The organism is Flavobacterium sp., from assembly GCF_965657075.1.
Classification (GTDB): domain Bacteria; phylum Bacteroidota; class Bacteroidia; order Flavobacteriales; family Flavobacteriaceae; genus Flavobacterium.
Genome location: NZ_CBFHMV010000004.1, coordinates 1 through 115343, shown reverse-complemented (window position 1 = coordinate 115343; position 115343 = coordinate 1). Strand labels below are relative to the sequence as shown.

At 31.2% G+C, this 115343-nt stretch carries 112 protein-coding genes, 1 tRNA gene and 1 pseudogene (1 of these 114 running past the window's edge); 58 read left to right on the top strand and 56 right to left on the bottom strand.

The genetic code is table 11. From position 1 onward, the window contains the following. Both scpA and ACTF56_RS04485 read left to right on the top strand, forming a co-directional pair. Positions 1 to 374: the final stretch of a methylmalonyl-CoA mutase gene (gene scpA, locus ACTF56_RS04490; RefSeq protein WP_438965717.1), read on the top strand. The gene continues 1783 nt to the left of window position 1, outside the view; the window shows 374 of its 2157 coding nt (coding positions 1784-2157); the start codon falls outside the window, past its left edge; its stop codon occupies positions 372 to 374. 3 nt (positions 375 to 377) lie between these two features. Continuing rightward, positions 378 to 1430: a hypothetical protein gene (locus ACTF56_RS04485; RefSeq protein ID WP_438965716.1), complete on the top strand. Its 1053-nt coding sequence runs from the start codon at positions 378 to 380 to the stop codon at positions 1428 to 1430. Positions 1431 to 2092: 662 nt separating this feature from the next. Here the strand turns inward: ACTF56_RS04485 and ACTF56_RS04480 are convergent. Beyond that, the gene (locus tag ACTF56_RS04480; protein WP_438965715.1) at positions 2093 to 2647 is read right to left on the bottom strand and encodes a hypothetical protein; all 555 of its coding nucleotides are present in this window, start codon (positions 2645 to 2647) and stop codon (positions 2093 to 2095) included. Positions 2648 to 2774: 127 nt separating this feature from the next. On the opposite strand from ACTF56_RS04480, the gene ACTF56_RS04475 reads away from it, so the two are divergent. From ACTF56_RS04475 to ACTF56_RS04460, 4 genes are read left to right on the top strand one after another with little or no spacing between them, the layout of a single operon-like run. Further along, positions 2775 to 2996, top strand: a complete 222-nt coding sequence (locus tag ACTF56_RS04475; RefSeq protein WP_438965714.1) for a helix-turn-helix domain-containing protein — start codon at positions 2775 to 2777, stop codon at positions 2994 to 2996. 2 nt (positions 2997 to 2998) lie between these two features. Next, positions 2999 to 4252 carry a DNA cytosine methyltransferase gene (locus ACTF56_RS04470; protein ID WP_438965713.1) on the top strand — a complete coding sequence of 418 codons (1254 nt, stop codon included), beginning with the start codon at positions 2999 to 3001 and terminating at the stop codon, positions 4250 to 4252. A gap of 3 nt (positions 4253 to 4255) precedes the next feature. Further along, positions 4256 to 5335 carry an HpaII family restriction endonuclease gene (locus ACTF56_RS04465; RefSeq protein WP_438965712.1) on the top strand — a complete coding sequence of 360 codons (1080 nt, stop codon included), beginning with the start codon at positions 4256 to 4258 and terminating at the stop codon, positions 5333 to 5335. 3 nt (positions 5336 to 5338) lie between these two features. Continuing rightward, complete coding sequence (locus ACTF56_RS04460; RefSeq protein WP_438965711.1) at positions 5339 to 6112, top strand: HNH endonuclease; 774 nt, start codon at positions 5339 to 5341, stop codon at positions 6110 to 6112. Between the two features lie 5 nt (positions 6113 to 6117). Here the strand turns inward: ACTF56_RS04460 and ACTF56_RS04455 are convergent, their stop codons facing one another. Continuing rightward, positions 6118 to 6867 carry a hypothetical protein gene (locus ACTF56_RS04455; RefSeq protein ID WP_438965710.1) on the bottom strand — a complete coding sequence of 250 codons (750 nt, stop codon included), beginning with the start codon at positions 6865 to 6867 and terminating at the stop codon, positions 6118 to 6120. A gap of 395 nt (positions 6868 to 7262) precedes the next feature. Here ACTF56_RS04455 and ACTF56_RS04450 point away from each other — a divergent pair, with 395 nt between their 5' ends. Next, on the top strand, positions 7263 to 10352 hold the full coding sequence (locus ACTF56_RS04450) for a T9SS type B sorting domain-containing protein (RefSeq protein WP_438965709.1): 3090 nt from the start codon (positions 7263 to 7265) through the stop codon (positions 10350 to 10352). A 220-nt stretch (positions 10353 to 10572) separates the two neighbouring features. Here ACTF56_RS04450 and ACTF56_RS04445 read toward each other — a convergent pair whose 3' ends face one another. Beyond that, positions 10573 to 11484, bottom strand: a complete 912-nt coding sequence (locus ACTF56_RS04445) for a glycerophosphodiester phosphodiesterase family protein (protein ID WP_438965708.1) — start codon at positions 11482 to 11484, stop codon at positions 10573 to 10575. A gap of 208 nt (positions 11485 to 11692) precedes the next feature. Between ACTF56_RS04445 and ACTF56_RS04440 the strand changes: the two genes are divergently transcribed. The 6 genes from ACTF56_RS04440 (at position 11693) to ACTF56_RS04415 (ending at position 17114) form a co-directional block, all read left to right on the top strand. Beyond that, positions 11693 to 12460: a ParA family protein gene (locus ACTF56_RS04440; protein WP_438965707.1), complete on the top strand. Its 768-nt coding sequence runs from the start codon at positions 11693 to 11695 to the stop codon at positions 12458 to 12460. A 2-nt stretch (positions 12461 to 12462) separates the two neighbouring features. Further along, a complete protein-coding gene (locus ACTF56_RS04435; RefSeq protein ID WP_438965706.1) occupies positions 12463 to 13359 on the top strand; it encodes a ParB/RepB/Spo0J family partition protein in 897 nt (298 codons plus the stop codon). Beyond that, entirely contained in the window at positions 13359 to 13925 is a 567-nt protein-coding gene (locus tag ACTF56_RS04430) for a DUF5683 domain-containing protein (protein ID WP_438965705.1), read from the top strand. The genes ACTF56_RS04435 and ACTF56_RS04430 overlap by 1 nt, the downstream gene beginning before the upstream one ends. 57 nt (positions 13926 to 13982) lie before the next feature. Beyond that, on the top strand, positions 13983 to 14684 hold the full coding sequence (gene dapB, locus ACTF56_RS04425) for a 4-hydroxy-tetrahydrodipicolinate reductase (RefSeq protein ID WP_438965704.1): 702 nt from the start codon (positions 13983 to 13985) through the stop codon (positions 14682 to 14684). Positions 14685 to 14750: 66 nt separating this feature from the next. Beyond that, entirely contained in the window at positions 14751 to 16463 is a 1713-nt protein-coding gene (gene lepB, locus ACTF56_RS04420) for a signal peptidase I (RefSeq protein ID WP_438965703.1), read from the top strand. 33 nt (positions 16464 to 16496) lie between these two features. Continuing rightward, a complete protein-coding gene (locus tag ACTF56_RS04415; protein WP_438965702.1) occupies positions 16497 to 17114 on the top strand; it encodes a WbqC family protein in 618 nt (205 codons plus the stop codon). An 18-nt stretch (positions 17115 to 17132) separates the two neighbouring features. On the opposite strand, the gene ACTF56_RS04410 is transcribed toward ACTF56_RS04415, so the two are convergent. From ACTF56_RS04410 to ACTF56_RS04380, 7 genes are all read right to left on the bottom strand, one after another. Beyond that, positions 17133 to 18164, bottom strand: coding sequence for an endonuclease/exonuclease/phosphatase family protein (locus tag ACTF56_RS04410; RefSeq protein WP_438965701.1), 1032 nt, complete (start codon positions 18162 to 18164; stop codon positions 17133 to 17135). 5 nt (positions 18165 to 18169) lie between these two features. After that, positions 18170 to 19036 (bottom strand): rhomboid family intramembrane serine protease, encoded by an 867-nt coding sequence (locus ACTF56_RS04405; protein ID WP_438965700.1) that lies wholly within the window; start codon positions 19034 to 19036, stop codon positions 18170 to 18172. Between the two features lie 9 nt (positions 19037 to 19045). Continuing rightward, a complete protein-coding gene (locus tag ACTF56_RS04400) occupies positions 19046 to 19780 on the bottom strand; it encodes a rhomboid family intramembrane serine protease (RefSeq protein WP_438965699.1) in 735 nt (244 codons plus the stop codon). Beyond that, on the bottom strand, positions 19777 to 21636 hold the full coding sequence (mutL, locus tag ACTF56_RS04395; RefSeq protein WP_438965698.1) for a DNA mismatch repair endonuclease MutL: 1860 nt from the start codon (positions 21634 to 21636) through the stop codon (positions 19777 to 19779). The genes ACTF56_RS04400 and mutL overlap by 4 nt, the downstream gene beginning before the upstream one ends. Further along, a complete protein-coding gene (locus tag ACTF56_RS04390; protein ID WP_438965697.1) occupies positions 21636 to 21911 on the bottom strand; it encodes a hypothetical protein in 276 nt (91 codons plus the stop codon). The genes mutL and ACTF56_RS04390 overlap by 1 nt, the downstream gene beginning before the upstream one ends. Positions 21912 to 22008: 97 nt before the next feature. After that, entirely contained in the window at positions 22009 to 22488 is a 480-nt protein-coding gene (gene ribH, locus ACTF56_RS04385; RefSeq protein WP_438965696.1) for a 6,7-dimethyl-8-ribityllumazine synthase, read from the bottom strand. Further along, positions 22489 to 23274 carry a tetratricopeptide repeat protein gene (locus ACTF56_RS04380; protein WP_438965695.1) on the bottom strand — a complete coding sequence of 262 codons (786 nt, stop codon included), beginning with the start codon at positions 23272 to 23274 and terminating at the stop codon, positions 22489 to 22491. It lies immediately after the preceding gene. Positions 23275 to 23431: 157 nt separating this feature from the next. Here ACTF56_RS04380 and recF point away from each other — a divergent pair, with 157 nt between their 5' ends. From recF to ACTF56_RS04340, 8 genes are all read left to right on the top strand, one after another. Further along, complete coding sequence (gene recF / locus ACTF56_RS04375; protein ID WP_438965694.1) at positions 23432 to 24511, top strand: DNA replication/repair protein RecF; 1080 nt, start codon at positions 23432 to 23434, stop codon at positions 24509 to 24511. Positions 24512 to 24595: 84 nt separating this feature from the next. Beyond that, the gene (gene murB / locus ACTF56_RS04370) at positions 24596 to 25603 is read left to right on the top strand and encodes a UDP-N-acetylmuramate dehydrogenase (RefSeq protein WP_438965693.1); all 1008 of its coding nucleotides are present in this window, start codon (positions 24596 to 24598) and stop codon (positions 25601 to 25603) included. A gap of 111 nt (positions 25604 to 25714) precedes the next feature. Continuing rightward, positions 25715 to 25921, top strand: coding sequence for a membrane or secreted protein (locus ACTF56_RS04365; RefSeq protein ID WP_438965692.1), 207 nt, complete (start codon positions 25715 to 25717; stop codon positions 25919 to 25921). Between the two features lie 9 nt (positions 25922 to 25930). Then, complete coding sequence (locus tag ACTF56_RS04360; RefSeq protein WP_438965691.1) at positions 25931 to 27046, top strand: glycosyltransferase; 1116 nt, start codon at positions 25931 to 25933, stop codon at positions 27044 to 27046. Next, a complete protein-coding gene (locus tag ACTF56_RS04355; RefSeq protein WP_438965690.1) occupies positions 27037 to 27597 on the top strand; it encodes an RNA polymerase sigma factor in 561 nt (186 codons plus the stop codon). Before ACTF56_RS04360 ends, ACTF56_RS04355 begins: the two co-directional genes overlap by 10 nt. Positions 27598 to 27706: 109 nt before the next feature. Then, positions 27707 to 28582: a lipoyl synthase gene (gene lipA, locus ACTF56_RS04350; protein ID WP_438965689.1), complete on the top strand. Its 876-nt coding sequence runs from the start codon at positions 27707 to 27709 to the stop codon at positions 28580 to 28582. Between the two features lie 39 nt (positions 28583 to 28621). Then, the gene (gene gap / locus ACTF56_RS04345) at positions 28622 to 29617 is read left to right on the top strand and encodes a type I glyceraldehyde-3-phosphate dehydrogenase (RefSeq protein WP_438965688.1); all 996 of its coding nucleotides are present in this window, start codon (positions 28622 to 28624) and stop codon (positions 29615 to 29617) included. 59 nt (positions 29618 to 29676) lie between these two features. Further along, positions 29677 to 30975, top strand: coding sequence for a hybrid sensor histidine kinase/response regulator (locus tag ACTF56_RS04340; protein WP_438965687.1), 1299 nt, complete (start codon positions 29677 to 29679; stop codon positions 30973 to 30975). On the opposite strand, the gene ACTF56_RS04335 is transcribed toward ACTF56_RS04340, so the two are convergent. Together ACTF56_RS04335 and lpxK are read right to left on the bottom strand one after the other, a co-directional pair. Continuing rightward, positions 30972 to 31787, bottom strand: a complete 816-nt coding sequence (locus ACTF56_RS04335; RefSeq protein WP_438965686.1) for a purine-nucleoside phosphorylase — start codon at positions 31785 to 31787, stop codon at positions 30972 to 30974. The genes ACTF56_RS04340 and ACTF56_RS04335 overlap by 4 nt on opposite strands. Further along, positions 31759 to 32778, bottom strand: coding sequence for a tetraacyldisaccharide 4'-kinase (gene lpxK, locus ACTF56_RS04330; RefSeq protein ID WP_438965685.1), 1020 nt, complete (start codon positions 32776 to 32778; stop codon positions 31759 to 31761). The genes ACTF56_RS04335 and lpxK overlap by 29 nt, the downstream gene beginning before the upstream one ends. Before the next feature lie 83 nt (positions 32779 to 32861). Between lpxK and ACTF56_RS04325 the strand changes: the two genes are divergently transcribed. The 4 genes from ACTF56_RS04325 (at position 32862) to gloA2 (ending at position 36320) form a co-directional block, all read left to right on the top strand. Further along, complete coding sequence (locus ACTF56_RS04325; RefSeq protein ID WP_438965684.1) at positions 32862 to 33956, top strand: Nif3-like dinuclear metal center hexameric protein; 1095 nt, start codon at positions 32862 to 32864, stop codon at positions 33954 to 33956. Positions 33957 to 33959: 3 nt separating this feature from the next. Continuing rightward, on the top strand, positions 33960 to 34739 hold the full coding sequence (locus tag ACTF56_RS04320) for a zinc ribbon domain-containing protein (RefSeq protein ID WP_438965683.1): 780 nt from the start codon (positions 33960 to 33962) through the stop codon (positions 34737 to 34739). Positions 34740 to 34998: 259 nt separating this feature from the next. Further along, positions 34999 to 35796 carry a 23S rRNA pseudouridine(2604) synthase RluF gene (gene rluF, locus ACTF56_RS04315; protein ID WP_438965682.1) on the top strand — a complete coding sequence of 266 codons (798 nt, stop codon included), beginning with the start codon at positions 34999 to 35001 and terminating at the stop codon, positions 35794 to 35796. A gap of 107 nt (positions 35797 to 35903) precedes the next feature. Beyond that, entirely contained in the window at positions 35904 to 36320 is a 417-nt protein-coding gene (gene gloA2 / locus ACTF56_RS04310; RefSeq protein WP_438965805.1) for an SMU1112c/YaeR family gloxylase I-like metalloprotein, read from the top strand. A gap of 2 nt (positions 36321 to 36322) precedes the next feature. Here the strand turns inward: gloA2 and ACTF56_RS04305 are convergent, their stop codons facing one another. The 3 genes from ACTF56_RS04305 to ffh all read right to left on the bottom strand — a co-directional run bounded on the left by ACTF56_RS04305 (position 36323) and on the right by ffh (position 39236). Continuing rightward, positions 36323 to 36820 (bottom strand): GNAT family N-acetyltransferase, encoded by a 498-nt coding sequence (locus tag ACTF56_RS04305; RefSeq protein ID WP_438965681.1) that lies wholly within the window; start codon positions 36818 to 36820, stop codon positions 36323 to 36325. 86 nt (positions 36821 to 36906) lie between these two features. Continuing rightward, the gene (locus tag ACTF56_RS04300; RefSeq protein ID WP_438965680.1) at positions 36907 to 37794 is read right to left on the bottom strand and encodes a bifunctional 5,10-methylenetetrahydrofolate dehydrogenase/5,10-methenyltetrahydrofolate cyclohydrolase; all 888 of its coding nucleotides are present in this window, start codon (positions 37792 to 37794) and stop codon (positions 36907 to 36909) included. 104 nt (positions 37795 to 37898) lie between these two features. Further along, on the bottom strand, positions 37899 to 39236 hold the full coding sequence (ffh, locus tag ACTF56_RS04295; protein WP_438965679.1) for a signal recognition particle protein: 1338 nt from the start codon (positions 39234 to 39236) through the stop codon (positions 37899 to 37901). Positions 39237 to 39381: 145 nt separating this feature from the next. On the opposite strand from ffh, the gene ACTF56_RS04290 reads away from it, so the two are divergent. Then, positions 39382 to 39690, top strand: coding sequence for a YbjQ family protein (locus ACTF56_RS04290; RefSeq protein ID WP_438965678.1), 309 nt, complete (start codon positions 39382 to 39384; stop codon positions 39688 to 39690). A gap of 83 nt (positions 39691 to 39773) precedes the next feature. Here ACTF56_RS04290 and ACTF56_RS04285 read toward each other — a convergent pair whose 3' ends face one another. The 12 genes from ACTF56_RS04285 to ACTF56_RS04230 form a co-directional block, all read right to left on the bottom strand. After that, positions 39774 to 39962 carry a YgaP family membrane protein gene (locus ACTF56_RS04285; protein ID WP_438965677.1) on the bottom strand — a complete coding sequence of 63 codons (189 nt, stop codon included), beginning with the start codon at positions 39960 to 39962 and terminating at the stop codon, positions 39774 to 39776. Between the two features lie 12 nt (positions 39963 to 39974). Next, complete coding sequence (locus ACTF56_RS04280) at positions 39975 to 40280, bottom strand: hypothetical protein (protein WP_438965676.1); 306 nt, start codon at positions 40278 to 40280, stop codon at positions 39975 to 39977. A gap of 5 nt (positions 40281 to 40285) precedes the next feature. After that, a complete protein-coding gene (locus ACTF56_RS04275) occupies positions 40286 to 43519 on the bottom strand; it encodes an efflux RND transporter permease subunit (protein WP_438965675.1) in 3234 nt (1077 codons plus the stop codon). Positions 43520 to 43603: 84 nt separating this feature from the next. Further along, complete coding sequence (locus ACTF56_RS04270) at positions 43604 to 44686, bottom strand: efflux RND transporter periplasmic adaptor subunit (protein ID WP_438965674.1); 1083 nt, start codon at positions 44684 to 44686, stop codon at positions 43604 to 43606. Between the two features lie 104 nt (positions 44687 to 44790). Further along, entirely contained in the window at positions 44791 to 46104 is a 1314-nt protein-coding gene (locus ACTF56_RS04265) for a TolC family protein (RefSeq protein ID WP_438965673.1), read from the bottom strand. Between the two features lie 176 nt (positions 46105 to 46280). Continuing rightward, complete coding sequence (locus ACTF56_RS04260) at positions 46281 to 46409, bottom strand: hypothetical protein (RefSeq protein ID WP_339833713.1); 129 nt, start codon at positions 46407 to 46409, stop codon at positions 46281 to 46283. A gap of 79 nt (positions 46410 to 46488) precedes the next feature. After that, positions 46489 to 47949: an NAD(P)/FAD-dependent oxidoreductase gene (locus tag ACTF56_RS04255; RefSeq protein WP_438965672.1), complete on the bottom strand. Its 1461-nt coding sequence runs from the start codon at positions 47947 to 47949 to the stop codon at positions 46489 to 46491. Positions 47950 to 48048: 99 nt separating this feature from the next. Continuing rightward, the gene (gene cydB / locus ACTF56_RS04250; RefSeq protein ID WP_438965671.1) at positions 48049 to 49086 is read right to left on the bottom strand and encodes a cytochrome d ubiquinol oxidase subunit II; all 1038 of its coding nucleotides are present in this window, start codon (positions 49084 to 49086) and stop codon (positions 48049 to 48051) included. Between the two features lie 10 nt (positions 49087 to 49096). Beyond that, positions 49097 to 50443 (bottom strand): cytochrome ubiquinol oxidase subunit I, encoded by a 1347-nt coding sequence (locus ACTF56_RS04245; protein WP_438965670.1) that lies wholly within the window; start codon positions 50441 to 50443, stop codon positions 49097 to 49099. Positions 50444 to 50581: 138 nt separating this feature from the next. After that, the gene (locus ACTF56_RS04240; protein WP_438965669.1) at positions 50582 to 50797 is read right to left on the bottom strand and encodes a hypothetical protein; all 216 of its coding nucleotides are present in this window, start codon (positions 50795 to 50797) and stop codon (positions 50582 to 50584) included. Between the two features lie 56 nt (positions 50798 to 50853). Then, complete coding sequence (locus ACTF56_RS04235) at positions 50854 to 51045, bottom strand: DUF6132 family protein (RefSeq protein ID WP_438965668.1); 192 nt, start codon at positions 51043 to 51045, stop codon at positions 50854 to 50856. 1 nt (position 51046) lies between these two features. Beyond that, entirely contained in the window at positions 51047 to 52024 is a 978-nt protein-coding gene (locus ACTF56_RS04230; RefSeq protein WP_438965667.1) for a c-type heme family protein, read from the bottom strand. Between the two features lie 135 nt (positions 52025 to 52159). On the opposite strand from ACTF56_RS04230, the gene ACTF56_RS04225 reads away from it, so the two are divergent. The 4 genes from ACTF56_RS04225 (at position 52160) to ACTF56_RS04210 (ending at position 55627) form a co-directional block, all read left to right on the top strand. After that, positions 52160 to 52537 carry a hypothetical protein gene (locus ACTF56_RS04225; RefSeq protein WP_438965666.1) on the top strand — a complete coding sequence of 126 codons (378 nt, stop codon included), beginning with the start codon at positions 52160 to 52162 and terminating at the stop codon, positions 52535 to 52537. Between the two features lie 131 nt (positions 52538 to 52668). Next, positions 52669 to 53454 carry an MbnP family protein gene (locus ACTF56_RS04220; protein WP_438965665.1) on the top strand — a complete coding sequence of 262 codons (786 nt, stop codon included), beginning with the start codon at positions 52669 to 52671 and terminating at the stop codon, positions 53452 to 53454. Positions 53455 to 53616: 162 nt separating this feature from the next. Continuing rightward, positions 53617 to 54657, top strand: a complete 1041-nt coding sequence (locus tag ACTF56_RS04215) for a cytochrome-c peroxidase (protein ID WP_438965664.1) — start codon at positions 53617 to 53619, stop codon at positions 54655 to 54657. A 1-nt stretch (position 54658) separates the two neighbouring features. After that, positions 54659 to 55627, top strand: coding sequence for a transporter (locus ACTF56_RS04210; RefSeq protein ID WP_438965663.1), 969 nt, complete (start codon positions 54659 to 54661; stop codon positions 55625 to 55627). Between the two features lie 48 nt (positions 55628 to 55675). On the opposite strand, the gene ACTF56_RS04205 is transcribed toward ACTF56_RS04210, so the two are convergent. Next, positions 55676 to 56473: a hypothetical protein gene (locus ACTF56_RS04205; protein ID WP_438965662.1), complete on the bottom strand. Its 798-nt coding sequence runs from the start codon at positions 56471 to 56473 to the stop codon at positions 55676 to 55678. Positions 56474 to 56729: 256 nt separating this feature from the next. Between ACTF56_RS04205 and ACTF56_RS04200 the strand changes: the two genes are divergently transcribed. Next, on the top strand, positions 56730 to 57440 hold the full coding sequence (locus ACTF56_RS04200) for a peroxiredoxin (RefSeq protein WP_438965661.1): 711 nt from the start codon (positions 56730 to 56732) through the stop codon (positions 57438 to 57440). Positions 57441 to 57491: 51 nt separating this feature from the next. Here ACTF56_RS04200 and ACTF56_RS04195 read toward each other — a convergent pair whose 3' ends face one another. The 5 genes from ACTF56_RS04195 to ACTF56_RS04175 form a co-directional block, all read right to left on the bottom strand. Further along, a complete protein-coding gene (locus ACTF56_RS04195) occupies positions 57492 to 59006 on the bottom strand; it encodes an MBOAT family O-acyltransferase (protein WP_438965660.1) in 1515 nt (504 codons plus the stop codon). A 3-nt stretch (positions 59007 to 59009) separates the two neighbouring features. Continuing rightward, on the bottom strand, positions 59010 to 60428 hold the full coding sequence (locus ACTF56_RS04190; protein WP_438965659.1) for a GDSL-type esterase/lipase family protein: 1419 nt from the start codon (positions 60426 to 60428) through the stop codon (positions 59010 to 59012). Further along, positions 60421 to 61854 (bottom strand): hypothetical protein, encoded by a 1434-nt coding sequence (locus ACTF56_RS04185; protein ID WP_438965658.1) that lies wholly within the window; start codon positions 61852 to 61854, stop codon positions 60421 to 60423. The genes ACTF56_RS04190 and ACTF56_RS04185 overlap by 8 nt, the downstream gene beginning before the upstream one ends. A 39-nt stretch (positions 61855 to 61893) precedes the next feature. Continuing rightward, complete coding sequence (argS, locus tag ACTF56_RS04180) at positions 61894 to 63669, bottom strand: arginine--tRNA ligase (protein ID WP_438965657.1); 1776 nt, start codon at positions 63667 to 63669, stop codon at positions 61894 to 61896. Between the two features lie 159 nt (positions 63670 to 63828). Then, the gene (locus tag ACTF56_RS04175) at positions 63829 to 64836 is read right to left on the bottom strand and encodes a 3-oxoacyl-ACP synthase III family protein (protein WP_438965656.1); all 1008 of its coding nucleotides are present in this window, start codon (positions 64834 to 64836) and stop codon (positions 63829 to 63831) included. A gap of 175 nt (positions 64837 to 65011) precedes the next feature. Here ACTF56_RS04175 and ACTF56_RS04170 point away from each other — a divergent pair, with 175 nt between their 5' ends. The 4 genes from ACTF56_RS04170 (at position 65012) to ACTF56_RS04155 (ending at position 70057) form a co-directional block, all read left to right on the top strand. Next, positions 65012 to 67417, top strand: a complete 2406-nt coding sequence (locus tag ACTF56_RS04170) for a prolyl oligopeptidase family serine peptidase (protein ID WP_438965655.1) — start codon at positions 65012 to 65014, stop codon at positions 67415 to 67417. 91 nt (positions 67418 to 67508) lie between these two features. Further along, positions 67509 to 68810, top strand: a complete 1302-nt coding sequence (locus ACTF56_RS04165; protein WP_438965654.1) for a DUF389 domain-containing protein — start codon at positions 67509 to 67511, stop codon at positions 68808 to 68810. A 6-nt stretch (positions 68811 to 68816) separates the two neighbouring features. Next, positions 68817 to 69212, top strand: coding sequence for a DUF2721 domain-containing protein (locus ACTF56_RS04160; RefSeq protein ID WP_438965653.1), 396 nt, complete (start codon positions 68817 to 68819; stop codon positions 69210 to 69212). Positions 69213 to 69268: 56 nt separating this feature from the next. Continuing rightward, positions 69269 to 70057, top strand: a complete 789-nt coding sequence (locus ACTF56_RS04155; RefSeq protein ID WP_438965652.1) for a hypothetical protein — start codon at positions 69269 to 69271, stop codon at positions 70055 to 70057. On the opposite strand, the pseudogene ACTF56_RS04150 reads toward ACTF56_RS04155, so the two are convergent. From ACTF56_RS04150 to ACTF56_RS04130, 5 genes and pseudogenes are all read right to left on the bottom strand, one after another. Next, positions 70054 to 70677: pseudogene (locus ACTF56_RS04150) on the bottom strand (murein L,D-transpeptidase catalytic domain-containing protein). The gene ACTF56_RS04155 and the pseudogene ACTF56_RS04150 overlap by 4 nt on opposite strands. Before the next feature lie 53 nt (positions 70678 to 70730). Then, positions 70731 to 71699 (bottom strand): sodium-dependent bicarbonate transport family permease, encoded by a 969-nt coding sequence (locus tag ACTF56_RS04145; RefSeq protein WP_438965651.1) that lies wholly within the window; start codon positions 71697 to 71699, stop codon positions 70731 to 70733. A 9-nt stretch (positions 71700 to 71708) separates the two neighbouring features. Next, positions 71709 to 72671, bottom strand: coding sequence for an L-threonylcarbamoyladenylate synthase (locus tag ACTF56_RS04140; protein WP_438965650.1), 963 nt, complete (start codon positions 72669 to 72671; stop codon positions 71709 to 71711). Between the two features lie 3 nt (positions 72672 to 72674). Beyond that, entirely contained in the window at positions 72675 to 73457 is a 783-nt protein-coding gene (locus ACTF56_RS04135; RefSeq protein WP_438965649.1) for a DUF6671 family protein, read from the bottom strand. A gap of 40 nt (positions 73458 to 73497) precedes the next feature. Continuing rightward, the gene (locus ACTF56_RS04130) at positions 73498 to 73794 is read right to left on the bottom strand and encodes a hypothetical protein (RefSeq protein ID WP_438965648.1); all 297 of its coding nucleotides are present in this window, start codon (positions 73792 to 73794) and stop codon (positions 73498 to 73500) included. Between the two features lie 358 nt (positions 73795 to 74152). On the opposite strand from ACTF56_RS04130, the gene ACTF56_RS04125 reads away from it, so the two are divergent. Both ACTF56_RS04125 and rlmH read left to right on the top strand, forming a co-directional pair. Further along, positions 74153 to 75079: a LysR family transcriptional regulator gene (locus tag ACTF56_RS04125; RefSeq protein WP_438965647.1), complete on the top strand. Its 927-nt coding sequence runs from the start codon at positions 74153 to 74155 to the stop codon at positions 75077 to 75079. Between the two features lie 33 nt (positions 75080 to 75112). Beyond that, positions 75113 to 75586 carry a 23S rRNA (pseudouridine(1915)-N(3))-methyltransferase RlmH gene (gene rlmH, locus ACTF56_RS04120; RefSeq protein WP_438965646.1) on the top strand — a complete coding sequence of 158 codons (474 nt, stop codon included), beginning with the start codon at positions 75113 to 75115 and terminating at the stop codon, positions 75584 to 75586. 27 nt (positions 75587 to 75613) lie between these two features. Here rlmH and ACTF56_RS04115 read toward each other — a convergent pair whose 3' ends face one another. Continuing rightward, the gene (locus tag ACTF56_RS04115; RefSeq protein WP_438965804.1) at positions 75614 to 76111 is read right to left on the bottom strand and encodes a biopolymer transporter ExbD; all 498 of its coding nucleotides are present in this window, start codon (positions 76109 to 76111) and stop codon (positions 75614 to 75616) included. 156 nt (positions 76112 to 76267) lie between these two features. Further along, on the bottom strand, positions 76268 to 77038 hold the full coding sequence (gene folP / locus ACTF56_RS04110) for a dihydropteroate synthase (RefSeq protein WP_438965645.1): 771 nt from the start codon (positions 77036 to 77038) through the stop codon (positions 76268 to 76270). Between the two features lie 175 nt (positions 77039 to 77213). On the opposite strand from folP, the gene ACTF56_RS04105 reads away from it, so the two are divergent. The 13 genes from ACTF56_RS04105 (at position 77214) to ACTF56_RS04045 (ending at position 89801) form a co-directional block, all read left to right on the top strand. Continuing rightward, entirely contained in the window at positions 77214 to 77759 is a 546-nt protein-coding gene (locus tag ACTF56_RS04105; protein WP_438965644.1) for a DUF1599 domain-containing protein, read from the top strand. A gap of 95 nt (positions 77760 to 77854) precedes the next feature. Continuing rightward, positions 77855 to 78961, top strand: coding sequence for a MauE/DoxX family redox-associated membrane protein (locus ACTF56_RS04100; protein ID WP_438965643.1), 1107 nt, complete (start codon positions 77855 to 77857; stop codon positions 78959 to 78961). Positions 78962 to 79011: 50 nt separating this feature from the next. Next, positions 79012 to 79509, top strand: a complete 498-nt coding sequence (locus tag ACTF56_RS04095; RefSeq protein ID WP_438965642.1) for a thioredoxin-like domain-containing protein — start codon at positions 79012 to 79014, stop codon at positions 79507 to 79509. Positions 79510 to 79610: 101 nt separating this feature from the next. Next, a complete protein-coding gene (gene tpiA, locus ACTF56_RS04090; protein ID WP_438965641.1) occupies positions 79611 to 80360 on the top strand; it encodes a triose-phosphate isomerase in 750 nt (249 codons plus the stop codon). A 137-nt stretch (positions 80361 to 80497) separates the two neighbouring features. Then, positions 80498 to 81889 carry a DUF1800 domain-containing protein gene (locus ACTF56_RS04085; protein WP_438965640.1) on the top strand — a complete coding sequence of 464 codons (1392 nt, stop codon included), beginning with the start codon at positions 80498 to 80500 and terminating at the stop codon, positions 81887 to 81889. An 18-nt stretch (positions 81890 to 81907) separates the two neighbouring features. Beyond that, positions 81908 to 83074 (top strand): DUF1501 domain-containing protein, encoded by a 1167-nt coding sequence (locus ACTF56_RS04080; protein ID WP_438965639.1) that lies wholly within the window; start codon positions 81908 to 81910, stop codon positions 83072 to 83074. A 49-nt stretch (positions 83075 to 83123) separates the two neighbouring features. Then, positions 83124 to 84014 carry an EamA family transporter gene (locus ACTF56_RS04075; RefSeq protein ID WP_438965638.1) on the top strand — a complete coding sequence of 297 codons (891 nt, stop codon included), beginning with the start codon at positions 83124 to 83126 and terminating at the stop codon, positions 84012 to 84014. A 41-nt stretch (positions 84015 to 84055) separates the two neighbouring features. Beyond that, positions 84056 to 84409 carry a DoxX family protein gene (locus tag ACTF56_RS04070; RefSeq protein WP_438965637.1) on the top strand — a complete coding sequence of 118 codons (354 nt, stop codon included), beginning with the start codon at positions 84056 to 84058 and terminating at the stop codon, positions 84407 to 84409. 4 nt (positions 84410 to 84413) lie between these two features. After that, complete coding sequence (locus ACTF56_RS04065; protein WP_438965636.1) at positions 84414 to 85016, top strand: alpha-ketoglutarate-dependent dioxygenase AlkB family protein; 603 nt, start codon at positions 84414 to 84416, stop codon at positions 85014 to 85016. Positions 85017 to 85156: 140 nt separating this feature from the next. Then, a complete protein-coding gene (locus ACTF56_RS04060; RefSeq protein WP_438965635.1) occupies positions 85157 to 85438 on the top strand; it encodes a DUF2805 domain-containing protein in 282 nt (93 codons plus the stop codon). Positions 85439 to 85608: 170 nt separating this feature from the next. Continuing rightward, positions 85609 to 87468, top strand: a complete 1860-nt coding sequence (locus ACTF56_RS04055) for a M61 family metallopeptidase (protein WP_438965634.1) — start codon at positions 85609 to 85611, stop codon at positions 87466 to 87468. A 158-nt stretch (positions 87469 to 87626) separates the two neighbouring features. Next, on the top strand, positions 87627 to 88931 hold the full coding sequence (locus ACTF56_RS04050; protein ID WP_438965633.1) for a DUF819 family protein: 1305 nt from the start codon (positions 87627 to 87629) through the stop codon (positions 88929 to 88931). A 147-nt stretch (positions 88932 to 89078) separates the two neighbouring features. After that, positions 89079 to 89801, top strand: coding sequence for a DUF4369 domain-containing protein (locus ACTF56_RS04045; protein WP_438965632.1), 723 nt, complete (start codon positions 89079 to 89081; stop codon positions 89799 to 89801). Between the two features lie 146 nt (positions 89802 to 89947). On the opposite strand, the gene ACTF56_RS04040 is transcribed toward ACTF56_RS04045, so the two are convergent. The 9 genes from ACTF56_RS04040 to ACTF56_RS04000 all read right to left on the bottom strand — a co-directional run bounded on the left by ACTF56_RS04040 (position 89948) and on the right by ACTF56_RS04000 (position 97447). After that, positions 89948 to 90021 (bottom strand) — tRNA-Thr (locus ACTF56_RS04040). Positions 90022 to 90098: 77 nt separating this feature from the next. After that, complete coding sequence (locus ACTF56_RS04035) at positions 90099 to 90368, bottom strand: hypothetical protein (protein ID WP_438965631.1); 270 nt, start codon at positions 90366 to 90368, stop codon at positions 90099 to 90101. 57 nt (positions 90369 to 90425) lie between these two features. Continuing rightward, positions 90426 to 91388, bottom strand: a complete 963-nt coding sequence (locus ACTF56_RS04030) for a type I phosphomannose isomerase catalytic subunit (RefSeq protein WP_438965630.1) — start codon at positions 91386 to 91388, stop codon at positions 90426 to 90428. Positions 91389 to 91534: 146 nt separating this feature from the next. Continuing rightward, positions 91535 to 91984 (bottom strand): peroxiredoxin, encoded by a 450-nt coding sequence (locus tag ACTF56_RS04025; RefSeq protein ID WP_438965629.1) that lies wholly within the window; start codon positions 91982 to 91984, stop codon positions 91535 to 91537. A gap of 1 nt (position 91985) precedes the next feature. Continuing rightward, positions 91986 to 92396 (bottom strand): 6-pyruvoyl trahydropterin synthase family protein, encoded by a 411-nt coding sequence (locus ACTF56_RS04020; RefSeq protein WP_438965628.1) that lies wholly within the window; start codon positions 92394 to 92396, stop codon positions 91986 to 91988. A gap of 27 nt (positions 92397 to 92423) precedes the next feature. Then, the gene (gene idi / locus ACTF56_RS04015) at positions 92424 to 92951 is read right to left on the bottom strand and encodes an isopentenyl-diphosphate Delta-isomerase (RefSeq protein ID WP_438965627.1); all 528 of its coding nucleotides are present in this window, start codon (positions 92949 to 92951) and stop codon (positions 92424 to 92426) included. Positions 92952 to 93061: 110 nt separating this feature from the next. Continuing rightward, complete coding sequence (locus ACTF56_RS04010) at positions 93062 to 94642, bottom strand: NADP-dependent glyceraldehyde-3-phosphate dehydrogenase (RefSeq protein ID WP_438965626.1); 1581 nt, start codon at positions 94640 to 94642, stop codon at positions 93062 to 93064. 124 nt (positions 94643 to 94766) lie between these two features. Further along, the gene (locus tag ACTF56_RS04005; RefSeq protein ID WP_438965625.1) at positions 94767 to 96329 is read right to left on the bottom strand and encodes an NAD(P)/FAD-dependent oxidoreductase; all 1563 of its coding nucleotides are present in this window, start codon (positions 96327 to 96329) and stop codon (positions 94767 to 94769) included. Positions 96330 to 96385: 56 nt separating this feature from the next. Next, entirely contained in the window at positions 96386 to 97447 is a 1062-nt protein-coding gene (locus ACTF56_RS04000) for a DUF2891 domain-containing protein (RefSeq protein WP_438965624.1), read from the bottom strand. A gap of 88 nt (positions 97448 to 97535) precedes the next feature. On the opposite strand from ACTF56_RS04000, the gene ACTF56_RS03995 reads away from it, so the two are divergent. Next, entirely contained in the window at positions 97536 to 97787 is a 252-nt protein-coding gene (locus ACTF56_RS03995; RefSeq protein ID WP_438965803.1) for a hypothetical protein, read from the top strand. Between the two features lie 61 nt (positions 97788 to 97848). Here ACTF56_RS03995 and recQ read toward each other — a convergent pair whose 3' ends face one another. Then, on the bottom strand, positions 97849 to 100044 hold the full coding sequence (gene recQ / locus ACTF56_RS03990; protein ID WP_438965623.1) for a DNA helicase RecQ: 2196 nt from the start codon (positions 100042 to 100044) through the stop codon (positions 97849 to 97851). A 154-nt stretch (positions 100045 to 100198) separates the two neighbouring features. On the opposite strand from recQ, the gene ACTF56_RS03985 reads away from it, so the two are divergent. The 4 genes from ACTF56_RS03985 (at position 100199) to lptB (ending at position 103188) form a co-directional block, all read left to right on the top strand. Next, positions 100199 to 101164 (top strand): KpsF/GutQ family sugar-phosphate isomerase, encoded by a 966-nt coding sequence (locus ACTF56_RS03985; RefSeq protein WP_438965622.1) that lies wholly within the window; start codon positions 100199 to 100201, stop codon positions 101162 to 101164. Further along, positions 101164 to 101988 carry a twin-arginine translocase subunit TatC gene (gene tatC, locus ACTF56_RS03980; RefSeq protein WP_438965621.1) on the top strand — a complete coding sequence of 275 codons (825 nt, stop codon included), beginning with the start codon at positions 101164 to 101166 and terminating at the stop codon, positions 101986 to 101988. The genes ACTF56_RS03985 and tatC overlap by 1 nt, the downstream gene beginning before the upstream one ends. A gap of 1 nt (position 101989) precedes the next feature. Further along, positions 101990 to 102340 carry a carboxymuconolactone decarboxylase family protein gene (locus ACTF56_RS03975; protein WP_438965620.1) on the top strand — a complete coding sequence of 117 codons (351 nt, stop codon included), beginning with the start codon at positions 101990 to 101992 and terminating at the stop codon, positions 102338 to 102340. 107 nt (positions 102341 to 102447) lie between these two features. Beyond that, positions 102448 to 103188 carry an LPS export ABC transporter ATP-binding protein gene (gene lptB, locus ACTF56_RS03970; RefSeq protein ID WP_438965619.1) on the top strand — a complete coding sequence of 247 codons (741 nt, stop codon included), beginning with the start codon at positions 102448 to 102450 and terminating at the stop codon, positions 103186 to 103188. A gap of 263 nt (positions 103189 to 103451) precedes the next feature. On the opposite strand, the gene ACTF56_RS03965 is transcribed toward lptB, so the two are convergent. Together ACTF56_RS03965 and ACTF56_RS03960 are read right to left on the bottom strand one after the other, a co-directional pair. Next, positions 103452 to 104300 carry a GH25 family lysozyme gene (locus ACTF56_RS03965; protein WP_438965618.1) on the bottom strand — a complete coding sequence of 283 codons (849 nt, stop codon included), beginning with the start codon at positions 104298 to 104300 and terminating at the stop codon, positions 103452 to 103454. Between the two features lie 14 nt (positions 104301 to 104314). Then, entirely contained in the window at positions 104315 to 105055 is a 741-nt protein-coding gene (locus ACTF56_RS03960) for a CDP-alcohol phosphatidyltransferase family protein (RefSeq protein ID WP_438965617.1), read from the bottom strand. Between the two features lie 181 nt (positions 105056 to 105236). Between ACTF56_RS03960 and ACTF56_RS03955 the strand changes: the two genes are divergently transcribed. The 3 genes from ACTF56_RS03955 (at position 105237) to ACTF56_RS03945 (ending at position 108360) form a co-directional block, all read left to right on the top strand. Continuing rightward, on the top strand, positions 105237 to 106226 hold the full coding sequence (locus ACTF56_RS03955; protein WP_438965802.1) for a PorV/PorQ family protein: 990 nt from the start codon (positions 105237 to 105239) through the stop codon (positions 106224 to 106226). Positions 106227 to 106294: 68 nt separating this feature from the next. Next, on the top strand, positions 106295 to 107404 hold the full coding sequence (locus ACTF56_RS03950) for a lipoprotein N-acyltransferase Lnb domain-containing protein (protein WP_438965616.1): 1110 nt from the start codon (positions 106295 to 106297) through the stop codon (positions 107402 to 107404). A 224-nt stretch (positions 107405 to 107628) separates the two neighbouring features. Beyond that, positions 107629 to 108360: a tyrosine-protein phosphatase gene (locus tag ACTF56_RS03945; RefSeq protein ID WP_438965615.1), complete on the top strand. Its 732-nt coding sequence runs from the start codon at positions 107629 to 107631 to the stop codon at positions 108358 to 108360. A gap of 144 nt (positions 108361 to 108504) precedes the next feature. On the opposite strand, the gene ACTF56_RS03940 is transcribed toward ACTF56_RS03945, so the two are convergent. The 4 genes from ACTF56_RS03940 to ACTF56_RS03925 form a co-directional block, all read right to left on the bottom strand. Beyond that, on the bottom strand, positions 108505 to 110874 hold the full coding sequence (locus ACTF56_RS03940) for a GumC family protein (RefSeq protein WP_438965614.1): 2370 nt from the start codon (positions 110872 to 110874) through the stop codon (positions 108505 to 108507). Position 110875: 1 nt separating this feature from the next. Continuing rightward, positions 110876 to 111643: a polysaccharide biosynthesis/export family protein gene (locus tag ACTF56_RS03935; protein ID WP_438965613.1), complete on the bottom strand. Its 768-nt coding sequence runs from the start codon at positions 111641 to 111643 to the stop codon at positions 110876 to 110878. Between the two features lie 63 nt (positions 111644 to 111706). After that, a complete protein-coding gene (locus ACTF56_RS03930) occupies positions 111707 to 113641 on the bottom strand; it encodes a polysaccharide biosynthesis protein (RefSeq protein ID WP_438965612.1) in 1935 nt (644 codons plus the stop codon). A 24-nt stretch (positions 113642 to 113665) separates the two neighbouring features. Next, entirely contained in the window at positions 113666 to 114802 is a 1137-nt protein-coding gene (locus ACTF56_RS03925; RefSeq protein WP_438965611.1) for a DegT/DnrJ/EryC1/StrS family aminotransferase, read from the bottom strand. Positions 114803 to 115343 lie beyond the last annotated feature (541 nt).

Below are 115343 nucleotides of genomic sequence, written 5' to 3'. Positions count from 1 at the left end.
TTGCAAAAATGGGACAAGACGGTCACGATCGTGGTGCTAAAGTAGTAGCTACAGGTTATGCCGATGTAGGTTTTGATGTGGACATTGGACCCTTATTCCAAACTCCAAAAGAAGCAGCCAAACAAGCCGTAGAAAATGACGTACATATTTTAGGAGTTTCTTCTTTAGCAGCAGGACATAAAACCTTGGTCCCACAAGTAATTGAAGAATTAAAAAAATACGGAAGAGAAGACATCATGGTAATCGTAGGTGGTGTAATCCCAGCACAAGATTACCAATTCTTGTTTGACGCAGGAGCTGTAGCCGTTTTTGGACCTGGAACAAAAATCAGTGATGCAGCCATAACCATTTTAGAAGTTTTATTAGAAGAATAAATAATGAAGAAAATCCTTTTTATACTAATCATATTAGGAATTAGTCAAATACAAGCACAAGAATATGCTAAATATTTACCTTATAAAGTAAATGATTTTTTTGGTTTAGTAAATGACCAACAAGAGCAAATCATAGAACCAAGACACAATGAACTTAAAATCATTGGTGCTTTTGAATATGCCCTATTTGACAATAAACATTGCTATAATTTATCCAACGGAAATAATGTAGAGCTAGCCTTAAATAACAATACAAGTTTAGTAATCATTGAAAAAGAACTATATGTCTTCAATTCGCAAAACAATGCGTTGGTAAACCCTTTTACCAAAGAGAAAATTACTTTACAATTAAAATACCTTAATTTTTACAACCGAACCTTTTACGACAAAGTCACCAACACCTACTTTGAAATCATAGTAGCCTTAACTTTAGACAATAAAAACCTGTTTTTTGCCAATACCAAAGCACTAAAACCCTTTATAAAAGGCAAGTTTGAATACAAAGATTTTGAGGTAATCAATTTATATGAAAATGGGGTTTCAAAAGAAATTGGCATCATGACCAAAACCAACAACAACATCACATGCTACAATTACAACGGAACAAAATCCTTTACATTAAGCCCATCAGATTACAAAGAAACCAATGATTACAGCATCAAATTCAAAGACGAAGTAGCAGATAAATTCACAACCCTATTCGGATTCAAATCGGACAGATTTCCTACATCTTATGCCTTAAGTCCCATGCCAATGATGGCAGCTACAGGAAAATACCACAACCGATTTATTAGTAAAATCGAAATAGGAAACGGCTACTATTTAGAATCAATAGATTACAACTATGAACTAAAATCAAACCAACGCATCAATTTAGAAAACGTAACTTACAACGGAATTTTCATTTTCGATTACGATGAAGCATTCAATTACTTAGAATTTACAAATAAAAAATCCAACGAAAAAATACAATGCTTCGCAAATCATCCCAAAATCAATCCAAAAACCTTAATGCTCCCAAAGGAAAAATTAATAGACATGGGATTACTAAAATAAACAGATAAATAGCATTTTTTTTGGAACACAATGTAAAATAAGTTAACACTATGTCACACAAAGTTTAGCGAAACTAGTAATAATAAACCTTAAAAAACTTAGTGAAACTCCGCGCAAAACTTAGAGAAACTTTGTGCTACAAAACCTTCAAAAACTTTGCGAAAAACTTAAAAACTTTGCGTTAAAAAAAACTTTGAGAAACTCAGTGTAGTACTTAGAGAAACATAGTGCTACCAAAACCCTTCGCGACTTTGCGACTTTGCGAGCAAAAAATCTCCGTGAAACTCCATGCAAAACTTAGAGAAACTTTGTGCTCCAAAAAACTTCAAAAACTTCGCGAAAAAACTTAAAAACTCTGCGTTAAAAAAAACTTAGTGAAACTCCGTGTAGTACTTAGAGAAACATAGTGCTACCAAAACCCTTCGCGACTTTGCGACTTTGCGAGCAAAAAATCTCCGTGAAACTCCATGCAAAACTTAGAGAAACTTTGTGCTCCAAAAAACTTCAAAAACTTCGCGAAAAAACTTAAAAACTTTGCGTTAAAAAAAACTTTGAGAAACTTAGTGTACTACTTTGAGAAACTTAGTGCTACCAAAACCTTTGCGACTTTGCGAGCAAAAAATCTCCGCGATACTCCGTGAAAAACTTAAAGAAACTCTGTGCTACAAAACATCAACAGCCAAAACCCCCTCCAAAAAATCAATCCCCTTCACCTCCTCAAAAAAATCAATATCCCTTTCGTGAGGCAAAAAATCCGAAACAATACGCACTATAAAATCCTGAGGTTTCTTTAGATACATAAACGTATAATCCTCCATATTCACAACCGTGCCTGCCGCTAAATCAGTCGTTCTAACAAACTTATCCGAAGTCAAAGACGACAAACAAGGCAATTGCAATTGAGGCTCAACTTGTATAGGCTTACCATTCTCAAACAAACCACCTTCGTAACCATATAGAGAAGCAGTTGTAATTTCAATAGGTTTACCCAAACCCAAATACTCCGGCAAAGAAGACTCCTTCCCTACCACAGCCGCAAAACCCATCAACACACAAACATCATGAGCAGGCAAATGCATAAAAGTTTTAGCCGTACTTTCCCGACCAATGCCAGAAACTACGACTTCATATTCATGTTTCGGATTAGGAATACGCGACAAAGCCGACAAGACTTTTTCTCGCTCAATGTCCATTGGGGTTAGGAGGATTATTTTCAAGGGATTTTTTTTGCAAAAGTAGAAAATGATTGTTTAACAAAATAACAAAATTTGTTGTTAACAACTATTATTTTATGCTTACAGTTGTAAGCGGGTCAATTGTAGGCATAACGATAAATTTATAACCATGAATATTAAAGAAAAATTTGGACTTAAAGTTAAAAAGCTCAGAGAAGAAAAAGATTTTTCAATTGAGCAATTAGCTAATATTTCAGATGTAGATAGAAATTATATATCTGACATAGAAAAAGGAAAAAGAAATGTTTCGATTGAGATAATTGAAAAAATAATAATTGGATTAGGTACTGATTTTGGAACTTTTTTTAACGATAAAGGATTTAAGAAATGAAAATGAAAGAAAAAATATCAATTGATGAATTTGATGGCAAAAAATTTAAAATTCGATTTGTTGAGCAAGAAGACAATAGAAAAGCTGTCCTAACACATTATCTTCACAATTATCATAATGGAGTAAAAAAACATTATGAAAAAGAAGCTATCCAATATTTAAAACAAATTGTAGAATATAAAAATGAAGAAGAACAATTAAACTATGTTTCAGATGTTGCACTTCAACAATTACTTTTTGAAGTTGAAAATGTTCCTTTTCCGACACCTGAAAACTATACTTTTAAATTTATAGATTTATTTGCTGGTATTGGTGGTTTCAGGTTAGCATTACAAAATCTTGGTGGAAAATGTGTTTTCACAAGTGAATGGGATGAAAATGCAAAAAAAACATATCGAGCTAATTTTGGAGAAACACCTTTTGGTGATATAACTAAACAATACACAAAAGATTATATTCCAGATGATTTTGATGTGTTATGTGCTGGTTTTCCATGCCAAGCATTCTCTATTGCAGGAAAAAGAGGTGGATTTGATGATACAAGGGGAACTTTATTTTTTGATGTAGCAGAAATTATTAAAAAGAAAAAACCAAAAGCAATCTTTTTAGAAAACGTTAAAGGATTAATAAACCATGATAAGGGAAAAACATTAGCTACTATTTTAAATGTATTAAGAAATGATCTTGGCTATTATATTCCTGAACCTGAAATAATAAATGCTAAAGATTTTGGAGTCCCTCAAAATCGTGAAAGAATATATATTGTAGGTTTTAGAAATGATTTAAATATAAATTCATTTTCATATCCAAAAGCACATAATAAAAAAGTCTCATTTAAAAAGGTAAAAGAAAAAAAAGTTGTCCCAACAAAATATTATTTATCCTCCCAATATTTACAAACTTTAGTAAATCATAAACAAAGACATAAAAACAAAGGAAATGGATTTGGTTATGCTATAATTAATGATGAAGATATATCAAATGCTATTGTTGTTGGTGGTATGGGAAGAGAAAGAAATTTAGTTATTGATAAAAGAATCACGGATTTTACACCAACTACTCATATAAAAGGAGAAGTAAATAGAGAAGGTATTAGAAAAATGACTCCAAGGGAATGGGCAAGGTTACAAGGTTTTCCAGATTCTTTTATTATACCTGTTGCTGATGCATCTGCATATAGGCAGTTTGGTAATTCAGTTGCAGTCCCTGCAATTCAAGCTACTGCTGAAAAAATCATTAACTTATTAAATATTTAGTATATGATAACTGGTAATAAAGGAGAATGGAGCGAAATATATACATTATTAAAAATCATTTCAGATAGATTCTTATTTGCTGGAGACAGTGAATTAAACAAAGTCGAAGGTTTAATTTTTCCTATAATTAAAATTTTACGTGATGAAACAAATGGAACTTATGAATATGGATATGAAAGTGATTTAGTCATAATTAAAAAGGACAAAGAAGTTTACAGAATCCCTATTTTACAATTTCAAGAAAATGCTTTTTTTTTACTTTCAAAGCTTAAAGAAAATACAAAAACAACTTTTTCAATACCTGAAATTGAAACCTTCATTAATACCTTTAAATGCGTTTCATTAAAAGCTAAATCTAGTGTTAAAAGTGATATTAAGATAGTTATTCATGATCAAAAAACAGGAACTACTCCAGAATTAGGATTTAGTATCAAATCACAACTTGGCGGTGCTTCTACTTTATTAAATGCTGGGAAAACTACTAATTTTATTTATGAAATAAAAAACATTTCATTAACAGATAATCAAATTATTCAAATAAATTCTATTGAAACTAGAAGTAAAATTAAAGATAGAATAGAAAAAATAAAAGAGTTTTATGGTAATTTAAATTTTATCTCAACTGAAAGTTCAATCTTTGGTAATAATTTAACTTTAATAGATAGTTCACTACCAAAAATACTTTCTGAAATTTTATTACTTTTTTTCACTTCTAATCTTTCAAAAACAAATGAATTAGTCGAAACAATATCACTCTTAAATCCTTTAAGTTTTAATTTAGAAACAAATCATCCATTTTATTTTTATAAAATAAAAAGGTTATTAACTGACATAGCACTAGGAATGATGCCTTCAAAAGTATGGACAGGTGAGTTAGAAGCTACTGGAGGATATTTAATTGTAAAAGATGATGGTGAAGTTTTATGTTATCATATCTACAATAGAAATGAATTTGAAGACTATTTATTAAACAATACAAAGCTTGAAACTGCAAGTAGTACTAGACATGAATTTGGCTCAATATATGTAGAAAATAAAAAATTATATATTAAATTGAACTTACAAATAAGGTTTATAAAATAACCAATGGCAATCCGAAACCTCTGGACAAAAGAAGAACTAATCCTTGCCTTTAATTTGTACTTAAAAATTCCTTTTGGAAAAATGCATAGCACAAATAAAGACATTATTCATTTAGCTAATTTAATTGGTCGAACTTCTAATTCTGTTGCAATAAGATTAGTGAATTTTGCTAGTGTTGATCCTGCTTTACAAGCCAGAGGAATAAAAGGAATGGATGGTGGTAAAAAAATTGTCCAACCTATTTGGGATGAATTTTTCAAAAATCAAGAAGAATTACTTTTTTTGAGTGAAAAAATATTAGCTGAAAGAGAAAATTCAACCATAGAAAATAAATACCAGGAACTCCTTTTTGATTTAAAAGACTTCAAAGGAGAAACAAAAATTAGAGCTGTTAAAACAAGAGTAAACCAATCGGTTTTTAGACAAATGGTTTTAGCAAATTATACTACAAAATGTGCTATAACTGGAATAGATATTCCTGAATTACTTTTAGCAAGTCATATTATGCCTTGGTCAAAAAATGAAGAACATCGTTTAAATCCTGAAAATGGTATTTGTCTTTCTGCTCTTTATGATAAAGCTTTTGACAAAGGAATTATTGGCATCAACCAAAATTATGAAGTAATACTTTCTTCGACATTAAAACAAAAAAAGAATACAGAATTCTTCCAAACTCACTTCGCTCCTATCGAAAATCAAAAAATATCAGAACCCAAAAAATACCTTCCAAGAAAAGAATTCCTAGAATATCATTTAGACACCATTTTCTTAAAATAAAAAATCTACACCACTCCCAAAACGCTAACCACCCCACAATCATCTCCTTTCAGTGCATAATTCACACCATTAACCTCTTGGTAAAAAAGAATGCGCAACATAAAAAAGCGGCTGCCTTGTGGTGTATGGAGAGCGGTAATTCCTAAAGTTACTTCTTGTGTTGGGGTATCAATAGGCACTACCAAAGCATCACTTTCTTGTAAAGCATGTGCTTTTGTTCTAAAATCAAAATCATAACACAACAACTGCATCCCAACATGTGTCGCACCAACAGGGCTTTTTAAATCTTTTTTCGGTGTAAAATCAGTTAGTTGAATAGTACCTGTGGCAACATCTAAAGTATAACCACATTGTAAAGTTTGTGCTAAACTTTGATGGACATTAAACTCAAAACCCTTTACCAAGTTTTTCCCTTCAGCAGTAGCAATTCCGTTAGCCACGGTTCGTTCGCCTCGCAAAGAAATACCATCCAATAAAATCAATTTTCTCATTAAGGCATTCACTCTACTATACATTCGGTTTTCAGCAATTCCATGGGTATAAACTTTCAAAGGCTGTCTAAAAGCACTACTCATTTTAGCCGCACTTCCCATTTCCTTACCAGCATCCCTAAAAGAAGCATAATTGGGTGACGTTTTATATTTCTTTTTTGAAATAGATTTAGCTTTTCGAGCCACACTTTGCCCTTCCAAACGGTACAGAGTAATACCATCTATAGTGCCATAAAATTGCAATAATCCTTTAACCTTTGCCATAGTTGATAACTATTAATTACAAGTCAAATATACTAAAAAATAATACTTATAGTATAGTTTTAGTATAATTATAGTATAGTTTAAATATAAATATTGTTATTAACATGAATGGAAACAAAACATAAAAAACATACAAAATCAAAAAAATCAGACCCTAAAACAACTAAAAGTCAGTCAAAACCCTTAACGAAAACGTTGTATTAACCTTTACATCACCTTTACAAAAATTACAAAAAACAGCAGAAACCTTTAGGAAAAATTAAGCACAAGTAGTGTTTACAAGGTTTTTTGTAAGTTATAAGTGTATAGTTTATTTTAAATTCTATTTAAATGGGTTTCAAAAAAAAGATTCTAAATTTAAAATTCTAAACATACACGAGAATTAAACCCATATCATGTTAAAAAAAAGCCTTCTTTTTCTATTGCTATTCCAACAAACCATAACCTTAGCGCAACTGGGATTTTGCAACGGAAGTAGTGGTGCTCCAATTTTCTTTGAAAACTTTGGTAGCGGTTTAAATTACGGACCTGCTTTACCTGCTGGCATCACCAATTATATATGCGTAAATAGCGGCTTTCCTCAAGACGGTCAATATACCCTATACCACAGAACCAACTTAATTCCAAATTCGCAAAACTGGTTGTTTTCGTTAGATCACACACCAGACAACGAGCCTGATGGTAGTAATGGAAAATGTTTAATTGTTAATGCCAGTAATGTTCCTGGACAATTTTACAACAGAACCGTAACAGGATTATGCAGCAATACTACATTTGAGTTTTCCGCTTGGGTACTAAATATTTTAAATGCCACCGTCGCAAATGGTTTGCCAATAAATGTAACTTTTGAAATATGGGATGCCACTGATACGGTTTTACTTCAATCAGGAAACACAGGAAATATTAACAGCACATTTGCACCTGTTTGGAATCAATTTGGCTTGGTATTTACATTACCTGCGGGTCAAACTTCTGCTATTTTAAAAATGCGAAACAACGGTGTTGGTGGCAATGGAAATGATTTAGCCATTGACGATATCATGTTTCGTGCTTGTGGCGAATTCAGTACCATAACTACTGCCGGAACTTCTATAAACGCAATAACCATCTGCGAAAATGAAACCATAGCCAATACCAATTTGCAAGTAACCACTACAGGAACTGCAACTAACGTTTACCAATGGCAACAAAGCAACGACAATGTAACTTACACGGATATTTCTGGGGAAACTTCCAACATTTTAACCATTCCTTCAACACTTAACAGCACCACATTTTATCGTGTCAAAGTAGCCAATGATGCCGCCAACTTAAATAATTCGTTCTGTACAACCATTTCAGAAATTTTCACAGTTAATGTAAACCCACTTCCGAACACTCCTGTTTCCAATGGAGATACAACCAATTGCAGCAACCAAACCGCTACGCTTGAAGTAACCGTAAATACCAATGAAAGTGTAGATTGGTACGACGCTCCAACTAACGGAAACCTCTTACAAGCCAACTCAACAAACTATACTCCAACTACCAGTGGTACTTATTATGCAGAAGCTTACAATACCTTAACAAATTGTAAAAGCAGTACAAGAACAGCAGTAACGCTTTTACCAGCAATAACAGTTACAACATCTGGCACCACTACCCTTTGTTCTGGTCAAACAACAGCCATAAATTTAGCAGCTTCTGACAACAACGCAATCCTAAATTGGACTGCAACTTCTACAGATGTAGTTGGATTTGCTGACGGTACAGGAAACAGTATAAATCAGACCTTAACCTATGCTGGCACTACAACAGGAACTGTAGTATACACCATTACACCTGTAATTAACGGCTGCGAAGGAACACCAGAAACCATAACAATAACTGTAAATCCTCAAGAGGTAATCACCCTTACTTTTAACGGTCCTGCTACATCGTATTGCATCAACGAAGTCGCTCCTAATTTGCCTTCAAGTTCTTCCAACACCACACCAATTAGCGGTACTTGGACACCCGCAAGTATTGATACATCAACTTCTGGAACAACAACTTACACGTTTAATCCACAAACTACAGACTGCCAAAACATACAACCGTTCCAAATCAACATTACCGTTGGAAACAACATTGTGCCCGATTTTGAGGCAAACAGTTCTATTTGTTTGGGAGCTACACCACCGCAATTAAACACGACATCGCCCAACGGAATAACAGGAACATGGAATCCTGCAACGATTGACAATACAGTTTCAGGTTCCTACACCTTTACACCAAATCCAAATCAATGTGCTGTAAGCCAAACCATAAATATTACCGTTTTAGAAGCAGATGTTACAATTAATGGACCTACAACGCTTTGTTCCGGTCAATCAACGGCCATCAATCTTACAGCTGCTGATCCCAATACAACTTTCAGTTGGACGGCAACTTCATCAGATGCAGCAGGTTTTGCTAACGGTACCGGAAACACAATCAATCAAACCTTAACCTATTCTGGAACTGGAGTTGGAACGGTAGTGTATGCCATTACCCCTAATTTAAACGGTTGCGATGGCACAACAGAAACTGTAACTCTAACTATAAATCCTCAGGAAACCATAGTGTTAACATTCCCAACATTACCTACAACCTACTGTTTAAATTCAGTTGCTCCTGCATTACCAACTTCATCATCCAACACTTTACCTGTAAATGGAACTTGGTCACCAGCAACTATTAATACAGCAATTGCAGGAACTACAACGTATACATTTAATCCACAAACAACAACTTGTCAGAATATTGCGCCTTATCAAATAACCGTAACAATTTTAAGTAATGTTACTCCTAATTTTCAGGCTGATTTGTCTTATTGTTTAGGAACTATACCACCCCAACTAAACACCACATCGCCTAACGGAATTACAGGAACATGGAATCCTGCAACTATTAACACCACCACTTCAGGAAGCTATACTTTTACGCCAAATCCAAACCAATGTGCTGTAAGTCAAACCATAAATGTTACCGTTTTAGAAGGTACACTAACCAGCATTTCTTTTACATCTACTGGTGCTTTTTCAGAAAATCAAATCGTAACGGTTTTAGCAATGGCATCGGGAAGTTATTTATACCAATTAGATGATGGCGATTTTCAACAAAGTAATGTCTTTGAAAACGTTGCTCCAGGCACTCACACCCTAACTGTAATTGACGAAACAGGATGTTCACAACCCGTAAGTGATGAAATTCTCATTGTAGATTATCCTCACTTTTTCACTCCAAATGGTGATGGGTTTAACGATTATTGGATCATTTCAGGTTTAAACAGTCTGCAAAACCCTAAAGTCTCCATTTTTGATCGCTACGGAAAATTAATAACACAAATTTCAAGAATAAATACAGCTTGGGATGGTACTTTAAATGGGCAAAACTTACCTGCAGATGACTATTGGTTTACTATTGATTATACAGAAAATAACATTCAAAAAACATTCAAATCGCACTTCAGTTTATCCCGATAATTTAATAGCACTTTACAAAGGGTTTTAAATTTAAAAAGCTATCTTTACTAAAAATCAAACCTAATGGCAAAAAGTCAAGACTCAAAAAAGACCGAAAAAAAGGAACCCCTTAAAACGGCAAAAGAAAAAAAGGCAGATAAACGAGACAAAAAAAACAATCCTAAAAGAGATTAAATAAAAAACACGATACCAATATCGTGTTTTTTGTTTTTAAAAAAGCTTATTTAACAAATTCACTTTGTATCTGATGCTTATCGATATAAAGTTGCATTTGTTGGGCTACTTGCTTCGGTCGGTCCGATGAAATGATCATAACGCCTTCATTAACGATATCTAAATAAACACTATCGTTTTTGGCTTCGGTACTTTTATCAATATTCCCCATAGTACCAGAAATACAAGTAATCCCTCTTGATTTCATATAGGTCATAACCTCAGGCTTTGGAAAGGTAACGCCTACAAAAGCGACCATATTTTCTACTTTTACACCCAAATCTTCCATACGTTCTATATCTTCTTTACCTCGTGCAGAAACGGACAAAAGCAAATCAGGAGCCAGAGCATAAACTTCCGCAGCTTGATTGGCATTATAAGTAATGATTATGCTATAATTTTGAGCCTTATTTCTAGCAACAGCATCAACAACTTTTTTAAAAGGAACACCTCTTTTAACGTCTAAAGTATAAACCACTCTATCTTTTCCCCATTGCAATACTTCATCTAAAGTTTGAATTTTGTAAGGAGTAATATTGCCTTCATTATCTTTAAGAAAAAGATCTTGTAATTCCGAATAAGTATAAGTGGAGATGTTTCCAGTTCCAGTAGTAGTTCGGTCTAACGTATTATCGTGCATCATCACCAAAACAGAATCTTTAGTCATAGCAATATCTGTTTCTATAACTGCAGGATTATAAACAATAGTATTTTGAAAAGTAGCCGTGCAATTCTCAGGAAAATTAGTAGTTGGACCACCTCTGTGCGCACTAACTATAGGATAAAAATTATTCGCTGAATGAAAAAAAGATTGAAATTCAAGTGTTGTGTTAAAGGAAATCCTGTGCTCCTGTTCTTGACTCAAAAGAGTAGTCGTACTAAAAATTAATAATAACAAGGTAAAAAAAATGTTTTTCAAAATAATTGATTTTTATATGACACAAAATTAGGTATAAGTTTACTATTTACTTGTTAAAAAAAGGAATAAAAAAGAAGAAATAGTGTTGACAAACCTTAAAAGACAGACCAAAATACCCCTACTGACAACTTTAATCTATTGTTAACAAATTAGCCTTGAAAAAACCATAATTAATTGTATTTTTACGGTTCGAAATTTAAAAAGTCAAATGGGTAAAATCATTGCAATAGCAAATCAAAAAGGTGGCGTTGGAAAAACGACTACAACTGTTAATTTAGCAGCTTCATTAGGTGCTTTAGAAAAAAGAGTATTACTTATAGACGCTGATCCTCAAGCAAATGCAAGTAGCGGATTGGGAATTGATGTGGAATCGGTTGAAATTGGTTCGTACCAAATTCTAGAACACAGCAATACTCCTGACGAAGCAACAATTACTTGTTCTGCACCCAATGTATGGGTCATCCCTGCACACATAGACTTAGTAGCTATTGAAATTGAATTAGTAGATAAAGAAAATAGAGAGTACATGCTGAAAAAAGCATTGGAAAGCGTGAAAGATAAGTACGATTATATTTTAATTGACTGTGCGCCTTCTCTTGGACTGCTAACATTAAATGCACTAACAGCTGCAGATAGTGTTATCATACCAATTCAATGCGAATATTTTGCCTTGGAAGGATTAGGAAAATTATTGAGTACCATTAAAAGTGTTCAAAAAATCCACAATGCCGATTTGGATATCGAAGGCTTATTGTTAACCATGTACGACAGTCGTTTACGTTTGTCGAACCAAGTGGTTGAAGAAGTGCAAAAACACTTTTCAGACATGGTGTTCAATACCATCATTCAAAGAAATATTAAATTAAGTGAAGCCCCAAGTTTTGGAGAAAGCATCATCAATTATGACGCAACCAGCAAGGGAGCAACCAATTACATTAATTTAGCAGAAGAAATTATTAAGAAAAATAGCAATTAAGAATGGCAAAAGCTGTAAAAAAGCAAGCATTAGGAAGAGGATTATCTGCTTTGTTAAAAGATCCAAGCAACGATATTAAATCAGTTGATGATGTAAATGCAGACAAAGTAGTGGGCAATATAGTAGAATTGGACCTTAATTCTATCGAAATAAATCCCTTTCAACCAAGAACCAACTTTAACGAAGAGACGCTGAATGAATTAGCTACCTCTATTAGAGAACTTGGCGTAATTCAACCTATTACTGTAAGAAAACTCGATTTCAATAAATACCAATTAATTTCAGGAGAACGTCGTTTAAGAGCTTCTAAAATTGTAGGATTAGAAACTGTTCCAGCTTACATTCGTATTGCAAATGATCAAGAATCATTGGAAATGGCTTTGGTAGAAAACATCCAACGTCACGATTTAGATCCTATTGAAATTGCATTATCCTACCAACGCTTGATGGATGAAATTAATCTAACACAAGAACAAATGAGTGATCGTGTAGGAAAAAAACGTTCAACCGTTGCCAACTATCTTCGTTTGTTAAAACTAGACCCAATCATTCAAACCGGAATAAGAGATGGTTTCATTTCTATGGGGCATGGTAGAGCATTAATTAATATTGAAGACGGCGATATTGCAGGCGATATTTACTACAAGATTGTTACTCAAAACTTATCTGTAAGAGATACCGAAGCATTAGTCAAAAAATACCAAGAAAGTCTGTTACCTAAAGCCAAAAAACCAAAAGCTGACAATTTCAACGTTAATGAAGATCAAAAAAAGCAGTTTACTGAATATTTTGGCACTAACGTAGACATTAAATCTTCTGGAAATGGTAAGGGAAAAATTACAATACCTTTCAACTCAGGAGCTGATTTTGAAAGAATTCTTAAATTAATAAAACAATAGTGAAGGGTCAATTTCTAAAGGTACTGCTTTTTATTTTTGTGCTGAGTAACACTACTTTTGCTCAAGAAGAAACTACTGTTCTTAAAGCTAATGACACCATTTCAGTTGAAATTAATCCGCTAGCTCCTTCAAAAGCCGCTTTTTTCTCAGCCATATTACCTGGTCTTGGACAAGCTTACAATAAAAAATATTGGAAAATCCCTATAGTTTATGGAGCTTTGAGTATTTCTGTTTACAACTACGTAGACCAAAACAAAAAATACAACGGTTTTAGAGACGAATACAAAAAACGTATTGACGGTACTTCTTTGTATGAAAACGACTCGTTTTATGGTGACTTTTCAGACGATAGTGTTTTACGAGCTCAACGTTTTCATCAAAGAAATCGTGACATGTCTTTATTATTTACATCGCTTATATACATTTTAAATATCGTTGATGCCAACGTTGATGCGCATTTAATGCAGTTTAATGTAAACGACAACCTTTCATTCAAACCAGATGTTAGAATGAATGAATTCAATACCAATGCAAATGTTGGCTTATTGCTTAAATATAATTTTTAGTTAAATAATGCTCCAATTGTAACAAATTCTTTAAAATCCTACTTATCTTTTAAAAACATGAAAATTGCACTCTTAGGTTACGGAAAAATGGGTAAGGTTATTGAACAAATAGCTGTAGAAAGAGGTCATGAAATTGTTTTAATAAAGTCAAGTTCTAATACATTTGAAGGATTAAAAGATGCTGATGTGGCTATCGATTTTAGCATTCCAACAACAGCTGTAAGTCACATTACGGAGTGTTTTAACACCAATATTCCTGTAATATGCGGTACAACTGGTTGGCTTGAACATTACAATGAAATGGAAGCTTTGTGTCAGCAAAAAAACGGTAGTTTTATTTACGCGTCTAATTTCAGTTTAGGGGTCAATGTCTTTTTTGAATTGAACAATCACTTGGCCAAAATAATGAACAACCTGAAACAATATCAAGTTTCTATGGAAGAAATTCATCACACTCAAAAACTAGATGCTCCAAGTGGAACAGCAATAACTCTAGCCAACGGAATCATAGAAAATTCTTCCTACAATAAGTGGACTTTAGAAAATCCAAAAGAAAACGAACTACATATTGAAGCTAAAAGAATAGAAAATGTACCAGGTACTCACAGCGTTTTTTATGATTCAAATGTAGATCAAATTGAAATAAAACATACCGCACACAGCAGAGAAGGTTTTGCTTTAGGAGCAGTTGTTGCAGCAGAATGGTTGGTAGGTAAAAAAGGTGTTTTTACTATGAAAGATGTGCTTCAATTAAATTAAATAATAAAACACGTTAATTAGTACATTCCTAATTAGCTTAAAATATAAACTTTAAAAAGTAAAAAGATGTCAATAGTTCAATGGTTAGTATTCATCCTATTTGTTCAAGTTATACACGGTATTTGCACTTGGAAATTATACATTGCAGCGGGTAGAAAGGCTTGGGAGGCATTTGTTCCTGTTTATAACGGAATTGTTTTAATGCAAATCATCAACCGACCAAAATGGTGGATATTTTTGCTTTTCATTCCAATTATCAATTTATTACTTTTTGCAGCTATTTGGGTTGAAACCCTTAGAACTTTTGGCAAAAAAAGCACTTTAGATATGATTCTTGGTGTGGCAACTTTAGGTTTATATGTTGGCTATGTCAACTACACACAACAAGTTACCTATCACAAAGACAGAGATTTAACACCAGCCACAAAAGGATTAGACTTTGTGGGTTCTATAACTTTTGCAATTGTTGTAGCTACATTGGTGCATTCGTACTTAATTCAACCTTTTACTATTCCAACTTCTTCATTAGAAAAATCCCTGTTAATTGGTGATTTTTTATTTGTAAGTAAATATAATTATGGTGCAAGAACCCCAATGACAACTGTTGCTGCTCCAATGGTTCATGATACAATTCCTTTGGTGAATGTAAAATCGTATACTACTTGGCCGCAACTTCCTTACTTTAGATTTCCTGGTTATGAAAAAATTAAAAACAATGATATTGTTGTTTTTAATTGGCCTACAGATACACTTTATAACATGTACAAAGTAGCCGATAAACGCTACGATAAACCCATCGACAAAAAAACAAACTACGTAAAACGTTGTGTAGGTATTGCTGGTGATTCTTTACAAATAAAAGACGGAATCGTTTATATAAACGGAAAAGAACTGATTCTGCCTGAAAGAGCAAAACCTCAATTTTTCTACAAAATAAAAGTAAAAGAAAGCTCGATTCAAAATATAAAAGACGAATATCAAATTACTGAAGCAGGTTCCATTTTTGAAATCAATAACAAAATATGGGACAATCCTTCGATAAAAGAAGAATTGATTAAAAATTATAGTTTTGAAGAAGTAGATAGAGATTCCATAAACTCCTACGTAAATGGTGGTATTGACGAAAATTTATTTAAAAAATTAAGTTTATCATTTTCCAACTATTACTTTTATGCCAATCTTACCAATGATAAGTATGAAAAAATAAAAACGGATTCAAGAATTGCATCTGTAGAAAGAAGAGTAAGCAAAGTAGCTGAAGATGGTATTTTTCCTGACTATAAAGACGGAAAACCTTCTGTAACCAACAACTGGAATGTAGATAATTTTGGTCCAATCTATATCCCTAAAAAAGGAGCAACAGTAGCTATCAATAGAGCATCTTTACCTTTTTATAAGAAAATCATTGCTGAGTATGAAAACAACGATTTGCAAGTAAATGGTGGTGAGATTTTGATTAATGGAGAAAAAGCAACCTCTTACACATTCAAACAAGATTATTTTTGGATGATGGGAGACAACAGACATAATTCATTAGACGCACGTTTTTTTGGATATACCCCTGAAAATCATATTGTTGGAAAACCTATTTTTATTTGGATGAGTTGGGATTCCAATGGTGAAGGTATTAAAAATAAAATACGTTGGGACAGACTGTTTACAACTGTAAGTGGTGAAGGACAACCGCAATCTTACTTTAAATATTTTTTAATCTTTTTGGCAGGTTATTTTGCTTTTGATTATTTCAGAAATAAGAAAAAGAAAAAAGAAGTCAATTAATTAGATTTGAAACTAGTACAGTAAAAATATAAAATGAAAACCTTACTTCATCCAACCTATTTCCCATCCATAAGTCATTATATAGCAATGGTGCAAGCGGATGAAATTGAATTTGAATTTGATGATAATTTTCAAAAACAAACCAACAGAAACCGAATGTACATTTATAGTGCAAACGGTTTGCAATTGCTAAATATTCCAGTGAAACATAGCAATAATAAACATCAAAAATACAAAGATGTTATTATAGAAGACGCTTTTGGTTGGCAAAAAAACCATTTCAAATCCTTGGAAGCCAGTTATAGAACTTCTCCATTTTTTGAATATTTTGAAGACGATATTATTCCCCTTTTTGAAAAGAATCACAAATTTTTATTAGACTTAAATTTTGAAGCTTTTGAAGTTGTAAATGCTTGTTTAGGAATACATCTTCCTTATACCAAAACCACAGAATATTTTCACGAAGCAGCACAAAAAAAAGATTTACGCTTCTTGGTAAATGGTAAAAAAGATACAACGCTATTGGAACCTTACAAGCAAGTTTTTGATGATAAACACGGTTTTATAAATAACCTTAGTATTTTAGATTTACTTTTCAACGAAGGACGATATGCTTTAGAATATCTGAAGAATCAACCTCTAATTAAATAAATAAAAGTTTTTTTTTGCTTATTTAATCAATTCTAATCTTGTAGTAAGTGGAAAATGGTCGCTTTTTGCAAAAGAATCAAACGTGTTATATTCTTTAACTAAAAACTCTTTTTCTACAAAAAAGTAATCTATTCGTGCAGGATAATATTTGAAATTGTAAGATTTTCCAAAGCCAGAACCAGCATCGTTAAAAGCATCTTTCATGTCATTTTTAACCAATCTGTAAACGTATGAAAAAGCACTGTTATTCAAATCGCCACATATAATTTTAGGCAACGGACAATCCTTTACATGTTTTACTAGTATTTCAGCCTGATTTTGTTGTTGTGCAAATCCCTTACTTAATCGATTAAAAATAAAAGTTGAGTTTTCTTCACTAATTTCGTTATTGATGTCTTTACTGATTTTTATAGATTGTAAATGCATACTATAAACCCTAATGGTGTCTTTGTTTTGAATAATATCAGCATAAATAACTTTATTAGAAGACTTTGGAAACTCAATTGTGCCAGAATTTACAATTGGAAATTTAGAAAAAATAGCTTGTCCATATTTGTTTTTTTTACCTTCAGTTTCAATAAACGAATAGTTGTATTGATTAAAAAAAACCGATTTTAATGGCGAATATTCTTGAATACAAAGCACATCAGGATTTTCATTTTTAACAAATTGCACAATTTGATTGGGTATGTTTCTTTCGGGCAACCATTCGTACAAATTAAACAACCTAACATTATAACTCATAATGGTAAAATCATTTTTAGAAACTGGTAAATTCGTTTTAGAAAATTTATAAAAACGTTCAATGGTTGAAATCCCCAATAATAAAATGATAGCAGAATAAATCATTCTCTTTTTAAATTGAATCATCCAAAACAAAAAGAAAAGAAAATTAACAATCAATAAAACAGGTAAAAAAAGCGTAAAAACACTTAATGAAGGAAATAATTTTGGAGCTAAATAAGGCAACGCAAAAGCCAATATAGAAACTATAAATAGCAATATATTAAGCAAATTCATTACTTTACTTACCCATGTTTTATTTCGCATCTAATTTATTTTCCTATTTTGAATAAAAATTCTTTTTCTTCTTTAGACAAACTATCATATCCCGATTTACTAATTTTATCTAGAATTTCATCAATTTGTTTTTGTTCTACACTTGTTTTTGTATGCTTACTTAAATTTGATGAAGTTGTATTAATATGAACTTTTGAAAATGGTGTTTTCTTTTTCTTTTTAGGAAAGTTACTCTTTGAAAACAGCTTAGCCAAATCAAATCCATTTTGAAGCAATTTCACATAAATAAATCCAAACAAGGCTCCTGCTATATGAGAAAATCTTCCACCAAAAACACTGTAATTAACCCCTTGTTCCAAAAATAATTTAAAAACAATAATAACGTCAATTCCTAATAATATTGCGGTAATGTACCATAATTTTATGGTTCCAATTAAAGGAATTTTTAAAAGATAATTTGGAGCATAAATCGTTGCAGCAACTAGTAAACTCATTACAGCAGCACTCGCACCTACTAATGGAACAACAATTCCTAGAAAATGAAAAAACAAAACAAACACCAAACCTGAGAAAATTCCTCCAGAAATATAAACTACTAAAAATTGCTTTTCTGTAAAAAAGGTCAGAAAAAATCGACTTACAAAATGCAACATCAACATATTGAAAAGAATATGTATAAATCCGTTATGAACGAACATATAAATAAAAAGTGTCCATGGGTTATATAAAGTAAAATCTAGAGAAGATTTAACCGTCATAAAACTATAAAAATCGAAAGAAGCACTTTTGAAGTTATAACAAAAAAGAAGCGACAAAATAAATACACCAATATTCCAAAAAATGATTTTTTGTACAATATCATTATTCAAATACTGATGCTTTAAACTTTGAAAAATATTCATATTTGTTTTTTAATTCCAACGGTTATTATTGAATTGATTTTTCTTCCAATACCACATCATTACAAAACCAGCCAATGCACCTCCAATGTGCGCTGCATGACCAACTCCGGTATCTCCTTTTAAAATAATTCCGTAAATAATATCAAAAAATAAGATGATTGCTGGAACAAAATATTTAGCTTTAATAGGAATTGGAATAAACATCAAATTTAACTCTGCATTAGGCAAAGCAAAAGCAAAAGCAACTAACAAACCATAAATAGCACCAGAAGCTCCAAGTGATTTTCCAAAATAAATGTTAGAAATTAAATTGAACTGATCTTGATCAATTATACCATTAAAAGAAGTCAAATTACCAGTGTTTAAGGCCGTTAATATTTCAGATTTAGACAAGCCCCCAGAAATCAAAGGACTAATAGCGTTATAAAATTCAAAATAATTATAGCCAACATATAAAACAGAGCCTATTATTCCACATGAAAAATAAAAAAATAAAAACTTCTTACTTCCCCACATTTGTTCTAAAATACTTCCAAAAGTAATTAAAGCGTACATATTAAATAAAATATGCATGATGCTTCCATGCATAAACATACTGGAAACTATTTGCCAAAAACCAAAATGGTCATTTTCTACATAATTTAAAGCTAATAATTCAACAGTATTAGGCACAAAATTACTACCAATAAAAAATAAAACATTAATAATCAACAATTGTTTTACTGTCTCGGTCATGTTCATCATAAGGAAAATCTTTTTTCTAAATCATCAACGGTTAGCGTAATGAAAGTAGGTTTATGAAAAGGTGAAATATTTGGGTCTTTACAAGCAAATAATGAGTTTACCATATTATCTAATTCAATGTCCGTAAGATATGTGCCCGATTTTATAGCCAAACTGTTCGCCATTGATTTAGCTATTATGTCATTTTGAGAAAAACTATCCGTGGTAAAATCAACCTGAATATCTGAAATTAAATCATCCAACAAACTTGGCACTTTACTCTCTTGAATATTAGAGGGAATACCCGAAAAAATAACGGTTTCTTTAGTAAATTTATCAAATACAAAACCAATATATTCTAAAGGTTCTTTTAATTCTTTAATTAAATCCAATTCTTGAATAGACATTACTATAGATAATGGAAATAATAATTGCTGACTAGTTCCTTTTAAAATAGTAATGTTAGTTAAAAATTGCTCATACAAAATACGTTGATGTGCTTTGCGTTGATCAATAATTAACAAGCCCGATTTTATAGGACTAACTATGTATTTTTTTTGTAGTTGGTATTTCTTTTGAGAAACAGTTTCTACTTCTTCTGCATCAAAAAGCGAAGTAGCAACTTCATCTTCTGACTCATAACTAGAGACTTGAGAATTAAACTCATCATTTAATCCCAAATACATACTTTCCCATTTTTCAGAAGTATCTTTACGGATGTAACTAGAATTTGAACTTGGTTTTGTTACCGATTGAATGGTTTCATCGGATTTAAAAGGATTGAAATTTGAATCAAACTCAATCAAAGGAACATCAATGGCTTTGTCTTTGTATCCGTAAGGAGTATCAAGATTAGAATCTCTTTCAAAATCTAAAATTGGAGAAACATTGAACTGTCCTAAACTGTGCTTTACACTAGCTCTTAAAATAGCATAAATAGATTGTTCATCATCAAACTTAATCTCTGTTTTTGTGGGATGAATATTGATATCAATGGTATGCTTTGGAACATCAAAAAATAAAAAATAAGCGGGTTGATTGCCTTCTTTAAGCAAACCTTCATAGGCATTCATTATCGAATGATGCAAATAACCACTTTTAATGTATCTGTCGTTTACAAATAAAAATTGTTCACTTTTATTTTTCTTAGCATATTCGGGTTTAGAAACAAATCCGTGCATGGAGACAATATCAGTGCTTTCAGAGATAGGAACTAACTTTTCATTAGTTTTTCCAGAAAAAATATTAACAATACGCTGACGGTAATTGGAATTTGGTAAATTAAAATATTCTTCTCCATTATGATATAAACTAAAAGAAATTTCAGGATGAGCCAAAGCTACTCTATGAAATTCATCAATTATATGTTTAAATTCTACCGTTTCAGATTTAAGAAAATTTCTTCGAGCAGGAATGTTAAAAAACAAATTTTTAACTGCAAACGAAGTTCCTGTTGGAACCACAATTACATCTTGTGAAACAAATTTACTTCCTTCAATTACAATATGAGTTCCTAATTCTTCCGTAGCTTGTTTGGTTTTTAATTCAACATGTGCAATTGCTGCAATAGAAGCTAAAGCTTCACCACGAAAACCTTTGGTATGTAAATCAAATAAATCTTCAGCATTTTTTATTTTTGAAGTAGCGTGTCTGTCAAAACACAAACGAGCATCAGTAACACTCATACCTTCACCATTATCAATAACTTGAATAAGTGTTTTGCCGGCTTCTTTAATCAATAGTTTTATTTCTGTTGCTTTGGCATCAACAGCGTTTTCTATCAATTCCTTAACTACAGAAGCTGGACGTTGCACAACTTCACCCGCTGCTATTTGATTGGCAACATGATCGGGTAATAACTTTATTTTTGCTGACATTAATATAAATCAATATTTAACGAACGAAGAATTCCATAACAAATTAACACCAAAACTCCAGCAATAATGGCAATTCTTAAACTACTACCATCAGAGGTACGATAAGTGCTTTCTTTATGCCATCCTTGTCTAAATGAAATAGGTTTTGGAGAATCTCTCAATAATCTTCGTTCTGATAATCGTTGTTCTCGCTTTTCTTTATTTTCATCATAATATCTAGGTTGGTAATCAAACTTTCTATAAGAATGAAGACGTAAAAGTGATTTTATAAACATAACGTATTATTTTATAATTCAAATTTAATTAAATATTGACAAAAATTCATAAAAAAACCCACTCAATTGAGCAGGCTTTCTGTTTTTTAAGTAAACTTTAACCTAAACTGACCATTTTAATGGCTGCTATTGCTGCTTCAACTCCTTTGTTTCCGTGTTTTCCTCCACTTCTATCCAAAGATTGTTGTTTGTTGTTATCAGTTAAGAGACAAAATATAGTTGGAATTTCGTACATCAAATTCAAATCCTTAATTCCTTGAGTAACGCCTTCGCATACAAATTCAAAATGCATGGTTTCCCCTTTTATTACACAACCAATTGCAATTATTGCATCAACTTCTAAAGTATCGTGCATTTTTTTGGAACCAAAAATCAATTCAAAACTTCCTGGTACATTCCATCTTGTAATATTTTCTGGTAAAGCACCACAATCAACAAGTGTATCAAAAGCACCTTTGAAAAGTCCTTCAGTTACATCATCATTCCATTCTGAAACAACAATCCCAAACCGAAAGTCTTTCATGTTTGGGATTGTGTTTTTATCGTAATTGGATAAATTTTTATTTTCTGTAGCCATTTATTCAGTTCTAGCAATATAAGCATCAATATTTGCTGCTTCTGCTGCTGTTGGATAAGATTCTTTAATTTTTTTGAATGACTTTGCTGCTACATCAGTTTTACCGTTTTGCAATGCTAAAATAGCATGTTTAAATAAATATCTAGGCGTAGTAAAATCATTTTCAGAAGCATTAGCTGCTTTTTCATAGTATGATAAAGCATCTTCAACTTTATTTAATTCAGAAAAACAATCTCCAATTGCTCCGAAAGCAATAGGTTGCAACATTTCGTCATTTGAAGAAAACGCTTCTAAATGCGTTACTGCTTTTTTGTAATCTTTTAAATTTAAGTAAGACATTCCAGCGTAATACTGAGCTAAATTTCCAGATTGAGTACCAGAATATTCAGAAATAACACCTTCAAATCCTAATTTACCTTCACCACCTTTAAGTGCTAAATTAAATAATGAATCTTGAGCGGTTTGAGCATTAACGGCATCATTAAAGAATTTTTGTGCTTGAAACATTTTACTTGCTGCTTCCTCCTCTTTAGGCTCAACTATGAATCTATCATAAACAAAATACAAAGTTAAGAGTAAAGCAATAGCTGCTACAACTCCCATGATGATTTTTTGGTTTTCAACAACCCAATCTTCAATTTTATTAGCACCTTCGTCTAAAGTATCAAATACTTCTGCTGTTGTACTTTCACCATTGTAGGCTACGTCTTCAATTTCATTTGTTGCATCATCTGCAATTTTCTCTGGTTTAGGTGCTTTGTAACCTCTTTTGTTATATGTTGCCATTTAAATTTAATTTAATGAGGTGCAAAAATATAACTTTTATTGAAACTGCCATAAAAAAGTTAAGAAAATTAAAAACAATCTAAAGCATCATAATTATTAAATAACTATTAAATTTGCAATTCATTAGTTTTTTTAAACCTAAAACCTTCTTTTTATTTTGTTTTTACAAACACTTTCTCTTATTAATTACAAGAATATTTCTGATAAAAATTTAGATTTTGACTCCAAAGTCAATGGTTTTGTTGGTAAAAATGGCGTTGGTAAAACTAATGTTCTTGATGCAATTTATCATTTGGCTTACGGCAAGAGTTATTTTAATCCATTGGCCAGTCAAAACATCAAACATGGCGAAGAATTTTTTGTTATAGATGGTGTTTTTACAAAAAATGACAAGGAAGAAAAAGTAGTTTGCAGTTTAAAAAAAGGACAAAAAAAAACCATTAAGCGCAATGGCAAAATTTACGAAAAACTTTCAGAACACTTAGGATTAATTCCTTTAGTAATTATTTCACCTTCAGATGTCGACTTAATTATTGAAGGCAGTGAAACTAGAAGAAAATTCATTGATAGTGTCATTTCAATTTTGGATAATTCGTATTTAAACGAGTTAATTCAGTATCAAAAATTAGTGGCTCAAAGAAATGCTTTATTAAAATATTTTGCAGTAAATCATGTATTTGATGCTGATAACTTAGCCATTTACGACGAACCTATTTCAGAGTTAGGTTTTCAAATATTTACCAAAAGACAACAGTTTTTAGAAAATTTTATTCCTATTTTTCAAAAACATCATCAAACCATTACCGATTCTGCTGAACAAGTTCAATTAAAATATGAAAGTCAATTGTTTGAAAATACTTTTGCTAATTTATTAAAGAACAATTTAGCTAAAGATAGAGCTTTACAATATACTTCGGTCGGAATTCACAAAGACGATTTATCTTTTGAAATTGACGGTTTTCCAATTAAAAAATTTGGTTCTCAAGGACAACAAAAATCATTTTTAATTGCCTTAAAATTGGCTCAATTTGAATTCATAAAAGTAAAAAGTGGTGTGTTACCTATTTTATTATTTGATGACATCTTTGATAAATTGGATGAAACTCGTGTTCAAAAAATAGTTTCAATGGTAAATAATGATGTTTTTGGTCAAATTTTCATTACCGATACTCATGAAGCAAGAACGGAAAGCATAATTCAATCCACACATCAATCGTATAAGATTTTTAGGTTATAGATGTTGTTTAAAGTTTCTCATTGATTTTAATATTGAAATTGTTATTAAATAATAAATCCTATTTTTACACTTTAATTTTTACTTATGAATTTTCAGTCTAATTTTCAATTAAAAGAATACAATACTTTTGGCATTTCGGCTTTGGCAAAAGAATTTATTGCTGTTTCAAACACCGATGAATTATCGACTGTTTTGCAATCCAATAAAGACATTTTTGTGCTTGGTGGTGGAAGCAATATGTTGTTGACTCAAAATATAGAAAAACTAGTTGTACATGTTAATTTTAAAGGAATTGAAATTGTAAAAGAAGAGGAAAATTTTATTTGGGTAAAAGCGAATGCTGGTGAAAATTGGCATGAATTTGTCCTTTGGTGTATTGCACATGATTTTGGTGGAATTGAAAATTTATCCTTAATTCCTGGAAATGTAGGAACAACTCCTATTCAAAATATTGGTGCTTATGGTGTGGAAATTAAAGATACTTTTGAAAGTTGTACTGCTATGGAAATTGCATCTCAAAATTTAAAAACTTTTGATAAAGCCACTTGTAATTTTGGATACAGAGAAAGTGTGTTTAAAAATGAGTTGAAAAATCAATACATTATCACCGATGTAACATTCAAATTAACAAAAAAAAGCCACAAAATTAATACTTCATACGGAGCAATTGAAACTGAATTAGTAAAAAACAACATTACAAATCCTACTCTAAAAGAGGTCAGTGATGTTGTAATTGCCATCCGTCAAAGTAAATTGCCAAACCCAAAAGAGCTAGGAAATAGTGGAAGTTTCTTTAAGAATCCAATTATTTCAAAAGCTGATTACGACAAAATAAAACAAAATCATCCAGAAATACCACATTACATAGTTTCTGAAACTAAAGTAAAAGTTCCAGCAGGTTGGTTAATTGAACAATCAGGATTTAAAGGAAAACGCTTTGGTAACGCAGGAATTCATAAAAATCAAGCTTTGGTTTTGGTGAATTATGGCAACGCAACTGGTCAAGAAATTTTAGCCGTTTCAAAAGATATTCAACAAACCATTTTTAAAAAATTTGGCATTCATATTGAAGCTGAAGTGAATGTCATTTAAAAATAAATTCAAATATAAAAATCCAAAACCAAATTACTGCAAAAATTCTAAATTCTGAATTCTAAATTCTAATTTTCTCCCTATCTTTGCATTAAATAAAATTACATAAAAATGTTTAAACTTATTTTACTTTCGGTTGGATTGTTAGCGCTAGCTTTTTCTGGTATTGCAATAAAAATTTGGGCAAAAAAAGACGGTAAATTCTCTGGAACTTGTGCCAGTCAAAGTCCTTTTTTAAATAAAGACGGTGAAAGTTGTGGTTTTTGTGGTAAAACTCCAGAACAAATGAAAGATTGTAAAGAGACTTCTCATAGCTAATATTTTTACATGGAAATGATTTTATTCATTTTGCTTTACAGTTTTATTGCAATAGTTTTAGTTCAATTTTTATACTACATTGCTGTTTTCGGACAATTTACTTTTGCCAAGAAACAAAACGTCACTCCCAAAAAAGTGCCTGTTTCTGTTATTGTTTGTGCTAAAAATGAAGCAGAAAACATCAAGAAGTTTTTTCCTTTATTAATCCATCAAAATTATTCAGATTTTGAAATTGTTTTAATCGATGATGCTTCTAGTGACGAAACTTTAGATTTATTTGAAGCATTTGAAAAACAATATTCTAACATCAAGTTGGTTAAAGTTGAAAATAACGAAGCTTTTTGGGGCAATAAAAAATTTGCATTAACTTTAGGAATCAAAGCAGCTACAAAAGATTATTTGGTTTTTATTGACGCAGATTGTTATCCTAATTCTAACGAATGGTTGCAGCAAATTACAGCTCAATTCACTATGAAAAAAACAATCGTTTTAGGATATGGTGCATACGATAAAATTAAAGGTTCTTTTTTGAATAAAATCATTCGTTACGAAACTTTATTGACTGCGGTTCAATATTTTTCTTGGGCAAAAATTGGGAAACCTTACATGGGTGTTGGTCGAAATTTAGCTTATAAAAAATCTGTTTTCTTTGACAATCGTGGTTTTATGGATCACATGAAAGTTCGTTCGGGTGATGATGATTTATTTATCAATCAAGCTGCTAATAAAGAAAATACTGCACAAATACATAGTTCTGAAAGTTTTACTTATTCTTCACCAAAAACAACTTATAAAGATTGGTTCAATCAAAAAAGAAGACACATTACAACTGCAAAATTGTATAAATCTTTTGACAAATTTCAATTAACTTTGTATTTTATGTCTCAAGTTTTATTCTTTGTTTTGGCTGCTGTATTATTAGCTTATCAGTTTCAATGGATTATAGTTTTAGGAATCGTTGTATTTCGTTATACATTTGCATGGATTTCTTTAGGTTATGGTGCTGGAAAACTTAAAGAAAAAGATGTAATGTATTGGTTTCCAATTATCGAATTAGTTCTTATCTTTACACAAATTAATATAGTAATAATAAATATTTTTTCGAAACCAGTACATTGGAAATAACTTCAACCATCATACAAAGCAATATTGAAAAAGCAAAAACGGGCGACCAAGTAGCTTTTACCTTTCTTTTGGATTTTTATTGGAATGAAGTGTACGGCTTTATGATAAAACGTACTGAAAATGAAACTGATACAGAAGACATTGTAATAGAAACTTTTGCAAAAGCTTTTGATAAAATAAGCAATTACAATTCAGAATATGGCTTCAATACTTGGTTGATTGCAATTGCTAAAAATGCTCATATTGACATGCTTCGCAAAAAGAAATCTTCTCTTTTTGTAGATAATAATGATGATTCCAATTATGCAAATTCTATTGCTGACGAATCACCAACTGCTGAAGATGAGTTAATTATTGAACAAAATTTAGCTCAATTATTACTTTGCATCAAAGAACTAAAACCGGCTTATCAAGAAGTGATTCAAATGCGTTATTTTCAAGAAATGAGCTACCAAGAAATGGCCGATCAATTAGAAGAACCTTTGAATAATATTAAAATTAAACTTCTTAGAGGAAAGAAATTACTAGCCGAAATTATTAAAAAAAGTTAATTACCTTTTTTTTTAACTAAATCTTCACTTCTGTCTTACCCAATTTCATACTTCTAAATTCAAAATTCTGAATTCAATATTGTATCTTTGCTTTTCAAATTTTATACCCATGAACAACGTTATAGAAAATGTATTTCCACCAAGAGAACCAAAGCCAAAATGGTTGCGTGTAAAATTACCAACAGGTAAAAATTATACCGAATTGCGTGGATTAGTAGATAAATATAAGCTAAATACTATTTGTGCTTCAGGTAGTTGTCCTAATATGGGTGAATGTTGGGGCGAAGGAACCGCAACATTTATGATTTTAGGAAATATTTGTACCCGTTCTTGTGGATTTTGTGGTGTAAAAACGGGTCGTCCAGAAGATGTAGATTGGGATGAACCTGAAAAAGTGGCACGTTCAATTAAAATAATGAAAATCAAACACGCTGTTATTACCAGTGTGGATAGAGATGACATTAAGGATATGGGTTCAATCATTTGGGCAGAAACAGTTAAAGCCATTAGAAGAATGAATCCTAACACAACCTTAGAAACCCTTATACCTGATTTTCAAGGCAATACAAGAAACCTTGATCGTATTGTTGAAGTGGCTCCTGAAGTAGTTTCACACAACATGGAAACAGTAAAAAGGTTAACTCGTGAAGTTCGTATTCAAGCAAAGTACGAAAAAAGCTTAGAAGTTTTGAGATACCTAAAAGAACAAGGCATCAAAAGAACAAAATCAGGAATCATGTTAGGCTTAGGCGAAACTGAGGAAGAAGTTATTGAAGTTTTACACGATTTAAAAAATGCAAATGTTGATATTGTAACTATTGGACAATATCTTCAACCTACAAAAAAACACTTACCTGTTAAAGAATATATTACTCCAGAACAGTTTGAAAAATATGAAAAAATAGGAAAAGAATTAGGCTTTAGACACGTTGAAAGCGGTGCTTTAGTTCGTTCTTCTTATCATGCAGAAAAACACATCTTGTAAACAAATTCCAATTTTAAAATTCCAAACTCCAAAGAATAAATGACAAAAACTCGTATTGCAATTAATGGTTTTGGAAGAATTGGTCGCAACCTTTTTCGATTACTATTAAATCATCCTTCTATTGACGTTGTAGCTATCAACGATATTGCAGATGCAAAAACAATGAGTCACTTGGTTAAATATGATAGTATTCATGGCGTTTTAAAAGATAAAGTTTCTTACACATCAAATTCAATTGTGATTAATGATAAATCGTATCTGTATTTTAGCGAAAAGGAAATCAAAAATTTAGATTGGAAAACGTTAAATATAGATATTGTTGTTGAAGCCACTGGAAAATTTAAGACTACAGAGCTTTTAAATCAGCATATCATTGCAGGTGCAAAAAAAGTTATCCTTTCAGTTCCACCAGAAGATGAAAACATAAAAACAGTTGTTTTAGGTGTTAATGAAGCAATTTTAGACGGTTCAGAAACACTAATTTCTAATGCGAGTTGTACTACTAATAATGCAGCGCCAATGCTACAAATTATGCAAGAATTATGCGGAATTGAACAAGCATACATTACAACAGTTCACTCCTACACTACAGACCAAAGTTTGCATGATCAACCGCATAAAGATTTGCGTAGAGCTCGTGGTGCATCACAATCCATTGTTCCTACAACAACTGGTGCTGCTAAAGCATTGACTAAAATTTTCCCAGAATTAGAAGGTAAAATTGGAGGTTGTGGTATTCGCGTTCCTGTTCCTGATGGTTCATTGACCGATATTACACTCAACGTAAAAAGAAAAGTAACCATTAAAGAAATAAATGCTGCTTTTAAAAGCGCTTCTGAAACCAATTTAAAAGGCATTTTAGATTATACCGAAGATCCTATTGTTTCGGTTGATGTTATTGGAAATACTAATTCGTGTTTGTTTGATTCACAATTAACTTCAGTAATTGACAACATGGTAAAAATAGTTGGTTGGTACGACAATGAAATTGGTTATTCATCGAGAATTATAGATTTAATTCAACATATTAAATAATAATCTTTATTTTCGAAGATTAAATAATTGTTAAGAATTAAGCCTGTAATAATTTTAGTATGTTTATAATCAATTTTTTAAAAATTAATACCCTTTCTATACTCCAAGATGAGTCTTCTGTTGTAACATTTAGCGTTTTAAGTATTATATTGTTTGCCATATTAGTTGCTTTTTCAATACTATACTTCAGAAAAAACAAAACAAATCTTGAAACGATTAAAAAGTTAGAATCTCAAAATAATGAAATTAACAATCAACTGATTTTATTTCACGATTTCAACAAACAAAAAAACAACTTTTATTCTAAATTTCTAGCAAAAAATAAGCAAACAATTAATACTTTAGCTTCTATTTCTAAGAGTATTCCCACTGATTTTGTTAATATTAACGATAAAAATAATTTCTTATACATTCAAAATGAATTGTTAGAATTAGCCAATATCAATCAAAAAATTGCCTATTACAATACTATTGATACCGAAGAATTTAATAACGATGAAGAATATTTTTTAAAAGATTTAATAGAAAAACTTAAAGCATCTACCTCTGAAATTGCTACAAAAAACAATACAAATTTTACCATTACTATTGATCCAAAAGTTCCTTTAATATTTGTTTCTGACAATAATTCTCTTTTCCAAATTACATCTAATTTAGTAGCAAATGCGCTTCAGTTTGCTCCTAACGGAAATGTGAATTTAACAATAAATCAACTAAGTAAAACCGATAGAACTGTAAATTTAGAGCTAATTGTTGAAGATGACGGAATTGGAATTACTAAAGAAAATCAACATTTAATTTTTAATCCTTACCACACCTCAATTGAAACCAATAAAAATCAAGGATTGGGTTTGTATTTAATAAAGAAAACCATAGAAAAATTAAAAGGATCTATTATTTTTGAAAGTGAACCTAATAAAGGAAGTAAGTTTACTGTAAACATTCCATTGGAAACCAATTATGAATTTTGTGAAGAAAATGACTTTGATTATACTTTTCTAAAAGATAAAAACATGGTATTGATTGAAAAAAATCCTGTAAGCCAAGAAATAACAAAGCGATTAATTGAAAGACATGAAGCCAATTGTGATGTATTAAACAATGAAGACGAAGCTTTAAAACTTATGGAAACCAAGAATTATGATTTGGTAATTTTAGCTATAGAATTATCGGATACCTTAGAAGATTTACCTTCAAAAAAAATAAGAATAAGTCATCCTAAAATTCCAATTATTGCTTTCACAAAATATGATTTTAGAAAAAAAGAATATTACAAAGAAAATGGAATAACTGGTTTTGCATCAAAACCTATTGATACACGTCAATTTTATGAAACCTTAAAAAACAATTTGAATTAATAATTAGAGATTAAATTTTTAATTAAATTTCTAACCTGTGGTTCTGCTTTTTTGGCCGCTTTTAAAACTTCTTCATGATTGACTTCATCAATGTTTTCTATATCACCCATATCAGTGATTACAGAAACTCCAAAGCAATTCATATTCATGTGTTTAGCAACAATAACTTCAGGAACAGTAGACATTCCTACGCAATCACCACCAATGGCTTTTATCATTTTATATTCAGCTAAAGTTTCAAAAGTGGGTCCTTGTAAACCAACATAAACACCTTCTTGAATCTTAATATTTAATTCTTTTGCTATTTCTTTTGCTTTTAAAAGCATTTGACGCGAATAAGGTTCGCTCATATTAACAAACCTTGATCCAAAACGATTGTCGTTAGTTCCTCTTAAAGGATGTTCGGGCATCATGTTAATATGATCTTTAATCAACATAACATCTCCAACTTTAAAACTCGAATTAACACCTCCAGAAGCATTAGAAACGATTAAATTTTGAATTCCTAAAACATGCATCACACGTACAGGAAAAGTTATTTCTTGCATTGAATATCCTTCATAATAATGAAAACGACCTTGCATTGCCACAACTTTAACATTTCCAATAGTTCCAAATAATAAAGCACCTTTATGACCTTCAACAGTTGCAATAGGAAAATTAGGAATATCTTTATAATCTAAAGTAAATTCTATTTGAATATCCTCTGAAAAACCTCCTAAACCACTACCCAAAATTATTCCAAAATTAGGTTTATAATCATTTGTTTTAGCTTGAATATAACTAACGGTTTCTTGAACTTTGTTCCACATAATTTAAAATTTTATCATCAAAATCATTTGCAGCATTTAAAAACTGAGATTGAATGGGTAAATAAAACAATTGTGCTTTGGGCAACAAACCTTTCAATCGAACAAAATCTTTTTCAGTTGTGATTATTTTATAGTTTTTTGCTTTATTTACAATGGAATTAATCTCTTTTTCATCAAAATTATGATGATCTGAAAAAACCATTGTTTCTTCTGCTTTAGCTTCTAAAAAATCAAAAAATGGCCTTGGCTTAGCAATGCCTGCAACCACAAGTTTTTGCTCCTTTTTACTATTTTGAACCAAAAATTGTTCGGATTCACTGTAAAGACAATCATCATAAGCTATTGAAGTAAAATAAACGGGTTGAGATACTTTCAATTTCGCTTTAATATGCTGTTGTGCAAGTTCGTCAATATCTTTAGGACATTTCGTGACAATTATCATGTCAGCCCGTTTTTTTCCAAAACTTGGTTCTCGTAAATTTCCAAAAGGCAAAATAAAATCATCACAAAACAAATCGTCGTAAGCAGTTAACAAAATATAAAATCCAGCTTTAACTTTTCGATGTTGAAAAGCGTCATCTAAAAGAATAACATCAGGTTTTACGTCTAAATTTAGTAATTTTTCTATGCCTTCTGCTCTATTTTCATCAACAGCTACAATGGTTTTAGGATATTTTGTATAAAACTGAAAAGGTTCGTCGCCAAGTGTTTTCGCAGTAGCATTTTTATCAGCCAAAACAAAACCTTTGGTACTTCTTTTGTAACCACGACTCAAAGTTGCTACTTGGTATTTATCAGATAACAATCGTATTAAATATTCAATTTGAGGAGATTTTCCTGTACCGCCAACACTTAAATTACCAACAGCAATTACAGGAATAGTAAAAGATTTACTTTTAAAAAATCTCTTGTCATAAAAAAAAATTCTAAGGTAAGTCACCAACCAATAAATTAGTGCGAATGGAAGAAGTAGTTTTCGTAAAATATTCATAATACGAAAATACACTTTTTTTAGCTCTAATTTTTATCTTGAAATGATTATTCGTTACTTTGTTAACACAAAATAAAATTTTCATGAAAATCAAAGACACACTAGCAATTTTAGAAGATATGGCTCCTTTGGGTTATGCCGAAAGTTTTGACAATGTAGGATTGTTGGTTGGAGACGCTAATAATAATTTAACAGGTGTTTTAGTTTGTCATGATGCTTTGGAAGAAGTTATTGATGAAGCTATTTCAAAAAAATGCAATTTGGTGGTTTGCTTTCATCCCATTTTATTTAGTGGTTTAAAAAAAATTACAGGAAAAAATTATGTAGAAAGGGCTGTCATTAAAGCCATTAAAAATGACATAGCCATTTATGCAGTTCATACAGCTTTAGACAACCATAAAAACGGTGTAAACAAAATATTTTGTGATGCTTTGGGCATTAAGGATTCAAAAGTTTTAATTCCAAAACAAAACTATATAAAAAAATTAGTCACCTATACCATTTCTGAAAATGTTGTAACACTAAGAAATGCTTTATTTGAAGCTGGTGCAGGTCAAATTGGTAATTATGAAGATTGCAGTTTCAACAGTCATGGCATTGGAACTTACATGGGAAATGAAGACAGTTCTCCTGAAATTGGAGAACGCTTTGAATTTGTAGAAGCACCAGAAATTAAAATTGAAGTCACTTTTGAACGTCATTTAGAATCTAAAATACTAAAAGCATTATTCTCCAATCATGTGTATGAAGAAGTAGCCTATGAAATTTATAATTTGGAAAATGAGCATCAAAATATTGGCTTAGGTAGAGTTGGTTTGTTGGAAAAGGAACTTTCTGAAGCCGAATTTTTACAATTAATTCGAGAAAAACTAGATTGTAAAGGCATTAGACACAGTAATTTGTTAGGAAAACCAATTAAAAAAGTAGCAGTACTAGGCGGTTCTGGAAGTTATGCCATAAAAAACGCAATTAACTCAGGAGCAGACGCTTATGTTACTTCAGATTTGAAATATCATCAATTTTATGAAGCTGAAAACAGCATTTTATTGGCTGATATTGGTCATTTTGAAAGTGAAAGATTTACAAAAAACTATATTGTTGATTATCTTAAAGAAAAAATCACTAATTTTGCAATCATTTTATCGCAAGAAAATACAAATCCTGTTAAGTACTTTTAAAATATGGCAACTACAAAAGAATTAAGTGTTGAAGACAAATTAAGAGCATTATATGCCTTACAACTTATAGATTCTAAAATTGACGAAATCAGAAACGTAAGAGGCGAATTGCCTTTAGAAGTAGAAGATTTAGAAGACGAAGTAGCTGGTTTAACAACTCGTTTAGAAAAATTAAATACTGAATTAGAAGACATTGAAGAAAAAATCAAAGGGAAAAAAATTGCCATTGATAATCATACTGCTTCAATTAAAAAATATACAGAACAACAAAAAAATGTTCGCAACAATAGAGAATTCAATTCTTTAGCTAAAGAAATAGAGTTTCAAGAATTAGAAATTCAATTATCTGAAAAGCATATTAAAGAAATGAAAGCTTCAATGGAGCACAAAAAAGAAGTTATTGATCAATCAAAAGAAAGATTAGAAACTAAAGCTACTCACTTGAAGCACAAAAAATCTGAATTAGATGCTATTTTATCTGAAACTGAAAAAGAGGAAACTTTTTTAAAGGAAAAATCGGCGGAATATCAAAAGAAAATTGAAGACAGACTTTTAAGCGCTTACAACAGAATCAGAAATAACGTGAGAAATGGAATGGCTGTTGTAGCGATTGAACGTGGAGCATCTGCAGGATCATTTTTTACAATTCCACCTCAAGTTCAAATGGAAATTGCTGGTAGAAAAAAAATCATCACTGACGAACATAGCGGAAGAATTCTTGTAGATAGCATGTTAGCCGAAGAGGAAAAAGAAAAAATGGAAAAGCTTTTTGCAAAAATGTAATACAAATCCCGATGAAAATCGGGATTTTTTTTTTAAACAATTTGTCGTTTAGTGAATCTCTTTTATTAAACATTCAGAATTATAGAATTCCCTTGGTTTAAAATTCGTTCAACTTTTCTTAGTTTTCGTTAATGCTTTGTGAACTTTGCAAATATCTTTAAAACTTTAAGTTGCAACTTCAAAATAGATAAGTTGTCACTGCTTAGAAATTCACAATTCATAATTAACAATTCATAATTCTATTTCCTATCTTTGCTTTATGGAAGAAAACGCTACACGAATCAACAAATTTTTATCAGAATCAGGCTATTGTTCTCGAAGAGAAGCCGATAAATTAATTGATCAAGGAAGAGTCACTATTAATGGTGTTGTTCCTGAAATGGGTACCAAAATAACTTCTAAAGACGAAGTTAGAGTTGATGGTATTTTGATTAATGAAAATACTGAGAAAAGAATTTATTTAGCCTTTAATAAACCTGTTGGGATTGAATGCACTACCAATCAAAGTGTTCGAGATAATATTGTAGATTATATTAATTATCCAGAACGAATTTTTCCCATTGGACGTTTGGACAAAGCCAGTGAAGGTTTGATATTTATGACTAATGATGGTGATATTGTGAATAAAATTCTTCGCGCTAGAAACAACCATGAAAAAGAATACATCGTTACTGTAAATAAAACAATTACGGAACGTTTTATTCAAAGAATGGCCAATGGAATTCCGATTTTAGATACTTTAACCCGAAAATGCAAGGTAGAACAAATCAGTAAAACCGTTTTCAGAATTATCCTAACTCAAGGATTGAATCGTCAAATTCGTAGAATGTGTGAGTATTTAGATTATGAAGTAGTTTCATTAAAAAGAACACGAATCATAAATATCTCATTAGATGTTTCTGTAGGAAAATTTAGAGATTTAACTGATACTGAAATTCTTCAATTAAATCAACTCATTGAACCTTCTAGTAAAACTGAAGAAGCAAGTTTACCTAAAGTTGATCGTAATATTCCAGGACAAAGAGCTACGCCAACAAAGATTTTCAAGAAAAAATAAATTGAATTTCATGATTTAGAAGAAAGAACTGAAAAAATTTTGTCCATTCAAATCTCTTAAATTAAAAAAAGAATCAAGTAGTAAAATTGAGAAATTAAAAAAAGATGATGCTTAACAAAATTCATCATATCGCTCTTATATGTTCTAACTATGAAATTTCTAAAAGGTTTTATACTGAAATTCTTGGTTTAGAAATAATAAACGAGACTTATAGAGTGGAACGAGAATCCTACAAATTAGATTTAGCGCTTCATGGAAATTATTGTTTGGAATTATTTTCATTTCCAAATCCTCCAAAAAGACCTTCTAAACCAGAAGCAACAGGCTTAAGACATTTAGCGTTTGAAGTTGATAATTTAGAAATCGTCATCAATCATTTAATCAGGCACAAACTTGAAGTTGAACCCATTAGAATTGATGAAATTACCAACAAACGATTCACTTTCACATCAGACCCAGATGATTTGCCTATAGAATTTTATGAAAAAATAGAGCAAACGGAATTTAATAATAAGAAGTTATAAAACTATATTGCTATGTTTTTCTCCATTACAAAATCTTCCATCAAATAACCGTTACCAATTTCAATATCTTCTTCATAAGCAATTTCGAAACCTAATTTTTTATAAAAATATTGAGCCTTATTAAATCGATTTACGTTTAAAAATAAAAGCATATTTTTTGCCTCTAGTGCCTTTTTTTCAATTTCGCTAATTAACTGATTACCAAAACCTTTTCCTTGCGTTTCTGGCAAAACATATATTTTGTGAATCTTAGTTTTGTAATTTTCAATATTCAATTCATAAGAAGCAAATCCAACCACTTTATCCTCATTTTCAATCAATAAAAAAGTATGTTTTCGCTCTTCTAATTGTCCGGTTAAAGCTTCTAAACTATAGAATTTATCTAACATAAAGTTCAATTGAGCTTTTGATAAAATTTGAGCATAAGCTGAAGGCCAAATTTGATAAGCTAAATCTCTAATTATTGGCAATTGAGATTTTGAGGCTTGAATTATTTTCATTTATAAGGCAACAATTATAAATAGAAATTTCACAAATTTACATTAAAATTAATGCTAATTTGTGAAACTCTATACTTTCAATTTTATTAGGAATTCAATGCTTTTCTTTGTTCTCTAGCTAACAAAGTATTTTTCAATAACATGGCAATAGTCATTGGACCTACTCCACCAGGAACTGGCGTTATGTATGAAGCTTTTTTAGAGACATTTTCAAAATCAACATCACCAGTTATTATGTATCCTTTTTCAGTAGTTTCATCAGCAACACGTGTAATTCCAACATCAACAATTACTACATCGTCTTTAACCATTTCGGCTTTTAAGTAATTTGGAACTCCTAATGCAGTGATGATAATATCGGCTTGACTTGTAATTTGATTTATGTTCTTAGTATGACTGTGCGTCAATGTAACAGTAGAATTTCCTGGGAAACCTTTTCTTCCCATCAAAATACTCATAGGACGACCAACAATGTGACTACGACCAATTACAACCGTATGTTTTCCTTTGGTTTCCACATTATAACGCTCTAATAATTCCAAAATTCCAAAAGGTGTTGCTGGAATAAAAGTGGTCATATCTAAAGCCATTTTACCAAAATTCTCAGGATGAAACCCATCAACATCTTTACTTGGATCAACAGCCATTAATACTTTTTGAGTATCAATTTGCTCTGGCAAAGGTAACTGAACTATAAATCCATCAATATTGTCGTCTTGATTTAGCTCTTTAATTTTTTTAAGCAATTCTGTCTCCGAAGTTGTGCTTGGCATTTTAACTAAAGTAGATTCAAAACCTACTCTTTCGCAAGCTCTTACTTTGCTTCCAACGTAAGTTAAACTTGCTCCATCATTTCCCACAATTACAGCTGCTAAATGAGGTACTTTTTCACCATTAGCTTTCATCTTATCAACTTCAGCTGTAATTTCGTTTTTAATATCTTCTGATACTTTTTTACCGTCTAATAAAATCATTTTGTGTGTGTTGTTTATTCTGAATTTCAGAATCTGTTGGATTTTTGTAGTTAGTTGTTTGTAATTTTATCTAAAAAAAAGACGCGATAAAACGCGTCTTTATATTATTTCATGCCTTTCATGCCTTGCATCATTCGCATCATGTTTTTGCCTCCACTACCTTGCATCATCTTCATCATTTTGCTCATTTGGTCAAATTGTTTCATCAATTGGTTGACTTGTTCAATTTTTGTCCCTGAACCTTTAGCAATTCTATTTTTTCTTTTTACATCAATTAAAGATGGTTTACTTCTTTCAGTTGGTGTCATAGAATGAATTATAGCTTCGATATGTTTGAAAGCATCATCTTCAATTTCGACATCTTTCATAGCTTTTCCAGCACCTGGTATCATTCCAACCAAGTCTTTCATGCTACCCATTTTCTTAATTTGCTGAATTTGTGTTAAGAAATCGTCAAAACCAAATTCATTTTTAGCAATTTTCTTTTGTAATTTTCTTGCTTCTTCTTCATCGTATTGCTCTTGAGCTCTTTCCACAAGAGAAACAACATCTCCCATTCCTAAAATTCTATCAGCCATACGTGAAGGATAGAACACATCAATTGCATCCATTTTTTCACCTGTACCAATAAATTTAATAGGTTTATTAACTACAGATTTAATAGAAATAGCAGCTCCACCACGAGTATCACCATCTAATTTCGTAAGGATAACTCCATCAAAATTTAGTCTATCGTTGAACGCTTTTGCAGTATTCACAGCATCTTGACCTGTCATGGCATCCACTACAAACAATGTCTCTTGTGGTTGGATGGCTTTATGAACGTCAGCAATTTCGTTCATCATTTGCTCATCCACTGCTAAACGACCAGCTGTATCGACAATAACAACATTAAATCCATTTGCTTTCGCGTGTTTGATGGCGTTTTGAGCAATTTCAACTGGATTTTTATTTTCTGGTTCAGAATATACTTCAACACCTATTTGATCTCCGACTACGTGCAACTGATTAATTGCCGCAGGACGATAAATATCACAAGCCACTAATAATGGTTTTTTCCCTTTTTTAGTTTTTAGGTAATTGGCTAATTTTCCTGAGAAAGTTGTTTTACCAGAACCTTGTAAACCTGACATTAAAATCACAGATGGAGTTCCTGATAAATTTACACCAGCAACTTCACCACCCATTAATTCGGTTAATTCGTCTTTGACTACTTTTACCAATAATTGACCTGGTTGCAAGCTGGTTAATACGTTTTGTCCTATTGCTTTTTCTTTTACTTTGGTAGTAAAATCTTTAGCAATTTTAAAGTTAACATCGGCATCTAATAAAGCACGACGAACTTCTTTTAAGGTATCGGCAACATTGACATCGGTAATTTTTCCGTGACCTTTTAATATATGAAACGCTTTATCTAATTTATCTGTTAAATTATTAAACATAATGGTTTGTGATTTTGATAAGTTGCAAAGATAGCATAAAGTTAGAAAGTTGCAAAGCTGAAAATAGCTTTTAAAATTAAAAAAATAGTAACAAAAAATCAGATTAACAGACTAACAAATAAACTTAACAATAAAAACTATTATTATGATTTTAACAACAACCAATAGCGTAGAAGATTATAAAATTTTAGAATATAGAGGCATCGTTTCCGGAACTGCAGTAAATATTCAAAAAATGAAAATGACTTTCAACATGGAAAAATACTATGCTGCAATTAGCGAAAGTATTTCTGAAGTTAAAGAACAAGCTTTTACTCAATTAAAAGAGAATGCTGAAAAATTAAATGCTAATGCTGTTGTAGGAATAAATGTTGAAGTTGAACTCACAGCAAGTAATTACGTTACTGTAACTATTACTGGCACAGCTGTTAGTATTATTAAAAAAAGAGAGTAAATAAACATTTTGAATACTCTTTACAATAAAAACACCATTAAATCTAATTAATGGCGTTTTCTCTAATTATTTCTGTTTTAAAATTAATCTTTTATTTTAAAAATTTTTCTAAGAATATTTTCCATCAAACACCATTTTGTAAAGGATGATTGTAATAAATTGGCTCCAACAAAAATGGTGAACCAATACCAATTTTCATTTACATACATGCCTAAAAGTACGCTTAGTATTATAAAAGTTCCAGCTATTGCTCTTATTATTCTATTTATCATTTTTTCCGTTTTTTAATTTGATTTTTCAATATTTATTACTGCAATATGAATATGCGAAAGTGTTTTTTGCTTGGCATTAAAATCATTTATAGATTCAAATAGTAAATCCACATTTTCTTTTTTTACAAAAGCATAAAACAACAACGAATCTGTTTTATTCATTTCACTAGAAAACCAATTGGATTCGAATGCATCTTCTGTATTATCGCGATATCCTATAACATCTTTATATGAAAATGTCAAGACTTTTGCTTTATTTAATTGTTGAATAATATCTTTTTCAAACTCTTTTATTGCGGTTATTATTAGTAATTTCATAATTCTTAAATAGTAGATTCGTTAGCATTCTCTTCAATTACTTTTTCTTTTTTATCCCATTTTTTTCGTTCAACGATATAGTAAATTATCGGTACAACAATCAATGTTAAAATCGTTGAAACAATCGCTCCGAAAACTAACGAAATCGCTAAACCTTGGAAAATTGGGTCAAAAAGGATGATTACTGCTCCAATAACTACTGCACCTGTTGTTAGTAAAATAGGTGTTGTTCTTACAGCTCCAGCTTCAATAATCGCTTGTTTTAAAGGAATTCCGTCGTTTAATCGAATTTCAATAAAGTCAATCAGCAAGACGGAATTTCGCACCATTACTCCTGCTAAAGCAATCATTCCAATAAATGAAGTTGCTGTGAAATAAGCTCCTAATAACCAGTGTCCAAATACAATTCCAACTAATGAAAGTGGAATAGCCATCATCATTACCATTGGCGTTTTGAAGTTTTGGAACCAACCTACAATCAACATATAAATGATAACGATTACCACTCCAAAAGCAATTCCTAAATCACGGAAAACTTCTAAAGTAATTTGCCATTCTCCATCCCATTTTACGGTGAAATCACTTTCATCAGATGGTTGTTCCATATACAATTCGTTGACTTTATATCCTGCAGGCAACTTCATTTTTTGCAATTCTTCATTCATTCCCAAAATAGCATACACAGGACTTTCCAGATTTCCAGCCATATCAGCCGTTACATAAACTACTCTTTTTTGGTCTTTTCTGTAAATAGTTTTTTGTAAATTACCTTCTACAACTTTCACAATATCAGAAACTGGAACTACGTTGCCACGATTTCCTTTAATTTTTAGGTTTTGAATGTCTTGCAATGATGTTTTGTCTTTATCATCTAGTGAAAGAACAATTCCGACGCTGTTATTAGAATTTTCATCATACAAAGTCGAAACTGGATATTCCTTTAACAAATAGGTTAAATTTCCAACTACTTGTTGAGGAGCAATTCCGTTAAGCATGGCTTTTTCTTTATCTACTGCTAATGTATATTCCACTTGATTGTCTTCTGTCATCCAATCCACATCAACGATATCTGTAGTTTTTTCTAAAATTCCTTTTACTTGATTAGCCACTTCAATTTGCTGTTTGTAATCAGGTCCATAAATTTCGGCAACTAAAGTTGAAAGAACTGGTGGTCCAGGTGGAACTTCAATAATTTTTACATTCGCACCATATTTTTTGGCTATTTTTTGCACTTCTGGACGAACAATTTTAGCAATATCATGACTTTGTAAATCTCTATCTTCTTTGTGTAATAAATTTACTTGAATATCTGCCATATTGCTTCCACCACGCAAATCATAATGACGAACCAATCCGTTAAACGTAATAGGTGCTGAAGTTCCAATGTAATTTTGATAATCCACCACTTCTGGAATAGTAGTTAAATATTGAGCAATTTCTTGAGTAACGGCAGAAGTTCTTTCTAACGTTGTTCCTTCAGGCATATCAATTACTACCTGAAATTCATTTTTGTTATCAAAAGGTAACATTTTTACTAAAACCGATTTTGTAAAAAACATCAATACGGAACCAGCTAACAAAACAACTGTTAGTCCTAATATTAATCTTCTTTTGGTAGAATTATCCAAAAATGGTCGTTCTAATTTATTGTACATTCTATAAATCCAAGACGTTTCTAATCCTTGTTCGGCTTTATGTTCTTGTTCCTCTTTTTCGTGTAATAAATGGTAACCCAAATAAGGCGTAACCGTTAAAGCTACAAACAACGAAAGTAACATGGCAATAGAAGCACCAATTGGCATTGGACTCATATATGGCCCCATCATTCCTGATACGAAAGCCATTGGAAGAATTGCAGCAATTACTGTAAACGTTGCTAAAATAGTTGGATTACCTACTTCGTTAATCGCAAAAATAGCTGCTTGTTTGAAAGGCAATCGCTTCATTTTAAAATGACGGTGCATGTTTTCTGCAATGATAATACTGTCATCCACCACAATTCCTACTACAAAAACTAAAGCGAAAAGTGTGATTCTATTTAACGTATAACCTAACATGTAGTAAGCAAACAAGGTCAAGGCAAACGTTAAAGGAACAGAAAAGAATACTACTAATCCACCACGCCAACCCATAGCCAACATGACTAAAAGTGTTACAGCTATAATGGCAATTCCAAGGTGCATTAATAATTCTCCTACTTTGTGAGAAGCCGTTTCTCCGTAATTTCTAGAAACAGCAACATGCACATCATCAGTGATTAATGTTTTCTTTAAACCTTCTACTTTTTCAAGGATTTTGTCTGAAATTTTCATCGCATCAGCTCCTTTAACTTTTCCTACTGAAATCGTAACGGCTGGATATTCTGATTTATTTTGACTGTATTTTTCATTGGCTTTTCCATATCCAAAAGACACATAACTTTTCAAAGTCGCTGGTCCATCTTGAATTGTAGCTACCTGCTTTAAATACACTGGCATATTGGCATTGACACCTACTACTAAATTTTCCACATCTTCTGAAGTTGACAAAAACTCCCCTGTTGTGATTAAATATTCTTGGTCATTATTTACAAAACTTCCTGATTGCGAACTACCATTATTGGCTTGAATCATTTGCATAATTCCAAGAGCATCTACTCCATTTTCGGCCATTTTATCTTTGTCTAAAATTACTTTAAGTTCGCGAGTTCTTCCTCCAATTTCTTTGGTAATGGCAACATCTTTTACTTTTTCAATTTCAGAAGTTACTTCTTCAGCAATTTGACGAATTTCGAAATCATTCAATGTTTCACTCCAAAGGGTTAATCCCAACATAGGAACATCGTCAATAGAACGTGTTTTTACCATTGGTTTATATACTCCATTTGGGAAAATGTTTTCGTTTTTCATCAACTCATCGTATAATTTTACATACGAGCGTTCTGAATCTTCTCCTACATAAAACTGTACAATTATCATCGCTTGACCATTCATAGCCATACTATGTAAATGCTCTACTCCTTTGATGTTTGATAATACTTTTTCGAGTGGTTTAATCACTCTACTTTCTACTTCTGCTGGACTTGCTCCTGGATAACCAATCATTACATCGGCCATTGGAACATTGATTTGTGGTTCTTCTTCACGAGGAATTAAGAACGAACTATATACACCAATAATCATCAAACCTACCATTAATAAAATGGTCAATTTTGAGTTGATGAAAAAATGGGCTATTTTACCTGAAATACCTTCTTGCATAATTTTTTGTTTAAAAGTTTTTTTTAGTTTTTTTAGTTTCAAGTTGTTGCAAACTGAGAACTATGACTGAATACTAAAAACTAATTACTGAACACTAACTTTTACTCCGTTATATAATTTTCCTTCAGCTGAAATGATGTATTTTTCATCTGTTGATAATCCTGATAAAACTTCTACTTGATTTCCGAATGATTTTCCGATTCTAATCCAACGTAGAATGGCTACATTGTTGCTTACTGTGTAAATTCCAGTTAATTGACCTTGCTTTACTAAGGCTGATTCAGGTACTAAAATTTTATCTGATTTTGTAGTTTCTGTTTTTGCTTTAGGTTTTTCAATAGGAAATTGAACATTGACAAACATTCCTGAAAGTACTTTATTATCCGTTTTTTCTAAATTGATTTTTACTAAATATTGTCCACCTGTGTTTGTTGCTGAACCGCTAACTTCACTAACCTTTCCTTTTAATTGTTTGTTGGAAGATTTTACTAAAACCGTAACAGGCATTCCGTTTTTAATGGAAGTTATATCTCCCTCAGAAACCATTGCCATCACTTGCATTATTCCGTTTCCTTCCACGCTTACTAAAGGCATTCCTGGGTTGGCCATATCACCTTCTTTTACAAACGTATTAGTAACATCTCCAGAAAATGGTGCTGTAATATTAGCATAAGAAAATTGAGCCATAACTTCGTTACGCATTTGTTTGGCTCCTTCTAAACCTGCTTTTGCCATTTCATAACGCGAAGTCATATCGTCCAATTCTTTTTGTGAAGCACTTTGTTGTGCAAATAAAGCTTGGAATCTTTCATAATCTTTTTTGGCATTATTATAACCAGCAGTTGCTTGTAAAATCGAAGCATCAACTTGTGCTTTCTTGGCTTGCAAATCGGTGTTATTGATGCTAACTAGTAATTGACCTTGACTTACTTTTTGTCCCATTTTTACATGGACTTTGGTAACATAACCCATCATTCTTGTGCTTACATTGGCACTATTTTGTGATTCAATTTTTCCACTGGCTGTTACGAATGGACTGTTATCATTTTCGGTTGTTCCGCTTACTTTTACGGTAATTGGAGTTTCCGTTGCGATTTCGTTTTTCTTTTCACCACCACATGAGATTAGGAAAAGAGTTGAAAGTGTTAGGATTGCTATTTTTTTCATTTTGATAATTTTATTTTTTGGGAACACAGATTTGAGAAATTTGAGAAATCTTACAATTTTTCTTTTTTCTTTCTTCTTGTTTCTTTTTTCTTGTTTCTTTCTTCTTATTGGGTTAAAAATTCTAAATACTTCTTGGTAAAATTATATTCAAAAACGGCTTGTAGATATTCTAGTTCTTTTTGAAATTGTAGCGTTTCTGAATTTAATAAATCGGTTGTTTTTTCTAAACCTTCTTTGAAACGATTTGAACGAATACGATAAGCTTCTTGAGATTGTTCTAAAGCTAATTTTGAAAGATTTACTTTATTTTCTGCATCTAACAATTGTCGATTGGTTTTGTTTAATTCCAACTGACTTTGCGCTTTGTATTGTTGGCTTTCCGTTTGTGCTTTGTCATAATCTGCTTTTGCTTTTTGGTATTTACCAATAGTTTTGTAGCCATCAAAAACACTCCAAGACAATTGAGCTCCAATGGTATATCCTTTTGCTCCTGTTTGAAAAATTTGCGTATCATATAATTCATAACTTCCAAATGCATTTAACCTTGGTAAGAAACTCATTTTATTCATTTGTGTCATTTTTCCATAAGCTTCCACAGATTTGTCCATTGCTAAAATGTCTTTTCTATTGGAAATTAATTTAGTTTCGAAAGCTGAAATTTCAATTACATTTTCAATATCTTCAATAGGTTTGAAAACTTTGTTTGTATTATCTTCGTTCAATAAAAAAGCTAAGTAATCAGATGCATTTTGCACATTCGATTTAGCATATTGTAACTGATTGGCAACTTCATTTACACGAACTTGCACAGAAAGTAAATCTGTTTTTTGTAACATTCCTTGTTTAGCATAATTTTCAACTAATTTCAAGTTAGCTTGAGCTGTACTATTGGCTTTTTCTAAAACTTCAACTGCTTTGTAAGCCAGTTGCAATTGCATAAAAGATTTATCAACTTCTAATTGCAAATATTCTTTGGTTCTTTCAGTTTGTAATTGAAAAGCTTCCATTTTAGACTTGGCAGCTTGCCTCCCGTAAAAACCATCAGCATTAATTAAGGGTTGTAGTACTTCAATTTTAGTGGCAAAATTTTTAGTTTTTGCTGGATCATTCAACAAAGCTGGATTAAAATCGGAAGCTGTTAAAATTTCTTGATTCAATTTAGAACCAAAAGCCATCAAAGGATTGGTTGTAGAAATGGCAGTGTGAGAAGCAGAAATACTTGGCAAAAACAAGGAATTGGATTGATTGTAATCTGCTTTTGCTGAAGCCGCATTTTCTTTCGCAATTTTGATTTGTAAATTAGCATCGTTTACTTTTTCTAAAATTTCTTTCTTAGAAATAGCAATGGTATCTTGTGCTGAAGCTGAAAAAGCTAGGACAAAGATTCCAAAGAAAGTTACTATTGATTTATTGTTCATAGTTGTATTTTTATTTGTAGCAAATGTACTTTGAGAAAAAAGAGCGTTTGGTAACAAGAGTTACACTTAAATGTAACAAGAGTTACTTAGAAAAAGAAAGAGGCTGCTTACTTCAAATTAAACAGCCTCAATACTAACCAATAAAACTAAACTATCATCATTATGGAGATGATATGTTATCTGGTTCCTCCATGTCCACCAGCTACAATTTTTAAGATTCTAAAATTTAAATAGAAAAATTTAAAAAACTGTATTATAGGATTTTGCATTTTTGCATGTTGTGATTTTGATATTCTTTGTGTCATTTTTTTTAGGTTTTGAGTTGATGGTTGATGGTTGAAAATAGATTAATTTCATCTTTTCTATTTTCTATTTTCTCTAAAATTATTCAGGAATTAACCACCAAAAAGGTTTCATTTTTGCTTTGTAAATGAAGGCATAATGTAAAGCCAATTTTACCCAATGTCCAGCTAAACCTATGTCTCCGAATGTTTTGTTAATGTCTCTTCCACCAGTTTCTGGATATTTTTTATAATCAGGAACAATTGGGTATGTTGTTATGCTTACACCACTTCCTTTTGTCATTCCAAAACCAGCAGAAGCGATACAGGCTGCTCCCATATTTCCTAATGAACCTTTATGATGTAAGGATTCTTTTCCTTCTTTTATAGAATCAATGATATTATCAGCTACTAATTTTGCTGTAATTCCAGAAGGCATTCCTGTTCTTGGTGGTGATGGAAAAATATCGGTTCCGTTTTTACTTTTTCTTGGTTTTGAAATAGAATGTGGTGGTGCAAAGGCAATTCCAGGAGCAAAAATATTTTTATAGGATGGATTTTGATACGTTTCTGGCCAATCTTGAACCGTCCATTCTTCGTAAGGCTTTGGAGAATAATCTGCATCTACAATCATAAATCCTTTGAATAATTTATCGGTAATATCTGCATCATTTTTATCGTATGCTTTGAATCCGTGACCTGAAAAAGCTGGAATTAACATGGCAAAATCAAATTCTTCAGATTTGAATTCACCTTCTAGATTTTCATAATGTGCTATTCCATCTTCTATTTTGTTGACACCAGCACCTAAAATCCATTTAATGCCTCTGTCTTCAAAAATCATTTCAATCATGTCTTTGGATTTCATGTTAAAACCATTGTAATCCATCAACATGCCGTCCATTCCGAAATCTCCTAAGTCCTTTTCGTTGGAAATCCATGTCATTTCTACTTTGTTTCTAACACCATGTCTGACCAACTCTTTTTCAACATTTAAAATATATTCAAAAGCGGCTCCTTGACAAGTTGCTTTAGCATGACCCGTTCCAATAAGAATTTTTGCTTTTTTATCGGAAGTTTTTAGTTGATCAATTAGTTCTTTTAATCCGTGCCAAGCATGTTCTGCATGATCATAAGTACAAACGGAATAAGCTTTGTTATGTCCAGGATTTAAACCTTCTGTCATATCGAAAGCTAATTTTGGTCCGGTTGCATTGATTAAATAATCATAAGTAACATTTTCTTGTGTGCCTTTTTTTTCTCCAAACACATATTCTACTGCTACAAATGGTTTTTCTTCTGTTTTATTTCCTTCTGGATGAAAAGAAACTACTTTAGCTTGTTTGTAACTGATTCCTTTTCTTTTGTATAAAGGTTCTAAGGGAAAAATTAATTGTTTAGCCTTCATTCTACCAATTCCAACCCAAATATTGGAAGGAACCCATTGGTAATTTCGATTAGGAGAAACTACAAGAACTTCATGTTCCTTTCCTAATTTTCTTCTTAAATGTGCAGCTGCAGTATGACCTGAAATTCCAGCACCTAATATTACTATTTTTGACATCTTAATTAGTTTAATAAGTCAAATTTAGTAGTTATCTTCCTGTACCACAGCAACATTTGTTACATAAAAAAAGTGCCTTAAAAAAGACACTTTTGAATTTTAATAACTGGTATCATCCAGCTTGACTTTTCCATAAAATGTTTTATAAAGAAAAATAAAATAACCAGCTAGCAATGGACTTCCAATTAAAACTATCGTTAACATGATACCTAATGATTTTTGAGAAGAAGCAGCATTGTAAATCGTTACACTATAATCTGGATGAATGGTTGATGGTAATAATACGGGATAAAGTTGAAAAGCAACTAACATAAGTAAAAAAGCCATCGTTAAAGAAGAAAAAATCAATGCCTGAAAATACTTCTTTTTAGATACCAATCTAGGAATATTGGCAACCGCTAAAAATGATAATATAGGTAAAATAAAAAATATTGGATTATTTTTAAAATTATCGGTCACACCTGGAATATAAATTAAAGTGTATAATGAGGTGATAGAAAAACTAACAATAAAGAAAATCATTCCTTTTTTTAATAAGAATGTTAGTCTAGCATGCAATCTTCCTTCTGTTTTTAGTAGTAAAAAAATGGCTCCTTGTGTCATGAATATGGATAAGGTTGTAAATCCAGTCATTATAGCATAAGGACTCAAAAAAGCGAAGAAGATTCCTCCTTGATAACTATGATTTTCCGCTAATTCAAAGCCTTGTAATACATTGCCTAAAACTACTCCCAATAAAAATGCAATTAGCACATTGGATATAAAGTAAATGATATCCCAAGTTTTTCGCCACCAAAGCATTTCTTCGGCACTTCTAAATTTTATAGCTGATGAACGCAAAACCAATAGCATCAAAAACAACATAAATGGAATATACATTGCCGATAACATGGTTGCATACATAACTGGAAATCCTGCAAATAAAGCTCCTCCTCCAATAATCAACCAAACTTGATTGGCATCCCAAAGTGGTCCAATGGCATTGATGGCAATTCTTCTACTTAAATCTTTTTTAAAAAATAAATGCCATGCACCTGCACCATAATCAAAGCCTTCTAAAATAGCATAACCTGAAAATAATAATCCTACAACTAGATACCAAAGCGTTGGATAATCTATACCTAAAAATGTTTCCATGTTTCTTGATTTAAATAATTTCTAAGGCATTTTTAGCTTCATCATAAGGGCCATGTTTTATTTTTTTATTTAAGGAATATAAAAATAAAAGCAACAATAGTGTATAAACTACTGTAAACAATACTAATGAAAATACAATTTGATTGGCTGAAACTTCTTGCGAAAAACCTTCACTTGTTCTCAAATGTCCGTAAACAATCCACGGTTGCCTTCCCATTTCAGCAGCAAACCAACCGACTTGATTAGCAATTTGAGGTAAAATTACTGAAAAAGAAAAAATCCACATGATCCATTTGGTTTCAAACAATTTGCCTTTCCACCATAAGAAACTAGCATAAAACGTTAAGGCGATTAAAAACATTCCAATAGATATCATGATGTGATAAAATTGAAAAACTGCATTCACCTGACTTGGTCTATCTTCTTCAGGAAAAGCATTCAAACCTGTTATTGGAGCTTTAAAATCTTGGTGTACTAAAAAAGATAATCCACCAGGCAATCCTAAACCTGTTACCTTTTGATTTTCATTATCTACCCAACCTAAAAGATATAAATCTGCTGGAGCTGATTTTTCATAATGTCCCTCCATAGCTGCTAATTTTGCAGGTTGATTTTTAGCTACACCGTCAGCAGAACTATGTCCAGAAAGCAATTGAGAAAAAGAAACTACAGTTGCCACAACCAATGCGATTTTGAAAGCTCTTTTCGATAATTCAACATATCTACCCTTTCTGATATAATAAGCATGAACACTCAAAACCATGAAAGCACCTGCTAAAAAGGCACCTTGCCAAACATGAATAATTCTATCGACACTAGATGGATTAAAAACCATAGCCCAAAAATCGGTCACTTCTGCACGAGCATTGAAACCTTCTCCGACAATATGATAACCTGCTGGTGTTTGTTGCCAACTATTCGCAACCACAATCCAAACGGCAGAAAACATGGAGCCTAAAAAAACTCCAATTGTAGATATAAAGTGGACTTTTGGAGAAACTCTATTCCATCCAAAAATTAGAATTCCTAGAAAAGTACTTTCTAATCCGAAAGCGAATAACCCTTCTGCTGCCAAAGCACTTCCAAAAATATCACCCACATATTTTGAATAAACTGCCCAATTGGTTCCGAATTCAAACTCCATGATAATTCCTGTTGCAACACCTATTCCAAAAGTTATTGCGAAAATTTTCAACCAAAAACGAGTTAGAACTTCGTATTCTTTATTTCCAGTTTTTAAATACAAACCTTCCATAATAACCATAATTAAACCTATTCCAATACTTAGAGGTGGATAGATATAATGAAAGGCAATAGTAAACGCAAACTGAATTCTTGCTAATATTTCAACATCCATGACTTCTTTTTTTTATTGAAACAAAATTATCTAATTTTTGGTTCTTACTAAGTAACAAGCGTTACATATTCTTTTTTAACTTGTGTTCATAAAAAAAGCCACTTTAATTCAGTGGCTTAGTAGTATTTTAAATAGAAATTAATCTTCTTTTTTTGCTTCTGCTTTTTTAGTATCCGCTTTTTTAGAAGAACAACAAGACCCTTTTGCTTCTGATCCACAAGATTTTTTTTCTTCTTTGGAACAAGATGCTTTTTCTGTTTTTGCTTTTTCTTTTTTAGCTTTCTTTGGTTCTTGAGCGTTAACTCCTACTGAAAACAATAAAGCGAATGCTAAGATTGATAAGGTTTTTTTCATGATATATGTATTTAAATTTATAACTTATTTTTGGTTGTAATATTGTTTCAAATATACTATTTTTTTTCTTTTACAAACATATTAAATAATAAACCTCCTAACAAACCACCATAAAGTGAGCTATTTAAAGGCTTAGAAGTGATTGCACAAGTTCCTGAAGCACAACCAACAAAATGATAATAAGTATAACCTGAAATTAATCCTATTACTATTCCGATTCCAGTGATGATGTATCCTTTTTTAGTCATTTTATTTATTGAATGTAATACTCCAAATTCCTCTAACTTCATTTTCTCCATAACCAATGGCTAAGTCTGCTGGATATAAAGCTTTAATTTTTTTTAGAACTTCTGGCTTGATATTTTCTGTTTTTCCGTGACATTGCAAACACATCGTATTGGTTGGAATAGGGTAATAAAATTGCACTTTATCACCGTTATCCACTACTACAGGTTTAGATTCTTTCTTATCTGTAATATCTTTTTTGAATTGTGATAAATAAACTAATTCTTCTGCATTTGCCTTGTTATTTGAATTTCGGTTTTTATCTGAAACTCGCTTAATCGTTGCGCTGTATTTTAAAGACATACTATCAGTCAAAGGCATCGCTTGAATATTACAAAAAGCTAAAGCCTCTAATGTTCCTTTCTTTTGAATGGTTCCCATTAAATTTTGACCTAATAATTTTTTGGTAGAAAGCGCATATTCCAAACCTATTTCTTCATAGGTTTTTTGTTTTTCCACTACAACAACTTTTTTGCCTGGTTGTGTCCAATTGTCATTTCCGTGTCCTTCCCAATGTTCTTTGAACCACGTTGGTTCTTCAATTTGATAATCATACATAAAATCAGCAATTTGAGCTACAATATTTTCAGGAAAAACTTGTTTAGGCATTACACCAAATTTCTTCAAAGCTCCATGCATCATGGCGTCATCCTTATTCGGGTTTTCTGCAAAGGCTACAATTGCATTAACAAAATCTTCTTTCAAATCATATTCCATTAAATATCTAGACTTTACTGCTATCATTGGAGGAGCAATTCTACCTTCATTTTCTTTTGCTGTAGGACTATGACAAACGTAGCAATGGGTTTCCATCAATTTTTTTCCGTTGTGATTAATAGTGTCTAGTGGTTTGTTTTCGTTTTCAACATCTGTATAACTTTCATTTTTTTTATTGCAAGAAAGAAAGAGCAAAGCCATTGAAATTAATAATAATTTATTCATTAATACAAAATTTAATTCCAACAAAGTAAGTCTAAACCAAATGATTTTATTGTAACCATTGTTACATGAAAAAAAATAAAATTAATGCTTATTAAAAAATTTAATTCCTAATTTTGCAAAAAATAAAATAAAAAATTGAAAAAAATACTATTCATTATAATCACTTTTATGCTAATCAAACCTGTTTTACCGGTTTTGGATTATGTGATTAATTATGAATATATTTCTACTCAATTATGCGAAAATATTGAAAAACCTCAATTAAAGTGTAATGGTAAATGTCATTTAGCTAAAGAATTAGCGCAAGCTTATGAAAATGAAAAACCATTAAATTCAGATAAAAAACAAACCTTTAAATTTGAAATTGAAGTTCTTTTTTGCGAATCTATTTCAAATTATAATGCAACTGCTTTTTTAAATTTTGAGGCAAATGAGCCTAATTCATTTTATCAAAATTTATATCATTCTGAAGTTACAACATCTATTTTTCATCCTCCAACAACTAAGTGCTAATTTATTAACTTTAGATTGAATTAATTATTCTTAAAACAAAAGAATTTTTAATTCAACAAGTCTTTTACCTCTTATAATTTGAAAAAAAAATTCAAATTATAAATACATGTTTAAAAATTAATACTAAAAAAATGAAATTTCAATTAAAAAATATAGCAATCGCTGTGGTTGCAACACTTGCTTTTACTTCATGTTCAAACGATGACACTATTGCAAATAACGTTTCTGGTAATGGAAACTTAAAACTAGAATTTGATAATGTTTATGGAGATGCCGATTTTGCATTTAACACTGAATATACCAATTCTAATGGTGAAAAAATTAAAGCAAATAATGCCATTTATATTGTGAGTAATATTGTTCTAACTAAAGAAGACGGTTCAACTTACAGTGTGCCAAAAAACGAAAGCTACTTTTTTGTAAATGAAGCTAATGCAGCAAGTACAATCATCAATTTACCCAATATTCCAGCCGGAAATTACACTAAAATAAAATTTGGTATTGGTGTAGACCAAGAACAATTTAATTCTGGTGTGGATGGACAAGGAACTATGTGGTCGGATGCTCAAGCATTGGGAATGACTTGGACTTGGGCTGCAGGTTACAAGTTTGTAAAGTTTGAAGGCACAGTAACTACAAACACTCAAACGGATGCTAACTATAGAGTGCACACAGGAAAAACAGGAGATGTATATAACTATTCAGAAATAAATTTAGATTTTCCTGATCAAGCATTAGTTAGAACTTCTATAACACCATTAGTACACATCATGGCAGATTTAAAAACTATTGTTGACGGAACTACAAAAATTAATTTTTCCGAAGCATTAGATGTAATGGGTGGCGTTAAAGTTCAAAATATAATGGCTAATAATGTTCCTAATATGTTTGAAGTACATCATGTACACAACGATTAATTCAATTAGAAGCTAATCCAGCTGTGCATTACAAGTCCGCAGGAAAAACAAAAATTTTGTAAGCAAAAAAATGTGCTTCTTAAGTCGCAATTTTTTCACAACAAAATCATTTTGTTTTTCCTTTACGGGCTTTCCATTGCCATCTGGGCTAAAAAAACAGTTATGCAAACAAAATATATTTGGCTAATACTATTCAGTCTTTTAATCAGTTGTTCATCCGAAGATTCAGAAGACTATCAAAATATTCCAATTGACTACCAAGTGCCTTCAAACTTTCCACCAATAGCCTATAATATGGCTACAAATCCTTTAACAGAAAAAGGCTTTGAATTAGGAAAAAAAATCTTTTATGACGGTCGATTAGCATCTGATGGTGTAGTTTCTTGCGGTTTTTGTCATATTCAAGAAAATGCTTTTACACATCACGGTCATACTTTTAGTCATGGAGTTGGTGAAGGAGTTGGTACACGAAATGCTCCACCTATTCAAAATATGGCTTTCCAAACCCAATTTATGTGGGATGGTGCTGCAAACCATATTGAACTTTTATCCATGATTCCCATCGCATCTGAAATTGAAATGGATGGAGATATTATTGCCATCATGAACATGATGAAAAACGATGCATCTTATCAGAAATTGTTTCAGCAAGCCTTTCCAAATAAAGAAATTAACCCTGAAAATATGTTAAAAGCATTAGCTCAATTTATGACAATGCTTACATCTTCTAATTCTAAATTTGATAAATTTCGTAGAAATGAATCAGGTGGTACATTAAATCAAGAAGAACTTGCTGGTTATGCACTTTTCAATCAAAAATGTGCTAGTTGTCATGCCACCGATATTTTTACAGATAATTCATTTAGAAATAATGGTTTATCTATCAACCCAATGATTAATGATTTGGGTAGATATAAGGTTACTGAAATTGAATCTGATAAACTAAAATTCAAAGTTCCGAGTTTAAGAAACATTGAATTAACTGCTCCATATATGCATGATGGTAGATTTTTTACGCTTGAAGGTGTGTTAAATCACTACGCTTCTGGTGTAACAAACACTCAAAATCTCGATCCTTTATTAAACAACAATGGCACTTTAGGAATACCTCTTAATGCAACAGAAAAGCAACAATTAATTGCCTTCCTAAAAACATTAACCGATAATGAATTCATAACCAATCCAAAATTTGCAGAATTTTAAAATGAAAAAAAACATATATATATTATTACTTTTATTCGGATTACAAAATGGATTCGCAATAGAAAAAGACAGTTTAAATTACGTAAAGTATTTTAAAAATTCAGACGTAAAAGCAAACCTTTTTGATGATGATTGTGATGCTTGTGGATGTTCTGCAAGTGGTGGAAGCATGGGATTTGCCTCTATGCTAAATTCAAACTTTATTGGAGTTCGATACTTCAATCAATCCTACAAAAGCAATGATGGTTTGTACAGCAATTCCCCTTGGTATAATGAAAATTTCAATACAATTCAGATTTGGACTCGAATTCCTGTTGCAAAAAACATTCAAATTTCGGCTTTACTTCCTTATCATTTTCACAACAGAGAAAGTGCTACTGGTAAGCAAGATATTTCTGGAATTGGTGATGCAACCGTTTTGGGTATGTATACCATATATCAAACCAAAAAAGATAGCGCTAATTTATATCATGCCTTGCAACTTGGTGCTGGTATAAAAATCCCTTTAGGGAAATTTGATGCCGCTAATAATGGAAGTGTTAATCCGAGTTATCAAGTAGGAACAGGAAGTTGGGATTATCTTTTGGCATCAGAATATGTAATTAAAAGAAAACAATTGGGTTTAAATTCGATGCTAAATTATGTAATCAAGACAGAGAATGATAAAAACTATCGTTTTGGAAATCAGTTTAATTACGCTACTACTTTGTTTTATTTAATTGAAAAAGAAGCGTTTTCACTAGTCCCACAAATTGGAGTTGCCGGCGAAGTTTATGAAGACAATTATCAACTTAACCAAAAAGTTAGAGGTACTGCTGGCGATATTTTTATGGGAAAATTAGGCTTTGAGATTGGAAAAGACAAATTTTCATTTGGAGCCAACGCAATGCTTCCAATAAACCAAAACTTAACTGATGGCAATGTAAAATCCAATTACCGTTGGAGTATAAATTTGAATTACAGTTTATAAAAAAAAGGGATAACTTAAAAATTATCCCTTTTCATATTTTTATATAGCTTATTTTAAAGTATCTTTCTGGGTTGTTTCAGTATTTTCTTCGCTAAGAATTGGTGCTGCTACTTCATTTGCTTTTTTAGCTCTGTTTTCACATCTATCGCATAAATCTGTAATGTTTTTCATTTCATGAGCTTGTGCAACAGTACCTTCAAAAATTTCGTTAGTTCTATTGCTGTTAATATAACCACAATCGCTATATAAATGATAACTTTTTCCTGACTTTGTCCAATAAACAAAATTATTTCCGCCATTTAAGTCTTCAACCTGACGTGTTTGCTCAGTATATTGCTCAACTGAAGCCATATTAGATTCAAAACCACCAATTCCTGCAATCAATAAGGCAATTCCAGCTATACTTCCTAGAATGGCTTTGCTTTTTCCATCGACTTTTTTATTCGTTAAAATAAAAATAATTAAGGGTAAGAAAGCTACAAAAGCCATAATTACTCCTAATTGATTTTGAACGTAAAATAAAAATTGATTCTTTTCTGATGGTGGATCTAATCTGTTGGATTTTTTCCATAAAAGTGAACCTACAAAAACTAAAATTAAGTCTAAAACTATAAGACCAATCACCCAAGCATTAATTGGAGATTCTTCTGAATTCACAGCACTTAAAAACATTCTAATAGCAAAAACTTGAGCTACAATTGCTCCAAGCCATAATAACACGGCAAACATTCTAAATTGTGTAGCTTTTCCCTTATTTTCTTCTGTAGGAACAAAAGTATAATTTGAATTTGTATTGCTCGGTTTATCTGAACCACCAACACTTGTGATTTTCTTATTTGTACTCATAATTAATTGGTTTAATGTTCAAATGTATTATTTTTTTTTAAATATTACTTTTCTGGATTGGATATTTATTAACCTATTTAAGTTCTTAAATGTTTATAACTAAATAATTTTAGCTTATGTAGCTATCAATTTAGGTTATCGTAAAAACATATACGATAAATTTAATCAATTTCAAAGAACTTGTGTTACATATTCAAAAAAAAATATGCCTGAAATTTGTACCAACAAAAAATAATAACAATTAAAATTTATAATTATGGAAGAACAAGTAATAAATGTAATGCCAAGAATTGGAGACAAAGCTCCAGAATTTACAGCTGTAAGTACACAAGGAACAATTAATTTTCCTAAAGATTACGAAGGAAAATGGGTAATTTTTTTCAGTCATCCAGCTGATTTCACTCCTGTTTGTACATCAGAATTTATGACATTTGCAAATATGGAAAAACAATTTAATGAGGCAAATTGTGAGTTATTAGGTTTATCAATAGATGGGTTATATAGTCACATTGCATGGTTAAGAACCATCAAAGAAAAAATTGAATATAAAGGAATGAAAAATATTGAAGTAAAATTTCCTTTAATTGAAGATATTTCTATGAAAGTATCTAATAAATATGGTATGATTCAACCTGGTGAAAGCAGTACACAAGCTGTTAGAGCAGTATTCTTTGTTGACCCAAAAGGAATAATTAGAACTATTTTATATTATCCATTAAGTATTGGAAGAAACTTTCAGGAAATATATAGAGCATTAATTGCTTTGCAAACTGCAGATGCATTTCAAGTAGCTTGTCCTGCAGATTGGCAACCAGGTGATGATGTAATTGTTCCAACAGCAGGTTCTTGTGGAGTAGCGCAAGACCGAATGGAAGATACTGAAAACTTAGATTGTAAAGATTGGTTCTTTTGTACTAAAAAATTAGATAAGGATTTAGTCCTAAATACAGTTTTAAACAAGCAGTAAAACATTACAATTTAAAAAGGACAAAATTAAAAATTTGTCCTTTTTTTTATTTTAAAATTGAAAATATATAAAAGGTTGTGGCCCAGCGGAAGCAGTAGCATAAATAATCCAAAATATCAATCCAAACAAAACTGCTTTAAGTGGCAAAGGAGTTGCATTGAATAAATTTCTCATACCAGCAATTACTTTATTAGGTAAAAAATGCCAAACAAATCCGATTAAAATAAGTATAAAAACATTTTTATAACCCATCATAATGGTTTGCCATTGATTAAAATCTAAGGTTAATTTTCCAATATTATTTACGACTTGAAAAGCTGTTGAAAAATCTTTAGCTCTAAAAAACAACCAACAAAATGCCACAAAGTGAAATGTTAACATTATTTGAGTAATTCGAACAAAGTAATTTTTTGGTAATTTTATAAATTGACCAAAAAATCTTTCAAAAGCTAGTGCCAATCCATGTAAAATTCCCCAAAAAACAAACTTCCAATTGGCTCCATGCCATAATCCTCCTAACAACATGGTTAAAAATAAATTAACATAAGTTCTGAAATTTCCATTTCTATTTCCGCCTAAGGCAATGTATAAATAATCTCGTAACCATGACGATAATGAAATATGCCAACGTTTCCAAAATTCAGTAATGGAAGCCGATTGATAAGGAGTTCTAAAATTTGGCGGCAACCAAAAACCCATTAACAAAGCCAAACCTATAGCAATATCAGAATATCCAGAAAAATCACAATAAATTTGAATCGCATAACCATAAGAAGCCATCAAGTTTTCAAAAGCACTGTAACTGTTTGGTGCATCAAAAACACGATCTACAAAATTGATGGAAATATAATCGGAAATAACCGCTTTTTTTAACAATCCACCAATAATTAAAAATAAAGCATTGTTAAACTCTTCTTTAGTAAGTTTTAACTTTTGATAGATTTGAGGAATAAAATCGCTAGCTCTAACAATTGGTCCAGCCACTAATTGAGGGAAAAAAGACACAAAAAATAAAAAGTCAATAAATGTTTTTGCAGGTTTTAAGTCTTTTCTATAAATATCAATGGTGTAACTTAGTGTTTGAAAAGTATAAAATGAAATTCCAACAGGAAGAATAATGTTTTCCAATTTGAAATTTCTATCAAAAGCCCAATTAAAATTTTCAATAAAAAAATTGGTATATTTAAAATATCCAAGTAATCCTAAATTAACAACAAGACTGACAATTAAATAAAACTTACGATAGAAAGCACTTTTCTCTTCATATATCAAATTGGAAATTACATAATCTACAACAGAAGAAAAAAGGATTAGTCCAAAGAAAAACCCACTACATTTATAATAAAAAAACAAAGAGAATAAGACTACATAAGTTATTCTAAAATAATGTAACTTTTTTGTAGCTATGTAAATACTGTAAAAAATCAAAAATAACCCCAAGAACAAAGCACTGTTAAACAATAAAGGCCTTTCTGGATTATAAGTAAACCAATCTTGAAAAGATTCTGAAGAGATTGCACCAATATTTTGGACAATCCATCGGTTGATAGTTTTTAGCGTTTCCACTAATTATTTGATTGATTTAAATGATTCATAAGATTGCATAATGGCTTCAAAAAATGCATCTGCTTGCTTTTCATAGCCTTTTCTGGTATAGTGTACTTTATCACTCGAAATTAGTCCCGATTTATAATTTTCATTTACTTTTTTAGAACCTCCAAGAACATGATACAAATCCCAAACGGAATAGTTTTTTTCTTCGGCTTGTTCGATAATTAAATTGGTATAGTCTATTTCGTAAGTGTTTTTATATTTTCTTTTAAACTGAGATGGTGGTGGCGTTGTAACAATAATTTCAGCCGTATAATTGAACGTTCTTATATTTTCAATCATTTGATTCAATTGCTTTTTATATTCTTCTGCTGATAATTTATCAAAACTTTCGTTGGTTCCTAAAGAAATAATAAACAAATCGGCTTGAAGAGCTGGCAATTGTTCATAAAACAAATTGTATTTATTAAAATCCGAACATTTTGCACCATTTATTCCAATGTTACTGTAAGTAATTCCTGGTTGTTCATTTTCTAAAATCACACCATTTAAGGCAAATTCAGAAAATTGTTTGTTGGGTATCAAATGAATTGATTCAATTAATTCTTGTGAATAATGATCGTAAGAATAGGGAAATTGAAATTGTTGCAAAGGCACAAAATCTTTTTTGATGATTTCTTTTTTAACCGTTTCATAAACTTCCTTTTGACCTGGAATAATCAAGGTTTTCCCTGCGTTAATTCGATCCGATTTTAAGTTATTAGCTCTTTTTAAATCCGTAACTGAAACTTTATATTTATGAGCAATTTTAGATAAAACTTCTCCTTGCTTAATTTTATGTGATGAAGCTTTTTTCTTTACCACTTTTTCTTCAACAAATTCTTTTGAAGTTGTAAAATCATTGGCTACAAAAAAAGAATTCACATTATTAGGTGTAATGACTCTAACGGTATTGAATTTGTATTTCTCTTTTACTTTTAATTCTATATTAAAATCGATTTGATTTGTATACAAAGCTATTCCACTTAATCCAACTGGCTTCGTATCTGGTGTTTTTATGATCTTGTAATTATCAAAATTTATGTTGGAAGAAAACTTTGTCCAAAAAGAACCATTAGTTCCTGCCATTTTGTAAGGAAAAGCATATCCCAAACCAGCATTACCAAACTTATTTTGAAAATGTTGACGTAAATGATCAGTAACTAAATCGGCTTGAATGTGAGAATCACCAATATGAACAATTCTTAGTTTACTAGATTTATTTACTTCAATATCATGTAACTTTTCAAAGGTATTGGAAAGCATTTTGTCGTTAATAAGTACATTTCCATAATGTTCAACTTCCAATGTGTCCACTTCTACACTCAAAGAATCTGCTTCTTGAGCGTAAAACAAATTGACCATTAGTAAAAAAAAAGTCGAAATTATTTTAATCATTTGTACTGTCTTTTTTTATAATCACACTGTCTTTTTTTCGTTTAGGCAAAATAAACTTAGTGTTCATTTTTTTAAACGTTAAAAAACCTTCATTTATTTGATTGAAAATCAGTTGAGCAACTTCTTTTGAACCGGTATAATTAAAATGCGTATAATCTTTATTGGCTTTGGCTGGTTGACTTTCTACCCATTCAACCATTGAGCCATTTCCACCCATTAATTCGTATAAATTTACAAAAGCTGCTTCCGATTTTACTGCGTATTTTTTTTGCGCAACAACCAAAGGTAAGACAGCTGAATCTGTTTTCATTTCCAAATCATATTTGGTGGATTTATCTGCAGTGGAAACAACCAATACCGTTGCATTTGGAAAACACTTTTTGACATGATTTACCACTTTAGTCATTCGTTTTTCATACCAACTGTAATCATACGAACCATAATTCAATACATTAGTTCCGTAATGCAAAATAATTAAATCATAATCCATGACTTTATTAAATTCATTCATCAAACTTAAATCAAAAGTAGCGATAGGCAAACCTGAATTTCCTCTGTTGGAAAAATTATCTATATGAACTCCTTTTCCATCATCAAAATTGAAGCCATAAAACGGAATATCTTTAGCATTTATAAAATTAACTTTTAAGTTTTTAACGTTATCGGCTAATTTTAAGGTGTTTAATTTTTTATCTGTATTAAGCTTTTTGTAAATTGTATCTTTACCAATTACATAAGAAATCATAGCGTTTTTATTGCTAGAACTTCCATAATACAAAGTAGGATTATTTAATTGTGTAGCAAATTTATAGTTATTGGCTCTAAACTTCACCCAAGTTGGATGCACTGTGTCATTGGCAAAAAACACATGACCATTAACCCCAAATTCTCGTATAGGCTTTTTTGTTTTTAAATAAGTCTGAGTTTTCCAATTGTTAGAAAATTCATGCGAGACTGTAGCTCTTGAAGCTGCTGATTCAGAAGTAATATTTACAAAACCAACACCTTGACCCGCAAATTGTTCTTGAAAAAGCTTGCGCACATCTTGAACAATCATATCGCCATCATTCATAGAATCACCAAAATAGGCTATTCTTATGTTTCCGTTTTTTGTAGTTTCAAGCATTTGTAACTTTTCATAAAATGGAACAATATGTTGATATCCTTTATAATCATCAAAATACTCAGAAACGTATTTAACACCATTATCTTTATTAGGTGTAAATGTTATAATTTTTTTAATTAACGAATCCTTTTCATCCACAAGTTCGTTGTTTTTTTCATCGTCAATAGCCTTTAAGAGCAAACTGTCTATAACTACATTTTCTGAGGCAACTTCTTTTTGTTCCAGAGCTTTTTTAGGTAAAAAAGTTTTAAATGCAATAAATGAACTTGTAGCAATTACAAGTAATAAAATAGTTTGCAAAAAATAATTTTGAGATGTTTTCACTTGATAACGAAAAAATTACATTCGACTTGGAACTTGGATTCCTAATAATTTGAAAGCAGATTTTATAATGCTTCCAACAGTCAGTGACAATTGTACTCTGAATATTTTTTTAGCTTCATCCGTTTCCCCTAAGATAGAAACATTTTGATAAAAAGAATTGAATTCTTTAACCAATTCGTAAGTGTAATTAGCAATTAAGGCTGGACTATAATTGGCAGCAGCATTTTGAATTACATCGGGATACTGTTGTATTTGTTTGATTAATTCTTTCTCTTTTTGGTGTAATTCAATGACCACATCTTTTGAATAATCAAAGGCTGCTTTACGCAAAATAGATTGAATTCGAGCATAAGTATATTGGATAAAAGGTCCAGTATTTCCTGCAAAATCAACAGATTCTTCTGGATTAAAAAGCATTTGTTTTTTTGGATCTACTTTTAACATATAATATTTCAAAGCACCAAGACCAATAGTTTCAAATAAACGAGCTTTTTCAGCTTCTTGAAAACCGTCAAGTTTTCCTAATTCCTCTGAAATTCTTTGAGCAGTTGCTGTCATCTCTGCAATTAAATCATCAGCATCAACTACTGTTCCTTCACGAGATTTCATTTTACCTGAAGGTAATTCGACCATTCCATAAGACAAATGATATAAACTTTCAGCCCATTCAAAACCTAATTTTTTTAGGATTAAAAACAATACTTTGAAGTGATAATCTTGTTCATTTCCAACCGTATAAACCATTCCTCCAACATCAGGATTATCTTTCACACGTTGGATAGCTGTTCCAATATCTTGTGTCATATAAACCGCTGTTCCGTCAGAACGAAGTACTATTTTTCTATCTAAACCATCTTCCGTTAAATCAATCCAAACTGAACCGTCAGGATCTTTTTCAAAAATACCTTTTTCTAACCCAAATTGAACTACTTCTTTTCCTAATAAATAGGTATTACTTTCGTAATAGTAGCTGTCAAAATTAACGCCTAGACTTTCGTAAGTTGCTTCAAAACCATCATAAACCCATTGGTTCATTTTTTTCCAAAGTGCTACCACTTCTTCATCACCAGCTTCCCATTTCAATAGCATTTGTTGGGCTTCAACAATAGAAGGTGCTAGTTTTTTGGCTTCATCTTCCGTTTTCCCATCAGCCATCAAAACAGCAATTTCCTTTTTGTAATTTTTATCGAATTCTACATAAAAATTTCCAACCAATTTATCCCCTTTTAATCCTGTAGCTTCTGGAGTTTGACCATTTCCATATTTCTGCCAAGCCAACATGGATTTGCAAATATGAATACCTCTATCGTTAATGATTTGGGTTTTATAGGATTTTTTTCCTGAAGCTTTGATGATTTCAGAAACAGAATAGCCTAACAAAATATTACGAATATGACCTAAATGTAAAGGCTTGTTGGTATTTGGAGAAGAATATTCCACCATTATAGCTTTAGCATTGTCCTCTGGTTTTACAAATCCAAAATCTTCTTTATTTTTGATAGAATTGAAGAATTTTATATAAAAACCATCCGAAATCACTAAATTTAAAAAACCACCCACAACATTAAAACGACTGACAAAGTCATTTTTATCTACCAAAAAAGTTCCGATTTTTGTTCCAATTTCAACAGGATTTCCTTTTAAAATCTTTACCAATGGAAAAACAACCATGGTTACATCGCCTTCAAAATCTTTCCTAGTCGCTTGAAATTCAATTGTTTCAATAGTTAAATCGAAAAGTTGTTGAATAGCGTCTTGAATTTGTTCGGTAAGAATTTGATGTAAAGTCATTTAATGTGTTTTTTGAAGGTGCAAATGTAATAATTAGTAATTAGTAATTAGTACTTAGTGATCAGTTTTTTAAACAAAAAAAAGCAACTCTAATGAATTGCATTTTTTGAGGTTATGTGAATCTATTTCTTTTCTCTTTGTTCTATTTTCTCTCAAAAATTACCAACGAATGATAACACTTCCCCAAGTAAAACCAGAACCAAAAGCAGCCAAAACTACCAAATCGCCTTCTTTAATTTTTCCTTGCTCCCAAGCTTCGGTTAATGCAATTGGAATAGAAGCAGCTGTAGTGTTTCCGTATTTTTGGATGTTATTGTAAACCTGGTCATCTGTCAGTTTAAATTTATTTTGAATGAATTGTGAAATTCTCAAATTAGCTTGATGAGGAATCAACATGTTAATGTCAGAAACTTGCAAATCATTAGCTTGTAACCCTTCATTTATGACTTCACTAAAACGAACTACAGCGTTTTTAAATACAAATTGTCCGTTCATGTAAGGAAAATAGCTTTCGTCATTAGGGTCATTATCTGCAATGATATCGGTTACCCAACGTTTTCCCATTCCGGGTGCAATTAGAGCTAATTCTTCTGCATGTTGTCCTTCTGAATGTAAGTGTGTTGATAGAATTCCTTTAGACAAATCCTCTTCTCTTGATAGAATGGCTGCTCCTGCTCCATCTCCAAAAATTACAGAAACACCTCTTCCACGTGTTGTCATGTCTAAACCAGTAGAATGCAACTCAGAACCAATAACTAAAATATTTTTATACATTCCAGTTTTGATATATTGATCAGCAATTGAAATAGCATATACAAATCCTGAACATTGGTTACGAATATCCAAAGCACCAACAGTTTTTAAACCTAAATCTCTTTGAACCAAAACTCCTGGTCCAGGAAAATAATAATCTGGACTAAGGGTTGCAAAAATTATAAAATCTATATCATCTTTATCTATTTTTGCTCTTTCAATAGCTTTTTCAGCAGCTTTTACACCCATTGAAGTTGTGGTATCTTCACCACGAACGACATGTCTTCTTTCTTTAATTCCAGTTCGTTCTTGAATCCATTCATCGTTGGTTTCCATAACTTTAGACAAATCTTCATTGGTAACTACATTATCTGGAACATAAAAACCTAATCCTTTTATTTTTGAGTGATACATATTTAGCTAGTATTGAATTTTAATATACAAAGTTAACAATATAATAAATGGAGTAAATAAAATTTTATATTTTTTTGTCAATTTAATAATAATTTGCCTTTTCATCTGTTAAAATTTTTAGTTTAAAAAAATATTATTTGTACATTTAGCAATCAAAAACAAAAAACATACATCGATGAAAAAAGTAATTTCAATTTTATTTTTATGCTTTGGATTTTTCTCATTAGCACAAGAAAATCTGACATATCAAACTCCTCCAAAAGAAATTTTGGCATTGGCTGATTATGAAATAACTCCTTCTATTTCAATGGACAAAGACAGAAACTACATGCTTTTAAGTTACAGAAACACCTACAAAACATTAGATGATTTAAATCAAAGCGAAATGAAATTGGGTGGTTTAAGAATAAATCCAGACGTTAACATTGGAAGTTCTACTTTGTACTTAAAAAATTTAAAAATAAGAAAACTTAAAGATAAAGTTGAAACACAAGTGGCTGGCTTACCTGAAAATGCAAAAATTGCTAACACTGCATGGTCTCCTGATTATAAAACAATTGCATTTACAAATTCCACCAACAGTGGTGTTGAATTATGGTTAATAGATGTTGTTAGTGCAAAAGCTAGAAAACTTACAGAAGCTAATTTAAATGGAAATGTGGGTAGCCCTTTCAGTTGGTTTAATGACAGTCAAAACTTATTAGTTCGAGTTTTACCAAACAACAAACCTAGCTTAATTAACAAAGAAAAAGCAATTCCGACCGGACCATCTGTTTCATCAAGTGATGGCTCAAAATCTCAAAACAGAACGTATCAAGATTTGTTGAAAAACAAAACTGATGAAGCTAATTTTGAATCCTTAATTACCTCAGAATTATATAAAATCAACACCAATGGTTCGTCAACTTTGTTCAAAAAAGCAGATATGTATGTTGGTGAAAATTTTTCTCCTGACGGAAAATACATCATGATAAATACGGTTCAAAAACCATTTTCATACATTGTTACCGTTAGTAGATTTCCTTTAAACTCGATAGTTTACGATGTTGATGGGAATTTAATCAAAGTAGTAAATGAAGTTCCTTTAGACGAAATCAGACCCAAAGGTTTTATGGCAACTAGAGCTTCTAAAAGAAGTATGGGATGGAGAAGTGATAAGCCGGCAAGTTTATCTTATGTTTTACCTTTAGATGGTGGTGATCCTGCAGTTGATGTTGCTTTTAGAGACGAAGTTTTTTCGTGGGATGCACCTTTTAATAACGAACCTGTTTCTGTTTTAAAAACTAAAGACAGATATGCTGGAATTGTTTGGGGAACAAATGATTTAGCAGTAGCTTATGACTCATGGTACGATACCAGAAACACAAGAACATATTTATTTAATCCTTCAGATAGCTCGGTAAAACCAAGTATTATTTCTGATAGAAATTCGCAAGATATTTACAGTGATCCCGGAAATTTTGAAACTAAAAAAAATGAATTTAATAAAGAAGTTTTATTGATGAACAATGGAAATTTATATTTAATTGGAGAAGGACATACCAAAGAAGGTCAATTTCCTTTCATTGATGAATTCAACATTAAAACATTAAAATCAAAACGCCTTTACACTTCAAAATATACCGATAAAATAGAACGATTGTTATCAATTGAAGATATTAATAAAGGCAATGTAATCATCAACTTACAATCTAAAAACGAATTTCCAAATTATTATTTTAGAAACTTAAAATCATCTAAAATTACCCCAATTACTACCTTCCAAAATCCTTTTGAAAGCATAAAAGATGTTTACAAAGAAGTTATAAAATACAAAAGAAAAGATGGTGTTGAATTGAGCGGCACTTTATATTTACCTGTAGGATATGAAAGGAATAAGAAAGAGAAATTACCTTTATTGATTTGGGCTTATCCTGAAGAATATAAAGATAAAAATAGTGCTGGACAAAGTGCTTTAAATGAAAATGAATTTACTTATCCTTATTATGGGTCTTTTGTTTATTGGGTAACTAGAGGTTATGCTGTTTTAGACGATGCTTCCTTTCCTATTGTGGGTGAAGGAACATCAGAACCTAACGACACTTTTATTGACCAATTAATTATGAACTCAGAAGCCGCAATCAATGCATTAGATGATTTGGGATATATTAATCGTGAAAAAGTAGCCATTGGCGGCCATTCGTATGGTGCTTTTATGACTGCAAATTTATTGACACATTCAAACTTATTTGCTTGTGGAATTGCAAGAAGTGGTGCTTACAATAGAACCTTAACGCCTTTTGGATTTCAAAGTGAACAAAGAAATTATTGGGATGCACCAGAAGTTTACAACACCATGTCGCCTTTTATGAATGCGCATAAAATGAAAACCCCTTTATTATTAGTTCATGGTGAAGCTGACAATAATCCGGGAACATTTACTTTACAAACAGAGCGTTATTTTCAAGCTCTAAAAGGAATGGGTGCTCCAGCAAGAATGGTACTTTTACCGAAAGAAAGTCACAGTTATGTTGCTAAAGAAAACATATTTCACTTGCTTTGGGAACAAGATCAATTTTTAGAAAAACATCTCAAAAATTAAACTTAAAAAATCCGATTTTTATAAATCGGATTTTTTTTTTGACATTTCTTGATTAGAAAATATGTATTTTTACATACAAGAAATAAAGCCAATGAATATTTTAGACAATTTTAAACTTCACAGAGAAACCGAGAACTTTAAAGATATAGTTGAGTCAATTTATAATGGCGTTGTATTTAAAGGAACAAACCTTTGGATTTTGGTTTTTGCTATTTTTATTGCTTCTTTAGGTTTAAATGTAAATTCTCCAGCTGTTGTAATTGGAGCCATGCTTATTTCTCCATTGATGGGTCCAATTATGGGATTGGGCTTAGGTATGGCAATTAACGATTTAACTTTATTAAAAAAAGCGGGTTATAATTATCTTTTTGCTGCTGGTGTTGGTTTGGTTACATCTGCTATCTATTTTGCAATTTCGCCCATTAATGATGCACATTCAGAAATTTTAGCTAGAACTTCACCCAATATTTACGATGTATTAATTGCTTTTTTTGGTGGTTTAGCTGGAATTTTAGCCACATCAAGTAAGTTAAAAGGAAACGTAATTCCGGGTGTAGCAATTGCAACAGCATTAATGCCACCATTATGTACTGCAGGTTACGGAATAGCCACATGGCAATTAGACTACTTTTTAGGAGCTTCTTACCTTTTTCTAATTAATACTGTTTTTATTGCATTGGCAACACTAATCACCGTTCGTTTATTGAAATTTCCCTACAAAGTACATCCTGATAAATCTATTGAAAAAAAATCAAATCGAATTGTTTGGGCCATAGTTATTATCACTCTTATTCCAAGTATTTACTTTGGTTATGATATTGTTCAACAAAATAAATTTCAAAAGAAAGCAAGTGCCTTTGTTGATAATGAAGCTAAATTTCCAAATAATTATTTATTAAAAAAAAACATTAGTCCAAGCACTCAAGAAATCACATTAACTTATGGTGGATTGTTAATAAAAGACAGCGCAATAAATGCCTTAAAATCTAAACTTAAGAAATATTATTTACCCGAATGCAATCTTACCATCCAACAAGGTTTTTCCTATTTAAACGAAAATACTTCTAAAACAGTTCAAGATAATTTATTAACAACAAATTTAAAAAATAATGCCAATCAAATTGAAACTTTAAATTTAAAAATGGACAGCATTCAAAAACAAAAAGAAGTAAGTTTACAAGTTTATAAAGAATTGAAAGCGCAATATCCATCCATAGCAACATTTGCTCTTCAGCCTACAGTTTTAATTAATGATTCGATAAATCAAAATGTGTGGATTTCCAATATTAAATCTGTAGAAAAAATAAATCCGGAAGAGCGTAAAAAAGTAAAAGAATGGTTAAAAGTCAGACTAAATTCTCCTGAAATAATCATTAATTTTGAAAATGAATAACACAATATGAACCTACCTATAGAAACTCCAGCACTGCTTTTTTCGGCAACTTCATTAATTTTATTGGCTTATACCAATAGATTTTTAACCATTGCACAAATTGTTAGAGGTTTAAAAAAAACATACGACCAAGAACACACCAAAAGTATTCTAATTCAGATAAAAAACTTAAATCTTCGAATAACATTGATAAGATACATGCAGCTTTTTGGCGTAATGTGCTTATTTTTATCGGTGTTTGCAATGCTTTTACTTTTTTTAGAACAAGAAATGGTTGGCATTTATTTTTTTGGAGCAAGTTTATTGTGCTTATTAATTTCATTAGCATTATCATTTTGGGAAATTAGTATTTCAGTAACTGCACTTCGAGTTCACTTAAGTGATATTGTCGAAAAAAATTAAAAAATATAGGTAACAATTTTGAATTACAATGTATCTACTCATAAATAAAACAAATTATGAAGACAATACAAATTCAAACAGAACAACAAAAAGTAATTTCCTATTTAACCATGAGCAAAACAATTGGATGGTTGGGCATTTTATTACCTTTTATATTAATTCTTGGAAATCTATTTTTTAATAAATTGAACCTCTTAAACAATAAATACCTAGTTTCTGATGGAAGTCAAGTTTATGTACCAAGTAGTTCTCTTAAAGCCTCAATAAGTCATTATTATTACACATCAGTTGGGCCACTTTTTATTGGAGCCATGTTTGCCGTTGCCTTGTTTTTATTTGCTTATAAAGGATATGAAAAAAGAAAAAATGAATTTGGATTTTCAGATAATTTCATGACCAATTTTGCAGCTATTTGTGCTGTTGGATTAGTCATTTTTCCTACTTCTGCTAATGAATTTAAAGACAATGTACTTATCTTTTTAAGCAGCCCAATTGTTGCAGGTATTCATTTAATTTTTGCGTTTTTATTTTTTATTACTTTAGCTTTTATGTCAATTATTAATTTTAGAAGAACCCACGAAATAAATGTCTATGGAAAACAAAAAGAACATAAAATTTATAAAATCAGTGGAATAACAATGTTGGTTTGTTTAGTATTTATAGTGATTTACGGCATCTTTTTTGAACATTTAAAAATAGAATGGTTAAGAAGATTAAAACCTATTTTCACACTAGAAACTATAGCTTTAATTGCTTTTGGAATTTCTTGGTTGACTAAAGGAAAAGTTGAATGTTATATTTTTAATAAAAATTTAAAAAGAAAAGCAGTTTCATATCAAAATTAGTCCATAATCCAAAGCAGTACAGGTTTTTTGGTTTGTTTTAATTTTTCATCTAAGACTTTCATAAATTCATTGGAAACTGCTGGACAACCCCAACTTAGAGGAGTATATTTTGGATAAACTTCCTCATCTTTCACTGTATTCCAAGAATGAAGCACTACTACTCTATCAACTGCATTATTATTGGTTTGTTATAAGCCGTGCAACCAATATTTTACTTTTATTCCCCAACTGCTATAGTCTCGTTTACCAATTTTATATTTTCCTTTGGATGAACAATGACTCTCTGGCTTATTACTAAATTTTGCCTTTTCCCACTTGGTTTCATTGTCTTCAAATTTATCGCAACTTCCATGAGTAACTAGTTTGCTTGCTACAATAGAATCTTTCTTAAAATCATGAATAAAAAATCTATTTTTACCTGAATGAATACTCATGTCAATCAAAAAATAGTATTCTTGATTAAAATCTTTTTCTTTGCAAAATTTTAAAGCCTCTTGGTTTGAATTAGAATAATCCTTTGCAACTTCATCAGAACTTACTACTTCAGAAAATAATTTTTCCGAGGTAACTTCTTTACAACTAAAAAGAATTATAAAAAAAGCTAAAAATATGTTTCTCATTGGATGATGTTTTATTTTATAACATTAAAACATCTGAAATAGTATATTTTTTTTTAGCAATTCATTATCACAAACATATAAATAGGCATTCCAATTGTAATGTTTACAGGAAAAGTTATTGCTAAAGCCATTGGAATAAAAATACCAGGATTTGCTTTGGGTACAGCAATTTTCATAGCTGCTGGAACAGCAATATAAGATGCACTTGCCGCTAACACTGCTAGCATGAATCTATCACCAACATTTTGTGTCGCAAAACCACTTAAACATGCAAATATTACTCCATTGATCAAAGGTATAATGATGGCAAAAATGGTTGTAAAAGCTCCATTCTTTAGAAAATCTTTTAATTTTTTTCCACAAACAATTCCCATATCTAAAAGAAAAATAGCTAAAAATCCTTTAAACAAATCATTAGTAAAAGGTTTTATTCCTAAAGCTTGTTGATCACTTGCCAAAAAACCAATTACCAAACTTCCTAAAATTAATAAAACACTACCATTAGTAAAGGAATGCTTAACTATTTGCCCTAAAGATTGTTGAGTATCTGTTTTTTTGCTTTTTGAAAACATTCGAATTAAAACCACACCAACAATAATGGCAGGTGCTTCCATCAAAGCCATAACAGCAACCATATGTCCATTAAATGAAATGTTTTGTAATTCTAAAAATGAAATAGCCGTAACAAATGTCACTGCACTTACAGAACCATATGCTGCAGCAATTGCACCAGAATTGGAAATTGAAAGTTTTCTTTTAAGAATGAAAAAAGTAAGTATTGGAATTAATATTGCAGTTGAAAGTCCAAAAATAATACAGTAAATAATCTCCATTGAAAATTCACTATGAGCTAATTCTTGTCCACCTTTAAAGCCAATAGCAAACAAAAGATACAAAGAAATAAATTTGGAAGAATTCTCAGGAATAGCCAAATCACTTTTCAATCTTACAGCAATAATTCCTAAAATAAAAAATAATAAAGCTGGATTTTTTAAGTTGTCGATTAGTAAATCTAAATTCATAATTGGTGTTTAGTTTATTTGAAATGCAGCTCTTGAAAGCCTATCGTTAATGGATTTACCTAAATCTATTTCTGGTAAATATTGAGTTACTATTAAATCAAATTGTTGGGTATCAATTTCAATTAAAGTTTTATATAAATTGGAAGCTGCTTCATCAAAATTTTTATTTTCTGAGAGAAGATAATTTTTATTGATTTTTGAATGGATGAATGGTTTATCAAATCCTAAATAAGCACAATTAGTATCATTTGCTTTGCTCAAAAAATCTTCTAAATTCTTTACAATATATAATGGTGTTTTTGGTGCATAATGTTTTGAAAACATACCAGGAGCATCTGGATTTTGAGTGGCATTGTTTCTTATTTGAACTTTTCCTACTACTCTTTCTATATGTTCCACTGACAAAGCTCCTAATCTATATATAATAGGCTCACCTTTTTCAAAACCAATAATCGTAGATTCTAAACCCTTAGCACAAGAACCACCGTCTAAAACAAAAGGCAATTTGTCTCCAAAATAATCTAAAACATGTTGAGCAGTAGTTGAACTCACATTATTAGAAGGATTGGCACTTGGAGCTGCCAAAGGAAATAGTAAATTTTCTAAAAGATTTAAAGTAGTTTTATGTGCAGGAACTCGAATAGCAACTGTATCTTTGTTGGAAGTAATATAATTAGGAATGTGAGCTGCTTTTTTCAAAACCAAAGTCAACGGTCCAGGCCAAAAAGTCTTAGCTAACAGATTAGCTTTTACAGGAACATGGTCTACATATTTATACAATTCCCTTTCCGATTTTATATGAACAATTAAAGGATTGTTGGAAGGTCTGTTCTTAATTTTATAAATGGAATTTACGGCTTCTTCATTATAAATATTTGCTGCTAATCCGTAAACGGTTTCGGTTGGAATTGCTACGACTTTATTCTGTGACAACCAAAAAACAGCTTCGTTAATATCGTTACTTATCTTCATAAATTAGGGGTTACAATAATCACAGTGCATTGGATCTTCGAATTTTTTGTCGAAAGGAAAAAACTTTTCTTCCTTAAAATCACATTTGGAACAACCATAAGTATGACTCAAAGTTGATTTGGTTTTGAAACCACACAATTCGCATGGCAAACCTGAATTTACATTTTTAACCTCAAAACCAGGAGTTTGACAGGAAGGACAAAGTGTGTTTATTTTCTCTATCAATTTTTCAGTTGCATCTTTGATTACTAACATTCTTGATGGATTTCTAAAGGCTCGCATATCAGTTTCAGCAAAAACTAAGGAATAATTTTCTCTTAATTTGTTGAAATTTTCTAGTAACTCAGAATAAGTCTCAATATCTTTCAGAATTATTTCAGAATTTTTTTCGGATGATTTTAGAATGATTCCGTGAGAAGGAAATTTGACTTTTTGAACAAAATCTTCTAATTCTTGTATAGTATTTATTACCATTCCATCAAAATTGGTTTCAACAGAAAGATGCCTTGCTACAATTTCTAAATTATTTTTGATATCCTTAAACATCACCAATTCATCATCTGCATGAGCAAAAAAAAAGGTTGGATGAGCTCCAAAAGAGCCTTCACTAGCCACAACCATATCAAAATCAGTGCTTTGTATAGACAATAAACATTTTTGCCTTAAAGTTTCGATAACGTCTAATTTTCGTTCAATTTCTGCAGAAAAAGTTCCTAATAAATCGGTATCAAATTCTTTAGCAACAAAACAATCTACATCTAGATGTTTTTGAAATAATGGTACCATTACTTCTTCTTTTTTATGTTTTGTAGCTATTAGTAATTTTCTACCTTGAAACATTATATTTCTCCATTAATTCTAATACAATTGTACCGTCAATTTTGATGGCTCTGTTTTCTTTTTGAGCCAATGCTATTTGTTCTTCAATTTGAATTTTTGCAGCTTCTAATTCATGAATTCTTTCTTCAGAATAATCAATATCACCCATGTTTCGTTCCGTTATACTAAATTTTTCTAGTTGATGAAACTTGATTTTACTGTTTACCAACTTAAATAAAACTTCTTTAGCATCTTCTGGTGAAAAAATTCCTTTTACTAATTTAAATTCATTGTGATTTTCCATGTTAATTTTTTTTAGTTATATTTTGCTTATTGGTAATTATTGAAATTGCATACAAGACATAAAAGAGCGTTGATCCTAAAATTAAACTGTCCTTTATTATAGATGACTTTTGTTTTGCTATAGCCATAAGCAACAATAAAATATAAATAACTGTGGCGAAAATTAATCTAGTTTTCATATGTAAATATTTATTGTTTTTCAAAGGTCATATGGTATCGCTTTATTTTCATTGGTGTTTGTTTGCAACAAACTTTTTGTTAATGGCGATTTCATACGTATATATTTTATGATGCAAATTTCTATAAACTTATTTATATATTTTTATTTATATTTGTAATTCATTCCATAAAATATATTTATGAATTACACATTGCACCAATTACAAGTTTTTTTAAAAATAGTTGAAACTAGAAGTATTACAAAGGCTGCAGAAGAACTAAATTTAACTCAGCCAGCTGTTTCTATACAACTAAAAAATTTTCAGGATCAATTTGAAATTCCAATTACTGAAATTGTGGGAAGACAATTATATGTTACAGAATTTGGGAATGAAATTGCTGAGATTGTCAGTAGAATTAATAATGAAGTTCAGGAAATTCAGTTTAAAACTTTAGCTTACAAAGGCCATTTGACAGGCACGTTAAAAATATCTGTGGTTTCAACAGCTAAATATATAATTCCTTATTTTTTATCCGACTTTCTAAAACAACATGAAGGCATTGAACTGCAATTAGATGTAACGAATAAGTCAAAAGTTATTGCAAGTATCGAAAAAAATGAAGTTGATTTAGCATTAGTTTCTATTTTACCAGAAAATATAAGCGTTTTTAATGAAGAATTGATGCAAAACAAACTTTTCTTAGTAGCTAATAGAGATTTTGAAACTCCAAAAAATATTATTTCACCAAAAAAAATTACTGAATTTCCAATTATCTATAGAGAAAGTGGTTCTGGTACTCGTTTTAAAATGAAGCGGTTTTTTGAAAACAATCAATTAAAAATAAAAAACAAACTTGAACTAACCTCAAACGAAGCTGTAAAACAAGCAGTAATTGCAGGTTTAGGACTTTCCATAATGCCTTTAATCGGAATTAAAAATGAATTACAAAAAGGTGATCTAAAAATCATTCCTGTAAAAGGATTACCAACTAAAACCGAATGGAATTTAATTTGGCAATCGCAAAAATCACTTTCACCAATTGCTAAAGAATTCTTAAAATTTATTAAAGAAAACAAACAAGCTATAATTGAAAGTAAGTTTAATTGGTATGAAGATTATCAATAAGCAAAGATTTGTATTTTTGTAAAAAATCAGAAAATGAACATCAAACTAATTGCAATTGGCAAAACAGATAACAAAAATCTTCAAACCTTAATTGAAGAATATACTAAACGTTTATCGTTTTACATAAAGTTTGATTTGGAAATTATTCCTGACATAAAAAATGTAAAAAATCTTTCGGAAGCTCAACAAAAAGAAAAAGAAGGTGAATTGATTTTATCGAAAATAGTTCCAACAGATAATTTAATTCTTTTAGATGAAAACGGAAAAACATTTTCAAGTGTTGGTTTTTCTGAATTTTTACAGAAAAAAATGAATGCTGGAATTAAAACTTTAGTTTTTGTAATTGGTGGTCCTTATGGTTTTAGTGAAACGGTTTACCAAAAAGCCAACGGAAAAGTTGCTTTGTCAGAAATGACATTTTCACATCAAATGGTTCGTTTATTTGTCATTGAACAAATTTATAGAGGCTTCACTATTTTAAAAAATGAACCTTATCACCATCAGTAAAAGTAAAAACTTGATTTTAAAAGTCATTTAGTAGATGTAAATTGTAGGATAGTTTCTTTTAATTTCAGTCATTTGAATATTAATAATAACATTTAAAAACAATTCATAATTTGCATCTTTATCTATCGATATAACCGTTTTAGAAAGTTCTAACACTGTTAATTCTTCTTCTAAATATCGTTCTAAATCATTATTTGGTACTTTTTTACCATCGACAATAACCTGATTATTTTTTGAAATATAAATTTCAATTCCAGACTTTGGCTTTTGGGTTTTAAAGTCAATTTCTGTAAACGGAACAAAAGCTAAATTCTTTCCAATAGAATCAGCGTAAGAAAAAACTTCAATAGCACCTTCTTTTTTGTGAGATGAATTTTTCTTTTTCTCTTGCAACTTAATAATTTCTGGAACAACTAATTTCAAAGGCAATCGTTTGTCAATAGAATAAATCCAATTCGTTGTTCCAATAGTGTTTTGACGATTAACCTCAATTATTGTATCATTATCTTTAGTTCTAAAAAACATATAAACAGGTGAATGATCCTGAATATCTTTTAAAATAGTTTTATTGGATTTTGGTAATTGAATATCTTCTTTTTTACAAGAAATAAATAGCAACACAACAATTATAAAAAGTAGTTTTTTCATGTTTTTTTTGTCATTCTGAACTTGGTTCAGAATCTAAATTAATTTATTGAGTAACGTAACACATTCCACAGCTTCCTTAACATCATGAACTCTAAGTATTTTAGCTCCTTTTTGCAAAGCAATTGTATTTAAAACTGTGGTGCCGTTAAGTGCTTCTTCTGGAGAATTTTCTAGTGTTTTATAAATCATTGACTTCCTAGAAACTCCAGCTAACAAAGGCAATTCTAACATCGAAAACAACTCTAATTTTTGTAAAACTTCATAATTTTGTTCTAATGTTTTTGCAAATCCAAATCCTGGATCAATAATGATATCATTCATTCCAAAACTTCTCGCAACTTGAATTCTTTCTGAAAAATAAAAAATCATTTCCTTAACAACATCTTCATAATTAGCCAAACTCTGCATGGTTTGAGGATTTCCTTTCATGTGCATCATGATGTATGGAACTTGCAATTTAGCAACCATTTCAATCATTTTTTCATCTAACATTCCAGCGGAAATATCATTTACAATAGCGACTCCATTTTCAACTGCTTTTTTGGCAACTTGACTTCTAAAAGTATCTACAGAAAGTAAAATACTTGGAAATTTCATTAATAACAAATCAATAATTGGCAACAGTCGATTTAATTCTTCTTCTTCTGAAACAAACTCAGCATTAGGCTTGCTAGAATAAGCTCCAACATCAATAAATGCAGCACCATCATGCAACATTTTTTCAACTTGATTTACAATTTGCAATTCATCTTTATACTTTCCACCATCATAAAATGAGTTTGGTGTCAAATTTAAAATTCCCATTACTTTGGGGTGCGATAAATCAATCAAGTTTCCCTTGCAATTTATTGTTGGTTGTTGGTTTGTCATCTTTCGTCTAAAAATCTGTTATCTAAAATCCAAAATCTTTGTACTTAATACTTCAATCTTAATACTAAATTATCTATTTTTGAAAATTATATACAAAGATACAATTCTAATGAAGAATACATCACAACAATATGATGCAATTATTGCCATTTGCAAAGAATTATATTCCAAAAAAATGAAAGATTATGGTAGTGCGTGGAGAATTTTGCGTTTGCCATCACTAACCGATCAAATTTTTATAAAAGCCCAAAGAATTAGAAGTTTACAAGAAAATGGAGTTAGAAAAGTAGATGAAGATGAAACCTCAGAATTTATAGGAATCATCAACTATTGTATCATGGCTTTAATCCAAATCGACAAAGGAATTGCCGATCAACCCGATTTAGGTTTTGAAGAAGGTATAAAATTATACAACGAAAAAGTCGCTCTAACGAAAGAATTAATGGAAAACAAAAACCACGATTATGGTGAAGCATGGAGAGAAATGCGAGTAAGTAGTTTGACCGATTTGATTCTTCAAAAGTTACTTCGCGTTAAGCAAATTGAAGATAACAAAGGAAAAACATTAGTTTCTGAAGGAATTGATGCCAATTATCAAGACATGATTAACTATTCGGTTTTCGCTTTAATTTTAATGGGAAAAGACTCAGAATAACATCTCAATAACAAAGTATTAACAAAATTTAATTTTAAATCCATTATTTTTACAGTTGGAATTTGGAATTTTTAATAATTGGAATTTAATTTTTTATGAACAAATACGCTCTTTCTTGGATCATTAGAATCGTAATCGCTGCCCTTTTTATAGTTTCGGCTGTTGCTAAATTATATCCATCACCTTATTTTGCTATATCTACTTTTGAAGTAAAACAATTATATCCATTAGGCTTTTCAGAACATATTGCACCTTATTTTTCAAGATTTTTAATCGGAATTGAATTCGCCTTGGGAATCTTATTTTTGTTACCTGTAAAAATCAGAAAAGTAATTACACCAGTTTCTATTTTGTTATTAGCTGTTTTTACCATTCATCTTTCATATGAAACCTTTAAAACAGGAGGAAATGCAGGAAATTGTGGTTGTTTTGGAAGTTTATTACCTATGACACCAATTGAAGCTATCATTAAAAATATTGTTGCTATCGGATTATTAGTTGGGTTATTAAAATTAAAAATCATGGAAACTGATAAAACTAAAATTTGGTTTTTATCAACCATAACTTTAGCTTCAATTTTAGGTTTATTCATGTTAGCTCCTATTAGACCCATAGAAATTCCAATAAATAGCAATGACAATGTAGAAATAAATCTACTCAATATAGAAACAAATGATACTTTGTTTAATGCAAATACTAAAATTGATATTGACAAAGAAGATGTTTTAAATACTAAAGAAACAGAACCAAAATCTGATGAAACAAAAGAAGTAATTAAAGAAGTTATTGACGAACCTAAAGCATCAAAATCAGGTTTTGCCAAATTCTACCCAGATATTGATAATGGAAAAAAAATACTTTGCTTCTTTGCACCTGGTTGCGATCATTGTCAAGACACAGCCAAAGAATTAACTGCAATGCGAAAAAAAGACAAGAATTTTCCAGATGTAAAAATTATTTTTATGAATGAAGAAGCTTATAAAATTCCTGAATTTTTTGAAATAGCACAAGCCACTTATCCATATAAAATCATTGAAATTATTCCATTTTGGAATGAATTGGGTAACGAAAGAAACACACCAGGTGTGATGTATCTATGGAATGGAAACAAAATAAAAATATTTGACGGAATTGATGCCAATCAATTTGACGGAAATACATTAGAAAAAATGGTAAAACAACCCTACTCAAAAATTAAATAAAACAAACTTTTGTCAAGCTGAACTTGATTCAGCTTCTAAAAAAAATAATTATGAAAAAAATACTTTCCTTATTAATTGTAGCTCTAAGCACTTTTTCATGCTCACAAGCACAACAAACTGAATTTAAAGAAGAAGCACTTACCAATACAATGAAAACGGCTGAAAACACAGACATTACTTTTCAAGAGATTCTAAAAAAATACGAAGGAAAAACTATTGTAATTGACGTATGGGCTTCTTGGTGTCCTGATTGCATCAAAGGAATGCCTAAAGTAAAAGAACTTCAAGAAAAATATTCAGACGTTACTTATCTGTTTATTTCTATGGATAAAAATTATGAAGCTTGGACAAAAGGTATCGAAAAATATGACGTTCAAGGAGAACATTACCTAACTTCTGATGGCATGAAAGGTGTTTTCGGAAAATCAATCAAACTGGATTGGATTCCAAGATACATGGTTGTAGATAAAACTGGAAAAATAGCTCTTTTCAAAGTAATTGAAGCGGATGATGATAGGTTGATTAAAACATTAGAAAAGCTAAAATAGATTTTCGGATATTCAGATTTTTACATAATAAAAAACTGACAACTTTTAACAATCAACCCTTTTAACCTTATAAACTTATAAACTTTTAACCATTCTAAAAAATGAGAAAACACATCGTTGCAGGAAATTGGAAAATGCACAAAAACAATCAAGAAACTACAGCTCTTCTTGAAGAAATTATAGCCAAAAAAGAAGCGAATAATACAGAAATTGTTGTCGCTCCAACTTTTGTAAATCTTTTAACCGCAGTTCAAAACACTAAAGGAAAAGGAATTACTGTTGCGGCTCAAAACATGCATCAAGCAGAAGGTGGTGCTTTTACAGGTGAAATTTCAGCGGATATGCTAACTTCAATTGATGTTAAAACTGTAATTCTTGGACATAGTGAAAGACGTGCTTATTTCCATGAAACTGATGCTTTATTGGCCAATAAAGTTGATATAGCTCTAAAACACAATATCCGGGTAATTTTCTGCTTTGGAGAAGAACTAAAAGACAGACAAATTGACAATCATTTCAATGTGGTAGAATATCAATTACGTGATGCTTTATTTCATTTAGAAAAAAGCGATTGGTCCAACATTGTTTTAGCCTACGAACCAGTTTGGGCTATTGGAACAGGTGAAACAGCTTCTCCAGAACAAGCTCAAGAAATGCACAAATTCATTCGTAACTTAATTGACAAAGTGTATGGCCATGAGGTAGCTGATAATGTTTCAATACTTTATGGAGGAAGTGTTAAACCCGATAATGCTAAAGAAATTTTCTCAAAACCTGATGTTGATGGCGGACTAATTGGTGGTGCTGCGCTAAAAGCTGATGATTTCTTGGCGATTGTGAATGGGTTTTAAAAACCTATTCTTAAGAAATTCAACATATAAATTCTCAAAATCCATTACTTAATTGTGATGGATTTTTTTGCATTAAACCTTTTTCAAAAAATTATATCTAATTGCTATAACTTTTCGTTATTCTAAAAAATAGTTTTATGAAAAAAGCATCTCTTTGGTCATTGCGATTGGGGTTTTCCAACCAACAAGCTTCAGAAATTGAAAAATTAGGTCTAGAAAATTTTTTATCGAAATCTTTTGAAACTCCATACGATTCTAAATTACCTGAATTTTTAGAAGACGAACCCAAAACAATAGAAGATTTAAAAGCAACTAGAGATAAAATCAAAAATGCTTCTAAAGAAGAACAAACTGAAATTGTAAAATCGCAAGTCAAAAAATCGATAGAATTAAAAAACTGGTGGATTGATAAAATGCAACATGAAGAGTTTCCTTTGCGTGAAAAAATGGTTTGTTTTTGGCACAATCATTTTGTTTCCACCACCAAAAAAGTAAAAGTCAATTATTGGATTTACCAACACAATATGGTATTGCGAAAAAACGCTTTCGGAAATTTCAAAACACTTACAAAAGAAATCATTAAAACCAATGCAATGGTTCGTTATTTGGATAATGTGGATAACAAAAAAGGAAAACTAAATGAAAATTTAAGTCGTGAATTACTAGAACTTTTTACGTTGGGAATTGGAAATTACACAGAAGATGACATCAAAAATGGAGCAAAAGCATTAGCAGGTTTAAATTTAGGAGAAAACGGAGCTGTTTATAGAAAATTTCAACAAGACAATGAAGCAATTACTTATTTAGGAAAAACAGGAAATTTTAAAGTTGATGATTTAATTGATATCATTTTTGAACAACCAAACATTCCTTTTTTGATCACTCGAAAAATTCTAAAATGGTTTATTTATGATAATCCTTCACAAGAATTAGTAACTTATTACGGAAATTATTTCAAAAAAGTCAACTTCGAAATCCAACCTTTATTAACTAAAATATTTACTGAAGAATATCCTAAAGAAAATGCTGGTTCCAAAATAAAAGATCCATTGACATACATTTTTCAATTGATGCACGAATTGCATCTTGAACAAGAAAACAAGACACTACTCTCATTTTTTCTAACGCAACAAGGAATGGATTTGATGAATCAATCCAATGTAAAAGGTTGGGATGGCGGAAATTCTTGGTTGAGTTCTCAAATTTATTTACAACGAAATAATTTATCGGACTTGTGGTGCAATGGTTTGAATTTAAGTCGAAAAGCATTCAATCAAATGGGAAATGAAAATGCCAGAATAGATACCGAAAAGTTAAACATAAAATTGGATTGGAAAAAAAATGGAACGAACAAAACCGTAATTTCAGAATTATCAAACAGATTACTTTTTCAAGTAAGTGACGAAATGCAATCAGAAATGGAAACCATCTTAAAATATGATTTTGACCCAAAAAGTGAAGGTGCTGAAAATGCCGTTTTGCGTCTTTTCAATTACATAGTAAAAACTCCTGAATACCAATTAATATAATTCCTAAATCAAAGCACTATGAACAGAAGAAACTTTTTAACTCTGACAGGAACTTTTACCGGTGGAACTTTATTACTTCCAAATTTCTTAAATGCTTTTGGCAACTCAAATCAAATCATTACTGGAGAACAATCGGTGGTTTTTATCCAATTAAATGGTGGAAATGATGGTTTAAACACCTTTATTCCGTTTGATAATCCTTTGTATTATGATTTGCGTCCAAATATTGGAATTGCAAAAGACGATATCATTGGAAAAACCAAAGGAATGGGCTTTAATCCAGCGTTGAAAGATTTTGCAACTATACAACAAAACGGACATTTATCTGTAATTCAAAATGTAGGTTATCCAGAACCAAATCGTTCGCATTTTAGAAGTCAGGAAATTTGGCAAACTGCTTCAAATATAAATGAATATTTAAGTGAAGGCTGGTTAGGTAGATATTTAGACATTCATTGTCACGAACATCAACCTACAGCTGGAATTAATTTGGATGCAATAGACAATTTATCGTTGAAAGGAAAACAACCCAATTCTATTACAGTTAAAGATCCAAATCGCTTTAAAGTTCGAAAAGATTCTGATGAAAAACAAACGCTTTCCGACAATCCTCAATTGGATTTTGTTCGAAAAATTGCCAATTCTGTTACTGAAGGTTCCGATGAAATTCAGAAAGCATTGGCGAATTCTAAATCTGAAATTACTTATCCAAAATCGGGTTTATCCAAAAATTTAGAATGGATGGCTCGCTTGATTAAAGGAAATTTAAACTCAAAAGTGTATTACACTTCCTTAAACGGATTTGACACTCATGATAATCAAATCAATTCACATGCTAGAGTTTTAGGCGAATTAAATGATGCTATTTTTAGTTTCTATAACGATTTGAAAGAAGCTAATTTATTGCAAAACATTACCATTGTAGTTTTTTCCGAATTTGGAAGAAGAGTCAAAGACAACGGAAACGGAACTGATCATGGAACAGCAGCACCAATGTTCATTATTGGTGGAAACAACAAAGGAACTATAATTGGAAACAATCCTAATTTAGAAGATTTAGACAATGGCGACTTAAAATACGAAATTGATTTTAGAAGTGTCTACAGTTCGTTATTAGAAAATAAATTAAGTTTTGATCCTAAAAATATCGGAATAAAAAACATTTCCTTAACTGGTTTGTTCTAAAAACTAAATATTAAAAACCTATCTTTGCAGGCTTTTTAAAATTTAGAAAATGTCGAATAACAATATCGTAAAAGGAGTTTTTTTAGTAGGATTAGGTGCCACTAGTTATGGTATGTTAGCGACTTTCGTTAAGCTTGCCTACCAAGAAAATTTCACCACTGCAGAAGTAACTTCTGCGCAATTTATATATGGAATCATTGGAATTTTAATCATCAATTTATTTCAAAAACAACAAACTAAAACTGAAGTTATAAAAGCTTCAAAAAAGAACATTTTTCAATTAATGTTAGCAGGAACATCTTTAGGAATGACAAGTGTTTTTTACTATTTGTGTGTGAAATATATTGATGTTTCTATTGCCATTGTTCTTTTAATGCAAACCGTTTGGATGGGTGTTTTATTGGAATGGTTTATAGATAAAAAAGCGCCTTCAAAGCAAAAAGTCATCTCGGTTTTTGTAGTTTTAATTGGAACTTTATTGGCCACAAACCTACTAAATTCAGAAGTTGCAATTGATTGGAAAGGAATTTTATTTGGAATGTTAGCAGCTGCTTCATTTACCACAACCATGTTTACAGCCAATAAAATAGCTTTAGAAATCTCGTCAGCACAAAGAAGTTTGTACATGCTTTTAGGTGGAGCAATAATCGTAGCTGGATTTGCTTTATTCACGCAAACTACTCTATTCAACTTTGAAATTTTTATGAAATGGGGAATTGTTTTGGCACTTTTTGGAACAATTATCCCCCCAATGTTAATGAACTCTGGTTTTCCTCATACAGGTTTAGGTTTAGGAAGTATTGTTTCATCGTTAGAACTACCAGTTTCTGTTATGATGGCTTATTTCATTTTAAATGAAAGTGTTATTTTATCACAATGGTTTGGTGTTTTACTTATCATTTTTGCTATTGTAATTATGAATATTAAATTTAAAAAATGAAATAATTAAGCGTTTTTGATTAAATTCGTAAAAAACTAATTATGAATTTACCTTGGCATCAATACCTAATGGCTTTAATTTATATTATTGCTGGCTTAAATCATTTTCGAAGTCCAAAACTTTATATTAAAATAATTCCTCCTTACTTTCCAAATCCTTCATTAATCAATAAAGTTAGTGGTATTTTAGAAATTGTATTTGGAGTAATGTTGTTATTTAATTCGGCAGCTCCTGTTGGTGCAGTTGGAATAATTGTGCTTCTTATTGGTTTTTTTGCTACGCATTTTTACATGCTACAAAATGAAAAAGCTAGTTTAAGAATGCCAAAATGGGTTTTAATACTTCGCTTGCCTTTGCAGTTTGTATTAATTTATTGGGCTTATCAATATCTATAAAATCATGCTTAACTTATTTCCACAAGAAAAAATAATTTTAGAATTACCTGATGCTGTTTTTGAGTATTATCCCAATTTCTTTTCTAATGATAAAGCAGAGGAACTCTATAAATTATTATACGAAAAAACACCTTGGCAGCAAGATAACATAACTGTTTTTGGAAAAAATTATTTACAACCTAGACTAACAGCTTTGTATGGTAATGAAGGTAAACCTTATAAATATTCAAACATCATTATGAATCCGCATCCTTGGAATTCAACATTAATGTATATGAAGGATTTGGTTGAAGAAAAAGCAAATCATTCTTTTACCACAGTTTTACTCAATTTATATAGAAACGAAAGAGACAGCAACGGTTGGCATGCAGATAATGAAAAAGAATTAGGTAGAAATCCAATTATAGCTTCTGTAAGTTTGGGTGAAGAACGTACTTTTCAACTGAAACACAACACAATAAAAGATGCAAAACAAAATATAGTATTAAAACACGGCAGTTTAATTTTGATGAAAGAAGGCAGTCAAGTGCATTATAAACATCAAATTCCAAAAGCTACATCAAGCAAAAAACCTAGAATAAATTTAACTTTCAGAGCAATTCTTTAAAAATATTATAAAAAAATACACATTTTGCATATCAATTTTATCAAATTGTTAAAAATAAACATCTCGATAAAAACTTGCACATTTTTTGCTAATATTGTAAGTATTAACCTTAAAATCAACGTGAATTAATTTTCATTAAAATGAAAAAAAGAAAAATTTCAGAATTAGACAATGAAACTTTAGAGAGAATTGTTGCCATGGCTCAAGAAGAAAAAAAACCTTACGAAGTCATAAAAGAAGAATTTGGTATTGTAGAAAATGATGTCAATGAAATTATGAGAAAAAAACTCAATAAAGATAATTTTGAGTTATGGAAAAAGAAAGCTATTGCAAGTAAACCAAAACCAAAACCAATGAAATTTAACACTATTGAAGATGACGATTTGGATGCAAAATATTACATAAAAAATAAATTCGATTAAATTTTAACGCTTGTACTACAAGCGTTTTTTTTTCGCTTAAATGAAAATAACAAAAAAACACTTTTAAAAGTAAAACAAATACTATTTTAAAATTGTAACATTTTTCTCAAAAAATGGACATATAAGCACAATTAATTTTAGCAGTAAAAAACTAAAAAACAAAGCAATAAATGAAAAAAATAATTCTAACGCTTGCACTAGCAAGTTTTTTTATCAGTTGTAAAACAGGTACAAATGCAACTTTAAAATCAGATGTAGAGGTTACAATTGATTTAGTAAATGTAAAAGAGGACAAAGTAATGGTTAGCATTGCAACTCCAACTTTCACCACAGAAACAGCCACTTTTAATATTCCTAAAATTGTTCCTGGAACTTATTCAGATGATGATTATGGAAAATACATTGAAGAGGTAAAAGCCTTTGATGCAAAAGGAAATCCGTTAAGAATTACGAAATTAGACGTAAATTCTTATTCGATTAGCGATGCAACTAAACTTTCAAAAATAACTTATTTAGTTAATGATACTTTTGATATCGAAAAAGGAGGTGGATTTGGCAATAATACCGATGTATTTTCTCCTGCAGGAACAAATATTGATGCCGGAAAAAACTTCATGCTAAACACACACGGATTCGTAGGTTACTTTACAACAAAAGAAGAAACTCCATACAAATTAACGGTAAATCATCCTGCAACTTTGGTAGGAATTTCGGCAATGAATGATTTAGACAAAAGCGAAACTGCTGATGTTTTTATGGCTTCAAAATACGCTACTTTGGTTGAAATGCCAATCATGTATTCAAAACCAGATTTTACTTCATTCATGGTAGATGACATGGAAATCATCATTTCAGTTTATTCTCCAAATGGAAAATATACGGCCAAAGAAATCACTCCATACATGGAAAACATGATGCGTGCTCAAAAGAAATTCTTAGGAAAATTTGATGCAACAAAAAAATATGCGATTTTATTATATCTTTCAAGCATGACTCCAACAGATGCTAAAGGTTTTGGTGCATTGGAGCATCCAACTTCTACAACGGTTGTAATGCCTGAAACTATGGAATTAGAAGCTTTACAAGAGCAATTGAAAGATGTAGTTTCTCACGAATTCTTCCATATTGTTACACCATTAACGGTTCACTCTAACGAAATTCAGTATTTTGACTTCAACAAACCTCAAATGTCGGAACATTTATGGATGTATGAAGGAGTTACCGAATATTTTGCTAATTTATTTCAAGTCAATCAAGGCTTAATTGAAGAAGATGAATTCTATGAAAGAATGTCTGATAAAATTGCACAAGCTGCAAGCATGAATGATAAAATGAGTTTTACAAAAATGAGTAAAAACGTTTTAGAAGCACCTTACAAAGACCAATACATCAATGTGTATCAAAAAGGAGCTTTAATTGCCATGTGTTTGGATATTGAAATTAGAGAGAAAAGCAATGGTCAAAAAGGAATTTTACAACTAATGCAAGATTTATCTAACGAATATGGTACTAAAAAAGCGTTTAAGGATAACGAATTATTTGCAAAAATTACCGAATTAACTTATCCTGAAGTAGGTGCTTTTTTAAACAAATATGTAGCGGGTGAAACGCCAATTCCATACTCTGAATATTTTGCAAAAATGGGTATAACAGAAGCTGAAGTTGAAGTTACAGGAAATCCTTTTTTAATTGGAGGAAATCAACCTATTATTTCTTACAAACAAGATTCCAAAGAGTTTTTCTTCTTACCAGGTATTGAACCAAATGCTTTCATGAAAGAATTAGGCATAAAAAATGAGGACGTAATTTTGGAAGTAAATGGAGTAAAATGCTCTATTGAAAACATCAATCAAATTGTGGGTGGCTCTTTTGGATGGAAAGACGGTGATGCCATTGCCATGAAAATAAAACGAGATGGCAAAGAAATAAACATCGAAGGAAAAACAGTAATGCCAAAAGAAGTGCAAGAAGGTTATAAAGCAACAGACGAAAGTAAAAAAGTAGTTCGTGAAGCTTGGTTAAAAGGTTAATTCTCAATTTTTGTCATTCTGAATTTAATTCAGGACCTAAATAAACTATGATTTCATAATTATTTTAACTTTTGAAATTAATTTTTGAAATTGAAAATCCTCAATTTACATAGTATTTTGAGGATTTTTTGTTTATTTTCGTCACTTAAATAAATCAAATGAGAAACGCACCTTTTTTTACCGATGATACCATAGTTTTTGGAATATTAATGTTTCTTTTAGGTTTTGTATTTTACACTTCCAATAAAGAAGAAGGCTTTTGGAAAAAATTCTACGGTATTGTTCCAGCACTTTTAATGTGTTATTTATTACCAGCTGTTTTAAATTCGCTTAACATCATTTCTCCAGAATGGATAACCATCAATGAAGCTGGTGTAGAAGTAGAAAAGGAGTCAAATATATATTTTATTGCAAGTCGTTATTTATTGCCCGCTGCGCTAGTATTAATGACTTTAAGTATCGATTTAAAAGCTTTGCTGAATTTAGGTCCAAAAGCATTAATCATTTTTTTAGCAGGAACCGTGGGCATCATTTTGGGTGGACCAATTGCTATTTTGCTAATCTCACTAGTTTCTCCAGAAACCGTTGGAGGAGCCGAATTTGATGCTGTTTGGAGAGGACTTTCAACCATTGCAGGAAGTTGGATTGGTGGTGGAGCGAATCAAGCAGCTATGCTGGAAATTTTTAAATACAATTCCAATAAATATGGTGCAATGGTTTTAGTTGATATTGTTGTGGCTAATCTTGGAATGGCATTTTTGTTATATGGTATTGGTAAAAAAGAAGCCATAAACAAATGGTTAAAAGCAGATAATTCTTCAGTGCAAGAATTACAAGATAAAGTTTCAAACTACCAAGAAAGTGTCAAAAGAAATCCTTCCTTAAACGATTACATGATTATTTTAGCCATTGCATTTGGAGCTGTTGCGCTATCTCATTATGGTTCGGGAACTTTGAGTACCTTCTTTAAAAATAATTTTGAAAGTGTAAATGACGTTACAAGTTTTGCTTCTACTTTTGGAGGTGAATTCTTTTGGATGATAACCATTGCAACTATTGTAGGAATCTCATTATCATTCACACCTTTAAAATCTTATGATGGTGCTGGTGCAGGAAAAATCGGAAGTATATTCATTTATATTTTAGTCGCTTCAATTGGTATGAAAATGGATTTAGGTTCAGTGATGGATAATCCTGGATTAATTTTTGTAGGAATAATTTGGATGCTAATTCATTTCATAATCATCTTTGGTGTTGCCAAACTAATTAGAGCTCCTTATTTTTTCATAGCCGTTGGAAGTCAAGCAAATGTTGGTGGTGCTGCATCAGCTCCTGTTGTAGCGACTGCATTTCATCCTTCTTTAGCAAGTGTTGGTGTTTTATTAGCCATTTTTGGATACGTAATAGGAACTTATGGTGCTTTAGCCTGTGCTCTTTTAATGGAAATTGCTGCTCCTAAATAAAAGAGCGATATTGTAAGAAATTTAAAGCATAAGGTTAAAAGGTATGAAGATATCTACTATCTGTTTCAAAATCTCGAAAAATCCAATAGTTGAAAATTCGAAAATCAAAAAAATAAATTACTTTTGAAAAATAAATCAAAAACAACAATGACAAAAAAAATCATTCTATTAGCCTTAATACTTGTGAGTAGTATTGCATGTGATAAAAAAGAAAATGAAGGCAAAAATTTACATCTTACAGGAAATATTGAAGGACTAGGACAAGGAAAACTTTACATTCAAAAAATCAAAGATTCTTCCTTGGTGATTTTGGACAGCATAATCATGAAAGGTGCTTCTAAATTTGAAACTTTTTTACCCATTGAAGAACCAGAAATGTTGTACCTGTTTTTAGATAGAGGGCAAACCAATTCTATTGACAACAACTTACCTTTTTTTGCAGAACCAGGTAAAATGGATATCAACACAACTCTAAAAGCATTTTTTGCAGATGCTAAAATTACCGGAAGTAAAAATCATGATTTGTATGTGGAATATGCTAAAATTAGAAGCCAATTCACCGATAAAAGCATGGAATTAATCCAGAAAGAATTAGAAAACAGAGAAATAAATAGTTTAAAAACTAAAGACAGCATCAAAATCGCTTACGATAAATTATTAAAGAAAAAATACTTATTTGTAGCCAATTTTGCTTCTTCTCATGGAGATAAAGAAATTGCTCCTTATTTAGTGCTTACAGAAATTGCAGACATTAACATGAGATTTTTAGATTCCATAAATGCCAAAATAACTCCAGAAGTGTCTAAATCCAAATATGGAAAAATACTACAAGAATTTGTAGCTGAGAGAAAGAAAATGGAGAAAAAATAAATTATTTAGTTTCAAAAATATAATTTTAATAAAAAAAGGGGAATTTCTTAATGAAGTTCCTCTTTTTTATTTATTAACCGAAAAACAATAATCAAAATTAGTAGAAACAAAAAAGAGGAAAGCTTTCACTTTCCTCTTTACATTTGAGCCGGCGGAGGGACTCGAACCCACGACCTGCTGATTACAAATCAGCTGCTCTAGCCAGCTGAGCTACGCTGGCAACTCAAATTTCGAGTGCAAATATAGGTTTGTATTTTTAATTTCCAAACAAAATTGACACTTTTTTTATTGATTTTTTTAATTTAATTCATTTACTTTTGCAACAAACTGATTAGCAGCCGCTTCGTATTCTGAACGAATTTGTTTGAAATGCGCTTTTTTATTTTCTATGTCTTTTACGTTTGCTTTTGACATTAATCCGTCAAAGGTTTCGTAAATTTCATCTACTAATTTGTCAGAAGCTTCTGTTGGTTTTCCTCCGTTAGTCATTTCCCAAACGTAAACGATGTTTACAATATCTCCTAAAACGTAGTTGATTTCTTTTTTCAAGTTTTTAACGCTTGCCATTTTTTCTTATTTTAAAATTTGATGCAAAATTACACAATATATTTGTCAAACAGCAAATTAAATTGAAATTTCTAATAAAGTAGCAGTTCCATTTAAATAGACTTCATCTAAAACAGCCGGTAACAAAACGGTGTCACCCATTTTAAAATGGCTTACTTCATTGTTAAATTGCAAATCAAAAGTTCCTTCTGTGCACATTAATACCGTAAAAGCTTCTTTAGTCTTTTTCCAGTGATACATTTCCTGTAAAGGAATGATATTGGTTTTAAAATAGTCGCAATGCACCAATTCATTTCTTGTGTTCACTTTTGATTGATAATCTATATATGCTTCAGTTGTGTTGTAATTTAAGGCTTCTAAAGCCATCTCAGTGTGTAATTCTCGTTTATTACCCAAAGCATCTACTCTGTCAAAATCGTAAACCCTGTAAGTAATATCGCTAGTTTGTTGTATTTCCGCAATGACAATTCCTGCTCCAATGGCATGAATGGTACCCGTTTCTAAAAAGAAAACATCTCCAACTTTTACCTCAACTTCATTTAAAATGGAAATTAACTCGTTACGTTCTAAGGCTTTTTTATATTCATCTGGAGTAGAATTTTGTTTAAAACCGACAATTAACCGAGCATTTTCATCGGCTTGCATTACATACCACATTTCGGTTTTTCCAAAGGAATTGTGACGCTTTTTGGCCAATGCATCATTAGGATGCACCTGAATGGATAAATCTTGTTTGGCATCAATAAACTTAAAAAGCAAAGGGAATTCGGTTCCAAATCGTTCTAAAACTTCTGAACCTAAAAATTCTTTAGGATATAATGTTATTAATTCATTAACGTTTTTCCCTTTTAAAACGCCATTATTTACAACACTAACATCATTAGGTACTGTTGACAATTCCCAGCTTTCTCCAATAGTATCGGATGAAATTGACTTATTTAAATACGTTTTTAGCTTTGTTCCACCCCAAATACGTTCTTTTACAATGGGTTCAAAGGTGAAGGGATATAAGGATTTCATTTTACTTGTTTTTAAACATTACAAAGATGCAAAAAGTTTATCAATAGCCCTTGCTGGAATGGCATCCTTTTTTTGAAAAAAAAAGATAGAATGGAAGAAAGGAACTACATGACTAAATAAGCCCAAGCCCTATTGCTCCAAATCAACTACATTTTTTTAATCATTTTTAAAGCATGTTCTATATGTACATTGGCTTTCATACTATCAAAAACAGACACTACTTTTCCTTGTTTATCGATGATGTAAGTAACTCTACCAGGCATAAGTCCAAAAAAATGAGTAGGAACTCCAAAAAGGGTTCTGATTTTTTTTGAACTATCAGATAACAATATAAAAGGTAATTTGTGTTTTTGTGCAAATTTATCGTGAGAAGCCTCACTATCGCCACTAATACCAATTACTTCTGCCCCTAAATCCTGAAAATCTTGGTATTGATCTCTGAAACTGCAAGCTTGAGTGGTACAGCCTGGAGTGTTATCTTTTGGGTAAAAGTAAATCACTAAGGGTTTTCCTAAGTAATTAGAAAGTTCAAAAGAATCGCCTGATTGTGTTTTTGCTTTAAAATTGGGAACAACAGCTCCTTTTGTGATTGCCATTTTAGTTGCCTTTATAAGTTACAAAATTTCGAGGTGTTTCGTATAAAACGACTTCTAAATCATTTTTAGCGTCAATATGTGGTCGCAATTTATTCCAAATTACAACAGCAATATTTTCGGCAGTAGGATTTAGGTCTTTAAAATCTGGAACATCCAAATTTAAATTTTTATGGTCAAAGGCATTTTCAATATGTTCTTTGATTAAATCAGAAAGTATTTTTACATCAACTACAAATCCAGTTTCTTGATCTATTGCTCCAGTTACGCTTACTATTAATTCGTAATTGTGTCCGTGAAAATTAGGATTGTTGCACTTTCCGAAAACAGCGTCGTTTTGTTCCATAGTCCAATCTTTACGATATAATCGGTGTGCTGAATTGAAATGTGCTTTTCTTGAAACGGTTACTCTCATTACAGATGGTAGGTTTTAGGTAATAGGTTAAAGGGTATGACTTTCTAAATAGTGATAAAATTTATCGAAAATGATTTTGAACCAAACGGTGTAAATTTCAGGATGAATTTGCATATCGTTTTTGATGTCTTCAATTTTCATCCATTTCCAACTTTCGACTTCCTCTTTATTGATTTTAGGAGCTTCATTAGAATAACCAATCATCACGTGATCCAGTTCGTGTTCTGTTAAGCCGTTATCAAAAGGAGCTTTGTAGATGAAATGAAAAAGTTCTTTCAGTTCTGTTTTAAAACCCATTTCTTCTTCCAAGCGTCTTTTTCCTGCTTGAATGTTAGATTCACCAGCGCGTTGATGACTACAACAAGTGTTGGTCCATAACAACGGAGAATGGTATTTATGAGAAGCCCGCTGTTGCAACATGACTTCATTTTGATCATTTAATACAAAAACGGAAAAGGCACGATGCAACAAAGCTTGCTCATGAGCCGCCATTTTATCCATCAAACCCAAAGGTTCATCATTGATATCCACTAATATTACTTTCTCTTCAATCATATTTTTTTTATTCCCATCAAAAATACGAAAAAAGTAGCATCTATAAGCTGAAAAATATTTTTAGCAAAAGTTTAACGGCTGTTCAATTATCTGAAATCATTTTAAGAAAGCTATAAAATATAATCTGTATTGATAAAATTAGAAGCTTTACTATTTAACAGTTCTTGTAAAATGGCATTATTGTAATCATTGTCTTTGGATGCAACGAAAGTTCTGATAGAAAAAGAACGCAAGGCATCATGAATACTCAGAGTTCCAACAGCTGAGTCTTTTCTACCTGTAAAAGGATAAACATCTGGTCCACGTTGACAAGAACTGTTTAAATTTACCCTACAAACCAAATTCACCAAAGTATCAATAAGCGGCGCAATAGTTTTAATATCTTTTCCAAACAAACTCACTTGTTGTCCATAATTTGATTCAGCCATATCATTTAAAGGTTCTTGAATGTCTTTGAATGTTAAAACAGGAACTACTGGTCCAAATTGTTCTTCGTGGTAAACACGCATTTCCTTATTTATTGGAAATAAAACTGCTGGAAAGATATAATTTTCGGAATGTTGTCCTCCTTTTTTATTTAGGATTGATGCTCCTTTACCAATTGCATCGTCAATTAATTCTTGAATATAAGCAGGTTTTTCTTTTTCAGGTAAAGGGGTCAATAAAACTCCATTTTCCCAAGGATTTCCATAAGGTAATGCATCAACTTTCTCTGCAAATCGTTTGTTGAATTCAGCAGCAATGGACTCATGAACATAGATGATTTTTAAAGCAGTACATCTTTGACCATTAAAAGACAAAGAGCCTGTTACACATTCTTGAATTGCCAAATCTAAATCAGCATCTGGTAAAACAATCGCTGGGTTTTTAGCTTCTAATCCTAAAATCAAACGCAATCTGTTTTTATTGGGATGTTGGTCTTGTAGTGCAATAGCTGATTTACTATTTCCAATTAGAGCTAAAACAGCAACTTTTCCTGATTTCATAATGGGAGAAGCGACATTTCTACCTCTACCATAAACTATATTGATTACGCCTTTTGGAAAACTACTTTGAAATGCTTTTAATAAAGGTGAAATTAATAATACTCCGTGTTTAGCAGGTTTAAAAATAACCGTATTTCCCATGATGATGGCTGGAATCAACAAAGAAAATGTTTCGTTCAAAGGATAATTATAAGGTCCTAAACACAAAACCACACCAAGCGGTCCACGTCGTACCATAGCATTTACGCCCTGACTTTTAGTAAAACGAGCGTTATCTCGATCTAATTGTTTATAATCTTCAATAGTATCGTAAATATAATCGACGGTTCTATCAAATTCTTTTTCAGAATCTGGAAGTGATTTTCCAATTTCCCACATTAAAAATTTAACTACTTCTTCACGAGTAGCCTTCATTTGTGTTACAAAATCTTGCATGCACTTAATTCTGTCCATCACCTTCATCGTAGGCCACAAACCTTGTCCGTTATCGTATGCTTTAAAAGCAGCATCAGTAGCTTCATCAGCTTCAGTTGCTCCCATGGCCGGAATACTTCCTAAAAGCGTCGGTTGATAAATCTCAGTAGAAGATATAGTAGAGTAAACATCCGTAAAGGTTCCGTTCCATTTTTTTAATTCACCATTGACTAAATAAGTATCTTGACAAAGAGGTTTTGAAATCTGAAATTGTGATGGTATTGTACTCATAATTAAAAAGTTAAATTTCCATAAAAATACAATATATAAAACAAGAACAATCCCTTTTTTGGAAAAGAAATTAACTATATCGTTATAGATTAGTTAAAATAATTTATTTTTAATAAAAAAAGGTTTATTTATTAATTATTTCCGCAATTTTTAAGGCACATTTTTCTCCATCAATGGCTGCAGAAATAATTCCACCAGCATATCCTGCTCCTTCTCCACAAGGATACAATCCTTTAATTTGAACATGTTCTAGTGTAACATTATCTCTTGGAATTCTAACTGGTGACGATGTTCTACTTTCTGGTGCATGCAGAATAGCTTCATTAGTAAAATAACCTTTCATGGATTTTCCAAACTGCACAAAACCCTCACGCATTGTTTGTGTTAAGAAATTTGGAAAAACTTCTCCCAATTCAACTGAAGTCGTCCCAGGAACATAAGAAGTTTTTGGGATAGATGCTGAAACTTTACTTTGAGTAAAATCTATCAAGCGTTGGGCTGGAACTTTTTGAGTTGAACCTGCCAATTGCCATGCTTTTTGTTCTATGGCTTTTTGAAACTCCATTCCTGCTAAAGGACCAAATTTTTTATAAGGATGAAAATCTTCTAATTTTAATTCGACTACAATTCCAGAATTAGCAGTAGCTTGATCTCTTTTGGAAGGCGACCAACCATTAGTAACAACTTCACCAGGACCTGTAGCACAAGGTGCAATTACTCCACCTGGACACATGCAAAACGAATACATACCACGACCTGCCACTTGTTTTACAATAGAATATGGTGCTGGTGGCAAAAATTCGCCTCTAAAATCGCAGGAATATTGGATTTTATCTATCAATTCCTGAGGATGTTCTGCTCTTACGCCCAAAGCAAAAGGTTTGGCTTCAATAAAAATATCTTTTTGATGTAATAATTCGAAAATATCTCTAGCTGAATGTCCCGTTGCAAGAATAACTTTATTCGATTCAATTACAGTACCATCGTGCAAAACAACACCTTGAATCTCATTACTTTTAAGTGTGAAGTCTATGACTCTTTTTTCAAACAAAACTTGTCCACCACAAGCAATAATTTTTTCACGAATATCTTGAATGATTTGTGGTAATTTATTGGTCCCAATATGTGGATGAGCTTCTACTAATATTTCGGGTGTTGCTCCAAATGCGACTAAAAGTTGTAAAATTCTATCCACATCACCGCGTTTTTTACTTCTTGTATAAAGTTTTCCATCCGAATAAGTTCCTGCTCCACCTTCACCAAAACAATAATTGGAATCTTCATTCACAATACCGTCCACATTGATGGCTTTTAAATCTCTTCTTCTGCCTCGAACATCTTTTCCTCTTTCAATCACGACAGGTTTTAACCCTAATTCAATCAATTGTAACGCTGCAAATAATCCGGCTGGACCAGCACCAACCACCACAACTTCTTGTTTGTTGGCAACGTTTGGATAATTGGGCAATTGTATTTCTGTTGCTACAAAATTTTCATTTTGCAAAAAAACCAGTCCTTTTACATTGAATTTAATGGCTTTTTGACGCGCATCAATAGAACGTTTTTGAACCATTACTTTCTGAATATCTTTAGCAGCAATTTGCAATTGTTTAGCAACGGCTTGTTGCAACAAATTTTTGTTAGACGCTACTTCTGGTGCAACTTGAAATTGAAATTCTTTTGGCATATTTTATAGATATTCGAAATTCGGATTATAAATGTTTTGATAATTGGCAAAGATACTTATTTGATTTTGTTTTTTTCTTCAAAAGCTCTCAAGGCAAAAGAAGCTAACCAATGTTCTCCTTCGTAATTTCCATCTACTACTGAAGGCATAGAAAATTGCAAGTGTTTGTCTGCTAAAGTTTTTAAATGTGAAAACTCTTTTGGATATTTATTCATTAGGGAGTACATATTCCAAGCTCGACTAAAATTTAAACCATCTAAATGCACTAAATGACCGTCTGTTCTATCGGAAACTTGTGCGACTTCCCAAGTGAATTTTTTATCAAATAATTTCGGAGCAAACTTTTTTGCCCAAGGCAGAAATTCCTTTTTATCTAAAATTTTACTCATCAAACCTAATTCTTCCATGCATGGTGACAAGAAATCTGTTCCACTAGGTTCCCAAGTAAAAGGACAATCCTTATCGTTTAAGAACAATCGTTTAGCATTTTCTTTTATACTCTGTTGCAAGGTAAGATTTTCAGAAAAAACAGCATAATCCCAAGCGTTTGATAATCCAAAAGCTGTATTGGAGTGTGTTCCTACACGAATAGGATATCTTAATTTAGGTAAAAATTCAATATATCGTTCTATGATTAAATCAGTTAAAGGTTTTAAATTTTGTACTAATTCAATAGCAAAATTTTCTTTTGAAACCTCTAGTTCATGTTGCAATTTTAATAGCCAATTCCAACCATAAGTTCGTTCATAAGACTTTTCATGAGGTTTATTAAAATAGGCTATTTCTTGCGTAATGTTTTCTTTGGAGAGATTGGCTTTTAACTTTTGAATTATTTCTTCCTTATGATCTAAATCTTTAAAATTATTCAACAAATAAACCAAACTCCAATGTCCATGAACCGATGAATGCCAATCAAAACATCCATAAAAAGTAGGATGTAATTCTTTTGGAGATTGAATTTCGGTGCTATCAAGCAACATTTGATTTAGTTTATTGGGATATTCTTGTTGCAAGCATTTGATAGGTAAAGTGGCTAAATGATTGGCTTGTTCCAAAGTCAATTCTTGTGAAAAAGCCGTTTGAAACAATAAGAATAATAATAGTATTTTAGTTTTCATGTTTATTGATATTCAGAATTTCAGAAAATTAATTATACAAAAATAGTGATTTGAAAATTGACTTTGTAACTTTGAATTTTAAAAATAGATAATGCGAAAAATAAAACTGATTTGGGATTTTAGAGGAGAAGTTGCTGCTAAAACAGCAGAACATCACGAAATTCATTTAAAAGAATTTATTGAAGTTGAAAAATTAGAAGTAAACCTAACAGGTTTTGAAATTCTAAACGACATGTATGCCATCGCTTTTATGGTAGTGGAAGAAAAAGACATGATTGCTGTTCGTGATGCATTAAAACCTCATCGTGGAGAAGTTTTTGAGGAAAATTCCAAAAAATAAATTCCAAATTCCAATTATAAATCTTTGGAATTTGGAATTTTAAATATTGGAATTTCAACTTCTAATTTGCCACCTCACTGATAAATTTAATACGCATTAAACGTAATTCTTCGGTATCGTAATCACCATCAAATTCTTTTAAGGCTGCATCGATTTTATCAGATTCTGACTCCATAAAGTACTCGTGAATTTCTTCCTGTTGGTCGTCATCCAAAATGTCGTCTACCCAATATTTAATATTTAGCTTGGTGCCTGAATAAACAATTTGTTCCATTTCTTTCAACAAATCATCCATTGTTAATCCTTTGGCCTTAGCAATATCATCCAAAGCTAATTTTCTATCCACATTTTGAATGATATACAGTTTTAATCCAGAATTAGCTCCTGTAGATTTAACTACTAAATCATCAGGACGAATAATATCATTATCATCTACATAACGATTGATTAATTCAATAAATGGTTTACCGTATTTTTTAGCTTTCCCTTCACCTACTCCATGAATATTACTCAATTCTTCTATAGAAATCGGATATTTCAAAGCCATATCCTCTAAGGATGGATCTTGAAAAATAACAAACGGTGGAACGCCTAATTTTTTGGCTTCTTTTTTACGCAAATCTTTCAACATCGTCATCAAAGCCTCATCTGCAGTACCAGAAGATTTTGCAGCAGTAACAATAGCATCATCTTCCACCTCATTATATTCATGATCGCAAGACATCATAAATGAAACTGGATTTTTGAGATAGGCCTCTCCTTTAGAAGACAATTTCAAAACCCCATAACTCTCTATATCTTTATTCAATAATCCTGCAACCAAGACTTGACGGATTAATGCCATCCAATATTTTTCATCAAAGTTTTTTCCTTTTCCAAAATAAGGTTGAGCATCAATTTTCTGTGCTTTTATGATGGCATTTACTTTACCTACCAAAGCAAAAATCAATTCTTTAGACTTAAAAATTTGTTTGGTATCTTTAACCATATGCAACAAAACAACCACTTGATCTTGAGCCTCAGCCTTATTTTTTGGGTTGCGAACATTATCATCCATATCAGCTCCTTCTCCATTGACATCGTCAAATTCTTCCCCAAAATAATGAAGTAAAAACTTTCTACGACTCATAGAGGTTTCTGCATAAGCCACAACTTCTTGCAACAAAGCAAACCCCACTTCTTGTTCGGCAACGGGTTTACCTGACATGAATTTTTCTAACTTTTCAATGTCTTTATAAGAATAGTAAGCTAAACAATGTCCTTCTCCTCCATCTCGTCCTGCACGTCCTGTTTCTTGATAATAACTCTCTAATGATTTTGGAATATCGTGATGAATTACAAAACGCACGTCGGGCTTGTCAATTCCCATACCGAAAGCTATGGTTGCCACAACAACTTCCACATCTTCCATTAGGAACATGTCTTGGTGTTTCGCTCTGGTTTTGGCATCCAAACCTGCATGATAAGGTACTGCTGAGATTCCGTTTACTTGTAAAACTTGTGCAATTTCTTCTACCTTTTTACGACTTAAACAATAAATTACACCTGATTTACCTTTATGTTGTTTGATGAATCGAATGATATCAGATTCAATATTTTTGGTTTTGGTCCGTACTTCATAAAATAAATTAGGTCTATTAAAAGAAGCTTTAAAAGTATTAGCATTCGACATTTCTAAATTTTTCAAAATATCTTCTTGTACTTTTGGAGTAGCCGTTGCTGTTAAACCAATTATAGGAACATCACCTAATAACTTAATTATATTTCTTAAGTTTCTATATTCTGGTCTAAAATCGTGACCCCATTCAGAAATACAATGGGCTTCGTCAATCGCAACAAAGGATACAGGAACTTCATTAAAAAACTGAATATAATCTTCTTTGGCTAGTGACTCTGGTGCCACATAAAGCAACTTAGTAATTCCAGCACGTATATCCGATTTTACTTGGTTGACTTCCGTTTTATTTAAAGAAGAATTCAAAACATGTGCAATTCCGTATTCCGAACTAATACTACGCATCGCATCTACCTGATTTTTCATCAAGGCTATTAAAGGAGAAACTACAATAGCAGTTCCTTCTAAAACTAAAGCTGGTAATTGATAACAAAGTGATTTTCCACCACCAGTTGGCATGATTACAAAGGTATTATTCCCTGTAATTATACTTTTTACAACACCTTCTTGTAATCCTTTGAATTGATTAAATCCAAAATATTTTTTTAATTCTTTATGCAAATCGATTTCGCTTGATTTCATTCTTTTGTGTGCATTTATTTTGTTGAAGTAAATTCATTTTAACTACTTTATAATTATCCTAAAGAATATATTATGTATTAATATGATTTTACCTAAATTTGCAACTATAAATATACAACTTTCTTTAAAAAACCAAAAAAAATAACAATAAATTTTGAATACTACTGAAACTATTCTTTTCAATGCTAAGAAAACGATCTTAAATGAAAGTGAGAGTATTGCTAAACTTGTAGATTATTTAACTCCTGATTTTTCACAAAGTGTAGAAAAGATATACGCTTGTAAAGGTCGTGTGGTACTAACAGGAATCGGAAAAAGTGCAATCATAGCTCAAAAAATAGTGGCTACCTTAAACTCTACCGGAACACCTTCAATGTTTCTTCATGCCTCTGAAGCAGTGCATGGTGATTTAGGGATGTTGTTAAAAGAAGACATTGTAATCTGCATCTCTAAAAGCGGAAATAGTCCAGAAATTAAAGTTTTAGTACCTTTATTAAAACGTTTTGGAAATACTTTAATTGGAATGACAGCTGACTTAAATTCATTTTTAGGAAAAGAATCGCATCATATTTTACATGCTCATGTAGATGCGGAAGCTTGTCCAAACAATTTAGCACCAACAAATTCAACTACTGCACAACTGGTACTTGGTGATGCTTTAGCAGTTTGTTTAATGGAAATGAGAAATTTTAAAAGTGAAGATTTTGCGCTGTATCATCCCGGTGGTGCTTTAGGAAAAAAACTTTTATTGCGTGTAAAAGACATGTTAGACACCACACACAAACCTCAAGTGACTCCTGACGCCAGTATTAAAAAAGTCATCATGGAAATTTCTGAAAAAAGATTAGGGGTAACAGCTGTTGTTGAAAACGAGCTTGTAATTGGAATTATTACAGATGGTGACATTAGAAGAATGTTAAATGATAGAGATACATTTTCTGATTTAACAGCGAAAGACATAATGACCAAAAACCCAAAAAACATCAACGCTTCTATTTTAGTTAGCGAAGCTTTAAATGTTTTAGAAAACAACGCCATTACGCAACTTGTAGTAATGGACGATAACGAATACAAAGGAATTATTCATTTACACGATATTCTTAAAGAGGGAATAGTATAATGACAAAAAAGCATATAGGAGAAATGTCATTTTTGGATCATCTTGAGGAATTAAGATGGTTATTAATTAGAAGTACAATTGCGGTGCTATCCTTGGCGGGTGCTTCCTACTTTTTTATCGATTACATTTACAGTGAAATTTTATTTGGTCCAAAAAATCCAAAATTTGTCACGTACCAGTTTTTTTGTAAAATTCTTCAAAAATTCGAGGTACAAGATACTGGAATTTGCAATGCCGAAATGCCTTTCATCATTCAAAATACAGACATGGGAGGACAAGTTTCTTTCATGATTTGGACTTGTATTACGGTCGGATTTATAGTTGGATTTCCTTTCATTTTATGGGAATTATGGAAATTTATAAGTCCAGCACTTTACGATAAAGAAAAAAAATATGCTGTTTTATTTATAGTTGTTGCATCATTATTATTCTTTTTAGGAGTTCTGTTTGGTTATTTTATAATAACACCTTTATCCGTTTATTTCTTTGGCTCATTCTCTGCCAGTCCTGAAATTGTAAACGAATTCAATTTGGATTCCTATGTTGGAATGATAAAAACATCCGTACTTGCCTGTGGATTAATTTTTGAATTACCCATCATCATTTATTTTCTGTCAAAACTAGGTTTAGTTAGCCCAGAATCTTTAAGAAATTACCGAAAATACACGCTGGTAATTGTGTTAATTTTATCTGCAATCATAACACCACCAGACGTGATTAGTCAAGTCATAGTGGCCATTCCAATCATGATTTTATATGAAATTAGTATAGTAATTAGTGCCGTAGTTTATAAGAACATGAAAAAAAAAATAAAAAACACATAAAATGTCAAATGTAGTTCAAGAATTCAACGACTATCGTTCTAAAATGAATGAAAAGTTATTAGCCGACAACAATAAAATTGTAAAACGTATTTTCAACTTAGATACCAATGCTTATGCTGAAGGTGCTTTAGATGTTAAAACTAAAGAACTTTTAGGATTGGTAGCCTCTGCCGTCTTAAGATGCGACGACTGCATCAAATACCACTTAGAAACTGCCTATAAAAATGGGATTTCAAGAGAAGAAATGATGGAAGCTATGGGAATAGCAACCCTAGTTGGAGGTACTATCGTAATTCCACACCTAAGAAGAGCTTATGAGTTTTGGGAAGCCCTGGAAGAAAGTGTTCAGTAAGCAGAAAATAAATTATTGTTAAATCGTTGAACTGTTTATTCGTTTATTTGTTTATTTGTAACTTCATGCCTTTTAAACTCATAACCTTTTAAACTTATAACCATACTATGAAGCTTAGAGCAGAAAATTTAGTAAAAACATACAAAAAAAGAAGTGTCGTAAAAGGGATTTCTGTGGAAGTGAATCAAGGGGAAATTGTGGGACTTTTAGGACCAAATGGAGCTGGAAAAACGACCTCATTCTACATGATTGTGGGATTAGTAAAACCCAACAGCGGAAACATATTTTTGGATGATATGGACATTACTAATTTCCCAATGTACAAACGTGCTCAAAACGGAATTGGTTATTTGGCTCAAGAAGCTTCTGTTTTTAGAAAATTAAGTATTGAAGATAATATTTTAAGCGTTTTACAACTGACCAATAAAACTAAAGAAGAACAAGTAGCAAAAATGGAAGAATTGATTGCTGAATTTTCTTTAGAACACATTAGAACCAATCGGGGCGACCTACTTTCTGGAGGAGAACGTCGTAGAACCGAAATCGCTAGAGCTTTAGCTACTGATCCAAAATTCATTTTATTGGACGAACCTTTTGCAGGAGTTGACCCAGTAGCAGTAGAAGATATTCAAAGAATTGTAGCACAATTAAAAAATAAAAATATCGGAATTCTAATCACCGATCATAACGTTCAAGAAACGCTAGCCATCACCGATAAAACCTATCTAATGTTTGAAGGTGGTATTCTAAAAGCCGGAAAACCAGAAGAGTTAGTAGAAGATGAAATGGTTAGAAGAGTCTACCTAGGTCAAAATTTCGAATTGCGTAAGAAGAAGTTGGAGTTTTAGTTTCGGTTTGTAGTTTACAGTTTACAGTTATTGGTTTGTGAAAGTCAAATATTGTCACACTTTATTTTTAATATACATCCCGTTTTTTTTTAAAAAACACTTCGAACCTTGCGAAAAACTTAAAAAACTTTGCATTAAAACTCTTTGTGAGACTCTGTGTTACATCCCACAAAAACTTAGCAAAAAACTCTTCGTGAAACTTTGTGAAAACCTTTGTGCTACAACCAACAACTCAAAAATCCATCTTTCTAAATTCTAAATTTCTAACGAACACACTTCTCCAACAACTCCACCTTCAAACCATCATAAACATTAACATCAACTAAACCTTTTATACCACTTACTTGCGCCTTTTCGGTGAATTGCCAAATCCACCAATCCCGATGAACCTCTTTCTTCCAAAAATTGTAATTCGCAATCCAAAAAGGATACTCTGAAAATTCTTCTTTCAAAAAATCAGAATAATAACTTTCTCCAGAATAAATAATCGGCTTGACCTTATAATGCTGTTCCACCTTTACCAACCATCGTCTCAACCCTACTTTCAAACTGTCAAGAGATTGCGTTTTAGGCAATTTTTCTATATCTAAAATTGGAGGCAAATCTCCTTTAGTCAAACGAACCGTTTTAATGAAGTTTTCAGCTTGAGCAATAGAGTTTTCGTTAGGGCGATAATAGTGATAAGCACCACGAATATATTTCCCTTTGGTAGTGTTCCAATTGTGCTTAAACTGAGTATCCACCTTGTTTTTTCCTGCAGTAGCCCTACTGATTACAAAATCAATTTCATAAGACTCCTGTAATTTCTTAGGGACATTCCAATCAATATGCCCTTGATATTCCGACACATCGATACCAATTGTTTTATTACTGTAATGCTTTAAAATAGAATTGATATGAACATCATGAACCGCTCTATCTTTTGCATTCAGCAGTACCGGATTATTAGATTTAAATCCTAAATAATACAAAAACCGATTGCGATTTTGATACAAAGCCACACTCAAGACTACCAATAGAAAAGAAAAAAAGGCACCTTTAACCAACTTCATTCCCAAAGAACTTGAAGTTTTTCGTTTAGAGGGAGTTCTTACAATGCGTTTTTTTTTCAAAAGACATAAGAATATTAAACTTTAGCAGCCCTTTTATTTAAAAAAACAGAAACTAAAACGTAAGACAATATAATCAAAGGCAAAGCAATAAAATCAAGCAACAAGAATAAAATTATCGAAAACAGAATAAATAAATATTGCACTTTTGCTTTTTCCCAAGCTAAAGATTTTAATTTTAAAGAAAATAAAGGAATGTTGGCATTTAAAAAATAAGCACTTAAAAACGTAATTCCCATTAAAACATATGGATTACTCAATAATTCCGTGATACTTTCATACGAATTTTCAAATTGAATCATAGGAATACTCATAATCAACAAAGCGTTGGCTGGTGTGGGTAATCCAATAAAAGAATCAATTTGTCGTTTGTCAATGTTAAATTTAGCCAATCTATAACAAGAAGCAATAGTGATTAGAAAACCAAAATAAGGCACAACCCCCATGTAAAAAGTATCCTCAGTAACATAAAATTGTTCTTGAGTATTTTGTATGGTTTCAATCAAACTAAACATCATCAAACCAGGCACTACACCACTTGTGACCATGTCAGCCAGAGAATCTAATTGCAATCCTAATTCCCCAGAAACATTGAACTTTCTAGCAAAAAAGCCATCCCAAAAATCAAAGAAAATTCCTAAACAAACAAATAAAAACGCCTCATCATAATAGCCTTTAAAAATAGCAATTACAGCCAACAAACCGCTGGACAAATTCAACAAGGTGATAAAATTGGGAATGTGTTTTTTAATTTCCATACTAATTATGCTTATTTAAGGCAAATGTAATACAATAAGTTAAGAATTTTAGAGTTTAATAATTAAGAATTTTGTTAGATATTTGTAAAAAATAAATGTATTGAAAAAAGTTGCTTTTCTTTTCTTAATGGTTTCTGTAATCTCATGGAGTCAAACTACACGAAAATACTCTAATGAATTCATGAGTATTGGTGTAGATGCCGCTGCTTTAGGAATGAGCAACGCTGTAGTTTCTCACGCCAACGATGTCAATGCGGGTTATTGGAATCCTGCAGGTTTACTGCAATTAGAAAGTCAGCAAGTAGCACTAATGCATGCCAATTATTTTGCTAATATTGCCCAATACGATTACATTGCCTTTGGAATGCCTATTGACAACAGAAGTGCTTTAGGAATTTCTTTAATACGCTTTGGTGTCGATGATATTTTAAATACCACACAATTAATTGACAGTCAAGGAAATATCGACTACAATAGAATTTCTCTTTTTTCAACAGCCGATTATGGCTTAACTGTTTCCTATGCAAGGGCATTGCCTTTAGAAGGTTTTAATTACGGAATTAACGCTAAGGTGATAAGACGTGTTATTGGTGATTTTGCGAATTCTTGGGGTTTTGGTTTTGATTTAGGAATTCAGTATGAAAGCCAAAACGACTGGAAAGTGGGTTTAATGTTTAGAGACATAACAACAACTTATAACACCTGGACCATTAATGAAGAGGAATTCAACACCATAAGAGATGCCATTCCTGGTGAAAACCAAGAACTACCTGAAACTTCAGAAATCACCTTACCCAAAGCACAACTAGGAGTTTCTAAAAAATTTGAATTTCATAACGAAATGAGTCTGTTAGCAGCAACAAACCTAAACATGCAATTTGCTAAAACCAACGATATTTTTGCTACAGATGTGGTAAGTATTGATCCAGCGCTGGGCTTTGAATTGGGCTATACTGACTTAGTTTTTCTAAGAGCTGGTGTCGGAAATTTTCAACAAATCACTCAAATTGACAATACCAAAAAAGTAGGATTTCAACCTAATATTGGTTTGGGATTCAAATACAAAGGCATTCAAATTGACTATGCATTAACCGATTTAGGCGACCAAAGTGCCGCTTTATATTCCAACATATTTTCACTAAAAGTAGATTTAGATTTATTTAGAAGATAATTGGAAGAAAGTTTAAATATTGGAATTTATCTTTTAGAATTTAATTCTAATTGACACAAACACTTTTTATGATAAAAAAAATACTTTTCTTTTTAGTATTACTAAATGTTAGTTTTGGTTTTTCACTAGGATTTCAATGGAGTCAGGAAACAAAAGTTAGTGTAATTACTATTGGTGTTGCCAATGAATCTCATACCTTTTATGGCCACACAGGTCTTCGTTTTACCGACAATTCACAAGCTGTGGATATGGTGTTTAATTTTGGGTATTTTGACTTCAATACCGAGAATTTCTTACTAAAATTTGTAAAAGGAGATTTACAATACTTTGTGGCTGCTCAAAGATATGCTGATTTTGAATATGCCTACAAAATGGAAAACCGTTCCATATACGAACAAGAATTAGCTTTAAATCTCGAAGAAAAAAAACAACTTTTTGAACTCATAAACAAAACCTTATATTCTGAAGAACGTTTTTATACGTATAAGTTTATCGATAGAAATTGCACCACGATGGTCATTGATAAAATCAATGAAATCATGGGTACAAAAGTCATTAAATTTCAAGAAAAACAAAAAGTTACTTACAGAGAAGTATTGTTTCCATATACAAACAATCATTTTTATCAGCAATTAGGCATCAATTTAATATTTGGAACAAAAGTAGATCAAGAAGCATCAAAATTATTTTTACCCTTAGATTTAAAAAAAGAACTCCAAAAAATCAAATACAATGAAAAACCTCTTGTAATAAAAGAAACTACTGTATTTGAAGCCCAAAAAGTAGAGGATTTTTCGTATTGGGACAGCATTTATTCGCTTATAGCTGTAATGCTAATTTTAATAATGAGCAACAACAAAACATTAGATTTAATCTACTTCATCATTCTAGGTTTGTTAGGAATTTTATTTTGTTTGGTAGGATTTTATTCGCTTCACGAAGAAGTTTTATGGAATTATAATGCCCTACTTATAAATCCTTTTTATTTACTTCTAGTAGTTTTCATGTGGAAAAAAAATACTAAAAAAATCAATCAAGTAAAATCATTTTTAGCATTTACTTTACTAATCTATGCTTTATACATGATTAACAAAGCGCATTTAACTTCAGTAGCACCAATCATTATGGCTAACGCAATTTTACTTTACAGAACAAACAAAATTCTCAAATTCAAATAATTTCGAATTTAATTTTTGGAATTTGGAATATTGGAATTTCTGTAAATCGTCAGCAAAAAGTGTACTGATTTAGTCAAAAACTAAGAGAGTGTTTTCAAAAATTATTAAATTTGAATTATTATGAAAACACCAACTTTAAACAAAAAAACTCAATGAAACAATATGAAAAAAAAAACACCAACTAAAAAAACTAAATTTGCATCAAACAAAATAAAAATCAAAAAATGTTCTCTATTTTCAAACCCAAATCATTTTTAAGAGATCTAATTCCAAACGATTATGTAGACATACATTCCCATGTCTTACATGGAATAGATGATGGAGCAAAGACAAAAGAAGACTCCGAATTCTTGTTAGAAAGCATGATTAATTTTGGATTTAAAAAAGTCATTACTACACCGCACACCATAAAATACGTTTGGGAAAATACTTCCGAAACCATAAACAATGCTTTTAATACAACAAGAGAAGACTTATCTGACTTAAGCAACAAAGTACAATTAAAAGCCGCTTCAGAATATTTAATGGACGACCACTTCGTAAGTTTATTCAAAGAAGGAGAACTACTAACCTTGAAAGACAAAATGGTTTTAGTAGAAATGTCCTATATAAACCCACCCATACAACTTTTTGATATTATTTTTGAATTACAAGTAGCGGGATACACCCCTATTTTAGCCCATCCAGAACGATATAATTTTTACCACAACAATTTTGAGGTCTATAACAAATTAAAAAAAGCAGGCTGTTATTTTCAAATGAACTTACTTTCATCAGTAGGATATTATGGAAAACCAGTGGCTGAAACCGCAAACAGACTTTTAAAAAACAACATGATTGATTTTGTAGGTTCAGATTTCCACCACAAACAACACATTGCAGCATTTTCCAGTCCAATCATCATAAAGGAAATAGAAGCCATAAAAAAAGCAGCTATAAATAACTGCTCATTTTAATTATTTTTTAGATAGTGCATTACTTAGCAGCTTAGTAACTTTACAGCTCAGAAACTTCTCGACTTTGCGACTTAGTGGCTGAACAACTCAACAACTTTTCAGCTCAGAAACTTTGCAACTTTGCGACTTAGTGGCTCAAAAACTTTATTTCTTAAAAAAACCTACAATTTTTTTAAACCACGATTCCTCAACAACTTCAACGCCATACCCGTACCCGTAGCCGTACCCGTAGCCGTACCCGTAACCTTTATTGACATTAGTATCATTCAATACAACAGCCATATTATTCAATTTTTTCTCTTTGTACAAATCATTAGGCACAACCAACATTCGTTTATCCAAATAATTTGCTCTTACTACATACAAGAAACAATCCGATAATTTATTAATGATAAAGGTATCCGTTACCAATCCAACAGGAGCAGTATCAACCACAATATAATCGTAGTCTTGTTTTAATTGTTCAAACAACAACTCAACACGTTCTCCCATCAATAATTCAGCAGGATTTGGTGGAATAATTCCAGCAGGTAGTACGTAAAAATTAGCATAATTATCCAATTTAACTATGTAAGAAGCTATAGAACTATCCTCAGAAGTCAAATAATTGGTCAATCCTCTTTGTGGTATAGTTAGGTATTCATCCAATTTTGGGTTTCTAATATCCATTCCAACAAGAAGTACTTTTTTACCAGATAAAGCAAGAGTACCCGCAAGATTTACAGAAATAAAAGTCTTACCTTCTTTAGGGAACGTGGAAGTAACAAAAATAGTCTTTGCTCTAGTATCTTTTTTACCATTCAATAAGAATTCTAAGTTGGTTCTGATAATTCGCATGGCTTCTGCCGAACTAGTTCGACTATTAGCCTCAATAATGGTGGAAGAATCATCGGAACTTGGCACATCTCCCAAGAAAGGAATGTTAGTATTTTTTTCAATATCAACTCTTGATTTCACCTTAGTATCCAATAAATAAATCAAATAAATAATAATAAAAGGAACTAACAAACCAATTAAAAAAGCACCCAAATAAATCATACGATTATTAGGCGAAACAGGAGAATTTGAAGCTAGAGCAGCATCTATAACTTTAGCATTAGCAGAGGTAATTGCTAAAGAAATGGCAGCTTCTTCTCTTTTTTCTAACAAATACAAATACAAAGATTGCTTGATATTTTGTTGTCTAGACAAACCTCTAAACTCTTTTTCTTGCGTAGGTATTTGTGAAATTTTACCATCCAAAATAGCACCTTGTCTATTCAAATCACGTTTCTTTATCTCTAGCGTTTGCTTTAAACTCGCTATACTTCCTTTTACGTTCGACTTTAAATCTGCAATTTGTCGATCAAGGGCAATGATTTGAGGGTTATCAGGACCTGCACCACTTTCAATAAAGTTTTTTCTTGTAATGATTAATTGATTATATTGGTCAATCGATTCATTGGCGCCACTTTCTGTACTGATAACAGAGGCAGGAATTAATTCGTTTTTATTGTTAGAAATAAACTCTGAAACTAAATTAGTGACCTTAAGCTGCATTTCGTTTTCAACCACTTTTTTTTCATATTCCGAAGCATTATCCAAAAATAAACCAGCTTCAGAAGGGATGTCTGTAATTTTGTTATTTTTTTTAAAAGACTCTTCGTCAGTTTCAACATCTTTCAACTCTTTTGAAATTAGTACCAAACGCTGATCAATAAAATTCTGAGTGCTTTCGGAAATGTAATTTTTATCAGAAATAGCATCTTCATTATAACTTTTTACCAAAGTATTTAAAAACTCTTCTGCTCTTTTTCTGTTAGGATCTGTTATAGAAAGCTCAATAACACTAGTGTTTTTACTTAATGCAGAAACATTCAAGCGACTTGTAAAACTTTGCACCAAACTTTTAACAGGGGCCAACTGAACCATAATTGAAAAATTAGTGTTTTTCGAATTTTGATTAATAACCAGTAAGTCAGCATTTTTAAGCCTAATTTTTTGTCCAAAATTAAAGTCGCCAAGCTTTTTATCAGTAGAGTCGTACAAACTATATTTATCGTTACTCAGCCTGGTAATTACATAAGATTGATTTTGATTGTTAAAGCTTTCATCATAATTAGAAAAGAAAACTTTAACAGGCAACCCATCATACAATTCTCCATCTTTAACCCTTCCTCGATTAAAATATTGAATGTTTAGATTAAGTTCTAGAATCGTTTTTTCAATTAAAGTTCTTGATTTAATAATCTCTATTTCATTATCTACATTATTTTTAGCACCAGATAACATTCCTAATTCAGAAAAAGCAGCCAACTCATTAGCCACACCCCCTTTTCGATCATCTTTAACCAATAACGTTGTTGTAGCTTTATAAATTGGGGTAGAATAACGCAAATAGAAAAACGCTAAAGAAACAAAAACAACTAAACTCAACAAAAACCAATGCCAATAAAACAAATATTTTTCAAACTCTTCTCTTAGATTTATATTGGTTTCTTTCTCTTTACTAGAGTTTTTTATTTCTTGTTGCATATTATTTTGTAGTTAAGGCTATTATAGTGATAATCAGAGATAAAGCAGAAATCCCGACAGTTACATTGGGTCCAATTACGGAAGAGTTAACTTTGGTTTTATTAGGCTCAACAAAAATTACATCATTTTGAGACAAGTAATAATAAGGGGAATTGATAAAATCTCCTTTGGTGATATCAACCTTATTAAAACTTTTAACACCATTTTCTTCACGAATGATGAGGATATTATCCCTTCTTCCATATATAGTTAAATCTCCTGCCATACTCAATGCTTCCAACAAAGTAACTCGTTCGGTAGAAATGGGAAAAATACCCGGTTTTGCAACCTCACCTTGAACAGAAACTTTATAATTTAAAATTCGAATCGTAACCACAGGGTCTTTTAACTTTCCCTCTAAAAGTGTTGTAATATCTTTAGCCAATTCATTTCTTGTTTTACCAGCTGCTTTTACATTTCCAAGATTTGGCATTTGAATAATTCCTTCTTGATCGATTTGATAAGACAAGAGTTGTTGAATTCCACGACCTGAAGTATCGTTATTTGAAACAGCTACGTTTGACAAATTATAAGGCTGAGAAATAATAGGGTTATCCGTAGAGATAACAATCATCAACAAATCATCCGGTTGAAGTACAGCCTGAAAATCAGCAGTTTTTTCTTCATTATTTTGAACATCTCTTAACAAGGTAAATTTTTCGGCCGAAGCACAAGAGCCTAACATAATAATAAGAGTTAAAACAAAAAATACAGGAAAAATTCTATTCATAAGGTGTTTTTTAAAAAAAGCAAAGATACATTAAATAAAAAGTTTGAAAAAGGAATCTAAAAATTAATCCAAACTTTGATAAGTAGAGTTCATACTTAGGAATTCTGGAACAATCACTTTCATTTTAGTAACGATTTCAATAGGTTGTTTATTTTGAGACAAGTCAATTAATTGATTAATATGGCCTATATTAGCCTCATAATCTTCAAAAAGATCTTGAGCAATCATAATTTTCTCATGATGCGTAGGCAATGTTTTGGAAGTATCATTTAATAATTCTTCGTACAATTTCTCTCCAGGACGAAGCCCTACAATCTTAATTTGAATTTCTTTATCAGGCTCATAACCAGCCAATTGTATCATTTTTCGAGCCAAATCAATAATCTTAACAGGTTTACCCATATCAAAAATATAAATTTCACCACCCTTACCCATCGCACCTGCTTCTAAAACCAACTGACAAGCCTCTGGAATGGTCATAAAATACCGGATAATATCAGGATGCGTTATAGTGATAGGGCCACCTTTTTCAATTTGCTGTTTAAATAAAGGCACTACAGAACCATTGGAACCCAAAACATTGCCAAACCTAGTCGTAATAAATTTAGTATCTTCATCACCATGCTTACTTTGCATAGAAATGACATATTTTTCAGCAATTCGTTTACTAGCTCCCATAACATTACTAGGATTTACAGCCTTATCAGTGGAAACCATAACAAACTTTTTAACCTTATGTTTTAACGAAAGATCAACCATGTTTTTGGTGCCCTTTACATTGGTATTTACTGCTTGAAATGGATTTTCTTCCATCAAAGGAACATGTTTGTAGGCAGCAGCATGATATACTAAATCGGGTGTATAAGTAGAAAACAAACCTTCCAAACAACTTTGATCTCTGATATCGATAAGTGCAGGTAGAACCTCAATAGACTTATCAATTATAGTTTTGTTAATTTCAATAAACAAATGATGCAAAGGAGTTTCCGCTTGGTCAATTAGTAGTAAGCGCTTAGGCTTAAAGTCCAACAATTGCCAAACTATTTCACTACCTATTGAACCCGCAGCTCCTGTGATAAAAATAGTTTTACCTGTGATTTGACTAGAAATCAACTTATTGTCCAATACTATAGGTTTTCTTTCTAATAAATCTTCAATCTCAAAACTTTTAATTTGTTTCGAAATCTCATTTTCATTTTCCCAATTGGTTATGGTTGGAACGGTATAAACTTTAATATTGTAATTTAAGCAATCATCAATAATAGCTAATTTTTCTTCTTTGGTAAGTGATTTTTCAGCAATAATAAGCGCTTTAGCACTAAAACTTCTCAGGATTACTGAGGTCTTTTTAGAACTGTACAAAATAGGTAATCCTAAAATACTTTTGGAACGATTCGATTTGGAATTACCCATAAAGGCAACTACTTTAAATCGAGATGGAATTTCAGATTTAATAGCATTGGCAATAGCAATCGCATTGGCATCTGCACCATAGACTATCGTAGGTATTAGATTTTTAGAATGATCTGCGTTGATAAAATTTTCAAATATATATTTAACAAAAATTCTAAAGAAAAATAAAAAGGCAAAGGACAAAATAAAACTCAATACCAATCCAGAAATCAAATATACCTTTTTGTCAAAAAAAACTTCAAAAAGAAAATTGAGTCCTATTAGGGTTAGAAAAGAAAAGAAAGTCGAAGCCAAAAGACGCACAGCATCAACAAAACTACTATGCCTCACAATACCTGCATAAGTCCTAAAAAGGACAAAAAACAAAACATTTACAAAAACAACTATAGAATACCTTTCTAAAAAAGTAAAAGTTGGATAAAAATGCTGGGTAAGATTCTTCAACATCATATAAGTAAGCGCATTAGCAACTACTATAATGACAATATCAATAAAAAAAATCAACCATCTTGGCAAATAACCAAAATTATCAAATCGATTATGAAATAAAAGCTTCAAAAGCTTATCTAAGTATTTTTCTCTCAATGGATTTGGTGTTATCGTTTTGTTCTAAACAAATGTACTAAAAAAAGCTTGTAAATTTTGAGAAATAAAATCCCTGTTCAAATCAGTCAAATTAGAGCCTGAAGGCAAGCATAAGCCTTTCTCAAACAAAGTCTCAGCAACATTGGTACCATAATAAGGATAAGCTGCAAAAACGGGTTGCATATGCATAGGCTTCCATAAAGGTCTCGATTCGATAGTGTTTTGTTCCAAAAACAATCGTAACGCTTCTCTTTTCTCATAAGATTCCAAAACAATAGCACTCAACCAATGATTGGAAAAATAATCCTGATGAGATTCTGTTAAAACAGCAACTTCTTCAGAAGATTCAAAAAATGTACTATAAAAATCTTGCATGGCTCTCCTTTGAGAAACCCTCAAATCTATTACTTCCATTTGCCCTCGTCCAATGCCAGCACAAATATTACTCATTCGGTAATTATATCCCACTTCCGAATGCTGATAATGAGGCGCCTGGTCTCTTGATTGAGTAGCAAAAAAGATAGCTTTATCCTTATGCGCTTTAGTTTTACAAACCAAGGCTCCACCACCAGAGGTAGTAATTATTTTATTACCGTTAAAAGACAAAACACCAAAAGCACCAAAAGTACCACACTTCTGACCCTTATAAGTACTTCCCAAGGCTTCAGCACTATCTTCAATTAAAGGAATATCATATTTTTGAGAAACAGCTAAAATTTCATCCACTTTAAAAGGCATTCCATACAAATGAACCCCAATAATAGCTTTCGGTTTTTTACCTTTTGCAATACGATCCAAAATAGCTTCTTCTAAAGCAAGGGGACATAAATTCCAAGTATCTTTTTCACTATCTATAAAAACAGGAACAGCTCCTTGATATAAAATAGGATTCGCAGAAGCTGAAAAAGTCATACTTTGACATAGAACCTCATCGCCCAAACCAACGCCAAGCAAAATCAAAGCCAAATGCAAAGCAGCAGTTCCCGAACTTAAGGCAGCAACATGAACCTCTTCATTCAAATAAGCTTCTAGATCAAGTTCCAAACCCGAAACATTAGGTCCTAAAGGAGCTACCCAATTGGTATCAAAAGCCTCCTTTACATAGTTTTGCTCATTACCTCCCATGTGTGGAGAAGATAACCATATTTTGTCTGGATTCATTTTATTGTATTACGTTTTGAATTTTGCAAATATAATGCTTTTTTAGATGCTCTAATAAATCAATTTTGTTAACTTTTTAAATAAAAATAAAAAATAATCAAATGTTAACTATAAAATGTAAACCATCAACAACCAACCACCAACAAACTCCCCTCTTCCCAAGAGGGGTGCCCAAAGGGCGGGGTGTTCCTAAACAAAATAAACATCTCCCCATCTCCCACCAACCACCAACCATCAACAAAAATCCCCACTCCCAAAGGCGTGCCCAAAGACCATGGTGTAAAAACCCATAAACCAAAAAACCATCAACCATCAACAACCATAAAACTCAGTAAAACTCTATGATACAAAAACCACCAACCAAAAAAATCCCCTCTCCCAGAGGGGTGGTCAAAGACCGGGGTGTAAAAACCATCAACCATCAACAACCAAAAAAAATCCGTAAAACTTTATGATACAATAACCACTGAGTTGTCCTAAAAAAGGTTGACTCGTTAATAATTCAAATATAGTTAAATCGTAACAGAATTAATTCTGTTAC

Coding starts and splice junctions, on each gene's coding strand:
- ACTF56_RS04000 (WP_438965624.1), bottom strand. CDS start 97,447: ATGAAAACTAAAATACTATTATTATTCTTATTGTTTCAAACGGCTTTT.
- ACTF56_RS04155 (WP_438965652.1), top strand. CDS start 69,269: ATGAAGACAATACAAATTCAAACAGAACAACAAAAAGTAATTTCCTAT.
- rluF (WP_438965682.1), top strand. CDS start 34,999: ATGGAAGAAAACGCTACACGAATCAACAAATTTTTATCAGAATCAGGC.
- folP (WP_438965645.1), bottom strand. CDS start 77,038: ATGGGAATTTTAAATTTGACACCAAACTCATTTTATGATGGTGGAAAG.
- ACTF56_RS04400 (WP_438965699.1), bottom strand. CDS start 19,780: ATGATGAACATGACCGAGACAGTAAAACAATTGTTGATTATTAATGTT.
- ACTF56_RS04475 (WP_438965714.1), top strand. CDS start 2,775: ATGAATATTAAAGAAAAATTTGGACTTAAAGTTAAAAAGCTCAGAGAA.
- ACTF56_RS04080 (WP_438965639.1), top strand. CDS start 81,908: ATGAACAGAAGAAACTTTTTAACTCTGACAGGAACTTTTACCGGTGGA.
- ACTF56_RS04070 (WP_438965637.1), top strand. CDS start 84,056: ATGAATTTACCTTGGCATCAATACCTAATGGCTTTAATTTATATTATT.
- ACTF56_RS04245 (WP_438965670.1), bottom strand. CDS start 50,443: ATGGATGTTGAAATATTAGCAAGAATTCAGTTTGCGTTTACTATTGCC.
- mutL (WP_438965698.1), bottom strand. CDS start 21,636: ATGTCAGCAAAAATAAAGTTATTACCCGATCATGTTGCCAATCAAATA.
- ACTF56_RS04095 (WP_438965642.1), top strand. CDS start 79,012: ATGAAAAAAATACTTTCCTTATTAATTGTAGCTCTAAGCACTTTTTCA.
- ACTF56_RS04045 (WP_438965632.1), top strand. CDS start 89,079: ATGACAAAAAAAATCATTCTATTAGCCTTAATACTTGTGAGTAGTATT.
- ACTF56_RS04010 (WP_438965626.1), bottom strand. CDS start 94,642: ATGAGTACAATACCATCACAATTTCAGATTTCAAAACCTCTTTGTCAA.
- ACTF56_RS04135 (WP_438965649.1), bottom strand. CDS start 73,457: ATGGTACCATTATTTCAAAAACATCTAGATGTAGATTGTTTTGTTGCT.
- ACTF56_RS04205 (WP_438965662.1), bottom strand. CDS start 56,473: ATGAGTACAAATAAGAAAATCACAAGTGTTGGTGGTTCAGATAAACCG.
- ACTF56_RS04265 (WP_438965673.1), bottom strand. CDS start 46,104: ATGAACAATAAATCAATAGTAACTTTCTTTGGAATCTTTGTCCTAGCT.
- ACTF56_RS04460 (WP_438965711.1), top strand. CDS start 5,339: ATGGCAATCCGAAACCTCTGGACAAAAGAAGAACTAATCCTTGCCTTT.
- ffh (WP_438965679.1), bottom strand. CDS start 39,236: ATGTTTAATAATTTAACAGATAAATTAGATAAAGCGTTTCATATATTA.
- ACTF56_RS04215 (WP_438965664.1), top strand. CDS start 53,617: ATGCAAACAAAATATATTTGGCTAATACTATTCAGTCTTTTAATCAGT.
- ACTF56_RS04435 (WP_438965706.1), top strand. CDS start 12,463: ATGGCAAAAGCTGTAAAAAAGCAAGCATTAGGAAGAGGATTATCTGCT.
- ACTF56_RS04230 (WP_438965667.1), bottom strand. CDS start 52,024: ATGAATAAATTATTATTAATTTCAATGGCTTTGCTCTTTCTTTCTTGC.
- ACTF56_RS04105 (WP_438965644.1), top strand. CDS start 77,214: ATGAAGAATACATCACAACAATATGATGCAATTATTGCCATTTGCAAA.
- idi (WP_438965627.1), bottom strand. CDS start 92,951: ATGATTGAAGAGAAAGTAATATTAGTGGATATCAATGATGAACCTTTG.
- ACTF56_RS04485 (WP_438965716.1), top strand. CDS start 378: ATGAAGAAAATCCTTTTTATACTAATCATATTAGGAATTAGTCAAATA.
- cydB (WP_438965671.1), bottom strand. CDS start 49,086: ATGGAAACATTTTTAGGTATAGATTATCCAACGCTTTGGTATCTAGTT.
- ACTF56_RS04035 (WP_438965631.1), bottom strand. CDS start 90,368: ATGGCAAGCGTTAAAAACTTGAAAAAAGAAATCAACTACGTTTTAGGA.
- ACTF56_RS04415 (WP_438965702.1), top strand. CDS start 16,497: ATGAAAACCTTACTTCATCCAACCTATTTCCCATCCATAAGTCATTAT.
- recQ (WP_438965623.1), bottom strand. CDS start 100,044: ATGAAATCAAGCGAAATCGATTTGCATAAAGAATTAAAAAAATATTTT.
- murB (WP_438965693.1), top strand. CDS start 24,596: ATGAATTTTCAGTCTAATTTTCAATTAAAAGAATACAATACTTTTGGC.
- ACTF56_RS04380 (WP_438965695.1), bottom strand. CDS start 23,274: ATGGCAACATATAACAAAAGAGGTTACAAAGCACCTAAACCAGAGAAA.
- ACTF56_RS04470 (WP_438965713.1), top strand. CDS start 2,999: ATGAAAGAAAAAATATCAATTGATGAATTTGATGGCAAAAAATTTAAA.
- ACTF56_RS04055 (WP_438965634.1), top strand. CDS start 85,609: ATGAAAAAAATAATTCTAACGCTTGCACTAGCAAGTTTTTTTATCAGT.
- lepB (WP_438965703.1), top strand. CDS start 14,751: ATGTCAATAGTTCAATGGTTAGTATTCATCCTATTTGTTCAAGTTATA.
- ACTF56_RS04235 (WP_438965668.1), bottom strand. CDS start 51,045: ATGACTAAAAAAGGATACATCATCACTGGAATCGGAATAGTAATAGGA.
- ACTF56_RS04450 (WP_438965709.1), top strand. CDS start 7,263: ATGTTAAAAAAAAGCCTTCTTTTTCTATTGCTATTCCAACAAACCATA.
- ACTF56_RS04210 (WP_438965663.1), top strand. CDS start 54,659: ATGAAAAAAAACATATATATATTATTACTTTTATTCGGATTACAAAAT.
- ACTF56_RS04440 (WP_438965707.1), top strand. CDS start 11,693: ATGGGTAAAATCATTGCAATAGCAAATCAAAAAGGTGGCGTTGGAAAA.
- ACTF56_RS04085 (WP_438965640.1), top strand. CDS start 80,498: ATGAAAAAAGCATCTCTTTGGTCATTGCGATTGGGGTTTTCCAACCAA.
- ACTF56_RS04190 (WP_438965659.1), bottom strand. CDS start 60,428: ATGATTAAAATAATTTCGACTTTTTTTTTACTAATGGTCAATTTGTTT.
- ACTF56_RS04060 (WP_438965635.1), top strand. CDS start 85,157: ATGAAAAAAAGAAAAATTTCAGAATTAGACAATGAAACTTTAGAGAGA.
- rlmH (WP_438965646.1), top strand. CDS start 75,113: ATGAACATCAAACTAATTGCAATTGGCAAAACAGATAACAAAAATCTT.
- ACTF56_RS03925 (WP_438965611.1), bottom strand. CDS start 114,802: ATGAATCCAGACAAAATATGGTTATCTTCTCCACACATGGGAGGTAAT.
- tatC (WP_438965621.1), top strand. CDS start 101,164: ATGACAAAAAAGCATATAGGAGAAATGTCATTTTTGGATCATCTTGAG.
- ACTF56_RS04170 (WP_438965655.1), top strand. CDS start 65,012: ATGAAAAAAGTAATTTCAATTTTATTTTTATGCTTTGGATTTTTCTCA.
- ACTF56_RS04465 (WP_438965712.1), top strand. CDS start 4,256: ATGATAACTGGTAATAAAGGAGAATGGAGCGAAATATATACATTATTA.
- ACTF56_RS04160 (WP_438965653.1), top strand. CDS start 68,817: ATGAACCTACCTATAGAAACTCCAGCACTGCTTTTTTCGGCAACTTCA.
- ACTF56_RS04100 (WP_438965643.1), top strand. CDS start 77,855: ATGAACAAATACGCTCTTTCTTGGATCATTAGAATCGTAATCGCTGCC.
- ACTF56_RS03945 (WP_438965615.1), top strand. CDS start 107,629: ATGTTCTCTATTTTCAAACCCAAATCATTTTTAAGAGATCTAATTCCA.
- ACTF56_RS04300 (WP_438965680.1), bottom strand. CDS start 37,794: ATGATTTTATTAGACGGTAAAAAAGTATCAGAAGATATTAAAAACGAA.
- ACTF56_RS04285 (WP_438965677.1), bottom strand. CDS start 39,962: ATGATAAATAGAATAATAAGAGCAATAGCTGGAACTTTTATAATACTA.
- ACTF56_RS04335 (WP_438965686.1), bottom strand. CDS start 31,787: ATGTGGAACAAAGTTCAAGAAACCGTTAGTTATATTCAAGCTAAAACA.
- ACTF56_RS04125 (WP_438965647.1), top strand. CDS start 74,153: ATGAATTACACATTGCACCAATTACAAGTTTTTTTAAAAATAGTTGAA.
- lpxK (WP_438965685.1), bottom strand. CDS start 32,778: ATGAATATTTTACGAAAACTACTTCTTCCATTCGCACTAATTTATTGG.
- dapB (WP_438965704.1), top strand. CDS start 13,983: ATGAAAATTGCACTCTTAGGTTACGGAAAAATGGGTAAGGTTATTGAA.
- ACTF56_RS03975 (WP_438965620.1), top strand. CDS start 101,990: ATGTCAAATGTAGTTCAAGAATTCAACGACTATCGTTCTAAAATGAAT.
- ACTF56_RS04240 (WP_438965669.1), bottom strand. CDS start 50,797: ATGAAAAAAACCTTATCAATCTTAGCATTCGCTTTATTGTTTTCAGTA.
- lptB (WP_438965619.1), top strand. CDS start 102,448: ATGAAGCTTAGAGCAGAAAATTTAGTAAAAACATACAAAAAAAGAAGT.
- ACTF56_RS03950 (WP_438965616.1), top strand. CDS start 106,295: ATGATAAAAAAAATACTTTTCTTTTTAGTATTACTAAATGTTAGTTTT.
- ACTF56_RS04175 (WP_438965656.1), bottom strand. CDS start 64,836: ATGTATCACTCAAAAATAAAAGGATTAGGTTTTTATGTTCCAGATAAT.
- ACTF56_RS04020 (WP_438965628.1), bottom strand. CDS start 92,396: ATGAGAGTAACCGTTTCAAGAAAAGCACATTTCAATTCAGCACACCGA.
- ACTF56_RS04340 (WP_438965687.1), top strand. CDS start 29,677: ATGTTTATAATCAATTTTTTAAAAATTAATACCCTTTCTATACTCCAA.
- ACTF56_RS04145 (WP_438965651.1), bottom strand. CDS start 71,699: ATGAATTTAGATTTACTAATCGACAACTTAAAAAATCCAGCTTTATTA.
- gap (WP_438965688.1), top strand. CDS start 28,622: ATGACAAAAACTCGTATTGCAATTAATGGTTTTGGAAGAATTGGTCGC.
- ACTF56_RS04200 (WP_438965661.1), top strand. CDS start 56,730: ATGGAAGAACAAGTAATAAATGTAATGCCAAGAATTGGAGACAAAGCT.
- ACTF56_RS04030 (WP_438965630.1), bottom strand. CDS start 91,388: ATGAAATCCTTATATCCCTTCACCTTTGAACCCATTGTAAAAGAACGT.
- ACTF56_RS03935 (WP_438965613.1), bottom strand. CDS start 111,643: ATGAATAGAATTTTTCCTGTATTTTTTGTTTTAACTCTTATTATTATG.
- lipA (WP_438965689.1), top strand. CDS start 27,707: ATGAACAACGTTATAGAAAATGTATTTCCACCAAGAGAACCAAAGCCA.
- ACTF56_RS03940 (WP_438965614.1), bottom strand. CDS start 110,874: ATGCAACAAGAAATAAAAAACTCTAGTAAAGAGAAAGAAACCAATATA.
- ACTF56_RS04365 (WP_438965692.1), top strand. CDS start 25,715: ATGTTTAAACTTATTTTACTTTCGGTTGGATTGTTAGCGCTAGCTTTT.
- ACTF56_RS04065 (WP_438965636.1), top strand. CDS start 84,414: ATGCTTAACTTATTTCCACAAGAAAAAATAATTTTAGAATTACCTGAT.
- ACTF56_RS03960 (WP_438965617.1), bottom strand. CDS start 105,055: ATGGAAATTAAAAAACACATTCCCAATTTTATCACCTTGTTGAATTTG.
- ACTF56_RS04275 (WP_438965675.1), bottom strand. CDS start 43,519: ATGCAAGAAGGTATTTCAGGTAAAATAGCCCATTTTTTCATCAACTCA.
- tpiA (WP_438965641.1), top strand. CDS start 79,611: ATGAGAAAACACATCGTTGCAGGAAATTGGAAAATGCACAAAAACAAT.
- ACTF56_RS04360 (WP_438965691.1), top strand. CDS start 25,931: ATGGAAATGATTTTATTCATTTTGCTTTACAGTTTTATTGCAATAGTT.
- ACTF56_RS04410 (WP_438965701.1), bottom strand. CDS start 18,164: ATGCGAAATAAAACATGGGTAAGTAAAGTAATGAATTTGCTTAATATA.
- ACTF56_RS04025 (WP_438965629.1), bottom strand. CDS start 91,984: ATGGCAATCACAAAAGGAGCTGTTGTTCCCAATTTTAAAGCAAAAACA.
- ACTF56_RS04270 (WP_438965674.1), bottom strand. CDS start 44,686: ATGAAAAAAATAGCAATCCTAACACTTTCAACTCTTTTCCTAATCTCA.
- argS (WP_438965657.1), bottom strand. CDS start 63,669: ATGACTTTACATCAAATTCTTACCGAACAAATTCAAGACGCTATTCAA.
- ACTF56_RS04260 (WP_339833713.1), bottom strand. CDS start 46,409: ATGACACAAAGAATATCAAAATCACAACATGCAAAAATGCAAAATCCT.
- ACTF56_RS04320 (WP_438965683.1), top strand. CDS start 33,960: ATGGCAACTACAAAAGAATTAAGTGTTGAAGACAAATTAAGAGCATTA.
- ACTF56_RS04455 (WP_438965710.1), bottom strand. CDS start 6,867: ATGGCAAAGGTTAAAGGATTATTGCAATTTTATGGCACTATAGATGGT.
- ACTF56_RS04005 (WP_438965625.1), bottom strand. CDS start 96,329: ATGCCAAAAGAATTTCAATTTCAAGTTGCACCAGAAGTAGCGTCTAAC.
- ACTF56_RS04305 (WP_438965681.1), bottom strand. CDS start 36,820: ATGAAAATAATTCAAGCCTCAAAATCTCAATTGCCAATAATTAGAGAT.
- ribH (WP_438965696.1), bottom strand. CDS start 22,488: ATGGCTACAGAAAATAAAAATTTATCCAATTACGATAAAAACACAATC.
- ACTF56_RS03955 (WP_438965802.1), top strand. CDS start 105,237: ATGAGTATTGGTGTAGATGCCGCTGCTTTAGGAATGAGCAACGCTGTA.
- ACTF56_RS04165 (WP_438965654.1), top strand. CDS start 67,509: ATGAATATTTTAGACAATTTTAAACTTCACAGAGAAACCGAGAACTTT.
- ACTF56_RS04405 (WP_438965700.1), bottom strand. CDS start 19,036: ATGAATATTTTTCAAAGTTTAAAGCATCAGTATTTGAATAATGATATT.
- ACTF56_RS04115 (WP_438965804.1), bottom strand. CDS start 76,111: ATGTTTTTTAGAACTAAAGATAATGATACAATAATTGAGGTTAATCGT.
- gloA2 (WP_438965805.1), top strand. CDS start 35,904: ATGCTTAACAAAATTCATCATATCGCTCTTATATGTTCTAACTATGAA.
- ACTF56_RS04290 (WP_438965678.1), top strand. CDS start 39,382: ATGATTTTAACAACAACCAATAGCGTAGAAGATTATAAAATTTTAGAA.
- ACTF56_RS04140 (WP_438965650.1), bottom strand. CDS start 72,671: ATGAAGATAAGTAACGATATTAACGAAGCTGTTTTTTGGTTGTCACAG.
- ACTF56_RS04255 (WP_438965672.1), bottom strand. CDS start 47,949: ATGTCAAAAATAGTAATATTAGGTGCTGGAATTTCAGGTCATACTGCA.
- ACTF56_RS04390 (WP_438965697.1), bottom strand. CDS start 21,911: ATGTTTATAAAATCACTTTTACGTCTTCATTCTTATAGAAAGTTTGAT.
- ACTF56_RS04075 (WP_438965638.1), top strand. CDS start 83,124: ATGTCGAATAACAATATCGTAAAAGGAGTTTTTTTAGTAGGATTAGGT.
- ACTF56_RS04220 (WP_438965665.1), top strand. CDS start 52,669: ATGAAATTTCAATTAAAAAATATAGCAATCGCTGTGGTTGCAACACTT.
- ACTF56_RS04325 (WP_438965684.1), top strand. CDS start 32,862: ATGAAAATCAAAGACACACTAGCAATTTTAGAAGATATGGCTCCTTTG.
- ACTF56_RS04130 (WP_438965648.1), bottom strand. CDS start 73,794: ATGGAAAATCACAATGAATTTAAATTAGTAAAAGGAATTTTTTCACCA.
- ACTF56_RS04050 (WP_438965633.1), top strand. CDS start 87,627: ATGAGAAACGCACCTTTTTTTACCGATGATACCATAGTTTTTGGAATA.
- ACTF56_RS04280 (WP_438965676.1), bottom strand. CDS start 40,280: ATGAAATTACTAATAATAACCGCAATAAAAGAGTTTGAAAAAGATATT.